This is a genomic window from Dactylosporangium sp. NPDC050688 (genome assembly GCF_040654515.1).
GTDB lineage: Bacteria > Actinomycetota > Actinomycetes > Mycobacteriales > Micromonosporaceae > Dactylosporangium.
The window spans coordinates 54,573-164,970 of record NZ_JBFAIC010000015.1 but is presented as its reverse complement, the minus strand read 5'-3'; the positions used below and the strand labels follow the sequence as shown (position 1 = coordinate 164,970).

The window sequence follows — 110,398 nt, the reverse complement described above, 5'->3', positions numbered from 1 at the left end:
GCTTGCGGCGCCGGGCGCGGGCGGTCGGCGGGTCGTCGGTGAACTGGTCGACGACGGTGCAGGCGTCGGCGAGGGGGTCGTGCTCGTCGACTCGGGTGGCGACCTTGCGCAGCAGGTCGCGGAAGAGGGCGCGCTCGGGCTCGGCGAGGGCGCTCAGCACCCGGGTCTCCACGTGGGCGAGCTTGCCCTGCAGCTCACACATGGTGGCGCGGCCGGCGTCGGTGGCGACGATGCGCCGGGCGCGGCGGTCGGCGGGGTCGGGCCGGCGCTCGATGAGGCCGGCCTGCTCCAGGTCGTCGAGCAGGTAGGTCATGACGGTCCGGTCGACGCCGAGCTTGTTGGCCAGGGCGAGCTGGGTGCCCTCGGCGCCGGCGACGGCGGCGGTGAGGACCTGGTAGCCGCGGGCGCCGCCGGGGACCCCGGCGATGACGTTGCCGGCGCCTTTGGCGTAGGCGCGCAGGACGACGCCGAGCGCCCAGCCGAGGTCCGACTGGAGCTCGTCGTGGGCCTCCTGCTCCTGCGTCATGCCGCAATGATAAGCGGCTCACTCACTCTTGCGGAAAGATGTTCTGCATTGCAGACTTTCTGCGTAACAGCCGAACTCCGTGGGGGTACCGCATCATGCACCTGTTCCGACTCGACGCGAGCGTCCGTACCGCCGGATCCGTGAGCCGCGCACTCGCGGACACCGCCGAGCAGGCCTGGCTCGCCGAGCACCACGACGCCGTCGTCACCCGCCGCGACCTGGGCCTGCAGCCGCTGCCGTCGGACGCGTGGAGCGCCCTGGCGCGCGCCGCCGTCGACCCGGCCGCGCCGCCGGCCGACGAGGCTCGCGAGCTGGTCGACCGGCTCGGCGCCGAGCTGCTGGCCGCCGACGCGTTCCTGTTCGCGGTGCCGCTGTACAACTGGAACCTGCCGGCGCACGTCAAGACCTGGATCGACCTGGTGTTCATGCACCCGCGGCTGGGCCTGAACGGTGACCAGCCGCTCGCCGGCAAGCCCGCGGTCCTCACGCTGAGCCGGGGCGGCGGCTACGGGCCGGGCACCCCGAAGGAGGGCTGGGACCACGTCACGCCGTACCTGCGCCGGGTGCTGGGCGAGGTGCTCGGCCTGGACCTGCACGTCGCCGAGGCCGAGCTGACCCTCGCCGACGTCACGCCCGCGATGGAGCCGCTGCGCGGGCTCGCCGCCGAGTCGCTGCGGACCGGGCACGAGAAGGCCGCCGAGCACGGCCAGCGGGTCGCCGAGCTGATCCGGGTCTGACAAAGGCCGCCGCGGTACGGCCACCGCCGCGCCGGACGGCACCGCTACATCGGCGGCAGGCTTCCGGTGACCTCGATGGCGGTCGTGATCAGCGACTGCAGGCGGGCGGTGAGGGCGAGCAGCAGCTGGTGGGCGGCCGGGCCGGAGTGCGCGGCCGCCTCCCGCAGCGTCTCCAGATCGACCTGCAGCTGCGACAGCTGGCCCGGCAGGTCGCCCTTGCCGGGGCCGAGGGCCACCACCATGTCGGCGAGGCTGATCCCGTTGGCCTCCAGCGCCCTGATGGCGATGATCCGGTCGACGCAGTCGGCGCTGTAGAGGCGGAAGTTGCCGGCGGTGCGCTCGGCGGGCTCGAGCAGGCCGAGCCCGGTGTAGAAGTCGACCGTACGGGTCGACACGCCCGCAAGGTTCGCGAGCTCCCCGATCCGCAGCAGTCTGGACATCAGCCAACCCTACAGCGTTGCGTGTTAGTCTCCGCGGATGGTTTTCAAGAGCCTGCGTCGGGCGTTCGGTGTCGGCGGTCCGACCGTGGACACCGTCCTGGACAGTCCCGACGTGCAGCCGGGCGGTTACGTCTCCGGCCAGGTCCGCTTCGCCGGCGGCGACCATGAGGTCGAGGTCGAGCGGATCGTCGTCGCGCTGCAGACCCGCGTCGAGGTCGAGGGTGCCGACAGCGAATACGACGCGACCGTGGAGTTCCAGCGCCAGCAGCTGACCGGCGGGTTCCGCCTCGGCCCCGGCCAGCAGCACGCGGTGCCGTTCCAGCTGCCCGTGCCGTGGGAGACCCCGATCACGCACATGTACGGGCAGCGCCTGCACGGCATGACCATGGGCGTGCGCACCGAGCTGGAGGTCGCCCGGGCGCTCGACAAGGGCGACCTCGACCCGATCAACGTGCACCCGCTGCCGGTGCAGGGCGCCATCCTCGACGCGTTCGGCCAGATCGGTTTCCGGTTCAAGGCCGCCGACCTGGAGCGCGGCCACATCCACGGCGTGCACCAGACGCTGCCGTTCTACCAGGAGATCGAGTTCTACGCCGCGCAGCAGTACGCCGGCCGCATCAACGAGGTCGAGCTCACCTTCGTCACCGACCCGCACGGCACGCAGGTCATCATCGAGTTCGACAAGCGTGGCGGGTTCATCACCGAGGGGCACGACACGATCAGCCGCTTCCAGGTCGGTCATGCCCAGGCCGCGGGCATCAACTGGCCCGCCCAGGTCGACGACTGGGTGCGCCAGGCGACGCAGCGGCGGGGCTGGCATTTCTGAAAGCCCGGCCCCGCCCGGTACCGTTAGCGGCATCAAAGTTGACCGTCGGACACGGGAGGCCCGGGGATGCGAGAGCTCGTCGTCGTTGGTGTGCGGGCTCAGACCTGGCAGAGCCGTCCGATGGTGCTGCTCAAGGACGAGCAGACCGGCCGCCACCTGCAGTTCGCGGTCGAGGGCGGCCCGCGTGACCTCGTGGAGCCGGTCAGCGCCGAGCTGTTCCAGCGCGCGCTGACCGCACTGGGCGCCCCGCTGCGCGCGATCGAGGTCGTCACCGCGCACGGCCCGTTCCAGCTCGTCCTCGGTGACAGCATCCGGGTGCCCGCCGCGCCGCTGGAGGCGATCGCCCTCGCCCGCCACTGGCGGGTTCCGATCGTCACCAGCGAGGAGCTGCTGGCCCAGGCCTCCGTCGCCGCCCCCGAGGGCGCGACCCAGCCCCTCGACCTGACCGCGCACATGGAGAAGCTCCCCTCCGGCCGCGCCACCCTGCTCATCCGCAAGGGCGCCGAGGCCGGCGCCGAGTTCGCCCTCGACGGCGAGATCTGCCGCTGCGGCCGCGACGCCGCCAACCAGATCGTCCTGGACGACAACACCGTGTCCCGCAAGCACGTCGAGTTCCACCGCAACCCGAGCGGCTTCGGCTATTCCACGCTCGACCTGGGCAGCCTCAACGGCACCTATGTCAACGGCGAGCGCGTCAAGAGCGCCACCCTGAAGGACGGCGACGAGGTCCAGGTCGGCAAGTTCACCTTGTCCTACCAGCTGCGCTGACCGCTCCGGGCGCGGCGGCACCCGATCAGGCAGGACCGCCGCGGGCCGCAGTGCTCACCAGGCGGAGGGGCTGTAGTCCTTCAGGAAGCAGCCGTAGAGGTCCTCGCCCTGCTCGCCGCGGACGATGGGGTCGTAGACCCGCGCCGCGCCGTCGGTGAGGTCCAAGGGGGCGTGGAAGCCCTCCTCGTGCAGGCGCATCTTCGTGGGGTGCGGGCGTTCGTCGGTGATCCAGCCGGTGTCGACGGCCGTCATGAGGATGCCTTCGGTGAGCATCTCCTCGGCGCTGGTGCGGGTCAGCATGTTCAGGGCGGCCTTGGCCATGTTGGTGTGGGGGTGGCCGGGGCCCTTGTACCGGCGGCTGAACTGGCCCTCCATGGCGGAGACGTTGACCACGTACTTGCGGCGGGCCGGGGCGGCGGCCAGGGCCGGGCGCAGGCGGCTGACGAGGATGAACGGGGCGGTCACGTTGCAGAGCTGGACCTCGAGCAGCTCCAGGGGGTCGACCTCGTGCACCCGCTGGGTCCAGCTGTTGATCTCGGCGAGGTCCGGGACGAGCCCGCCCGCGTCGATGGCGGTGAGCGCGGCGATCCGCTCGGGGGTGGCCGACCGGCTGGTCAGGGCGAGCGCGGTCAGCGCGTCCGGCGGGATCAGCGGCGACGAGCCGGCCTCGAGGGTCAGCTCGGCGTGCGGGTCGGCCTTGTGGAACGTCAGCGTCTCCGGCATCGGGCCGTCGAGCTCGACCGGCACCGACTCGGCGGCGACCAGGTGCGAGTAGGAGCCCGGGGCCCGCTTCACCGTCTGCGCCGCATTGTTGATGAGGATGTCGAGCGGGCCCTGCGCGGCGACGTCGTCGGCGAGGGCCACGACCTGGGCCGGGTCGCGCAGGTCGATGCCGATGATGCGCAGCCGGTGCAGCCAGTCGGCGCTGTCGGGCATGGCCGCGAAGCGGCGCACGGCGTCGTTCGGGAAGCGGGTCGTGATCGTCGTGTGGGCGCCGTCACGCAGCAGGCGCAGCGCGATGTACATGCCGATCTTCGCGCGGCCGCCGGTGAGCAGGGCACGCCGGCCGGTCAGGTCGGTGCGGGCGTCGCGGCGCTGCCGGTTGAGCCGGGCGCACGAGGGGCACAGCTGGTGGTAGAACGCGTCGACGTCGACGTAGCGCTCCTTGCACGTGTAGCAGGAGCGCGCCCGCAGCAGGCGGCCCGCGGTCGCGCCGGCGGTCGGTGACACCAGGGCGATGCCCTGCGTCTCGTCGTCGATCCGGCCGGGCGCCCCGGTGGCGGTGGCCGCGGTCACGACGCGGTCGGCCTCGGTGATCGCGGCCCGCCGCTCGCTGCGCCGTTGCCGTTTGACCGTCTTGTACAGGTGGGACGTCGCCCGCCTGACCCGCTGCACGTCGGGGTGGTCGGGCGGCAGGTCCTGCAGCTCCTCGAACACGGCGAGGCAGATGGCGAGGCGCTCCGGATCGACGCCCGGCCCGAAGTCCTCGGGGCCCGCGGCGTCGGCGGCGCGGGCGTCGTCAAAGGCGCCGGTCAGCTCGTCGGAGGGCGGTCCGGGCCTGGGAGCAGGGGCGGAGACGAGGGTGGGGTCGTGCGGGGTCACCCCGGAACTGTACGCGAAACGCCGAACGGGCCCGGGTGGCACCGTTGCCGCCCCGGACCCGCCGCTGCCGCGACGTCCACCGTCCCCCGTTGTTCCTGCCGGTGGCCGCCGCGCTGCTTTCGACACTAACCAGTAAACCCGATTTTTCGGTTATTTCGGACAAATAAGGTGGCCGCCGCTCGAACGTGTCCGAGCGGCGGTACCGGCTCGGACGCGTCCGGGAGCGGCACCAGCTCGGACAGATCAGTCCACGGCGGCTCGGACGTATCTGGCCAGCGGTACCAGCAACGGTGCGGCGAGGGCGATGACCAGTGGCGACAGCAGGAACCCGATCCTCGGGCCGGTGGTCGCATCCAGGATGGCGCCGTCCACGGCCGCCCCGGCCGCGGCACCGACGGAGAACGCGGTGGCCACCCAGGCGAACGCCTCCGCCGCGGTGCCGGCCGGGGCGATCCGGTCGACGGTGACGAACGTCGCGGCCAGGAACGGCGGCAGGAACAGCCCCGACAGCACCGCGAGGAGCAGCAGCAGCCCCGGCGAGGACGGGGTGAGCAGCAGCGGCGCGTACCCGAGGCCGAGGCACGCGGCCAGCAGCGGCAGCCGGCGCCCGTCGACCTTCACCCGGGTGTTGACCAGGCCGCCGATGAGCGCGCCGGTCGCCTGCGCGGCCAGGATCCAGCTCGACCAGCCGCGGCTGCCGACGGACTCGGCGTAGTCGATCACGGCGACGGGCAGGCTGCCGACCCCGGTGCCGACGAGGACGACCGCGACGAGCAGCAGCCGCAGCCGCCCCGAGCGCAGCGCGCCGGCCCAGTGCCGGTCGGCATGCTCGCCCCGCCAGCCACGAACGACGGGGGTGCTCACGTACCACAGCGTCCCCAGCAACTGCAGTCCCGCGGTCACCAGCAGGCCGGCCACGGGACCCCCGGCCGCGACCGAGGCGCCGGCGACGAGCGGACCGAAGATGAAGATGAGCTCCTGCACCGCGATGTCCAGGGTGTACGCGGTGGGCACGTGCTTCTCGTCGAGCAGCGTGCGCCACAGCACGCGCAGCCCGGCCTCGAACGGCGGCGCGCCGAGCCCCGCCAGCAGCGCGGCGAGCAGCGCGGCCCACAGCGGCACCCCGGAGGCGAGCAGCAGGAACCCGGCGGTGGACAGCGCGGCGCCGGCGAGCATCACGGGCGGCTGGCGCAGCCGGTCGGCGACGCGGGCGAGGACCGGCCCGCCGACCGCGATCCCGGCCGTGTACACCCCGACGAGCGCGCCCGCGGCGCCGATCGACAGCGTCTCGCGGGCGAAGAGCAGCAGCGCGACGGGCGCCGCACCCAGCGGCAGCCGGCCGAGCGTGCTGGCGGCGAGGACCCGGGCGACCTGAGCGGTCCGCAGCACGACGGTGAGCATGGCAGCGATCATGCTCGGCGGGCGTGAGCCGCGTCGACACGGGTACCGGCGGCGTGATGCTCATGACGTGAAGCTGGAGGCGAGGATGGCACCGCACATCGTGGTGGTCGGCGGCGGGTTCGCGGGGTTCCACGCGGCCCGGCGGCTGGCCCGCATGTCCCGCGGGCGCGCGCGGATCACGCTGCTCAACCCGACCGATTACTTCCTGTACCTGCCGCTGCTGCCGGAGGTGGCAGCGGGCGTCCTGGAGCCCAGGCGGGTGGCGGTGTCGCTGCCGGCGACGCTGCCCGGGGTCCGGCTGGTGCTCGGCGAGGCGGAGCACGTCGACCCGGAGCGGCACGAGGTGGGCTACCGCGACCCGGACGGCGACCCGCGGCGGCTCGGCTACGACCGGGTCGTGCTCGCCGCGGGCAGCGTCAACAAGCTGCTGCCCATCCCCGGGCTGGCGGAGCACGCGCACGGCTTCCGCGGGATACCGGAGGCGCTGTACCTGCGCGACCACCTGATCCGGCAGGTCGAGCTGGCCGCGGCCACCGACGACCCGGCGGAGCGCGCGGCCCGGCTCACGTTCGTGGTGGTCGGCGCCGGCTACACGGGCACGGAGGTCGCCGCGCACTGCCAGCTGGCCGTCCGCGACCTGCTGCGCCACCAGCCGGCGCTGGCCCACGAGCGGGTCCGCTGGATGCTGCTGGACGTCGCGCCGCGGGTGCTGCCGGAGCTGTCGCCGCGGCTGTCGCGCATCGCGGACCGGGTGCTGCGCGAGCGGGGCATCGAGGTGCTCACCGGCTGTTCGGTGGCCGAGGCGCTCGCCGACGGGGTCCGCCTCACCGACGGCCGGACGGTGCCGGCGCGCACCCTCATCTGGTGCGTCGGGGTGCGCCCGGACCCGCTGATCGAGGACCTCGGGCTGCGCACCGAGCAGGGCCGGCTCGTCGTCGACGAGTACCTGTCGGTGCCCGGGTACCCGGGCGTGTTCGCCTGCGGCGACGCCGCCGCCGTGCCCGACCTGACCCGGGCCGGGCGGCTGACCCCGATGACGGCGCAGCACGCCGTGCGGCAGGGCACCGCCGTGGCGCACAACGTGGCCGCGTCGCTCGGCGTCGGGCGGCGGCGCCGGTACAAGCACCGCGACCTCGGGTTCCTGGTGGACCTCGGCGGACGTGACGCCGCGGCGAACCCGCTCGGCGTGCCGCTGTCCGGGTGGCCGGCCAAGGCCGTCACGCGGGGCTTCCACCTGCTGTCGCTGCCGGGCAACCGCCGGCGGATCATGGCCGACTGGGTGCTGGACGCCGTGGCCGGGCGGCCGGCGGTCGAGCTCGGGCTGGTGCCCGGTGCGGGCGTGCCCCTCGACTCCGCCGCCCCGGAACGGATCTCGGTGCCGACTTAACACCACCATAAATACGCGTTAGGCCGGATTTGCAAAACGCAGAAGGGCTCGTTAAGCGCCGCTCCGATACGTTTTCCGCACCCGCGAACAATGGTGTGGAAGGTGTCTGCGAATGCGTAGGTCCGTGGTCTATCCGCTGGTCGCCCTGGGTGCGGCGGCGGGATCCCTGTGGTTCGGCTCGCCCGCCTCGGCGCACGGATACGTGTCGTCCCCGGCGAGCCGGCAGGCGCTGTGCGCGCAGGGGAAGGTGGCCGACTGCGGTCCCATCCAGTACGAGCCGCAAAGCGTCGAGGGCCCGAAAGGGCTCAGGTCGTGTCACGCGAACCGGCCCGAGTTCGCGGTGCTGAACGACAACGGCCGCAACTGGCCCGCCACGCAGGTCGGCACCTCGGTGACGTTCAACTGGGTGCTGACCGCGCGGCACGCGACCAGCACGTGGGAGTACTTCATCGGCAACACCCGCATCGCGCAGTTCAGCGACGGCGGCAAGCAGCCGAACGCGACCGTGTCGCACCAGGTGAGCCTCGCCGGCTACTCGGGCCGGCAGACGGTCCTCGCGGTGTGGAACATCGCGGACACGGTCAACGCCTTCTACAACTGTGTCGACCTGCAGATCGGCAGCGGCGGCGGCGGGACGGGCACGCCGGCGCCGAAGCCGAGCGCCACCACGACCTCGCCGAAGCCGACGGCCACGGCGACCACCCGGCCGGCCGCGACCGCCACGGCCAGCCCCACGAAGGCGCCGGCCACCACGAAGCCGCCCGTGCCGAGCGGCGCCGCCTGGGCCGCCGGCGTCACGTACCGCACCGGCGACATCGTCACCTACGACGGCCGCCGGTACCAGTGCCGCCAGTCCCACACGACCATCTATACGTGGGAGCCGATCTACACGCTCGCGCTCTGGCTGCCGGTGTGAACGCCGTGACCCGCTTGCGTACCGCGGGCGCCGTGCTGCTCGCCGCGGTCGTGCTGCTCGCCGGCTGCAAGGACGTCAACCGGCCGGCGGCCGCCCCCGCCGCGCAGGGCGTCGCCGCCGTCGCGGAGGGCCCGCACAACGCGTACGACGTGCTGTTCCTGCAGATGATGATCGGCCATCAGCGGCAGGGCCTGGAGATGCTGCGGCTCGGCAGGACCAAGGGCGTCCGCGAGGACGTCGTCAACCTCGCCGGCGCGATCGACGTCACCGAGGCCGAGGAGGTCGAGCGGATGACCGGCTGGCTGACCGGCTGGAACGAGCCGGCCACCGGCACCGACGACCACAGCGGCCACGCCACGCACGGCGGGCGGCCGGCCACCGGCGAGGAGCAGATCAAGGCCCTGCGCGACGCGTCCGGCGCCGACTTCGAGACGAAGTTCCTGAACCTGCTCATCGCCCACCAGCACAACGCGGTCGAGATGGCGCAGCAGCTCAAGACCAACGGCCAGAACGCGACCGTGAAACAGTTCGCCGAGCGCGTCGAGCTGTCCCGCACCCAGCAGATCCGGCAGATGCTGGTGCTGGTCAGCGGCTGAGCACCGGCGCCGGATGTTCGAACGGGCCGGACGAGGGGAACCATACCCTCGTCCGGTCCTTCGTCATGTGTGAGGTGAAACGAGATGGCATCGTCGGAGGCCATGAGCCGCTGCCCGGTGTGCGGTGCGCGGGTCCACGTCAACGCCGGCACCCCGACCCCGGCGCACCAGCCCGACGGCGTCACGGGCGCCGCGACCCCGTGCGACGGCACCGGCCGGCCGTCCCGCTGACGGCCGCCGGGTGATCCGTTGCGAGCAGGGATTTCACCCGTTTTGTACAGCGGGCGGCGGCGGTGGCGGCGGCACGATCGTCGGCATGTTGCACCTCGACCCTGACAGCGTCCTCGTCACGACCGCCGCCGAACTGCAGACCCGCCACCTGGCACGCGACCCCGACGACCCGGCCCGCTGCGGCGCCTGCGGCGCCCTGCTGCCCTGCCCCGTGGAGGCGGCCGCCGCGCTGGTCTGCCGCGCCGGCGGGCTGTGGCTGGAGGGCGACACGATCGTCGACGCCCTGGAGCCGCCGACCCAGCTGCTCGCGATCCTGCCCGCGCCCGTGTAACGGAATCAGGCCCCAGATCGCTCCGTGCCGCGGTGATGTACAGCCGTCCGGCGCTATGGTTAGGCTTCTTTCCAGATCGATGTCCATGCGGTCGAGGGAGCCCCCATGCGCCGGATCCTGACAGCACTCGCCCTGATCGCCGGTCTCCTGACCGTCCCCGCCGCGCCGGCCGCGGCCGCGGTCACCCCGGTGCAGATCTACGGCGCCTGGCACTGCGGCAACGACTTCTGCACCTGGGGCACGACCCGGACGGTCGCCGAGTTCGACGCGCAGAACCACTGGCTCGTCGACCGCGGCGACGGCCGCCCGTCGGTCAACGTCGTCGTGCTCAGCTTCGTCGACCCGGCGAAGCTGCTGCACCTCACCGACGACGCCACCACCGTCGACGGCGTCCCGCGCGGCATCACCCCGGAGATCGTCGGCTACTTCACCAGCCGCGGCATCCGGGTGATGCTGTCGATCGGCGGCATCACGTACACCGACGCCTGGAACGCGGCACTCGCCGAGAACGCCGCCCAGCTCGGCCGCAACGCCGCCGGCGTCGCCCGGCGGCTCGGCGTGGGCATCGAGATCGACTACGAGGAGAACACCTCGCCGAACCTGGCCGGGTTGCAGGCGTTCATCGACGCGTACCGGGCGGTCCTGCCGTACGACGCGACCGGGGCCGACCCGGCGGCGCGGCTCACCATCGACGTGGCCGCCGGCGACCGCTGGCTCATCGCGCTGAACCGCAAGGCGACCGCCGACTGGCTGCGCACCGACCGCCCCGTCCTCGACTACGCCAACGCGATGGTGCCGGCCCGGCAGCCGTCGGCGAGCGCGGCCGTGGCCAACTGGCAGGAGCACATCGACGGCAAGCCGACGTACGCGCCGCCCGTGCCGCCCCTCGCGCCGGCGAAGTTCACCGGCGGGCTGTACATCGCCTACGGCAACCGCGCCCTGCCCGAGTGCACCGACTACGCCACCTCGCTGCAGCGCTCGACCGGCACGTTCGTGCAGTCCGCGGCACCGAAGGGCGCGGGCACCACGGCCGGCCTGCTCGGGTACATGTTCTGGGCGGCCGAGCGGCCCGCGACCCGCGGCATCGGCACCGTCCCGCCGAACACGTGCGAGGGCGGCACGGGTGCCGGCGCCACCGCGTACCAGATCCAGATCCCGATGCCGCCGCTGCGGCAGAGCTGACCGTCCCGGCGCCCGGCAGGAGACGCTGCGCCGGCTGCAATCCCCCAGGACGGCTTCGATCCCCCGGGACAGCTGCAATCTCCCGAGACGGCTTCAATCTCCCAGGACGGAGGGGCGGGCCTCGATCCAGCGCAAGGCGTCGCGGATGCCGTCGCGCAGGGTCAGGGTGGGGCGCCAGCCGAACAGGTCGTGGGCCCGGTCCCAGCGGGCGTAGCCACCCGGGACGTCGCCGTTGCGGCGGGGAGCCCGCTCGACGGGTACCCGGACGCCGCTGACCTCGGCGAAGGCCTCGACCATCTCCAGGACGGTGCAGCCGGCGCCGGAGCCGAGGTTGGCGGCGACGAAGCTGCCCGGGGGGCACACGGCGTCGAAGGCCCGGACCGCGGCGACGTGGGCACGGGCCAGGTCCCAGACGTGGACGTAGTCGCGGATGCCGGTGCCGTCGCGGGTGGGCCAGTCCACGCCGGTGACGGTGAGGGGCGTACCGGTCTCGGCGGCCTCGATGAGGCGGCCGAGCAGGTGCGTCGGGCGCCGGGTCTGCAGGCCGGTGCGCAGCTGCGGGTCGGCGCCGATCGGGTTGAAGTACCGCAGCGCCAGCACGCCCAGGCCGAACGCCTCGGCGCTGTCGCTGAGGATGTCCTCGAGCATCGCCTTGGTGCGCCCGTACGGGCTGCTCGGCGCGGCCGGCAGCGACTCGTCGACGACGAGGGAGGCGGTCTGGCCGTAGACGGCTGCGGTGGAGCTGAAGATGATGCGGCGGCAGCCGTTGCGGACCAGGCCGTCGACGAGTTCGACCGACTTGCCGACGTTTTCCCGGTAGTACCGCAGCGGCTCACGCACCGAGTCCGGCACGACGATGAGCGCCCCACAGTGGATCGTGACCGCGATGTCCGGATGGTCCTGGAACACCTTGTCCAGCAGGACCTGGTTGGCCATGTCCCCGATGTAGGACTCGCGGCCGGCCAGGAACGCCTCGACCCCGGTGCTCAGGTTGTCCAGGATGATCGGGGTGATCCCGTCGTCGAGGCAGGCCGAGGCGATGCTGCTGCCGATGTACCCGGCGCCGCCGACGATGAGGACCTTCACGTGCTGACCCAGTCCGGGTGGGCGGCGACGAAGGCGTCCAGGGTGTCGTTCTTCGCCGCGGCGTACATCTCCAGGCTCGTCTCGGACGTCGCCTCGTAGGACCTGCCGCCGATCATCTCGGTGGTGAACTTGCCGCCGTTGGTCTTGAGCATCGTCAGGTTCGACGGGCGCAGGCCCTTGAGCGTGAAGATCCAGTCGAGCAGGGAGACGTTGTTGCCGTCGAACGTCACCGAGTTGCCCAGCGCCCGCAGCGCGCGGTCGGTGCCCAGCGGGTCGCTCAGCATGCCCGACGCGGTGAGCTTGCCCGCCAGGGCGGACAGCAGCTGCTGCTGGTGGCGCTGCCGGCCGTAGTCGCCGTCCGGGATCAGCTCCCGCTGCCGCACGTAGTCCAGGGCCTGCCAGCCGTTGAAGTGCTGGCAGCCGACGTGGTACACCTGCGCCCGCACCCCGGGTTGCTTCTCCGCGTGCGCGAAGTCGGGGGCCATCAGGATGTACGGCACCTTCCGGTTGCCCTGCGCGTCCCAGCCCACGTGGATGGACGTCACTTCCTCGTCGACGCACATGTCGACCCCGCCGACCGCGTCGACCACGGCGGTGAGGCCCTGGAAGTTGACGATGGCGCCGGCGTTGAAGCTCAGCCCGGTCAGCCGCTGCGTGGCGAGGCTGAGCAGCTCGAACCCGCCGCCGCGCCCGCCGCCGTTGCGCCAGCCGACCGAGAATGCCGCGTTGATCTTGTCCATGCCGCCGGCGTAGCGGCTCTTCGGGTACGCCGGCAGCTGCACCCTGGTGTCGCGCGGGATCGACAGCAGGTACGCCTTCGAGTGGTCAGCGTTGACGTGCAGGACGATGATCGAGTCGGAGCGCGCGCCGGCGCCCGGGTCGTCGTCCTGCTCGTCGATGCCGACCAGCAGGATGTTGAGCGGGCCCTCGATGCGCGCGCGGCCGTCCTCCTGCTTGACCGTCGGCGCCGGCACGGCGGCCGCGCCGAGGAGGGGCTCCTGGTGGACGCTGCTGTCGTACCGGCGCACGAGGAGCGCGGCGGCACCGACCACGGCGCCAGCGAGGACGACGAGCACGACGGCCGTGACGGTGAGGACGCGCAGCCAGCGCCGGCGGCGGCGCGGAGGGGTGGCGGGCTCTTCGGCTTCGCCTTCTTTTTTGCCTTCGTCTTCGGCTTCTTCTTCGGCCTTGTCGTCGGCCTTGTCGTCGGCTTTGTCGTCGGCTTTGTCGTCGGCTTTGTCGTCGGCGTCGGCTTTGTCTTCGGGATCGGGGTCGGGATCGGGGTCCGTGTCTGCCGCTTCTGCCTCGGCTTCTGCGTCTACGTCTGCTTCTGCGGCTGCTTCTGCGGCTGCTTCTGCGGCTGCTTCCGTGGCGGCGGCCGGTTGCTCAGGCTCGGCGGCGGTGTCCGGGGCGGCCTCGGGGTCGGTGGCCGGCGCGGTGGCGGCTGTGATCTCGCCCGCCGGCGCCTTCCGGTCGTCGGTGACGGCCGGCGTCGACCCGCTGTCGTCGGGGCCGCCGCCGGCCGTCGCCGCATCGTTGGCCGTGGTCATGCGGCGGAGTCTATAGCGGGCGGCGCGACCGCACGGCCCGCCGGAAACTCACGGGGTCTGGGACCGGATGTCGTTGGCGGTCTTGAGCACCAGCTCGTGATCCTTGGTCGGCGAGTTGCCCTGGAAGATGACCACCCACTCCAGCGGCGCACCGGCGGATTTGCCGAAGAAGTGGACCATCGTGAACTGCTGCCGCCCGTCGCCGTAGTCCACGTTGCCGAACCTGGTCACGGGGTCCTTCGTGGTGAGCGTCACGTCGGGCTTCCACGGCGTCATCGTCTCGAGCTGCGCCTGCTCGGCCGCATCGCACTGGTTCGCGCAGCGCCGCACGACGATCGCCATCACGGTGTGTGCCGGGTTGACGCCGCGGTTGCAGTTGTGGGCCTTGTAGTTCGGCTCGCCGACCCAGAACTCGCAGGTGGCGTCCGCCGGCGTCCGGAACGCGAACGGCCAGTTGCCGAAGTTCCACGTCTTGGTCTGGTCCGCCGGCTGCCAGGTGCCGCCGAGCACGGTGACCGGCGCGGCCGAGGTGTTGAACACCGGCAGCTCCTCGGTCGGCGACGGCGACGGGCTCGGGCTCGCCGGACCGCTGGAGGCCGCGACGGTCGGCGTGCCCTTGTCGTTGTTGTTCAGCACCAGCCACGTCACGCCGCCGCCGACCAGGAGCAGCAGCACCACGGCCGCCGCGACGTAGGCCACGGTGCGCCCGGCGCCGCGGCGCCCATGCTGCTGCGAAGGCCACTCGCCGGGCTGCGGCAGCGGCGGTACCTCCACCGCGTCGTCAACGGGAGGGCTGGGCTCGTCCCAGGACGGCCACGACGTCGACGGCGGTACCTGGCGCGCCACGGGGTTGCCGGGGACGTACACCGCCTGCACCGTCTCGGGCGTCGACGGCACCACCGGCTCCTGCCCCGCCGCAGCGGCGGTGCCGGCCGGCTGCTGCTGTGCCGACGCGGTCACCTGGGTCCACCCGGACGGCTCCCGCGGCGGCGGTGGCGCCCACGGCGCGCCGGGCCCCGGCTCGACGGCCGGCCAGACATCGGCGGGCGCCGCCTCGGCCGCGGCCGGCGCCGGAGCGGCCGACACGGGCGGCGGCGACACCGACGCCACCGGCGCGGCGGAGACCGGAGGCGCGGACACCGGCGGCGCGGCAGAAACCGGAGGCGCGGACACCGGCGGCGTCTCGACCACCGGCCAGTGCGGCGTGACCGGCGCCTGCGCCGCCGACGCGGTCGGCATCGACACGGGAGGCCCGGACACCGGCGGCGCCGACACCGACGGCATGGAAACCGGCGGACCAGACACCGGCGGACCAGACACCGGCGGCATCGACACGGGCGGCCCAGACGCGGGCGGCGCCGACACCGACGGCATCGACACGGGAGGCCCGGACACCGGCGGCGTGTACACGGGCGGCCCGGACACCGGCGGCGCGGACGCGGGCGGCGCCGACACCGACGGCATCGAGACCGGCGGACCAGACACCGGCGGCATCGAAACGGGTGGCCCGGACACCGGCGGCGAGGACGCGGGCGGCTGCTGCGTCCCGGTCCACTGCGCCGGCACAAAAGGCTGCTGCTGCCAGGGCACAACAGGCTGCGCGGGCACCACGGGCTGTCCCGGTGCCACAGGCTGCTGCTGCCCCGCGAACGGCGGGACCTGAGCAGGCGGCGGAACCTGAGCAGGCGGCGTCATCGGCTGCGTCGGCGGCTCGATCGACACCAGGTACTGCACGAACGCGTTGGCCGACACGACCCGCGCCTCGGGCAGGATGGCGATCCACGGCACGGCGCCGTAGCCGTCGTGGCCGAGGACCTCGATCGTCGCGTACGGCCCGTGCAGAGCCCAGTTGACGGCGGCGGCGAACGCGTCGCGGGCCGGCTTGTACCCCGCGATCGCGGTGGGCAGCCCGACCAGCACCGCAGGCCGCCCGGCCGGCGACACCGCGTGCCAGACCTCATACGCCGTGTTGCGATGGATCAATGACAACGGTCGGAACAACGCGCCGCCCTGCTCCGATGGTTGCATCCCCGTCCTCCAAGACGTCCCGCTCCACATGCATTGTGCGGCATCGAAGCCAGGGCACCACACCGAGATCCTGACCCGGCGTCGACGCAGCCCACGGCACGGTACAGCACCGCGGAGGCGGCGTGCCGCCACGCGCCCGGCCCCCGGCTCTCAGCCTCCTCGGCTAGGGTGCCATACGGACGTCTATAACGATCGGGGCAGCTTGGCGGTGGAGACGGGGGCAGTGCGCAGGCTGGCGATGCATCCGCTCGCCAGGGTCTGGACCTGCGTCACGGTCCTGCTCGCAACGATCGGCGGCGCGTCCGCGCTCTGGTCGTGGTCCGACCGGCCGACGGCCGGCCAGCCGGTCCGGCACTCCCCGACCGCCGTCGCGGGCGTCGGTGGCGGGCTGCAGCAGCTGGCGAAGCCCTGGCATCTCGCCATCGGCACGGCGGTACAGCCGGGGCCGTTCGAACGCGACTGGCGCTACCGCACCACGCTGACCCACGAGTTCGGCAGCGTCACGGCGGAGAGCCAGCTCAAGTGGGATCTGCTGCAGCCGGTCCAGGGGCAGTTCGACTGGTCGGGCGCCGACGCGCTGATCGGGTTCGCCGAGGCCAACGGCATGGCGGTGCGCGGTCACACCCTTGTGTGGCACATGGCGCTGCCGGCCTGGCTGGAGAAGGGCACGTTCAGCCCCGACCAACTGCGTGAGCTGCTGCGAAGCCACATCCAGGCGACCGTTGGGCGATACCGTGGCCGCATCGGGACCTGGGACGTCGTCAACGAACCGTTGGCGGACACCTCAGGGCAGCTGCGCAGGTCCTTGTGGCTCGACGCGCTCGGCCCCGGCTACATCGCCGACGCCCTGCGCTGGGCGCACGAGGCGGACCCGCAGGCAAAGCTGTACATCAACGACTTCGGGGTGGAGAACCTCAACCGCAAGAGCGACGCCCTGTACGCGATGGTCGCCAAACTGCGCGCGGACGGCGTCCCGGTCGACGGGGTGGGCTTCCAGACGCATGTGACCATTGACACGCCGCCGAAGACGCTGCGGGACAACCTGCGCCGCTTCGCCGACCTGGGCGTCGAGGTGGCGATCACCGAGCTCGACGTGCGCAGCGCGGGCGCGGCGACCGATGCGTCCCGTTCCGGGCAGGCCGTCGTGTACGCCGGTGTCCTGCGGGACTGCCTCGCCGTCCCGCGCTGCGTGTCGGTGACCGTGTGGGGGTTCACCGACGCGTACTCGTGGATCCCGCCCGCCTACCCTGGCTGGGGCAACGCGTGCCTGTTCGACGACGCGTTCCGGCCGAAGACCGCGTACGGGCAGATCCGGCAGGTGCTCACCGAGGCACCCGGCCGGTGAGCCCCGATCTGGAGGAGCGACAGTGACCGACCTGCCGGGCGCCGGGCTGCGCGTGCTGCACGTCACCAACATGTGGCCGGAGGGCGACAGCTTCCGCGGCATCTTCGTCAAGGAGCAGGTCGAGGCGCTGCGCGCGCTCGGCGTCCACGCCGACGTCGAGATCGTCGCGCAGGCCCGTGGCCGGCGTGACTACCTGCTCGCCGCGCCCCGCATCCGCCGCCTCGTCCGCGCCGGCCGCTACGACCTGGTGCACGTCCACCACGGCATGACCGGCGTCGCGACCCGGTTCATCGGCGGCGTGCCGCGCATCCTCAACCTGTACGGCCACGACGTCAACTGGCACTGGCAGCGCTGGATCACCAAGCTGGGCTGGGGCGGGGTCGCCGACAAGGTGTACGTCTCCCGCCGCATGGCCGTGGCCGCCAAGGACCCCGACGGCGAGGTCATCCCCAACGGCGTCGACTTCGACCTGCTGCGCCCCGCCGACCGCCAGGCGCCCCGGGCCGCACTCGGCTTCGCGGAGCACGAGAAGGTCGTGCTGTTCGGCGCCGTACCCGGCAACTGGGTGAAGGGCCACGACGTGTTCACCGACGTGCTCGCCGAGCTGACCCGCCGCGGCTGGCCCGTCCGCGAGCTGGTCCTCGCCGAGCCCGGCCAGACCCGCGAGGGCATCGTGCCCAAGTTCCTGGCCGCCGACGTGCTCCTGTTCACCTCGCGCAAGGGGTACGAGGGCTCCCCCACCGTCGTGAAGGAGGCCACCGCGATCAACCTGCCGGTCGTCACCACCGACGTCGGCGACGTGGCCGAGGTCCTCGACGGCGTGCACCCGTCGGCGGTCGTGGAGTTCCCCGAGCCGTGGGGCACCCCGGAGACCCGCGCCCAGCTGGTGGAGGGTCTGGTGGCGCGCTGCGTCGAGGTGTTCGAGGCGGGTACCCGCTCCAACGGCCGCGAGGCGAACGCGTGGCTCGACTGGACCGTCATCGGCCGCCAGATCATCGCCCACTACCGCCGTGTCCTGAACCCCGCGGAGCCTCTCGCACGCCTCTGACGGTGCCGCCCTTTTCGGCGCGGCCGCGCCTTTCGGCGCGGTCGCGCTCTTCGTGTCGGCGCGGCCGCGTCCTTCGGCGCGGTCGCGCTCTTCGTGTCGGCGGGGTCGCGGAGGGTTATCGCGCTGGACACGGGGGTGTGCGGCCTCGAGAATTGAGGGGTAGCGCCTACCGGGGGGAGGCGGCACGTGCCACGACCGTGTTTTGCTTTGGACGCAACAGATTCAGCCGCCGGGCTGAGCGGCTGGGAGGCTCGGTTCGCCGCGCTGTCCGCCGAGCGGGAGCGCCGGCTCGCGGCGAAGGCGCTGATGCGAGCGGAGTTCGCCGCGGCCCGCGCGCACGGACTGGCAGCCCGGCACGCGACGAAACTGACCCGGCTGCGCAACGCCCGCCTGCTGGCGGAGCTGGACGCACCAACCGGGCCGACTGCCGCAACGGGGCCTGATGCTGCGACAGAGCCGACTGCGGCAACCGGGCCGACTGCAGCAACCAGGCTGGGTGTGGCAACAGGGCCCACTGCAGCAACCGGGCCGACTGCAGCAACCGGGACCAGTGCCGCGGGGACCGATGCCGCAGCCGGGACCAGTGCCTCGGCGGGGGCGGGTTCGGCGGCGGCCGAGACGGTTGCCGCGGCGGCGATCGACGCTGCACCGCCCTGCGTCGCTGCTGACGGCGCCCGCCCCGGGCCACGTGACCAAGTGGACGACATCTCCGAACCACGAACTCTGGCAGACGCTCCTCCATCAACCGCGCCGTCCCAGCCAGCAACGACACCGGTCCGGTCGGCACCGAAATCAGCACCGCGCGCTCCCGCGAGGACCCACCCGGCGATTGCGGGGTCAGGTCGACGGAGGCTGCGCCTTGTCCATGCCGCACTGCACCGCCGCGACGTGAGCGATTGGCCTTCGCGGCGGGGGCGGTCTGTCGGGTTCGGTCGGCTTCGATCACGACGCGCCGCTCGATCGCCTCCCCCAGCGCGCTGACCCCTGCCGGGCCACGCCGTGGCCGGGTGGGGAACTGCTGACCGCTCGACGGAACGCACGGAGGGAGGCAACGAGGCGCCGCGCTGAGGGCTGCATTGGCGCGGTCAGGGTTTGCCGATGTGCGGCACGCACCCGGTGGGCTCCTGCCTGTCCTTGAGCAGGTCCGCCCTCCGGCAACGGTCCGTGGCATGCGAGCGCTGGCATCCCGGTGGGGCTCTGCACGCCGCGGTGGCGCTCTGCACGCGGCGCCGTATCCTCGCCGCACCAGTGCCAGCACGACCTGCTGTGCCCAACCGCCGCGCCGCGCGGCCGGCTCGGGGCGCTGCTGGTCAACAGGTGCCTGCGCGTGAACGTGGTGCCCGGAGTGGTCAGAGGCGGCAACGACGGCGAGGGCAACGACGGCGGCGGCGTCACCCACAGGCGCGCCACGCGCAGGCCCAAGGCTCGCGGCGCCACAGGCGGCGAGCGCTGGCACACCGGTAGCGCTGGCACACCGGTAGCGCTGGCACACCGGTAGCGCTGGCACACCGGTAGCGCTGGCACACCGGTGGCGCTTGCACGCCGCGACGCCGACCTCGCCGCATCGTGTCGGCACGACCCGCCATGCCCAACGGCCGCCCTGCAGACCCCTCTCCCGACTGAGCACGGCTCAGCGGCCACCACCGTGGGCGGGCCCGCGTCGGTCTTGGCCGGGGGCGCGGTGCGCCGCGCGGCAGGGCCGATGGGCCGCTGGCCGGCGGCTGTCAGCGCGTGAAGGCGGTGCCGGGAAAGGGTCAGAGGTTTTCGCTTGCGGGGGCGGGGTCGTGGGTTGGGCGGGTGCGTTGTGCCGGGACCAGTGTGGGCTCCGAGGTCGACGGCTCAGACGCAGGCCCAGACGGCGACGCCGGGCGGGGGGACGGGATCTGAGCGCCGGTCGTCGGGGCGTCCGGGGCCGCAGCAGGAGCGTTGCCTGTCATCCGGTCGATCAGGGTCAGGAACACCTGGCGCTGGGAGCTCCAGCACAGGTCGGCCATCACGGCGCTGGCGCGGGTGGCTCGGGTGGCGGCCAGTGCTGGGTCGGTGGCGAGCAGGCGCATCGCGGCGAGGAGGGTCTCGGGGGTGGCGGGGTCGACGTAGGTGACGGCGTCATCGGGGAAGTAGCGGGCGATCACGTGGTTGCGGAAGGTGATGACGGGGATGCCGAGGCTGGCGTACTCGAGGAGCTTCGTCGGCAGGACCTCGTTGGTCCACGGGTCGAGGCGGCTCGGGACGACGCCGCAGGTGACGTGCTCCAGGGCGGGCGGGACGGCGGTGATCGGCACGACGCCGTCGGGGAGCGTGACGGCGTCGTGCAGGCCCAGGTCGGCGACGCGGGCGCGCAGCGGGGTGAGGCCGTCGCCGCTGCCGAGGATCTGCAGGCGGGCGGTCGGCACGTCCTGGCGCAGTGCGGCCAGGGCCTCGACGAGGTTGTCCAGGCCGTGGCGGGGGGCGATGAGGCCGTGGTAGCTGAAGACGACCTGGTCCGGCGGCGGGGTGCGGTACGCGCGCGGCGGGAACAGGCGCTCGTCGGCGCTGTTGAGCACGATCGTGATCCGGCGGCTGGTGAGGCCGCGTACGGTGTCGGCGTAGGGCTCGTGGACGGTGAGGACCTCGTCGGCGAAGGCGAGGGCGGCGCGGGTCGACAGCTTGATGCCGCGCATGATGAGGCCCCGGTCGCGGAACTTCGAGGCGAACAGCTGATACGTGAGGTCGTGCACGTCGAGCAGGACCGGCACGCCGGCGAGCTTCTGCGCGACGGCGGTGAAGACGACGGCCTCCGGCATGGTGTGCGCGTGCACCAGGTCGAAGGCGCGGGGGCGGCGCACCAGCCACCAGGTGGCGGCGATGATGAAGGCGCCATAGAGCTGGACGTAGGCGAGGGTCGAGTCGCCGCGGTACTTGCGCACCCGCAGGTGCACGACCCGCACGCCGTCGATCATCTCGACCCGCGGCGCGCCGGGGCGGTCCAGGGCGAGCACGGTGACGTCGTCGCCGCGGGCGGCGAGGGCCTCGGCCTCCCGGCGGACCCGGGCGTTCGCCTCGTACTCGCTGATGATGACCATGCCGATGCGCAGGGGCTCGCCGGGTGCGCGGGTCCTGCCGCGGCCGGCCTCGGGCACGCCGAGCGCCCAGGCGATGCCGAGGACGGTGAACAGCAGCGCCGGGAAGAGCGGGTCCTCCAGCGCGATGGCCAGGAACGCGATGAGGACGCCGGCGGCGACGGAGCCGGCGGCCCACGCATAGACGGCCGGCGGGGCGCGGCGGGCCTGCCGGGCGGCCGCGGGGTCGCGGCGGCGGCGGGCCTGGCGCAGCAGTGGGCGGCACAGCAGGTACAGCCACGCCAGGTACGCCAGCGCGCCGAGCGCCCCGGTCTCCACGCCGAGGTGGATCCAGAACGAGTCGACCGTCTCGGTGTAGAAGCCGTGCAGATTGAACCCGCCAGGCCCGAAGCGGGGGTCCTCGTTCCAGTGGGGGTTGTTCTGGTACGCCACGTAGCCGCCGAACTGTCCGGTGCCGTAGCCGAGCAGCGGGCGGTGCACCCACAGTTTGGCCGCCTGCCGCGCGTACAGGATGCGGATCTCGCGCTCGGCGGGCGGCGGGACGGGCTCCGCCTCGCACCCTTCGGGCTTGTCGCAGGAGGGCGCGGGGGCGGGCTGCTCGCCCTCGCGGTAGCCGCTCGGGGCCTCGACCGCGTTGACGACGCCGGCGAAGCGGCGGTTCCACTCGGCGCGGTTGCTGGGGGTGACCAGCAGCGGCAGCGCGGCCGTGGCGACCACGACGAAGGCGACCCCGGCGACCGGCGCGATGCGGACCCGGTTGACGAGCCCGACGACGACGAGGCCGGCCATCACGGCGAGCATCGACTCGCGGGACTGGCTGGCGGCCAGGGCGAGCCCGAGGACGAGGACCGCGCCCCACAGCAGCAGCCGGCGGCGGGGCCGCACGGCGAGGTAGGCGGCCAGGCCGAGCAGCGCGAGCGCGATGAGGTGGCCGACGTCGTTGGGGTGGCGGAAGACGCCCTGTGCCCGGTTGATGCTGAACCAGGTGGTGTCGGTCCAGCCGAGCATCGAGTACGCGGGCCAACCGAACGCGAACTGGGCGATGGCGGCCAGCACGTGCACGGCGACGACGGGGGTGAGCGCCAGCAGGAGCCGGCGCACGGCGGCGGGGCTGGGGCGCAGCGCCCGCCAGGCGTAGAAGACGATGGCGCCGCGCAGGTAGACGAACATGCCCTTGGCGATGAGCGGCAGCGGCGAGTCGGAGGCGAGCCCGGCCAGCACCAGCACGACGGCGAGCACGACGAGCGCGGCGTCGGCGCCGGTGAGCAGGCTGCGCCAGCGGCGGGAGAGCGTGAACTTGAGCGCGGTGGTCGCGAGCAGCGCCAGGTACAGGGCGTTCTTCAGCACCCGCGGCCAGGTCGTCGGCGGCACCGTGCCGTAGGTCGCCGACGGGGTCTCCAGCAGCACCCCGTTGAGCCACGCCTCGGACAGCACGAGCAGCAGCAGCGCGGCCAGCAGCACCCACAGTGCGAGGTCGACGGGCCGGACCCACCGGTCGCGCGGGCTCACCGTGCGTGTCGTGTCGTTCATGCGTTGCCTTCGTCCATCCTGGTGAGCAGCAACCTACCGTCCTGGGCGAACACGATCACGGCGAGCCCTCCGGCCACGAGGGCCGCGGCCAGCTGGGTCACGAGCCGGGCCGGGCCCGCGACGTCGACGGTGTCCCCGGCGACGGCGAGCGCCGCGGCGGCCGCCACGACGAGCGTGCCGCGCACCAGGGTGCCGGTCCACGGCATGTGCCAGCGCCGCCACGCGGAGGCGACGGGCCCGCCGGTGGTGACGAGCATCGCCGCCAGGTAGGCGACGGCGACCCCGGCGCCGCCGTACGCCCGGCCCAGCGGCGCGGCGAGCAGCAGGCCGGCGACGCAGCCGGCCACCGCGTAGCCGACGGGTCGCAGGGAGTCGCGCAGCGATCCGCTGGACAGCGCGTTGACCGGGCCCGTCGCGAGGACCGACACGTACGTCGCGACGAGCATGAACCGCAGCTCGGGCGCGCCGGCGACGAACGCGTCGCCACCGTACAGGCGCAGCAGCGGCTGGGCGAGCGGCAGCGCGGCGGCGAGCGGCGCCGCGAGGACGACGACGGTGCCCCGCATCGACAGGTCGGTGCTGCGGCGCACCGCGGTCGCGTCGCCCTCGCCCTGCGCGTGCGACATCGCCGGGAAGAGCGCGAGGCCGAGGACCCGCGGCAGCAGGTACAGCGGCGACACCAGCGTCACGGAGGTCACGAGGTACCCGACGTCCGGCCCCGCGGCGAACGCGCTGGCCAGCAGGGGCAGGCCCTGCAGGAGACCGGCGGCGGACCCTGCGCCGAGCGCGGCGAGCCCGGCGAAGGCGAGGACCTCGCGGCGGTGGGCGGCGGGTACGGGCGGCAGCGGGGCGCCGCCGCGCGGGGTGTCCGGCAGGCGGGTGAGCCGGGCACCGGCGACGACGACGGCGTAGCCGAGGGCGAGCGGCAGCAGGTACACGGTCCAGCCGGCGACGATCACCACGACCGTGGCGAGGATCGCCAGACCGGATCCGGCGACCTCCAGGCGGCTGTACCGGGCGACCCGGTCGAACCCGTAGAACGCGGCCTTGTCGACGCTGTAGGCGCAGAACGCCGCGGCGAGCAGGCCGACGGCGACGGCGTCGGCGAGCGAGACGGGGAACAGCAGCCGGGCGGCGACCGCGGACAGCACGCCGAGCACGACCGCGCTCGCGTCGCAGATGCGGCGCAGCAGCAGGTGCACCGCCTCGGCCGCGGCGGGGTCGGCGCGGCCGCGGTTGTGGGCGACGAACTTCGCCATCGCGCTGGCCAGCCCGGCGGGGACGAACAGGCCCGCGACGTAGGTGATGCCGATCAGGGAGCCGATCACGCCGTATGCCTGCGGGCCGGTGGCGTGGCTGACCAGCGAGCCGTGGACGAGGCGGCTGAGGCCGAGCACGACGAGAGCGCCGAAGGACAGCGCGCCGGTGCGCAGGACCGCCCGCGCGGCCAGCGGACGGCGTGCCGGGGCGACCGGCGGCGCGACCGCGCGCAGGCGACCGCGTCGGATCGCTCCGATGATCACAACATCCCCGCTCGACATGCTTGGCTCGCTGAGTAACCGACGAATCGTACAGCGTGAATCACTCCCCGCGCGGGCCCCGCTACCCGTCCGGGGAGCCCGCCGCCGCCGGACATTTGGGGTAGATGGCCACGCGTGCCACCAGGGATCATGCGGTACCGGCGGTCCGGTGATCTTTGCCTCACCCACCCGGTGACGCCTTGCCTGGCGCAACGCCCGGCCGGTCCGGCGCCGCCCCACCCTCGGGGCTTGCGGTCCCACCCTCGGGGGTGAGGCCGAAGGCACCGAGGGTGAGGTCGAGCATCTTCACCTGTACCGGCGGCGGATAGGCCTCCGGGTCGGCGGCGGCGAACGCGGCCGCGCCCTCGACCATGGCGATGAGCGCGTCGGCGACGGTCCCCGGGTCCTGCCGCGGCCCGGCGACGGCGACGAGCCGGCCGACCCTGGCCCGCCAGGCCCGGTTGCCGGCGCGGTGCATGGCGATGAGGTCCTCGTCGGCGACGGCGGCGGCCAGGAACCCGACCCACACGGTGCTTTCCGCGGTGGTCTGCGGGTCGAGGGCGAGGCCCTGGTGCAGCACGGCGCGCAGCGCCGCCCGGGGCGAGCCGGCCGCGGCCTCCAGGGCCTCGACGCGGGCCCGGGTCGTCTCGTGCAGCAGCTGCCGGGCGTGGCGCAGCAGCGCCCGCCGGTTCGGGAAGCGGTGCATGACGAGCCCGGTGGTGCAGCCGGCAGCGGCCGCGACGGCCCTGATGGTGAGCCGTTCGAGGCCCTGCTGCGCGAGCACGTCCCAGACGGCCCTGGACAGCAGCTCCCCCTGCTCCTGGCGTGGCACTCGTCTCACCCCTCCGGCTCGTAACAACTGTTACGGTAACGCCTGTTCCGACAGGAGGGTACGACGATGACGGACTGGACCATCGAGGCGCGTGCCTGGGACGACCCGGCGGGCGCCGCCCTGCGCGCCGCCCAGCGGGCCGAGCTCGACGCCCGGTACGGCAGCGACGACCACGAGCCCGGCGCCGCCCCGAGCGCCGGGGACATCGACGTGTTCCTGGTCGCGGTCAGCGACGCCGACGGCGCCACGGTCGGCTGCGGGGCCCTGCGCCGCTTGGAGGCGTCCGCGGCGGAGATCAAGCGGATGTACGTGGTGCCCCCGGCCCGCGGCACCGGCGCCGCGACCGCGATCCTGCGCGCGCTGGAGGACGCCGCGCTGGCCCGGGGCTGGACCACGCTGCGCCTGGAGACCGGCACCGAACAGCCGGACGCGCAACGCTTCTACGAGCGCGAGGGGTACCACCGGATCCCGCTGTTCGGCGGGTACGCCGGCTCGACGCTGTCGGTCTGCTACGAGCGGACCCTGCGCCGGTAGCGGTGCCGGCGGGCCGCCCCCGAGGTGGGTCCGGGAGCGGCCACACGGTGCTGTCAGGCGGTGGCGATGGTGCTATCAGGCGGTGACGATGGTGCCGTCGGTCTGGCGGGTGCAGGTGACGTTGCGGGCCGCGGTGGCCGCCGCGCCGGCCAGGCACTTGCCGAGCACGGCGTGCCCCGCGGCGTTCGGGTGCCACGACTCCTGGCAGGTCTGGAAGTACGACACGCAGGTGTTCGCGATCCGCTGGATGGCGATCTTGTCCTTGCCGGCGAGGCTGGTCACGAACACGCCGGAGGGGCCGTCCTGCAGGCGGATCGGGGTGGCGAGGGCGTTGGCCGGGCTGCCGGCGCGCTCGCACAGCCGGGCGCCGTCGAACGCGCGCTGGACGTTGAGGTACACCAGGTCGGCACCGGGGAACTCGGCGGCGAGCGTGTCGCGGGTGGAGCGCACGATCGTGCCGAGGCTCTGCGAGAAGCCGTGGCCGGGGGCGAGGCTGGCGCGGTGGATCGGGCAGCCCGCGGCGTACCGCTCGGCGCCGAGGTCACGGAACTTGTCCCGGTCGTCCTGCCGGCCGTCCTCCTCCCAGTAGCTCTGTTCGAGGTCGAACGGCAGCGGGTTGGTGTAGTCCTGGAACACGACCCGGTGCCGGCCGTCGGCGTCGATCTGGTCGAGGGTCGTCAGCAGCTGCCGCACGGCGGCGGTCGTCTCGGCGGTCGCGGCCGCGACCTGCGCCGCGGTGGCGAGGTCGGCGGCGGTGCAGGGCTCCTGCTCCACCGGGCCGTTGAGGTACGCCCAGAACTCCCACCAGCCGGTCCACGCGTCGGCGATGAACCGGTTCGCGCACTTCTCGGCGACGTCGCCGAAGGTGAACGAGCTGTTGTTGGAGCCGAGGCCGACCAGGACCAGGTCGATGTCGTGGGTCTGCGCGACGGCGCGGAGCTGGGCGAGCTGCGCGGCGACGGTGCGGCCCTTGTCGCGGGCGCCGGACGGGTTCGCGATGTCGTGCGGGCGGCCGCCGGAGCACGCCAGGTTGAAGCGCGCCTGGATGCCGGGCAGCGACGCCTGGTGCAGCGAGGCGTTGGCGGAGCGGTGGCAGAAGAAGGCGTTGCTGTTCGGGGCGGACCAGCCGGGGAACGACTGGGCGACGCCGTTGGCGTCGACGACCGGCTGGTAGCTGCCGGCGCCTTCACCGCTGATGAAGCTGTCGCCGATGGCGACGGCGGCGGTCGGCAGCGCGGCCGCGGCGGGCAGCGCGGGCACGACCGCCGCGCTGGTGGCGGCCAGCACGCCGGCCACCGCGAGGGCGGTACGACGGAACACGGACACGGCGGTTTCCTCGATCCCATCGAATGTGAGAAATCCTCTGGGTCGGGATCAGATCACGACGCCTGCACGCGCGTCAATGTTTCGATACGATTTCCCGATAAAACCTGTCGGGTTGGTCATGAAGTCGGGTCCGGGGCAGTCGGCAGGCCCGGCTCAGCAAGGCCCGGCTCAGCAAGGCCCGGCTCAGCGGGTCGCGGCTCAGCGGGTCGCGGTGAACATGAAGCAGCCGTACGCGATGTTGCGGGAGTCGACGCGCACGACGGCGGGCTCCCGCAGTACCGACTCCAACGCCCCCTCGGGATCGGAGCCGTCGTGCACCCGCGTCGCCGGGTGGATCCAGCCCCGCGCGTCGTAGGCCCGCAGCACCTGGGGCCGCCTCCGCCAGTCCTGCGGGTAGCCGGTCCCCGCCGGCCCGGCACACCGCTCGGCGTGCGCGAAGACCGCGCCGATCTCCCGGTACGGGCTGGGCGGCAGCACCGGTTCGTACCCGAACAGGATCAGCGCCTCCCCCTCGACCGCGTCCCGCAGGCAGCACCGCAGCGGCTCGCCGCCCGTGGCGACGGACCGCTCGACCGGGTGGCCGGAGACGTCGGTTCCCTTGCCCCGCACCGATTCCAGGATGCCGGGGTCGATCGCGTGCACTGTGAACATGCCCCGATCCTGGCCCACCGCACCCCGCCGTGGCTGGCGGAAATCGGCCGTAGCTCTCCCCTGACGCCCGCCGCGTTCTCCCCCGCCGCTCGCCGTGCTCTCCCCCGCCGCTCGCCGTGCGGACCGGCATCACCGCACTTACCGTTGAGCAGGTGGAGCGTGTACCCCTGGACGAGAACGCCGCCGCGCGGCACCGCCTGACCACCCTCATCGAATCCCTCGGCGACGACGACCTCGACCGGCCGGTCACTCCCAGCTGGAGCGTGGCCACGGTGCTTGCCCAGCTGGCGTTCTGGGACCGCTGGGCGCAGACCCTGGTGCACCGCTGGCGCTCCGGCGAGCTGCCCCCGCCCACCGTGCCCCCGTGGTACGACGACGCCATCAACCACACGCTCCTGCCGACCTGGCAGGCACTGCCGGGCCGGCAGGCGGCACTGATCGCGGTCGCCGCCGCGGAGGCCGCGGACCGCGAGATCGAGAAGGCGGAGACGCCGGTGCTCGCGGGCATCCTGGCCGCGCAACAGTCGAACCTGCTGGACCGGGCGACACCGCGGAACGACGCGCTGGACCGCATCGAACACGCCTTGCGCTGATGTCCACCACCACCGACCGGCGGCCTTTGCGCGCAGGGCCGGCGTGCCCGCACGGGCGAGTCGCGACTTTGCGCGCAGGGCCGGCGTGCCCGCACGGGCGAGTCGCGGCATGTCGTGGTGCTGCGACAACCGCCGCCTCCGGCAACCCCAGGACCCGATCACCAGTCCCAGCACGGCTCCGTCGTAGCGGGCGGACCGTCCATCCCTACGCTACTCTAGCCATAGAAATTGATCTTCGATGCCATCACCGTCAGTAGCCTAGCCTGCCGGCAGTGGCCGGAGAAAAGGCCTTACTGGTACGGGGCGGACTCGAGCAGCCGGGCCAGGTGGGCGGCGTTGGCGGCCAGGGTGAGCGTCGCGGCGGCCGTCGTGTCGGGCTTCGGGCCGGCGTCCTTGTAGTCGACCTTGCCCATGGCCTCGCCGACCCAGTACGTGGACGCCGCGGCCGGGACGGTGAAGCCGACGTCGTTGAGGGCCTGCAGGACCTCGGCGGTGACATGGTGCGCGCCGTCCTCGTTGCCGACGACGGCGACCGCGGCGACCTTGCCGCGCATGGTGCCGGTGGTCAGTTCGGCGTCGAGGCGTTCAAGGACCATCTTGCAGACCGAGGACGGCTGGCCCATCCAGATCGGGGTGGCCACGACGAGGATGTGGGCGTCCAGCAGCTGGGCACGGATGCCGGGCCAGGCGTCGCCGGGGCCCTCGTCGGCGGAGACGCCGAAGCGCACGTCGTGGTCCGCGACGCGGATGACGGTGCCGTCGACGTCGTGGTCGGACAGGGCGGTGAGGACCTCCCGGCCGAGCAGTTCAGAGCTGGACGGGGACGGGGACCTACGCAGTGAGCAGCTCAGCACGAGGGCGCGCAGCATCACGGGAAAACCTCCTGAAAACACGGGAACGCCGCCCCCTACGCGAAGGGGCGGCGTTCCACGAGAAGACCTACAGACCCGGGCGCTGGATGTCGCCGCGCCACTGGCCGGACTCGGTGCCGCGCTCCTCGATGAACTCCTTGAAGCGCTTCGTGTCCGCCTTCACCTGCAGCTCGTCGACGCCGGCGGCGGCGCCGGCCTTCTCGACGAGGCCTGAGGGCTGCCAGTCGAGCTGGACGGTGACCCGGGTGTCCTGGTCGCCGAGGCGGTGGAAGGTGACGACGCCGGCGTGCCTGGTGTCGCCGCCGACGCTCTTCCACGCGATCCGCTCGTCCGGGTGCTGCTCGGTGATCTCGGCGTCGAACTCGCGCCGGACGCCGCCGACCTTCGTCACCCAGTGCGTGCGCCGGTCATCGACCTGGCGGATCGATTCGACGCCGCTCATGAACCGCGGGAACGACTCGAACTGCGTCCACTGGTCGTATGCGGTGCGCACGGGCACGTGGACATCGATGGTTTCGGTCACGCCACTCATGCGTTCCTCCGAACCCTTGACTTGCGCGTTCCTCCATCTCGTGCCCGTCAGGCAGGGCCGCAAACCGATTCAGGCCTGTTGTTGCGTAGGTCGCACCGCGAGTTCGTGCCACCCCCAGCACCTCACGCGCCCACGCGTGGTGCTCCGCGACGTGCCGCGGGCGGGTGACGACGTCCGTGATGGTGCCGAGGTCCAGAGGGACCGAAGTGCCGCGACGGTCAAGACTCCAGGTCGCGGCGGATCTCCTCGAGGACCTTCTGCGTCTCCGTCGGCGGGCGGGCCTCGACGCACAGGCGTTCCATGGCTTCGGCGTACAGGTCGACGTCGTCGCGCTTGTCGAGATACAGCGCGCTGGTGAGCTGCTCGATGTAGACGACGTCGGGCAGGTCCTGGTCGGGGAAGCGCAGGATGGTGAACGCGCCGCCGGCCGCGGCGTGGCCGCCCGCGTTGAACGGAATGACCTGCAGCCGCACGTTGGGCAGGGTGTTGGCCTCCAGGAGGGCGTCGACCTGGCCGCGCATGATGTCGATGCCGCCGATCGGCCGGCGCAGCGCCGCCTCGTCGACGACGACCCACAGCTTCGGCGCGTCGGGGCGGGTCAGCACCTGCTGGCGGGCCATGCGCAGCTCGACGCGGCGGTCGATCTCGTCGGACTTGGCGCGGCCGTGGCCGAGCAGGACGACGGCGCGGGCGTACTCCTTGGTCTGCAGCAGGCCGGGCACGAACTGCACCTCGTAGGTGCGGATGAGGGCCGCGGCGGCCTCGAGGCCGAGGTAGGACTGGAACCAGTTGGGCAGCACGTCGCCGAAGCGGTGCCACCAGCCGGGGTTGTTCGCGTCGCGGGCCAGGGCGAGCAGCCGTGTGCGTTCCTCTTCGTCGTCCAGGCCGTAGAGGGTGAGCAGGTCGGCGACGTCGCGCTCCTTGAAACCGACGCGGCCGAGCTCCATGCGGCTGATCTTCGATTCGGACGAGCGGATCTCCCAACCCGCGTCCTCACGGGTCACGCCCTGCGCCTCGCGGAGCCGGCGCAGGTGGGCGCCCAGCAGCATCCGGAGGACCGTGGGGCCTCCGGACGCGCCGCCTTCAGGGGTTCCGGTCGTCACCTACTGCCTCCGAGTTCCTGGACATGCCTCCGTCGCTCCAGCGCGAGCCGGAGTAAGCATGCCATGAGCCGACAGTAAGCGGGAGTGGGCTCGCGTCGATCCGGCGGTATCGCGACAAACGAGCCCACGCCCTCAGCGGTCGCGATGCAGCAGGTTGTCGAAGTCGCCGTCCCGGGCCCCGGCGATGAAGGCCGCGATCTCGTCGTAGGTGTAGATGAGCGCGGGCCCCTCGGGGTCGCGCGAGTTGCGCATCGCGAATCCGGCCCCGCCGGGTAGAGGGGCCAGCTCGACGCAGTTGCCGCTGGGGTTGCTGCGGCTGCTCTTCTGCCAGTGCACATCCGGCAGGTCGCCGGCCGGCATCCCGTTGTACGTCTGCTCCATGGACATCTCTCTGCAACATGTGGTTGAAAGTTTGCCGAGAATCGGCGTCTGCACGTGCATCGGCTCTTGCGTATGCAGCCGATAACGCGCATGCTAGCGCATGTGCGAATGTGCGGGGACGCTCACAATTGGTGACCGAAACCGGACGTTCGCTCCCAAATGATCGGGTGGCTTCCCCAGCTGCGATCTTGGAGGACGCGCGCATGGACCCTCTCGCCTTCCTGGCCGGTGCGGCCGCGGCGGCTGGAGCGTGCGCGGCCTGGATCCAGCAGCGGCGGGTGGCCCAGCTGCAGCGGCAGCTCACCGCGGAGCGCCACGCCGCCAGCCATGACGCGCTGACGGGGCTGCCCAACCGGCGCGCCTTCTACCAGCGCGGCGCCGAGCTCGTCGCCGATCCGCACGCTTACCCCCTGGTCGCCGTCGTGCTCGACGTCGACGGCTTCAAACAGATCAACGACGCCTACGGCCACTCCGCCGGCGACGAGGTCCTGGTGACCATCGCGCGCCGCTTCTCCGCGTGCGCGGGGCGGGGCGTGGTGGCCAGGCTCGGCGGCGACGAGTTCGCCGGTCTCATCGCCGGGCGCGACGGGGAGCCCGACGAGCAGGCCGCCAGCCTCGCCGACCAGCTGGCCGCGCCGATGCGGCTGTGCGGCCAGGTGGTGTCGGTCAGCACGTCGGTCGGGCTCGTCCCGGTCGAGCCCGGCGCGCACCTCGCCGATGCGGTGCACCGGGCCGACGCCGCCATGTACCGCGCCAAGCACCACACCCAGCGCCGCCGCCCCCACCTGGTGACGCACCAGCACGTCCTGCACGCATCGCTCCGCCTCGGCAAGCCCGCCCACCCCACATCGGCGACCTGACAAGGATCCCCCCGCGATGGACCTCAAAGAGCTCGTCCGCCAGCGCCGCCGCCACCAGCCCCGACCCAAGAGCTGGCTGGCCGCGAAACTCCACCGTGCCGAGCAGTGCCGCGACTGCCACCAGCCGTGGCCCTGCGACCAGTACGTCTCCGCCCGCAACTCGGTGCTCGTGTACGCCCTGCGACGCCTCGAGCTCGCCCGGCCCGGGAGTCTGGGGTGACGATCGCGCACATCCCGGCCCGGCCCACGTGGCTGTGCACGGGATGTCGCGAGCCCTGGCCGTGCGCCGCGAAACGCGACCAGCTTCTCGCGGAGCACGGCGACAGCCCCGCCGAGCTGCGCACCATGATGGCGCTGCGGGTCGCCGACGCCGCCGAGGACCTGCGTCAGCTCGGCGCCGACCAGCTCTGGGCCCGGTTCCTGGGCTGGCTGCCGGCGCCGGGGCAGGGTCCCATGATCCGTTGGGTGGCCAACCCGCCGCTCGGCGGGCACCGCAGGCCGCCGTTCAGGGAGCAGATCGACCCGCGGGGTCCGGCACTGCGAGTGTCGCCACCACCGGAAAGTGGTCAGACGCGGACGCAGTCGCGGCGCCGTCCAGGACGCGGCACGCCGTGAAGTCCCCGGCCACCGCCGGCGACGCCAGGACGTAGTCCAGCCGCGAGCGGACGAACTCCGCGCCGCCGAGCGCGGTCGGCACCGTCCAGCCCTCTCCCGTGCCGACCCGGCGGAACACGTCGACCAGGCCGCGGCGGGCCAGCAACGCCATCGCCCGCGTGTCCGGGCCGCCCCGGCCGAACCAGCGCCGGTGCCGCCGCTGCACCTCGGCGTAGGGCGTCCACGGGTCGAGGGAGTTGAAGTCCCCCATCAGCACGACCCGCTCGCGCCGCGCCGCGAACGCCGCCAGCCGCCGGGCCTCGTACAGGCGGACCAGCCCCCAGTACGGGAACAGGTGCACGCTGACCAGCGTCAGCGGTCCCGCCGCGGTCGCCACCTCCACCCACGCCGCGCCGTGATGGAACGGCCCCGGCACCGCGCCCTGCCGCAGGACCCGCAGGTGCGGCGCGACCAGCAGGCCGACGGGCTGCCCGGTGCGCGGCGGCGCCACGTGCAGCCGCATGCCGGTGCACCGCGCCAGCGGAGGGTCGCCGCGCAGCTCCTGCACCGCCGCGACGTCGGGCGCGGCGGCATCGACGACCGCGCACACCGCGTCCAGCCTGCCCTGGTCCGCGCCGGTCAGGATGTTGTACGTCAGCAGCGTCAACGACATACATTGCCCGGATGGACGTCCACAACGCTCTCCTCAGCTCCCGCGACGAAACCGTCAGCACCCTCGTCGACCTGATCCGCGTACCCAGTGTGGGGGGCACCCAAGCGGAGGCCGACATCGTGCGGCACGTCGCCGGGCTGCTCTCCGGCGAGGGCGTCGAGACCGACCTGTGGCCGATCCCCCTCGCCGACCTCACCGCCCGCCCCGACTTCCCCGGCATGGAGGTCGAGCGCACCGAGGCCTGGGGGCTCGTCGCGCGGCTGCCCGGCACCGGCGGCGGCCGCACCCTCATGCTCAACGGCCACCTGGACGTGGTGCCGCCCGGCGACCTGTCGACCTGGTCCGACGACCCGTTCTCGGGCAAGATCGAGGACGGCCACGTGTACGGGCGGGGCGCCTGCGACATGAAGGGTGGCTTCGTCGCGGCCCTCGCCGCCCTGCTCGCGCTGCACCGCAGCGGCACCCGGCTGCCCGGCGACGTGCTGCTCGCCGCCGTCGTCGGCGAGGAGGACGGTGGCCTCGGCACGTACGCGACCCTGGAGCGCGGCTGGCGCGCCGACGCCTGCGTGATCACCGAGCCGACCGCGCTGGACGTCCTGGCCGCCAACGGCGGCGCGCTCACGTTCCGGCTGCGCGTGCCGGGGCTGGCCGCGCACGCCTGCGCACGAACCAGCGGCGTCAGCGCCGTGGAGAAGTTCCAGCTCATCTTCCCCGTGCTGCGGGCCCTGGAGGCGTCGCGCAACCGCACCGTGGATCCCATGATGGGTCGCTGGGACATCGCGTACCCCTTGGAGATCGGCACCGTGCGGGCCGGCGACTGGGCCTCGACGGTCCCCGACCTGCTGGTCGCCGAGGGGCGGTTCGGGGTGGCCCTCGACGAGCCGGTCGAGCAGGCCCGCGCCGCGTTCGAGCAGACGGTCGCGGAGGCGTGCGCCGGCGACCCGTGGCTCAAGGAGCACCCGGTGACGGTCGAGTGGTGGGGCGGGCAGTTCGCCTCCGGCCGCTGCCCCGACGGCACCGACCTGGTCCGCCGGGTCCTCGACGCGCACACCGGCATGCACGGCGGCCCGGCGCCGGCGGTGGTCGGCGCGCCGTACGGATCCGACCTGCGGCTGCTGACCAACATCGGCGGGATCCCGACCGTGCAGTACGGCCCCGGCGTCGGCTACGGCCACTGCCCCGACGAGCGGGTGTCGATCGACCAGGTCCACGCGTGCGCGGCCACGCTGGTGAACCTGGCGCTCACCTTCTGAGCCCGCGACGGAGCGACTCCGTTGCGTGTTGGTAGCGCTCCACGGCGTGAGAGGCATTGACCAAGAGTTGTAAAGACTGTTAACTAATCAGCCAACGGACGCCGCGACGCGAAAGAGGCTGGTCGATGCGGATCTCGCGCACGTTACTGCTGGCCGGGACCGCCGGCGCGGCGATCCTGCTGGTCGCGCCCCTCACCGCGGCCGCGGCGGCGGCGTCGCTGACCGCCGCGTTCGCGCAGACCTCCGTGTGGAGCAGCGGGTACGGCGCCGAGTTCACGATCACCAACCGGGGCGACGCGGCGACCGGCGGCTGGGTCGTGGAGTTCGACCTGCCGGCCGGCTCGACCGTGAGCAGCTCGTGGGAGTCGGCGCGGACCAGCACCGGGCAGCACCACCGCTTCGCCAACGCCTCGTGGAACGGCGCCGTCGCGGCGGGCGCGTCGGTCCGCTTCGGCTTCAACGTCAGCGGCACCGGCACGCCGGTCAACTGCACCGTCAACGGCGCGCCGTGCGCGGGCGGTCCCGCGCCGTCACCGACCTCGGCCCGGCCGTCGTCGCCCGCGCCGTCCTCGCCGGCGCCGTCCTCACCCGCACCCTCCCCGTCCGCGCCGTCGTCACCGGTACCGTCGACGCCGCCACCGAACGGGTCCACTGTGGACGTGTCGACCGCCGCGCAGCTGCAGGCCGCCCTGGCGGCGGCGCGGCCCGGCCAGACCATCCGGCTGGCACCCGGCGTCTACGACGGCTCGTTCATCGGCACGACCCCGGGCACCGCCGCCGCGCCGATCACCGTCACCGGCCCGCGGACCGCGATCCTGACCAACCCCACCGGCGCCGGCAGCGGCCCGTCGTGCCCGGTGCCGACGCCCGGCTGGGACCCCGGCTACGGGTTCTGGCTCGCCGGCGCGGCGTACTGGAACCTCACCGGGTTCACCGTCGCCGACTCCAAGAAGGGTGTCGTCCTGGACGACTCGCCGCACGTGACCATCGACGGCCTGTACGTGCACCACACCGGCGACGAGGGTGTCCACTTCAGACGGTCCTCTTCGGACGGTGTGATCCGCAACTCGACGATCGAGTACACCGGCACCGCCCAGCCCGCGTACGGCGAGGGCGTCTATCTCGGCTCCGCCAACTCGAACTGGGCCTGCCACGGCAACAGCGGCGGCGTCGACCGCTCCGACCGGGTGCAGGTGCTGGACAACCGCATCGGCCCGTACGTGGCGGCCGAGCACATCGACGTCAAGGAGGGCACCGTCGACGGCGTCATCCGCGGCAACACGTTCGACGGGCGCGGCATCGCCGGGCAGAACTCCGCCGACTCGTGGGTCGACGTGAAGGGCACCGGGTACCTCATCCAGGGCAACACCGGCACGTTCGCGGCGCCGGGGACGTTCGCCAACGGGTACGAGACACACAACCCGGTCGCGGGCTCGGGCTGCGGCAACGTGTGGCGGGACAACGTCTCCGACCTCGGCGGCGCCGGCCGGTACGCGGTCAACGTGACCTCGACGTCCAAGTGCGCCGGCAACCTCAACATCGTCTACACCTCCAACACCGTGCGCAACGCGACCGGCGGCCTGACGAACATCACCCCGACCATCGGCTGACCGATCGGTCGATGGTATATACCGATGAGTTGAATATAGTGATGGACATGACTGGCGTACCGTTACGTGAACCGACGTTCCTCGTGCTGACCGCGCTCGCGGCCGAGCCCCAGCACGGCTACAGCGTGCTGGAGGACGTGCGGCGCATCTCCGACGACCGCGTCCGCCTGCAGGCCGGCACGCTGTACGGCATCCTCGACCGGCTCCGCGTCGACGGGCTCATCGAGGTCGACCGGGAGGAGATCGTCGCATCCCGGCTGCGCCGCTACTACCGGCTCACCGTCCCGGGCCGCGACCTGCTCAGCACGGAGACCGACCGGCTGCACCGCAACGCGGCCGCCGCCGACCGGCGCCTGCGCCAGCTCCGGCTCGCCACCGACGCCGCCTGATCCGACGCCGCCCGATCCAGCGCCGCCCGATCCAGCGCCGCCGATTCCGGCGAGGACGCCCTTCGACCACGTCCGGCCCCGACGACGCGGCCCGGGCTCAGGTCGTGCTGATGCGCAACAGCGAGTCGCGGAGGCGGGCCAGCTCGTCCGCGCCGAGCAGCGCGGCGAAGTCGTCGTCCACCTCCGACATCGCGGCCGGGGCGTCGGCGAGGAACGCCGTGCCGCGCGCGGTGAGGGCGACCACCACGGCCCGCTGGTCGTTCGGGTCCTGACGGCTGGACACGTAGCCGAGCACCTCGAGCTCCTTGACCAGGCGGCCCGTCATCTGCCGGGTGATGCCCGCCTTCGCCGCCAGGTCGGTGATGCGGGTGCCCGACGGGTCCAGGTTGGTGATGACCGGCAGGTGGCCGAGGCGGATCTCGCTGTGGCCGCGGGACTGCAGCTTCGCCAGGGACGCCGCCTGGGCCCGCCGGTGCGCGTGCAGCAGCAGCCGGCCGAGCGGCAGCGCACGCAGCTCGCCGGGTGTGAGATCAGACATGCGAAACCCCGTTTACAAAGTACGAAACCTGGTTTAGCTTTTGAGGCACCGCAACCAACCCATCATGGAGGACAGCATGAGTATCGTCCGGGCCGCCGACGCGCCGCGATTCGAGCTCGACGGATCCACGTTCACGGTGTTCGCGGGGCCCAGCAACGGCTCCCAGCAGGTCTGCGCGTGGCGGCTCACCGTCGCCGCGGGCCACGAGTCGATGCCGCACAGCATCGACCGCGACGAGGTGTTCATGGTGCTGTCGGGGCAGCTGCGGGTCACCCCCGGCGGCGCCGTGCTCGGTGCCGGCGACGCGGTGGTCGTGCCGGCCGGCGAGCCGATCGCCGCGCACAACCCGGGCAGCGAGCCCGCCGAGGTGTACGTCACCGTCCCCGCCGGCTTCACCGCCTACCGCGCCGACGGCAGCGTGTTCGGCACCCCGCCCTGGGCGGCGTAACGCGCAGGGGTGACCCCGACGTGCCGGACGAAGTGCCGGTGCAGGTGTGACTGGTCGTGGAAGCCGACCTCGGCGGCCACGGCCGCGGGGGGCCGGCCGTCCAGCAGAAGCCGGCGGGCCAGTTCGACGCGGCGGCCCACCAGGTACCGGTGCGGCGGCAGCCCGAACGTCGAGGTGAACGACCGCACCAGGTGACCCGGGTGGCAGCCCAGCAGCGCGCCCGCCTCGGTGAGCGTGATCCCCTCGCGGGTCCGCGCGTCGAGCAGGTCCCGCAGCCCGCCCGCAACCCCGGCCGCGGGCGGCCCCCAGGCGGGCGGCACCGGACCGAGGTGGCCGCGCAGCCGCTGCCGGATCAGCGCGAGGCGGCTCTCCGCCTCCAGCTCGTCGCCGGGCGCGTCCAGGGCCAGGTGCAGCTGGTGGATCCGGCGGCGCAGCAGCGGGTCGTCGACGCCGGGACGGTCCACGGCCGCGCCGGCCAGGCCCTCGTCCAGGACGGTCGTGTCCAGGTAGAGCACCCGCTTGCGGAAGCCGTCCCCGGTCGCCGCCCGCCCGTCGTGCGCGACGTTCGGCGGCAGCAGCGTCACCGACGCGCCGGCCGCCCCGCGGTGGTGGCGGTCCAGGTCGAACCGGATCGCGCCCTCGTCGACGATGAGCAGCGTCCAGGCGTCGTGCACGTGCGGCGGATAGGCGTGCTCGACGAAGTGCGCGTGGAACACCTCGGCGATGCCGGGCACCCTGGGCCGCCATGCGGTGACGAGCTCCATGTGCACAACGTACAAGACCGCCCAGGTCAGGGCGGGCACGCTGGGCGCATGACGTTCCCCACGAAGATCGCCGTGCTGCTGCGGGACGACCTGGCCGTCTGGCAGCGCCTCAACGTGACCGCGTTCGTCGTCAGCGGCATCGCCGGCACCGCGCCGGACCTGCTCGGCGAGGACTACCTCGACGCCGACGGCAACCGGTACCTGCCGATGTTCGGCCAGCCCGTGATGGTCTTCGAGGGCGACGCGGCCACCCTCGCCGCGGCGCACCGGCGGGCCGTGGAACGGTCGGTCGCGTGTGCAACGTTCACGGAGGAGCTGTTCAAGACCGGCAACGACGAGGACAACCGGGCCGCCGTGCGCGCCGTGCACCAGGCAGATCTCCGGCTCGTCGGGATGGCCGTGCACGCACCCAGGAACGCCGTCGACAGGATCCTCAAAGGGGCCAGCCTGCATCGTTAGGCTGCCACGCCATGGACCTCCCCGCAGCTGAGCAGATCACCGTCGCGTTCGAGGGGCCGGGCGCCGGCCGCGGGCCGCTGTCGTGGGGCCAGATCGAGAGGGCGCTGCTGGAGCACCTGGAGCGGGTCGCGGTGCAGGCCGCCGTTCGGGCCCCCCGCTGACGCTGCGGCTGGGCGCTCACGCTTCCTGCTGGCGCTGCGGCTGGGTGCTCAGGCTTCCTGCTGGCGCAGCAGTTCGGCGAACTCGGCGTAGGACGAGTCCGACTTCGGCAGGAGGCCGGCCGCGACCATCGCGGGACCGAGCTCCCGCGACACCTCCGCGTCGCCGCACTCCAGCCCGAACTGGATGACCTCCGCGACGACCTCGGTGGTGCCGGCGCGGAAGAAGGTTCCGCTGTCCACCTGGTACAGCCACGCGTCGTAGCGGGGCTCGTCGCCGTCCACGACCCGCCACAGGGTGCAGAACCCGCGGAAGCTCGTCTCGTCCTGGTCGTCGTCCGCGAGCCGGGCCTCGGCGTCGAGGTCCTCGCCGTCGTACAGGCGGCCCGCGGCCCGCAGCTGCGCACGCTCGACCGGGCTCAGCCCGCCGGCGTCGGTGATCTCCCGCTCGTCCACGAATCGACTCGGCACGGCGCACAGCCAAGCGCACCGGCGTGCGGCGCGTCAATCGCCCGTGCGGTTGGCGTCGGGCGTCAGATCGTGCCGAGGGTGTACGCGACCTCGTCCAGCAGCTCACGGGCCAGGAACCCGGTCCTGCCGTGGCGCGGGGCGAGCCGCTGGCCGCTGGTCGCGTGCGCCCACGTACCCCAGCAGGCCGCCTGGGCCGGATCCGCGCCGCGGGCCAGCAGCCCCGCGATCACCCCGGCGAGCACGTCGCCGCTGCCGGACGTGCCGAGCCCCGCGTCGCCGCTCTCCTCGAGCCAGACCCGGCCGTCGGGGGCGGCGACGGTGCCGTACACCGTGGCGACCGCATGACAACGAGCGGCGACGGCGGTCGCGACGGCGGTGAGATCGTCGCCGCTGCCGACGGAGCCGGGGTCGCCGAGCAGGTAGCCGGCCTCGGTGACGTTCGGGGTCAGCACGACCCGCTGCGGGCGGCCGTCGAGCAGGTCCGGGTGGCGGCTCAGCGCGCCCAGGGCGTACGCGTCGAGGACCAACCCGGCGCCGGCCGGCAGCGCGTCAAGGACCGCACGCAGCAGGGACTCGGTCTCGTCGATGTCGTCGAGGCCCGGACCGATCGCGACGGCGTCCGCCTGCGCGGCGAGGTCGAGCAGCCGCTTCGGGACGTCGCCGGCGACGCTGCCGGAGCCCGTCTCGGGCAGGCCGATGACGGCAGCCTCGGGCACCGCGATGCTGAGCGCGGTGGCGGTGCTGTCGGTGACCGCCAGTTGCAGACGGCCCGCGCCGGCGCGCAGGGCGGCGATCCCCGCAAGGAGGACGGCGCCGGGGGTGGCGCGGGAACCGCCCACCACGAGCACCGTGCCGCGGTCCTTCTTGTCGGTGGTGCCCGTGCGCAGCGGCCAGTCCCGCAGCAGGCCCGGGGTGATCGTGCTGTGCTCAGACGTCGGCACTGACGTCCTCCTGCCTGGTCGCCGGGGCACCCTCGCGGTGCAGGTGATCGACGGCGTTGAACCGTTCGGGGCGCAGCCGTTGCCCGTCGGACGCCCAGCTGCTGATCGAACAGTTGCCCAGCGCCGTGGCCCGGGCGAGCGCCATCAGGCTCGGCTCGTCGAGGCCTTCCACGAGGTACCGCACGAGCATGACGACCGCTTCGTGGCCGAACAGCACGACCCGGCCGCCCGGGTACGCGGCGCGCACGTCACCGAGCAGCGAGCGCAGCCGCAGCAGCACGTCGGCCCACGACTCGCCACCGGGCGGGCGGTAGTAGAACTTGCCGAGCCGCCGGCGCCGGGCCGCCTCCAGCGGCAGCCGCGCCTCGACGCCCCGGGCGGTGAGCAGGTCGATGACGCCGAGCTCGCGGTCGCGGAGGCGCTCGTCGTGCACGACCGGGATGCCGGTGCCGGCGAGGGCCAGCTCGGCGGTCTGCCGGGTCCGCAGGTACGGCGACACCACCGCCACCTGCGGGCGCCGCTCGGCGGTCAGCCCGGCGATCCACCGGCCCACGGCCTGCGCCTGCTCGCGGCCGAGCTCGGACAGCGGGACGTCGGCGTCACGTTCCGGGATGGCGATCTCCTCGAGTCCCCCCGCCTCGGCGTGTTGTGCGAGCACGTTTCCGGTCGACTGGCCGTGCCGGATGACACCGAGCCACTGCAGTTCCGCCATGCCTCTCCTTTGCCCCGGCCCGATTCCCTTCACACAACGACGCCGGCCCGCCGGCGCCGGTCTGTTTCTGTCATACCCTTCCGGCAGGATGCGGGTCATGCATCTCGTCACACACGGCGGGGACTCCGGCACCCCGGTGCTCGCCCTGCACGGCTGGCCCGTCGACCACCGTCTGATGTCCGGCTGCCTGGAGCCGATCTTCACCCGCCGCACCGGCTACCGGCGCCTCTATCCTGACCTGCCCGGGATGGGCCGCACCCCGGCCGGCGACGCGGCGAGCTCCGACGACCTCCTCGCCGCCGTCCTCGCCCTCGTCGGCAAGGAGCTCGGCACCACCCCGTTCCTGCTCGTCGGCGAGTCCTACGGCGGCTACCTGTCCCGCGCCGTCGTGCGTGCCCTGCCCGACCAGGTCCTCGGCCTGGCCCTCATCTGCCCCGTCGGCCAGACCCTCGACCGCGCCGCCCGCGTCCGCCCGCCGCACGTCGTGCTGCGCGCCACGCCCGGCCTCCTGGACGACACCGATCTGGACGCGGCGGCCGCGGCGGAGTATGCGGAGTTCGTCGTCGTGCAGACCCCGCAGACGCTGCGCCGCTTCCGCGCCGAGGTCGTCCCCGCCCTGCAGGCCGCCGACATGGCCGCGATCGAGCGCATCGAGCGCCGCTGGCACCTGAGCGAAGGCCCCGAGGACACGGTGCCGTTCGAGCGCCCGACGCTGTTCCTGTGCGGCCGCCAGGACTCGGCCGTCGGTTATGTCGACCAGTTCGCGCTGCTGCCCCACTATCCGCGGGCCACGTTCGCGGTGCTCGACGTCGCCGGCCACAACCTGCAGTTCGAGCAGCCCGCCCTGTTCGAGACGCTGATGGAGGACTGGCTGGACCGCTGCGCCGCCGAGCCACCCCGCTGACCACTCCACACCGCCGGGCCTTCTTGCAGCCGCGAGGCCCGCGGGACGGAGCCCGGCCGGTCTCCGCCCACGGTGCGGCACGGCCGGGCGGGCCTGGTTCCAGCCGAGCCTGACTTTCCGCCAGGCCCGGCACTACGTCCAGCGCCGGCAGGTCGTGGCCTGGTTTTGTCGGTGGGTACCGGGCCCAGGTATGCCTGACTCCGGAGCCCAGGGAGGTCACCTTCCTTGATCGTTGTTGGCGAGTTTGGGACCCACTTCGGTCGGCGTCGGATGTGATCAGAAGCTTGACGAGCAGGTAGGCGTCGAAGCCGGACGCGCGAAGGCTCTCAAACTCACGAACATCAGCAACCACCCGAACGAGGTGGTCCCCGAACTCGCCGACGAACCGCAGGTCACCCCGGCGACAACGGCGCGCCTGTCGTCGAGCTCCAATCCCCCGGCGCCTCGACGAGCTTGCAGCGGAGTGCGTCGCGGATCAACGAAGCGTCCTCACCGAACGGGCTGCTGAGATCCCAGTACTCGTGGCTGAGCGCGTCATCCTGTTCGAGGCGGCCGATCAGGTCGGCGACCTCGTCCAGCTCGAAATAGGTGGCGGCCGCGATGAACGCGGCGATCTCCTCGGCGGTGCAGTCATCCAGCGGCCAGGCGGCGCCGTTGGCCATCGCTCCGCTGTGGAACCACATCAGACAGGACAGATGCACCAGGCCGATCGGGCCCTCCGGCCCAGCCCACGGTTTCATGTCGAGGGCACGATCGACGATCGCATCGACCCGGTCGCGGTCGAGGTACTCGCCGGCGCCCCACCGCCAATCCAGCGAGTGCACCCAGCGGTAGTCAGCACCTGGCATGCGCAGAATCTCCAGGCCACGGGCACGGGGCAGGACGTTCGTGCCGGACTCGACCAGGTGAAGATCCCGGCCACGGACGCGCCGCTCGACCCTGCAGTGTTCGGGGTCGCTGACCCACACCATCACGCCGTCATGCTCGAAGACCGGCTTGGTCCCAGGATCGACCGCCGCGTAGGCCGCCTCGAGATCGGCGGGATCGATGACGCGCTGCCGTTCGCGAGCCTTGTACAACCGCAGTCTGATCACGTCTCCAGTGTGCAGGCACGGTCCGGCACGGCGGCGGGTCCGGAACTCACGAACACAAGAACCGGCCGGCGTGAGGTGGGCTCGGGAATCTGCGACCGATAGGACCCGAGGTCGTCACCGACAAAAGCAGTGGCCCGGCGCGACGTGCAGGACCGCCACGTCTCCGGCGTGTCCTTCGGCCGGATGTTCCGCGCCCGGCCAGGCATCCGGGCGGCGGTGAGCCGCGCTGCCGGGCTCACCCTTCACCTATCCAGGGCCGTCGAAGCGGCCCGCAGCTCGGCGGGCCGTCGAGCTGGCGGATCCTGCCTGATCAGCGGCCTGCGGTGCCCTATGCGCGGGCGCCCGGACGGCCGGCGCACGTCGCTGGGTTGAAGAGCCCGGCTCACCCGCGATCGATCCCTGCGCGGCGGCGGCACGGGCCTCCTCCATCGGCGTTGATCGGGCTGCTGAGGGCCGGTTCGACGCGCCGGGAGGTGGGGTGACATCGTGTGTGAGATCGATGGTGAACGGTCGATGATCTCCCTGGGGCGCTTAGTTTCCGAACTATGCCCGGAGTTCATTCCGGGTGCTGCCAACCGTTCCGTTCCGTCCAGGTTCCTGGAAAGCCCTTGCTTGAGGGCGAAGGCCGGTCGAGTGCTGGCCGCAGGATGCACGGCTGAGTCCTGGACCTACCGTGGGAGCACGTTCTGTCCTCAGTTCTCCGCGTTGTCGCGGTCGCCATAGTCCTGTCCACCATCGTTCTTCCCGCACCATCAGCGGCGGCATCCCGCGAGCCGGTTGCCGCCGGCATCCCGCAACAGGTTGCCGCACGCACGCAGGTGCCGCGGGCCGAGCGGTTCTTCGAGCGGCGTACGCCGCCGGTCCGGCCGGTCACGGAGGCCGTGCCGGTCGCGGCGGCCGTACCGGTCGCGCGGCGCGTGGTCAAGGCCACGGCACAGCAACCGAAGCCGAAGGTCAAGCCCAAACCGAAGCCGAAGCCGAAGAACCCCGTCGTGACGCAGACACCCGTCGTCGCCGGGTCGGTCGGGGTGGTGCTGTCGTACGCGAAAGCACAGCTCGGCAAGCCCTACGTGTGGGCGGCCGCCGGGCCGAACGGGTTCGACTGCTCGGGGCTGGTCATGGCCAGCTACGCCCGGGCCGGCATCAAACTTCCGCACCAGACCGGTGGCCTGATCGGCCGTGGCCGGTCGGTGTCCCGCGCGCAGTTGCAGCCGGGAGACCTGGTGTTTCCGAGTTCCGGCCACGTCGGGATCTACCTGGGTAACGGCATGATGATCCATGCACCGCACCCGGGGGACCACGTCCGGATCGCCAAGGTGTACGCGTTCTACGCCGGTCGCCGCATCATCGGCTGACCCGCCGTCGCGCCACCACGCGGATCACGCCGATCACGCCGGACGCGCCATCGCGCCGGTCACGCTGATCCGCCTACCCGCCGACACGCCGGTCACGCCCGTCATGCCGACCCGACGGACAGGCCGACCTGCCGGCACGCCAGTCGCGCCAGTCGCGCCAGTCACGCCATCAGGCCGGGCGCCGCGACAACAGTGAAACCCATGCCCACCGCCGCCTGCGCTGTTGCCGGGTTGCCGGACGTCAGGCTCTGCCCGGCCGCAGCGGCAGGCGGCGGTGCGCTGCAAGCGACATGCATCGACATGTGCGTTGCGATCGGCACGTGACGCGGATACTCTTGTGACATGACTATTCAACTCCGCGCACCGAGCTACTTCGTGCTCGCGTCGTTGATGGACGGGGCGCTGCACGGGTACGTCATCATCAAACGGGTCGAGGCGCTCTCCGGCGGGGCGGTCCGGCTCGCCGCCGGGTCGTTGTACGCGGTGCTGGACCGGCTCGCCGACGCGGGGCTGGTCGAGGTGGTCAGCGAGGAGATCGTCAACGGCCGGGCCCGGCGCTACTACTCGCTCACGAGCGAGGGCGGCAGCGCGTTGCAGGAGGAGGCGGCCCGGCTGGCGGCCGCGGCGAAGGTCGTCACGAACGCGTCGGCCAGGCGCCGCGCCGTCACCACGGCGGTGAACCCGGCATGAGCGGACCACCACGGGCAGACATCGAGCAACACCACAGGAGCGACCAGCCGACCAGGAGCACCAGCCACCAGCCGAACGGGAGCGTGAGCATGAGCACGAGCGCCGAAACCGAAGTCCTCGCCAGGCGATACCGGGCGTTGCTGCGGGCGTACCCGAAAGCGTGGCGGGAACAGCGCGGCGACGAGCTGCTCGGCACGCTGCTCGACGCGGCCGAGCCGGGGCGGCGGCGGCCGAACGTGCGGGAGTCGGCGAGCATCGTGGTGCAGGGGCTGCGGGAGCGGCTCGGGCTGCGGCGGCGCTCCCCCGGTGCGGTGTGGTCCGAGGGGCTGCGCATCGGGGCGCTGCTCGTGCTCGGCGAGGCGTTCGCCGAGGCGCTCGTCGTGCTGTACGAGAACATGGACCAGCCGGCGCACGCGGCCGCCTGGTACGGCGCCGCGGTGCCGGTCGGGGGCGCGGCGATCGCGGCGCTGGTCATGGGGCGGACCGTGGTCGCGGCCGTCCTCACCGGGGTGTGGGCCGTCGTGCCCGCCGGGCACGGCGAGCTGCCGTGGACGGTCATGACCGCGTTGCTGGTCCTGACCGCGTTGAGCCTCGCGGACCGCGGCCGGCAGCGCATCTCCGCGGTGTGGCTGGGGGTGGTGCCGGTGACGGTGCTGCTGTGGTTCGGCTACCACCTGCTGACCGGCGAGTTCTTCCGGCCCGCGGGCGTGCTGCTGTACCCGTTCGCGCTGCTGCTGGCGGTGACGGCGGGCGTGCTCGCTGACCCGCGGCTGCCGGTCGCGGTGGCCTGCCTGAGCGTCGTCGTGATGCTCGACAGCACCCTGCACGTGGCGGGGCCGCTGTACGGGTCGGCCGCGCAGGGGGTGCCGCCGGTAGACCTGCGGCCGCAGACGACCGTGTTCGCGGCGATCACCGTGGTGCTGCTCACGATCGGGCATCTGCGGGCCCGGCGGCTGGCCCGGATCTGATTCACCGGGCCCTATGCTTGCCGGATGAGCGCGGAGCACCACCTGGCGAGGGCCCAGGAGCTGTACGAGCGGAGCGTGTTCGGCGACGACCACGACACGCTGCCCGCGGCCGACCTCGCGCTCGACGCGGTCGAGGCGGACCTGGCCCTGGCCCGGGGCCGGGTCGTGCACGCGAGGTTCCTGCGGGACCGGGTCGAGGACCCGGCCGAGCTGCCGCTGTTCTCCCGCGCCGCGCAGCTCTACCAGCAGCTCGGCGACGCCCGGGGCGAGGGCGAGGCGCTGTTCTGGATCGGCTGCTTCCATCAGGTGGTCCGCCAGGACGACGACGCGGCGGTGCCGGCGCTGCAGCGGGCCAGGACCCTCGCGTCGGCGGCCGGCGACCGGCACACCCTGGCGGAGGTGCTGCGCCACCTGGGCATCGCCGCGCACCGGGCGGGCCACCACGACGAGGCGCGGGAGCGCCTGGAGGCGTCGGTGCGGCTGCGGGAGGAGCTCGGCCACCACGCCGGCGTCGCGGCGAACCTGGTCGGGCTGGCGTACGTGGCCGCCGGCGACGGCCGCCCGGACGAGGTGCCGGGGCTGTTGGAGCGCGCGGAGCGGCTGGCGGCCGAGCACGGCGCGGCCGCCGTCGCACGCCAGGTGGGTGAGGCCCGGCAGGCGCTCGGCTACGATCGCGCCTCATGAGCATGATCACGCAGTATGCGCGGTTGCGCGACGGCGACCTGGCCGAGCTGCGCGACCTGCTGCGGACGGACCACTTCGCGGCCAACGACCAGATCACCGACCGGCCGCACATCGACATCGACAAGGCGTGGGGCGGTCTGGAGTTCCTGCTCGCCCAGGTGGACGCGCCCGTCGACGTGATCAGCGGCGGGATGCCGATCACCGACGAGCAGTGGGGGTACGACTCGCCGCGGGTGCTCACTCCCGACGAGGTCGCCACCGCGGCGGCGTTCCTGACCGCGACGCCGTTCGGGTCGCTCGCCGCACACTACGAGCCGGCCGCGCTGATCGCCGACGACGTGTACCCGAAGATCTGGCACGAGCCGGAGGCGCTGGACTACCTGCGGGCGTCCTACGAGACCCTGGCCACGTTCTTCGACACCGCCGCGGCCGAGGGCGACAGCGTCGTCATCTGGATGAGCTGACCGCCCGGCGGCGACCGGCGCCGACGAGGTTCAGCCGCAGCGCCCGCAGCAGCAGACCGGGGCTGGCCAGGGCGTTGGGGTGGTCGAGCATGGTGGTGACCCGGTTGAGCCGCTGGCTGGTCAGGTCGTCGGTCATGGACGCCTTGAGGATGACCTCGCTGGCCCACTTGATGACCTTGTACCCGCGGGGCTGGCCGCTGGTGATGTGCGGCAGGCCCAGGTCGGCGAACGTGGAGACCTGCCAGGCGGCGTCGACGACGATACGGACCCGCTCGAAGTAGCCGCGGGCCGGTTCCGTGGTGACGTCCGGCCCGGTGCGCAGCCACTCCGACAGGCACGAGGCGTGCAGGGTCGCGGAGGTCATGCCCTGGCCGTACACGGGATTGAACGAGGCGACCGCGTCACCGGCCGCGATGATCCCGGCCGGCAGCCGGTCGAGCTGGTCGAAGTCGCGGCGGCGGCTGTCGGCCTGGTGGTAGGTGATGACGCCGCCGATCATGGAGCCGCGCTCGGCGATGTCGCCGAACATCTGCGGGAAGTACTCGCGGCAGCGCCTGGCGAAGTCCCCGGCGTCGCGGCTGGGCCGGTCGTCGTCGTAGCCGGCGACCAGCATGATCCAGCGGTCGCCCTCCACGGAGTTGACGCCGCCGATGCGGGCCACCCGGTCCTTCGCCGGGGTGGTCTGCGAGATCGCGATCCAGGTGTCGCTGACCGCGGGGTCGCGCTGGAACAGCGCCGAGGCGTAGTTGAGCTTGATCGGCATGCGCTGCATGGGGGCACGGGGCCAGCCCTGCTGCTCGAGCCAGTCGTTGAGCGAGCTCGCCCGGCCCATCGCGTCGACCACCAGCTCGGCCCGCAGCTCCACCGGGTCGCCGCCGCCGGCCGGCACGTACCGGGCGCCGACGACCGCGCCGCCGGGGCCGTCGGCGAACAGCAGGCCCTCGGCCCGGCCGAACACCATGCGGACCTTCGGGCTCTCCAGGACCCGGGCGCGGACCTGGGCCTCCAGGAACGGCCGGGTGGTGATGAGGATCGGCTTCTCCGGCGGCGGCTCGGCGGCGACCCGCAGCTCGTCGTTGATGAAGATCTTCGCGTCGTTTCGGCCCTCGTCGGGGGCGCCGGCGGCGATCGCACGCTCGGTGAAGTCGGGCCACCAGCGGTCCAGCTGCACCTGGCCTGCGGGCAGCAGCGCGTGGACCTGGCTGCCCTGCGGCACACCGGGGCGCGGGCCGGCGGTCACGTCGGTGTCGTCGCGCTCGACGATGACGACCTCGTCGGCGTGGTCGCTGAGGACCCGCGCGGCCATCAGACCGGCAATGCTGCCGCCGAGGACCACGGCGCGGCGCATCAGGACCTTCGTGTCCGTCGGCGGGTGCGGCGTGTTGATCTCGGCGAAACGCTGCGCTGCTGTGGCTGCCACCGGCTCTCCCATGTTCGTGACCCATCGAGGATCTTACCCAACAGGTGAAGAACCTTCTCGATACGTCCACCACCTGGGCATTCACGGAGGTGAAACGGTGGCCGCCGGATCCGTCCAAATATTGCGGCGTCTATATCGAACTCTTGCGTGGCACTGCGGGTTGCTGGCAGGATTCCAGCGCAGTAGCCGACATGAGATGCCAGCACCGCCAACCGCGCCGTGACACGCGTGGGCTGCTCCGTGCCGGTCCGCGGGCCCGCCTGCCCGCTGCCCCGCCACGCAACGCCCCCGCCCGCCCCGTCGCACGTGCCCGCTCGTCCCGCCGCACCGCCCGCCGCCCCGGGCCGCCACCGGGCCGGCTGTGCCGGTGCGCGCGACGGGCACCGTGACGGGCACATCCGAGGAGTCCACATGGGAGTTTCCCGCCGCTCCGTCATCACCACCGCGATCGCCGGCACGGCCGCCACCGCGCTGCCGATCGCGGCCGCCACCGCGCCCGCCGAGGCCGCCAGCCCGCCCGGCGACGTCGTCGGCAAGGTCACCGTCGGCTACCAGGGCTGGTTCGCCGCGCCCGGCGACGGCGCTCCGATCAACGGCTGGTGGCACTACAGCCCCAACTGGTCCCTGCCGCCGGCGCCCGGCGCGTGCTCCATCACCTGCTGGCCCGACATGCGCGACTTCACCAGGGGGTACCGCAGCAACTTCGCCAACCTGGGCAACGGTCAGCCGGCGAACCTGTTCTCCTCCTACGACCAGCAGACCGTCGACACCCATTTCCGGTGGATGCAGCAGAACGGCTGCGACACCGCGGCGCTGCAGCGGTTCAACCCGTTCGGCGGCGAAGGGCCGACCCGCGACGCGATGGCGGCGAAGGTCCGCAGCGCCGCCGAGGCGACCGGCCGCAAGTTCTACATCATGTACGACGTCACCTGGTGGCTGAACATGCAGTCGGAGGTCAAGACCGACTGGACGACGAAGATGTCGGCGTACACGGCCTCGCCCGCCTACGCCCGGCAGAACGGCAGGCCCGTCGTGTGCATCTGGGGCTTCGGCTTCAACGACGAAGGCCGGCCGTTCACCCCGTCGCAGTGCCTGGAAGTGATCAACTGGTTCAAGGCGCAGGGCTGCTACGTCATCGGCGGCGTGCCGACGCACTGGCGGCTGGGCACCGACGACTCCCGCCCCGGGTTCATCGACGTGTACCACGCCTTCAACATGATCTCGCCGTGGATGGTCGGGCGGATCAGCGACAACAACGGCGCCGACTGGTTCTCCACCAACCGGGTCCTGCCGGACCTCGCCGACCTCAACGCCCGGGGCATCGACTACCAGCCGTGCGTCATCCCCGGCGACCTCGCCGCCGGTCACCGCCGCCACGGCGAGCTGATGTGGCGGCAGTTCTACAACCACACCCGCGCCGGGGTGACCAGCGTCTACATCTCGATGTTCGACGAGTTCAACGAGGGCAACCAGATCGCCAAGACCGCGGAGAGCGCGGCGTGGCAGCCGGCGAACTCCGGGATGCGCGCCCTGGACGAGGACGGCACCCCCTGCTCGTCGGACTACTACCTGCGCCTCACCAACGACGGCGGCCGGATGCTCAAGGGGCAGGTCGCGCTGACCGCGACCCGGTTCACGGTGCCGTTCCCGACCGGCCCGGACCAGACTGCGCCCAGCGTCCCGGGCAACCTGCGGACCACCGGCAACACCGACACCACCGTGGCACTGGCCTGGAACGCCGCCACCGACAACGTCGGCGTCGCCGGCTACCGGGTCTCCCGCACCAGCGGCTCTGGCACGGTCGCCGTCGGCACCACCGGCACCCTCGCCTTCACGGTCACCGGGCTGACGGCGGGCACGGCGTACACGTTCACGGTCGCCGCCTACGACGCCGCCGGCAACACGTCGGGCGCCTCCAACGCCGTCACCGTCACCACGTCGGCGCCGCCGGACAACACCACCAACCTGGCGCAGGGCAGGCCGACCTCGCAGAGCAGCCAGACCCAGGTGTACGGCAGCGGCAACGCCGTCGACGGCAACACCGGCACGTACTGGGAGAGCGCCAACAACGTGTGGCCGCAATGGCTCCAGGTCGACCTCGGCGCCGCCACCGCGGCCCGCCGCGTCGTGCTGACCCTGCCATCGCACTGGGGCACCCGCACCCAGACCCTGTCGGTCACCGACGGCTCCTCGGGCGCGACGCTCGTGGCGTCCCGCGCCTACACGTTCGACCCGAACGCCGCCAACACGGTGACGATCACCCTGCCCGGCACGACGTCGGTGCGCTACCTGCGGCTGAACTTCACCGCCAACACCGGCTGGCCCGCCGGCCAGGTCTCGGAGTTCCGCGTCTACACGGGCTGACCAGCGGCTCCCTGACCGACGCCGACGGTCAGGGCCGGGCGGGTGGCGGCCGGGCGCCGGCCGTCACCCGCCCGACTTCAGGCAGCCTTGAGGTAGCGGCCCATGTGGTATAGCAGCGGCAGACCCTCCTGGTGCTCGCCGACGACCGGCTCGGCCAGCACGATCGCGTGGTCGCCGGCGGGCACGCGCTCGACGACCCGGCAGACCAGGACCGCGAGGGCACCGTCGAGGACCGGCACGTCGTGCGGGCCGAGGCGCCAGCTGGTCGGCGTGGCGAACCGGTCGATGCCGCTGGTCGCGAACTGCCGGGCGACGTGCTCCTGTGCGTCGGCGAGGACGTGGACCCCGACGTGCCCGGCGGTCTCGACGGTCGGCCAGCTCGACGAGCGCCGGTCCAGGCAGAACGACACCAACGGCGGGTGCAGCGACACGGACGTGAACGACGTGGCGGTGAACCCGGCCGGGCCGTCCGGTCCGGGCGCGGTGATCACCACGACGCCGGCGGCGTGCCGGCGCAGCAGCTGGCGGAACAGGTCGGGTTCGATGGCGGTCACGGTCATCGGGGTCCTCCCTCAGCGGATCTCAGTGCCTGTGGACGGTGAGGATCGGTGTCGCGCCGGCGTCGGCGCGCAGCCGCTCCAGCCACTGCACGACGTGCGCGGCGACGGTGCGGTGGGTGGCGTCGTTGAGCACGTCGTGCCGGCCGTCGCGGACGGTGCCGAGCTCCGCCCGCGGCAGCCGGGCCGCGAGCCGCTCGGCCCCGGCGACGGGGCTGACGGTGTCGGCCTCGCCGTGCAGGACGAGGACCGGCACGGCGACGGGCGCCGGGGCCAGCAGGTCCGCCGCGACCGGCAGGGCGAGCGCGCCGCGCCGGAAGCCGGTGTCGCCGGTGAGGCGCGCCTGGTGGGTGGGGCATGCGGTGCGGGCCGCCAGCTCCTCCTCCCAGTCGACGGTGACGCCCCCTTCCGCGGCGACGCCGGCCGCGATGACCCCGGCGAACAGCTCCGGGTGCGCCGCGGCGACGGCCAGGGCGTGCAGGGCGCCGGTGTCGGAGCCGGCCAGCACCACCGGGCCGGTCGCGTCGGCCGCGAGGGACGGTGCCGTCTGCGGGGTTGCGGAGCGCACCGCGTAGCCGTCGGCGGCGATGCGGCGGCCGAAGCGGTCGTAGACGCCGGCGTGCTCGCCGCGGCCCGGCAGGACGAGCACCGTGCCGCGGACCGCGATGGCGGCCGGCGGGTCCCAGCGGGCGCCCGCCACGACGGGCGCCCCGATCGTCGCGGTCACCGGGCACCCGCCGCGACCGGCTCGGCCTTGGCCGCGCCGGCCCCGGCGCCGGCGGTGCTCCGGGTGGCCGCGCGGTGCGCGAGCTCCTGGCGGACCAGCGGCAGCAGGTGCCGGCCGTAGTCGATGGCGTCGTCGAGCGGGTCGTAGCCGCGGATCAGGATCGTGGTGACGCCGATGTCGACGTAGTCCAGCAGCGCCTGCGCCACCGTCTCGGGCGTGCCGACCAGCGCGGTCGAGTTGCCGCCGGCGCCGGTTGCCTTGGCCGGGGCGGTCCACAGCGCGCGGTCGTGCAGGTCACCCTTGGCGGCCGCGGCGAGCAGCCGCTGCGAGCCCACGTTCTCCGGTGCGCCGTTGATACGCCACGCCCGCTGGGGCCATTTCGCCGTGCCGCTGGTGATGGTGTCGAGGATCGCGTGCGCCCGCTCCCAGGCGAGGTCCTCCGTGGGGGCGAGGATCGGGCGGAACGACACGCTGATGCCGGGCACGTCGGTGCGCCCGGCGGCGGCCGCGGCGGCCCGCACGGAGGCGATCTGCTCGGCGGTCTCCTTCAGCGGCTCGCCCCACAGCGCGAACGTGTCCGCGTGCTTGCCGCCGACGCGGTACGCCGCCTCCGACGACCCGCCGAAGAACAGCGGGATGCGGTGCGCCGGCTGGACGTGCGCGGCGAAGTCGGCGAAGCGGTAGTAGCGGCCGTCGTAGTCGAACGGCTCCGGCGACGACCAGGCCCGGCGCAGGATCTCCAGGTACTCGTCGGTGCGCGCGTAGCGCTCGTCCTTGTCCAGGTAGTCGCCGTCGCGCTGCTGCTCGGCGTTGTTGCCGCCGGTGATCGTGTGCACGGCGACCCGGCCGCCGCTGAACTGGTCCAGGGTCGCGAACTGCCGCGCGGCGAGGGTCGGCGCGACGAAGCCGGGGCGGTGCGCGATGAGCAGGCCGAGCCGCTCGGTGTGGGCGGCGACGTGCGCGGCGACCTGGCCGCCCTCGGGCCAGCCGGAGCCGTAGCCGATGAGGATCCGGTCGAAGCCGGCGTCCTCGTGGGCGCGGGCGAACCGGCGCGTGTACGCGGGGTCGATCACCGGCCCTGCCGGGGCGTGGATCTCCGAGGCGTGCTGGGTGCCGATCATGCCGACGAACTCGACCGTCATGGCGTCTGCTCCTTCGTATGCTGGGAAAGCGGGTACTTGGACAGGGCGGCCTGGCCGGCCGCGGCGAGGACGGTGTCGTCCTGCGGGGTGTGGATGCGGGCGCAGAGCACGTCGCGCAGGTGGCGCTCCAAGGGGTTGCGGCGGGTGAGGGCGTTGTTGCCGATCAGGGCGACGGCCTGCTCGACCGCGCCGATCGCGGCGCGGGTGCCGACGAGCTTGCCGATGCCCGCGTCGACGGCCAGCCCGGTGTCGTAGTCGGCGGCCTGCGCGCGTACCAGCGCCGACGCCGACACCAGCAGTGCCTCGATCTCGCCGACGGCGGCCTGGAAGCGGGGCAGCGTCGCGAGGGGCTTGCCGAGCGCCGCCGGGGTCCGCTCGTGCAGGAACCCGATCAGCCAGTCCCGGGCCGCGGTGGCGACACCGAGGTACAGGGCGGTGAGGCCCAGGGCGTTCCACGCGGTCAGATCGGCGCCGCGGCCGGCGGGGCTGTGCACGAACGCGTCCAGCGGCACCCGCACGCCGTCGAGGTGGACGTCGTCGCTGCGACTGGCGCGCAGCCCCAGGTGGTCCCAGGTCGGTTCGATCCGCACGCCGGGGCTGCCGCCGCGGACCAGGAACGAGCCGGCCCGAGCCGGCTCGTCGTCGGTGCGGCCCCACACGGCCATCCAGGACAGTGCGACCGCACCGGTGGAGAAGATCTTGTGGCCGGTGACCCGCCACGCCTCGCCGTCGCGGCGCCCGACGGTCGCCGGGAGCCCGCCGCGGGCGGGGGTGCCGAGCTCGGGCTCGACCCGCAGCGCGTTGACGAGCGCCGGGCCGGCCTGCGACTCGGCGAGCAGGTCCGCGTAGACGTGCTCGGGCCAGGACGGCTCACGGGCCTGCGCGGCGTGGGTGAACAGGGTCATCGCCGTGACCAGCGCGACGGCCGGGTCCCCGGCGCCCAACGCGGTCAGGATTTCGACGGTACGGGCCAGCCCCGCGCCCTCGCCGCCGTAGCGAGCCGCGACGGTGGCGGTCAGCAGCCCGTGCTTGTGCACGACCGCGATCCCGTCGTGCGGGAACGTCGCATCCCGGTCGTGCTCCGCCGCCCGTGCGGCAAGCTCGGCGGTCACCACATCCAAGTTCATGCTGCCCTCCTCTCCAGCAGTGGTGGGTCGTGGACGGTCACCGGTGGTGGCGGTCCGGTCAGCGCGGCGACCTCAACGAGGGCGTGCTGGCCGGTGCAGCCCTGCGACAGCCGGGAGCTGGGTACGTCCGCGGTGAGCACGTTGGGGTTGCCGTGCACGCACAGCAGCCGCCCGCCGGGCTCCTCGACGGGGTCGAACCAGGCGCCGGTCGGCAGCCGCACCACGCCGCGGCGCAGCCCGTCGTCGAGGACCGCTCCGGCGAGGCAGGCGCCCCGGTCGTTGAAGACCCGCACGACGTCGCCGTCGGCGATGCCCCGGTCGGCGGCGTCGAGGGGATGCAGGTGCAGGGCCTCCCGGCCGGCGCGCTTACCGGCCAGGCTGGTCGCGCCGACGTCGAGCTGGCTGTGCAGCCGGGTGGCGGGCTGGTTGGCGATGAGCAGCAGCGGGAACCGGGCGGCGGCGGGCCCGCCGAGCCACTCGTCGGGCTCCAGCCACGACGGGTGGCCGGGGCAGTCGGGGTAGCCGAAACCGGCGACGGTCGCGGAGTACAGCTCGATCCGGCCGCTCGGGGTCCGCAGCGCCGTCCGGCCGGCCCGGAAGTCCTCCAGGAGCGTGAAGTGGGTCGGGCCGGGCGGCAGCTCGTACTCGCCGGCGGCCCAGAACGCGTCGAAGTCCGGCGCGTCGTGGCCGTCCGCGTGCAGGTCGGCGCGCCAGCCGTCGTACAGGTGCCGCAGCCACTGCCGTGGGGTGCGGCCCTCGGTGAAGGTGTCGCCGAAGCCGAGCCGGTGCGCGAGGGCGGCGAGGATCGCGTGGTCGTCGCGGGCCTCGCCGACCGGGTCGACGGCGCGGTGCATCGCGATGAGGTGGGTGTCGCGGCGCCCGCCGCCGAGGTCGTCGCGTTCGAGGCCGGTGGTGCTGGGCAGCACGATGTCGGCGTGCCGGGCGGTCGACGTCCAGTGCGGCTCGTGCACCACGACGGTGTCGGGGCGGCCGAACGCGGCCCGCAGGCGGGTCAGGTCCTGATGGTGGTGGAAGGGGTTGCCGCCGGCCCAGTACACGAGCCGGACGTGGGGATAGGTGCGGCGTTCGCCGTTGTAGTCGTACGGGTCGCCGGGCCGCAGCAACATGTCGGCGATGCGGGCCACGGGGATGAACCCGCGGACCGGGTTGACGCCCTGCGGCAGCCACGGCAGGCGCCGGTTGGGGCCGTGGTCGCCGACGTCGCCCATCGAGCCGTAGCCGTGCCCGAAGCCGCCGCCGGGCAGCCCGATCTGGCCGAGCAGCGCGGCGAGCGCGATCCCCGCCCAGACGGGCTGCTCGCCGTGCTGGGCGCGCTGCAGCGACCAGGTGACGGTGACCAGCGTCCGCGCGGCCGCCATCCGCCGGGCGAGGTCGCGGATGCCGGCGGCGTCGACGCCGCAGATCCCGGCGGCCCACGCGGCGTCCTTCACCACCCCGTCGGGGTGCCCGAGCAGGTAGCCGCGGAAGGTGTCGAAGCCGGTCGTGTACCGGTCGAGGAACGCCCGGTCGTGCAGGTCCTCCGCGACGAGGGTGTGCGCGAGGCCGAGCATGAGCGCGGTGTCGGTGCCGGGCACCACCGGCAGCCACTGCGCCTGCACGTCCGCCGGCAGGTCGGCGCGCAGCGGGCTGACGAGCACCACCGGCACCCGCCGCTCGGCGAGCCGGCGCAGGTGGCCGGGGGTCGTGTGGCGGGTGACGCCGCCGGGCGTGACGTACACGTTCTTCGCCGGCACGCCGCCGAACGCGACGAGCAGCTCGGTGTGCTCGGTGAGCGTCGGCCAGGACGACGCGTTGCGCAGCACCTCCTCGGCGTCGCCGACGACATGCGGCAGCAGCACCAGGGACGTGCCGAGGCTGTAGGAGTTGCGGGAGCCGGTGTACCCGCCGAACCCGTTGAGGAAGCGGTGCAGCTGGCTCTGCGCGTGGTGGAACCGGCCGGCGCTGGCCCAGCCGTAGGAGCCGCCGAAGACCGCCTCGTTGCCGTGCTCGCGGCGGACCCGGTCGAGCTCGGCGGCGAGCAGGTCGAGGGCGGCGTCCCAGCCGACCTCGACATAGCCGTCGCGGCCGCGCCGGTCGGTGGGGCCGGGGCCGTGCTCCAGCCAGCCGCGCCGGATCGCGGGCCGGGCCACGCGGGTGCGGTGCCGCAGCCCGCCGGCGACGTTGCCGAGCAGCGGCGACGGCGACGGGTCGGCGGGGTGCGGCTCGACGGTGAGCGCGCCGCCGGCGCCGGCCCGGACCCGGAACGCGCCCCAGTGGGAGGTGGTCGGGGTGCTCATCGGGCGCCGGCCGCCAGCTGGGCCCGCCACTCGCCGGCGTGGTGGCACGCGACCTGCCACTCGTCGCCGGTGGCGGGTGGCGCGGTGACGCAGGCCCGGGTCGCGAACGGGCACCGCGTCGCGTACGAGCACGCGTCGGGCCCGAACGCGGCGGCCGGCGCGTGCTCCGGTGCCGGACGCAGCGCCCGCGCGAGGATCGGGTGCTCCCTGCGCACGCTGGGTGCGGACGCGGTGAGCAGCGCCGTGTACGGGTGCCGCGGCTCGCTCAGCACCCGCTCGATCGGGCCCTGCTCGACCAGCCGCCCGCCGTAGAGGACGGCGACCCGGTCGGCGATCCCGGCGAGGGAGCTCAGGTCGTGGGAGATGACGACGACCGTGACCCCGGACCGGTCCCGCAGGTCGGCGAGGAGCCGCAGCACGTGGTTGCGGTTGGACGCGTCGAGGGCGCTGACGGGCTCGTCGCACAGCAGCAGCCGCGGTTGCAGGGCGACGGCGCGGGCGAGCAGCACCCGCTGCCGCTGGCCGCCGGAGATCTGGCCGGGCAGCCGGTCGGCGAGGGCCGGGTCGAGGCCGACCTGGGTGAGGGCGGCGATGACCCTGGCGTCGATCGCGGCCCGGTCCAGGACGCCGGCGACGGTGAGCCCCTCGGCGACGATCCTGGCCACGGTGTGCTGCGGGTCCAGGGCGCGCAGCGGGTCCTGGAACACGTACTGGACCTGGCCGGTGCGCCGCCACGCGCGCAGCGCCGCGCCGCGCAGCGCGGTGAGGTCGGTGCCGTCGAACGTGATCCTGCCGGAGCGCACCGGCGAGAGGCCGACGACCGCCCGGGCGAGGGTGGTCTTGCCGGAGCCGGTCTCGCCGATGATGCCGAGGATCTCCCCCGCCCGGACCCGCAGCGACAGGTCCGCCAGCACCCGGTGCCGGTCGAACGTGACGTCCAACCGGTCAACCTGCAACAACGTGTTCATGCCCCCACCAGTTCCAGGGTCTCGGCCCGGTGGCACCGGACCTGGCGGTCGTCCAGTGTGGACAGCTGGACGGGGGTGGCGCAGGTGTCCGTGGCGTGCGCGCAGCGGGCCGCGAACCGGCACCCGGCCGGCATCGCGCCGGGCTCCGGCGGGCGGCCGGGGATGACCTCCAGGTCGCGGCGGCGCCAGTCGCCGAGGGACGCGACCCGCAACAGCGCCTCCGTGTACGGGTGCCGCGGGTTGGCGATCACCTCGGCGGTCGGGCCCTGCTCGACGATCTCGCCGGCGTAGAAGACCGCGACCCGGTCGCAGACCTCGGCGACGACGGCGAGGTCGTGGCTGACGAGCAGCAGCGCCAGGCCGCGCGTCTCGCGCAGGTGCCGCAGCAGCTCCAGGACCTCGGCCTGCACGGCGGCGTCGAGGGCGGTGGTGGCCTCGTCGGCGACGAGCAGCTCGGGTTCGCCGGCGACGGCGATGGCGATCAGGGCCCGCTGCAGCATGCCGCCGGACAGCTCGTGCGGGTACTGGTCGTACACCGCCGCGGGCCGGCGCAGCCCCATCGCGGCGAGCAGCTCGACCGCGGCGGCGCGGGTCTCGGCCCGGCGCAGGCCGCGCTTGAGGCGCAGCTGCTCGGCGAGCTGCCGGCCGACGGTCAGCGAGGGGTTGAGGTAGGAGGCGGGGTCCTGGAAGACGGCGGCGAGCCGGTTGCCCCGCACCGCGTCCCAGCCCCGCCGGTCGAGCCCGGTGAGGTCAGTGGGGTCCGGGTCGCCGCCGAGGTGGATGGCGCCGCCGGTGACCGCGACGCCGGGCGGCAGGACGCCGAGGACGGCGCGGCAGGTGAGGGTCTTGCCGGAGCCGGACTCACCGACCAGGCCGACGGACTCACCCCGTTCGATGGCGAACGACACGGCCCGGACGGCCTCGTGGCCGGCGCCGACGGACACGTACAGGTCCTCGACCCGCAGGACGGGGCTCATGCCGCCACCTCCGCTTCGCTCCGGCGCCGGCCTGAGCCACAACTGCCACACGATGAGCGGCCCAAGACGCTCCGCTGGCCGCTCATGCCGCCACCTCCGCTTCGCTCCGGCGCCGGCCTGAGCTCCACCCTGAGCCTATGATTCGCAGCCCTCCGCTTCGCTCCGGACCGCTCATGCCGCCACCTCCGCTTCGCTCCGGCGCCGGCCTGAGCTCCACCCTGAGCCCATGATTCGCAGCCCTCCGCTTCGCTCCGGACCGCTCATGCCGCACCGCCGGGGCGGATCGCGTCGGCGAGGGCGTTGAGCGCGGCGACCGCCAGCATGATCAGGGCGGCGGGGATGACCGGCGCCCACGGCTGCTGGGCGAGGAACCCGAGCTCGCTGGCGAGCACGCCGCCCCACGTGGGTGCCGGCGGCTGGACGCCGATGCCGAGGAACGTCAGCGACGACACGGCCAGCAGCGCCCCGCCGGTGGCCTGCGCGGCGGTGACGGCGACGGTCGGCACGACCTTGCCCCACACGTGGGTGCGCAGGATCCGCCACCGGGAGGCGCCGAACAGCTCGGCGGCCTCGACGTACTGGGCGCGGGTGAGGCTGAGCCCGGCGGCGCGGGTGACCCGGAAGAACAGCGGCGCGAACAGCACGCCGATGGCGACCATCGCCTGGGTGAGGCCGTTGCCGAGGACGCCGGTGACGGCGATGGCGAAGACGATGAACGGCAGCGTCATGACCGCGTCGACGGCGCGCAGCAGCATCCACTCGACGCCCCGGCCGAGCCACAGCGACGCGAGACCGGGCAGCACGCCGAGGGCCAGGCCGACCCCGACGCTCTGCAAGGCGGCGGCGACGGTGGTCCCGGTGCCGGCGAGGAGCCGGCTGAACACGTCGCGGCCCAGGTAGTCGGTGCCGAACGGGTGGGCCGGGCTGGGCCCGCGCAGCGCCAGGTCCGGGTCCTGCAGCAGCGGGTCGTGCGGCGCGACCGCGCCGCCGAACACGGCGAGGAACGCGACGACGGCCAGCACCGCGACCGCGAAGCGGACCGACGGCAGCCACCGGAACCGGCGCAGGGACGGCCGGGCGGCCGTGAGGGTGCTCATCGCCTGCCCTGCGGGGTGAGGCGCAGCACCGCGACGTTGACCAGCGTGTTGCAGATCAGCACGACGGTGACGGTGACCAGCAGGGTGCCCTGGATGAGCGGGATGTCGTGCTGGCTGGACGCCTGCAGCGTGAGCTGGGCCAGGCCCGGCAGGTTGAAGATCTTCTCGGTGACGACCGCGCCGCCGAGGACCATCGGCACGCCCATGCCCAGGACGGTGAGCGCCGGGCCGATCGCGTTGCGCAGCGCGTGGCGGAACAGGACCCGCCTGGCGCCGAGGCCGCGCACGACGGCGCCGGTCACGTAGTTCTCGCCGAGCTGCCCGACCAGCGACGTGCGCAGCTGCCGGGCGATGGAGGCGGCGATGTCGAGGCTGAGCGCCAGGGCGGGCAGGATCGCGAAGCGCAGCCACGCCCCGGCCCCCTGCTCCAGGGGGACGTAGCCGCCCGCCGGCAGCGCCTTGAGCAGCACGGCGAAGATGACGATGAGGCCGATGCCGAGCACGAACGGCGGCAGCGTGCCGAGCCCGGAGGCGACGGCGGTGACGGCCCGGTCGAGCCGGCTGCCCTGCCGCAGCGCGGCGGCGATGCCGGCGGCGCCGCCGATGAGCACGGCGAGCAGCACGGCGAGCCCGGCGAGGGCGAGGTCGACCGGCAGCGCCGCGAAGATGCTGTCGGCGACCGGGATGGTGGTGAAGTACGACCGGCCGAGGTCGCCCTGCAGCGCGGAGAACAGCCAGTCGAGGTACTGCACCGGCAGCGGCCGGTCCAGGCCGAACTCGTGGTTCATCCGGGCGATGTCGGCCGGGGTGGCGGTCTCGCCGAGGACCGCGGCGGCCGGGTTGCTCGGCGACAGCGCGCCGAGCCCGAACGTCAGCAGCGACGAGAACACGAACACGACGACGGGGGTGGCGAGGGTACCGATCCAGCGCCGGGACCGCCGTGGCCGCGGCGCGTCCGGTGCCGCGGCCGGGACCGGCTGGACGAGGTCGGGCGGCCTGGAGAGCAGCGTGGTCATGACACGGTCACCCCTTCGAAGCGCTGGACGGCGGTGAACCCGGGGATCGCCGACACGCCGGCGCGGCGGGCGAGGATCCGGGGCACGCTGTAGAGGAAGACGTTGGGCATCGACTTGACCGCGATCGCGGTGGCCGCCTGCAGGACGCTCGGGTAGGACGGGTCGTCCAGCGGCGTCCTGCTGACCTTGGCGAGGGCGTCGACGAGCTCCTGCGGGGTCTGCCGCCCGGGGTTCATGAGCCCCTCCTTGCCGAACAGCACCTGGAACGCCTGCACGGCGGAGTCCCGGCCGGCGAACTGGTCCACGAACAGGGCCTTGCTGTGCTGCACGTACACCAGCTGGGTGGCCTGGGCCTGCGGGATGACCTCGATGGTGGCCTTGAACCCGGCGGCGTTGAGCTGCGACTGCAGCTGCTCGGGCACGCCCTCGGCCTTGGCGGTGGTGATGACGACCTCGACCGGCGAGGTGCCGTAGCTGGACTGCGCCAGCAGTTGCTTCGCCTTCCCGGGGTCGTACTGGTAGATCCCCTCGAGGCTGTTGCTGTAGCCGGCGTAGCCCTTCGGGAACGGCTGGTAGGCGACCTCACCGTGGTCGAACTGGGCGGTCTTGAGCAGCGCGGCCCGGTCCACGGCGTAGCGCAGCGCCTCGGTGACCTTCGGGTCGTCGAACGGCTTCTTGGTGATGTTGACGTCGAGGACCGCGACGACCAGCGACGGGATCACCTGCACCTGCAGGCCGGCGGCCTTGGCGGCCTCGACCTGGCTGCCGGGGATCTGGGCGACGTCGTACTGCCCGGACTGCAGGGCGGCCACGACGGTGGCGGGCTCCGGCAGCGGGTACGCCTCGAACCCGCCGAGCTTGATGTTGGCCGCGTCCCAGTAGTCGGGGTTGCGGGTGAGGACGGCCTTGGCGTTCTGCACGTACGAGGTGAGCGTGAACGGCCCGGCGCCGACGGGCTTGGTCGCCAGGGCGGCGGCGTCGGCGTCGATCGCGGCCGGGCTGACGATCATGCCGGTCTTGCCGGCGAGGAGGTTCGGGATCTGGTAGTCGGGCTCGGCGAGGCCGAGGACCACGGTGGTGGCGTCCGGCGCGGTCACCGCTTTGACGTTGGCCAGCTGCGCGGCGACGAGCGACTTGGGCAGGTCGCGGCCGCGTTCGAGGCTCTTCTTCACCGCGGCGGCGTCCAGGGCGGTGCCGTCGCTGAACTTGAGGCCGGGCCGCAGCGTGAACGTCAGGGTGGTGCCGGCGCTGTCGTACTTCCAGCCGGTGGCGAGCGCGGGGACGGCGTTGCCCTGCTCGTCGAGCTTGGTCAGGCCGGCGTAGACCAGCGACAGCAGGTGCACGTCCCAGCCGGCGGACGAGGTGACCGGGTCCCAGCTGGTGACGCTGGACCAGCCCCACTTGAGGGTGCCGCCGGCGGCGCCGGGGGCCGCGACCGTCCCGTCACCGCAGGCGGCGAGCAGGGTCGCGGTGCCGGCGGCGGCACCGAGTCCGAGGAACGACCTGCGGGTCAGCGATGAGCTCATGGGAACGGAAGCCTTTCGGAGGGTGCCGGAGGGTGTGCTGAAGGTGCGCGGGGCCGTCCGCCGCGCCTGCCCGGTCTGCTCCGGGCGCGCGGCGGCTGGATGGGTTGCGTCGGTGGATGCGCGGGCCCGCGGCACGGCAGCGTGCCCGGCGGGTCAGTGGATCGACGGTGACTTATCGACAGAGGGCGCTTGCCGTGCGCCTGAGGTCGACGTAGCGACGAACTACGCCGGGGTGGGTCGATGTCATGTGCCCATCATGGGGACGCCGCCGAACTCACGTCAATAGCCATCTGGAAGTGTCTTATTGTTCGAGACAAATCCGATGGTTTTTATAGGAGTTATCAGGCCGGGGCGGCCCGGTCCGCCGCCGCGACGTACTGCTCCAGGGGCCGCCACCCCGGCACGATCGCCCTGCCCAGCGGGCCTTCGAAGAGTAGGGTCGGCAGCGCGTAGCGCAGACCGCCGTCGATCTCCTTGGCCGCGCCGCAGTGTGGACCAGGTGCCGTGAGACCGATCACCTCGGGCGCCGGGCGGCGGGTCTCCAGCCAGTCCGCCCGTACCGCGGCCGAGACCTCCGGCGAGCCGAGGTCGCGCTCCAGGCGGGCCGGATCCAGCCCCGGGACCCCGGCCGCGGCGGCCAGGACCCGCTCGGGGGTGTCGGCGGGCTCGCCCCGCAGGAACATGGCCTCGCGGAGCCTGCGCAGTACCGCATCCTCCAGCCCCTGCCGGGCGGCGGCCTTCGCCCCCAGGGACGCCGGCCAGGAGCTCAGCGCGACCCGCTCCAGGCGGGCGGGGCAGTGCGCGCCGGTGTGCCCCGAGACCTCCCGCACGAACCGGTGGTACCAGGCGGCCTCGGCAGCGGGGTCCGGAGGCGGGTCGTCGTCGAGGTCGAACAGGATGCCGTACACCCGCCGCCAGCGGAACCTGCCGGCGGTCAGCTCCCGCAGCCTCCGGAAGGTCGGCTCCGAACCCCAGGCCCAGGGGCACATCGGGTCGGTGTACTCGACGACGGTGGGCGTCACCTGCGGACGTCCCCCTCGTCCACGGGCGCCCACAGGCTGGGCAGGTTGACCACGATCCCCTCCTGGCTGCTGCGGGCGATGACGACGACCGCCTCCTCCGCGCCGGGGTTCTCCTCGCGGTGCGGCACGAACGGCGGCACGAAGATGTAGTCGCCGGGCTCGGTCTCGACCCGGACCTCGGTGTCGCCCTCGGCGAACACGAACACCGGGTGGCCGGACACGACGTAGATGGCGGTCTCGGCCTCGCCGTGGTGGTGGTCGCCGGAGTTGGTGGCCGGGGCGACGTGGGTCTGGCCCATCCAGACCTTCTCGGAGCCGACGGTCTTGCCCGAGACGGCCTCCAGGCGGGTCATCCCGCTGGTCTGCCGGGTGTCGCCGCTGAGCTCCTTGCCCTTGATGTGGCGCAGCGTGGCGTGCCAGTGGTCGGTCGGGTGCTCGGTCATGCGGTCCTCCTAGGCGGTTCTGCCGCCGACGAGGCCCAGCAGCGACGCCGCTGGCTCCGCCGGTGACTCGGTGAGCAGGTCGGCGATGGTGACGCCGTTGAGGATCTCCTCGGTGCGGGCCTGGATCGCCCGCCACACCGCGGTGACGCCGGGCGCGCGGGTCGCGTCGGCCGGGTCGGCGGGCCCGTCGGGGCTCTCGCCGTGCACGGTCATGAGCCCGCCGTCGACCGCGCCGACGACGTCGGCCAGGGTGATCGTGGCCGCGTCGCGGCCGAGCCAGTAGCCGCCCTCGCAGCCGCGCTGGCTGCGGACCAGGCCCGTGCGGCGCAGGTCGCGCATCACGGACTTGAGGAACCGGTACGGGATGTGCTGGGCGGCCGCGATGCCCTCGCAGACCAGTGGACGCCCGGCGTCGGCCGCCAGCTCCACCAGTGCGCGGATCGCGTAGTCCGCCTTCGCCGATATACGCATGGCTTCCTCGCCGACGGGGGTTGATCGCAGCACCGTAAACCCTACCAAACGACTTCGGTATGTATCCATTGCGCCGGGCGTACCGAGGCGGCTTTTGGAGTCTTTTAGTCCGTTTTGTCGTTAAGGTCAGCAGTGGCGGGGCACGACGCCCCGCCGGACGGGAGCGACTGAAGCATGAACCGCAGGAGTCTGCTGCTGGGCGCGGGCGCGGTGGGCCTCACCGCCGCCGTCGGCGGCGCCGCGATCGCGGTGGCCGCGCCGGAGGACGTCGAGGCGGGCCGGCGGTCACAGCCGCTGCTCACCTGGGAGCTGACCGGCGGGTTCGTGCCCGCCGGCTGGAATGCGCTGCGCGCCCCGCGCCTGGTCGCGTACGACGACGGCACCCTCGTCGCCGACGCCGCCCGCCGCGTGAAGGTCGGCCAGGGCACCCTGCGCTCGCTGCGCAACCACGCCACCGCCGTGCTGCGCGACCCCGCCAACACCCGCCGCCGCCCCGGCGCACCCATGATCGCCGACGTGCCGTCGACCGTGTTCACCGTGCGGGGCAACGGCCGCCGCTTCCGGGCCCAGTTCGAGGGCCTCGAGGAGACCCGGCCCGACCGCGCGTACCCCACCGCGGCGTACTCGCTGCTGGACCACGTGACCCAGCTGCGCAACCGGACGCTGCAGACCGGATCGGCCTTCCACCCCGACGCGGTCCGGCTCGTCGCGGTCCTGCTCGACCCGGCGCAGCGGCCCACCGCCGTGGCGCCGTGGCCGGCCGGGGTGCCGGTGCCGCGGCTGGACAAGGACGAGTTCGTCGCCCAGCTCGACCTGCGCGGCCGGCCGGCCCGGGCCCTGCTGCGCGCGGTGCCGCGCCCGGACCCGGCGCAGTGGCCGGTGTTCGCGACCGCCGACGGCCGGCGCTTCCAGGTCAACCACCGGTTCCTGCTCCCCCACGAGTGACCCGCGCCCAGCCGGCTGATCGGCCGGCTGAGCGGCCGGCTGAGCGGCCGGCTGATCGGGTGCGCTCAGCGCGGTGCCGACACCATGGATGTCACGCCGCGCACGACGGTGGCCACCAGCCGGTCGAGGGTCGCCTCGACGTCCTGGGGCAGGCCGAAGCCGCCGGAGGTGTGCAGGACCGCGAAGCCGTGCATCGCCGCCCGCGTGATCCGGGTGGCGTGCACGATCTCGTCGCCGTCCAGGCCGTACCCGCGCAGCACGGCGAAGCACAGCCCGACGAAGCGGTCCGCGGCGGCCGCGACCGCCGGGTCCGGGTCCGGGGCCTGCGGCAGCAGCGCGTAGCGGTGCGGGTGGGTGACGGCATAGCGGTGGTAGGCGCGCATGAGCGCCTCGAGCGCGGCGTCGCCGCTGAGGCCCAGCACGGCCGCGGTCGCCTCGGCGGTGAACTGCTCGAACAGCCGCACGGCGAGCAGGTTGCGCAGCTCGGTGAGGCTGCCGACGTGCTTGTACAGCGACGGCGTGGCCACGCCGGTGCGGGCCGCGACCGCGGCGAGGGTCAGCGCCGCCGGGCCGTCGGCGTCCACGAGGGCGAGCGCGGCGTCGACGACGGCGTCGCGGCTCAGGCCTGCCCTAGGCAACGGCGTGGTGGCCGAGGAAGGCGGACACCGCGGCGGCGGTCTCGGCGGGGAACTCCGAGTGCGGGTAGTGCCCCGCGCCGTCAATCATCGTGACGGTGCCGCCGACGCGCCCGGCGACAAGGCGGGCCTCGGCGGCCGGGTCGGGGAAGTCGGGATCCTTGGTGCCCATGAGGACCAGGGCCGGGGTGCGGACCTCACCCAGGCGGGCCACGCAGACGGAGACGTCGGCGGCGAACATCGCCCGCAGCGCCGCCATCCGGCCGGGCTCGGCGAGGTTCGCCGACAGCGCGCGCCGTTCCTGGCGGAACGTGGCGGGCTTGCGCGTCTTGTACAGGCTCGCCCAGTACACCATCCACAGTGGACGGAACCGGCCGACCGCCCAGATCGCGGCGCGCATCAGCGCGTTCGGCTTCGGCATGACGCGAGCGAACGGGGCGCTGAGCACGACGGCGCGCAGCAGCTCGGGCGCCTCGGCGGCGGCCCAGACGGCGCTGGCGCCGGTGTAGGAGTTGGTGAACAGCACGGCGGGGCCGGCGTCGAGGTGCCGCAGCAGCGCGACGATGTCGCGGCCGATCGCCTCGGGGCTGTAGTCAGCCCAGACGGCGTCGCTGCCGCCGTGGCCGCGCAGGTCCATCGTGACGACCCGGTATCCGGCGGCGGCGAACAACGCGCCCGTCGGCTCGTAGGTCGCGCGCGTCATACCGATGCCGGGCACGCACAGCAGCAGGGGTCCGGCGGTGCCGCTGTCGTCGTAGGCGATGCGGCCACCCTCGTGGCTAAGTTCCATAGCTAAAAAGCTAATGGCATTAGCCAGCGCTGTCAAGGCTCACGCTCACCCGATGCCGGCCGCTTTGCAGGCGTCGGCGTAGGCGCCGGCACACAGCGCGCCCGGCGTGACGAAGCCGTCCTTCACCACCGTCGAGGCGATCGTGTCCCTGGTGACCGTCACCGGGTCGAGCAGGATCGACGGGACCCGCCCGGCGCCGTTGTCGACCGTCGCCGGCACCGCCGGCCGCTTGCCGCGCACCAGGTCGTTGGCGAGCGCCGCCGCGGTCTCCGCCTCGGTGCGGAGCGCCTTGTACACCGTCATGTACTGGTCGCCGACGAGGATCCGCTGCAGGGTGGTGGTCTCGGCATCCTGGCCGGTGACGGGCACCTGCGGCAGGCCCGCCGCCTGCATCGCGGCGATCGCGGCGCCCGCGGTGCCGTCGTTGGCGGCGTACACCCCGACGATCGTGCGGCCGCGCAGCGTCGGCAGGATTCGGGCGGTCCACGCCCTGGCGTTGTCGGGGTCCCACCCGGCGGTGTCGGACTCGGCCGCGACCCGGACCTTGCCGTCGAGGCCGGCGTGCGCGCCCTGCTTGAACAGCGTCGCGTTGTTGTCGGTCGGCGAGCCGTTGATCCACAGGATCTCCCCTGCGGACGCCTTCGCACCGAGGGCCTGCAGCAGCGCCGCGGCCTGCAGGGAGCCGACCTTCGCGTTGTCGAAGGAGACGTAGTAGTCCACGGCGGCCTTGAGCACGAGGCGGTCGTACGAGATGACCGGCACGCCCTTGGCCTTGGCCGCGGCGACGATCTCCCCCGCGGCGACGCTGTCGACCGGGCTGATCACGAGCACCTTCGCGCCCTGGGCGAGCGTCTCCTGCGCCTGTTGCAGCTGGGTGCCGGTGCTCTGCTCGGCGTTGCGGTAGTCGACCTCGCAGCCGGGGCACAGCTCGGAGAGCTTCTGCGCGAAGTACGGCTGGTCGCCCGCCTCGTACCGGCTGGTATTGCGGTCCGGCAGCAGCAGCGCCACCTTCGCCGACGGCCCGGCGTCGTCGCCGGTCTCCAGGGACTGGCTGCACCCCGCCGCGGTGGACAGGGCCAGCGCGGACAGGGCCAGCAGCACGGCAACGCGTCTCATGTGACACACCCTCAGTACGTGAAGCGGGACACCAGGACACGCATGTCGGACGCCATCCGGGCGAGCTGGTCGACGGCCTCGCCGGTGCTGGTCACACCCTCGTTGGTCGATTTGGTCGCGTCGGCGACGCCGGCGATGTTGGTGGCGATGTCGACCGAGCCGCCGGCCGCCTCGTCGACGCTGTGGCCCATGGCGCGGGCCGTGACCGCCTGCTCCTCGACGGCGGCGGCGATCGAGTGCTGGTACTCGCTCATCTGCGCGATGACCTCACCGATCTGCCCGATCGCGGCGACGGCGTCCTCGGTGTCGAGCTGGATCGCCTGGACGCGCTTGCCGATGTCGTCGGTGGCCCGGGCGGTCTCCCGGGCGAGGTCCTTGACCTCCTGGGCGACGACGGCGAAGCCCTTGCCGAAGTCGCCGGCCCGGGCCGCCTCGATGGTCGCGTTGAGCGCGAGGAGGTTCGTCTGCCCGGCGATCGACGTGATGACCTTGATGACCTCGCCGATCTCGCCGGAGGAGGCGCCGAGCTTGCCGATGGTCTCGTTGGTAGCCGCCGCGATCGACACCGCGGTGGCAGTGACGGTGGCGGCGTGCGCGGTGCTGCGGGAGATCTCCTCGACCGCGCCGCCCATCTCCGTGGCGCCGTGGGCGACGGCGGCGACGTGCTCGCTGACCTCGTTGGCGGCCCGGGCGACGAGCTCGGCGCGGGTGTTGGCGTCGGTGGCGCTGGTGTCGATCTGCCGGCTGATCGCGGCGAGCTCCTCGGCCGCCGCGGACAGCGTCGCGGAGTTGTCGCCGAGGCTGCGCACCGCCTCCCGGGTGCTGGCCGTGGCCGCGTTCAGCGCGCGGGCCGTGTCGCCGACCTCGTCGCGCTGGCGGATGTCGGCCTCGGCGGTGAGGTCACCGGCGGCGACCGCGGTCAGCACGCCGTGCACGCGGCGGATCGGGCGCACGATGAGCCCGGTCAGGTACCGGCTGAGCAGCAGCGCCGCCGCGAGCCCGACGGCCAGCGCGGCGAGCATCGCGACCCGGGCCCGGCGGTAGGCGTCGGACGCTTCCTCGGCGCTGGCGCGGCCGCTGGACTGCTCGTAGGCAAGCAGGTCGGCGAGGGCGCTCATCGCGTTGCCGGTGACGGTGGCGCCGTCGCCGAGGTAGACGGCCTGAAACCCGGGGACGTCACCGGCGGCGACGAGCGGCAGGAGCCGGTGGTCGCGGATGTTGCGGAAGGCGCCCCACCAGATCGTGAAGCGGTCCAGCAGCTGCCGCTGCTTCGTGGTGGCGACGGTCCGGCGGTAGGCGGCGAGCTCGCGGTCCACGGCGGCGTCGGCGGCGACGATGCCGTCCTGGAACGCCTTGCTGGCCACGGGGCCGTTGGACAGGGCAAGGTTGGCGACGTCGTTGCGGACCCGCATCGCCGACTCGTTCATCGCGGCGAGGTGCGCGGACGGCACCAGATTGTCGTGGTACAGATCGGCGGCCTTCGCGTTGACCCGGCCGAGGTTGGTGACACCGACGCCGAGCACGACGGCGCCGACGGCACAGCACACCAGGACCAGCAGCACGAGCTTGCGGGCCACCGGCTGGTCGGCCAGCCAGTGCCGTCTCTGTCGCTGCGACTCCGCACCCTTCACGAACCCGCCGATCGGCGGCTGAACCTCCGACCTGAGCCATTCCTGTCACGACGACCCGGCCACCCGGCAGCACGATGCCGGGCGCGGTCACCGTGCCCCGACGGCCGGCGCCGGGGATGGTCACAGCGCCCGGCGCAGCCACTCCTCGACGCCCGCGACGTGGATCGTGGCCCATGACCGGGCGACCTCCGGCTGCCGGGCGGCGATCGCGTCGACGATCGCCTGGTGCTGCTCGCGGGTGCTCTCGGCCGCGCCCTCCTGGGTGAGGCCGCGCCAGATCCGGGCCCTGGTCGTCGGCCCGGACAGCCCGTCGATGAGCGAGCACAGCACCGCGTTGCCGGAGCCGGCCGCGATCTGCCGGTGGAACTCCAGGTCGTTGGCGACGAGCGCCTCGATCGTCGGGTTGTCGCCGAGCTGGTCGAGCACCGCCTGCAGCTTCGTGATGTCCTCGGCCGGCATGCGCTCCGTGGCCAGGGCCGTCGCCGCCGGCTCCAGGATCCGGCGGACCTCGAGGAACTGCAGGACGGTGTCGTCGCGGTGGAAGTCCACCACGAAGCTCAGCGCGTCGAGCAGCAGGTCCGGCGCGAGGCTGGTGACGTAGGTGCCGTCGCCCTGCCGCACGTCCAGGACCCGGATCATCGACAGGGCCTTGACCGCCTCGCGCAGCGAGTTGCGGGACAGGCCGAGCCGCTCGGCGAGGTCCGCCTCCTTCGGCAGCCGGTCGCCCGGGCCGAGCTCACCGGAGGTGATCATGCCCTTGATCTTGTCGATTGCCTCGTCGGTCAGTGCCATGCGTGCCTCCGCAGCGACTGTACGCCCGTCGTTGCCGGGTCAGGGCCGGTGCCGAGCCGGTAGCACGCCACGGCGGTGCCGCCGAAGATGGCCCGCCAGCCGGCGTCGTCCGTGTCCGCCAGCAGGTCGCGCAGCAGGTCACGCATGGTGTCCAGGACACGGCGGTACGAGGATGCGAGCAGGCACACCGACCAGTCCGAGCCGAACATGAGCCGGTCGGCGCCGAACAGCTCGACGGCCGCGCGCACGTAGGGCCGCAGGTCCTCGGCGGTCCAGGCGCCGAGGTCGGCCTCGGTGACCAGGCCGGACAGCTTGGCGGTCACGTTCGGGCAGTCCGCGAGCCGGGTCAGGTCGTCGCGCCACGGCCGCAGCGACCCCGACCGGATGGGGGGCTTGCCGAGGTGGTCGAGCACGAACCGGACCGACGGCAGGCCGGCGGCGAGCCGGGCGCACTCCCCCAGCTGCGCGTCGACCAGGGTCACAGCAGCCCCGCCTCCCGCAGCGCCGGCCACAGCGAGGCGGGCGGCGGCGCGGTCGCGAGGGCCGCGTTGCGGCGCACCTGCTCCGGCGAGTCCGCGCCGACGACGACCGCGGTGACCGCCGGGTCGCCCGCGGCGAACGCGAGCGCGGCCGCCGGCAGGGTCGTGCCGTGCCGCTCGCACACCGCCGCGATGGCGCGGGCCTTCGCGACCAGGTCGGCGGGGGCGGCGCCGTACTCGTAGGGCAGGTCCGCGCTCGGCTCGGCGACGGCGAGCAGCCCGCTGTTGAACACCCCGGCGTTGAGCACCTCGACGCCCGCCGCGGCGCACGCCGGCAGCAGCGCCTCTTGGGCCGGCTGCTCCAGCACCGTGAACCGGCCGGCGACCAGCACCACGTCGGGGCGGCACTCCTGGACCACGCGGGTCAGGACCGCGGCGTCCTTCGACCCGGCACCGATCGCGCCGACGAGGCCCTCCTCGCGCAGCTGCGCCAGGGCCGGGAAGCCGGTGCGCAGCGCGACCTCCTGATGCTCCTCGGGGTCGTGCAGCAGCGCCACGTCGACCCGGTCCAGGCCCAGCCGGGCCAGGCTCGCCTCCAGGCAGCGGCGGATGCCGTCGCGGCTGAAGTCCCAGACCCGCCGGTGGGTCGCCGGGACCGCGAAGCCCTCGGTGTCCATACCGCCGGACCAGGACGGGTCGCCGACCAGCAGCCTGCCGACCTTGGTGCTGACCGTGTACTGCTCGCGCGGCCGCTCCCGCAGCGCCTCGCCGAGCCGCCGCTCCGACAGCCCGAGCCCGTAGTGCGGTGCGGTGTCGAAGATGCGCACCCCGGCGTCCCACGCGGCGTCGACGGTCGCGTGGGCCCGCTCGTCGTCGATCTCGTGGTAGAGGTTGCCCAGCTGCGCGCAGCCCAGGCCCAGCCGGACGGCCGGGTCCGCGACGGCGCTCATCGCGGGGGCCGCAGCCGCAGGCCGTGCATGCCGCCGTCGACGGCCAGGACGGTGCCGGTCGTCGCGCCGGCGAGGGGGCTGGCGAGGTAGCCGATCGCCGCCGCCACCTCCTCGGCGCTGACCAGCCGGCCGGTCGGCTGCCGGGCCTGCAACGCGGCGAGCTCAGCCTCGGGGTCGCTGGCCTGGGCGAGCAGCCGGCGCACCCAGGGCGTGTCGACGGTGCCGGGGTTGACGCAGCAGACCCGGATGTTCTCGCGGACGTGGTCGGCGGCCATCGCGGCGGTCAGCGCCTGGACCGCGCCCTTGCTGGCGCTGTAGAGGGCGCGGTCGGGCAGCCCGGCGTGCGCGACGATCGAGCAGGTGTTGACGATCGCGGCGTGCGCGGAGCGGCGCAGGTGCGGCAGCGCGGCCCGGGTGACCCGCACCAGGCCGACGACGTTGACGTCCAGGACGCGGTGCCACTCCTCGTCGTCGTTGCTCTCCACGGTGCCGACGGCACCGATGCCGGCGTTGTTGACCAGGATGTCGAGGCCGCCCAAGGCCTCCACGGCCGCCGCGACCCCGGCCCGCACGGTGGCGTCATCGGTGACGTCGGCGGTGATGCCGATCAGCGGCTCGGGCAGCCCGTCGGGGCGCAGGTCGAGGCACGCCACGCGGGCGCCCCGCCCGGCCAGGTGCAGGGCCGTGGCCAGGCCGATCCCGGACGCGCCGCCGGTGACGACGGCGGCGAGACCGTCAAATTCTCCTCGCACAACTCCCCCAATACATCGGAGGTCTGTTGTGTACCAGTCCCGCACCACGAAACACAAGCGTTCCGGTTTCGAGATTCATCCGATGATGTCGGGCTGCGGGGTGGCGGCCCGGGCGAGGAACAGGTCGCGTTCGCGCCCGTTGCCGGTCAGCGCGGCGGCCCGGGCGAACTCGGCCCGGGCTTCCTCCAGCCGGCCGAGGCGCTCGAGCAGGTCACCGCGGGCGGCCGGCAGGTACGGGTAGCCGGTGAGCGCCCCGTCGAGCTCGTCGAGCAGCGCCAGGCCCGCCGCCGGCCCCGATGCCATGCCGACGGCGACCGCCAGGTTCAGCCGCACGACCGCCGACGGCGCGACGTGCGCCAGCAGCCGGTACAGCGCGACGATCCGCGGCCAGTCGGTGTCGGCGGGGCGCAGCGCCCTGGCGTGACAGGCGGCGATCGCGGCCTGCAGCCCGTAGGGCCCGAGCGTGCCGAGCGCCTCCGCCGACGCCAGCGCCGCCAGGCCGCGGCGGATCAGCAGCCGGTCCCACAGCCGCCGGTCCTGGTCCATGAGCAGCACCGGGGTGCCGTCCGGCGCGGTGCGGGCGCGGAGCCGCGCGGCCTGCAGCTCCATGAGCGCGCACAGCCCGTACACCTCGGGCTCCGACGGCAGCAGTCCGGCCATGACGCGGCCGAGGCGGATCGCCTCCTCGCACAGCTGCGGCCGGGCCCAGTCGTCGCCGACGGACGCGGAGTAGCCCTCGTTGAAGATCAGGTAGACGACGCCGAGCGCGGCCGTCAGGCGCGCCGGCAGCTCGGCCGGGGCCGGCAGCTCGAACTGCACGCGCCGCGCGGCGAGGGTCCGCTTGGCGCGCAGGATGCGCTGCGACACCGTCGCCTCGGTGGTCAGGAACGCGCGGGCGATCGCGGTGGTGCTGAGGCCGCCGAGGGTCCGCAGGATCAGCGCCACCTGCGACTCGGTGCTCAGCGCCGGATGGCAGGCGGTGAAGATCAGCCGCAGCAGGTCGTCCTGGATGTGGTCGTCCATGTGGTCGTCAAGGTCCGGCGGCTCGTCCAGCACCCCCTCGGGGGCGCCGAGCACGGCGAGCTTGCGCTCGTAGTTGGCGCGGCGGCGCAGCACGTCCACGGCGCGGTGCTTCGCGGTGGCCATCAGCCACGGGCCCGGGTCGTCCGGCACCCCGCGCACCGGCCACTGCTCCAGCGCGATGACGAGCGCGTCCTGGGCCAGCTCCTCGGCCAGACCGACGTCGCGCACGATCCGGGCCAGCCCGGCGACGAGCCGCGCCGACTCGATCCGGAAGACCGCCTCGACCGTGTCACGTACGTCCACAACCGGTGATTATGCGGGCACCGGCGAGGCCAGCTCCAGCTCCGAGGTCAGGGCGACGGCACCCGGATCCGGGTGAACGGGACGAATCTCACCCGGTCGCCGGTCCACGGCACCGTCCCGGCGGCGGATACCGGTCATTGAGCCACCTGCCGGACGCGATTGTGGGACGCTGCGCACCGTGAGACGGATGCTTCCGGATTGGCTGCTGTTGCCCGGCGTGCTCGCGTTCGCCGTGTCGCTCGGCAGCTGGTTGCAGGTCGCGAGGCTGGAAGGGCCGCAGCTGGACGACCCCGACATCGAGGTCTACGTGCAGGCGGGCGCCGCCTTCCGGCACCACGAGCACGTCTACGACCTGGCCTTCACCGCCGGGCACTGGCCGTTCACGTACCCGCCGGTCACGCTGCTGGCGTTCGAGGAGCTGTCCCGGCTCGGCAGCACCGGCGCCCTCGTCGCGCTCAACGCGCTCACCGTCGTGTCGCTGGTCGTGGTGTGCCTGCTCAGCCTCCGCATGGCGGGCCTGCGCGGCCGGGCCGGGCTCACCGGCGCCGCCCTGGCCCTCGCCGCCGGCGGCCTGTGGCTGGAGCCCGTCCAGGCGAACCTGAACGACGGCCAGATCAACATGATGCTGGTGCTACTGGTCCTGGCCGACTTCGCGCTGCCCGGCGGGCACCGGCTGCGGGGTGCCGCGATCGGCGTGGCGACCGCCGCCAAGCTGGTCCCCGGCATCTTCATCGGGTACCTGCTGATCACCCGCCGGTACCGCGACGCCGCGACGGCCACCGGGGTGTTCGCCGCGCTGACCGTGCTGGGCTTCGCCGCCGACTGGCGCGACTCGGCGCAGTACTGGTTCACCGGCATGTTCGCCAGCTCCGGCCGGGTCACTCAGGACGCGGCGCTCGGCGGGTCCTTGGACCAGTCGCTGCACACCCTCGCCGCCCGCTGGACCGGCTCGGACGGCGTCTACTACGCCCTGGCCATCGTCGTGGCCGTGGCCGGGTTCGCCGTCGCCCGGGCCGCGTGGGCGCGCGGCGACGAGCTGCTCGGGGTGGCCTGCACCGCGCTCACCGGCCTGCTCGTCTCGCCGGTGTCCTGGACGTACCACTACGCCTGGATCGTGCCGGTCCTCGTCGCGTCGGCCGCGGTCGCCGCGCAGGTCCCGGCCCGGCTGCGGTGGCTCGCCGCCGGCCTGCCCGGCGTGCTCGTCATGGCGTTCCTCGCCTGGCCGATGCAGGGCCGCGGGGACCACGTCGCCGCCCCGCGCGGCGTGCTGTGGCACCTACCCGACATCGAGGACCCCACCACCTGGCACGGCGTGCAGCGGGTCGTCGGTGACACGTACACCCTGGTCAGCCTGGTGCTGCTGGCCCTGGCGGCGCTGTGGCTGCGGCCGCGGAAAACCGCTGTCGAGCCGGTGCCGGAGATGGCAGGTTCGACCGTGTGAGTGAATATCTGCGTCTCAACCGGGCCCAGTGGGACGAGCGCGCCCCCGCGCACGCCGCCTCGCCCGGGTACTCCCGCCAGCGGTTCATCGACGACCCGGCGTTCCTCAGCGACGTCGTCCGGTTCGACCTGCCGCGGCTCGGCCCGGTCGACGGGCTGCGCACCGCGCACCTGCAGTGCCACATCGGCACCGACACGCTGTCGCTGCACCGCCTCGGCGCGAAGGTCACCGGGCTGGACTTCTCCGGCGCGTCGCTGGCCGAGGCCCGCGCGCTCGCCGCCGCGACCGGCGCGCCGATCGACTACGTCGAGGCCGACGTGTACGACGCGCCGCAGGTGCTCGACCCGGGCGCCTTCGACCTGGTGTACACCGGCATCGGCGCCATCTGCTGGCTGCCGGACATCCGCCGCTGGGCCGGCGTCGTCGCCGCGCTGCTCAGGCCGGGCGGCCGGCTGTTCATCCGCGAGGGTCACCCGATGCTGTGGGCGGTCGACGAGACCCGGCCCGACGGTGTCCTCGCCGTCGACCAGGCGTACTTCGAGCGCGAGGAGCCGCTGGTCTGGGAGGAGTCCGGCACGTACGTGGAGACCGACGTCACGTTCCAGCACACCGTCACCCACCAGTGGAACCACGGGCTCGGCGAGATCGTCACCGCGGTCATGGACGCCGGGCTGGAGCTCACCATGCTGCAGGAGCACGACAGCGCCCCGTGGGACGCGCTGCCCGGCCGGACCGTCGCCGACGAGCACGGCGAGTTCCGCCTCGCCGAGCGGCCGTGGCGGCTGCCGCAGACGTACACCCTCCAGGCGCGCAAACGGTGACGCACTAGAATCGGGCTTCTGCCTTCTCTCGTCCACAGGAGTGCCGCCGTGTCCGCTGACTCATCCCGGGACGCCGTCTCGGCGGCCGCCCACGCGGCCCGGGCCGCCGCGCCGTCGCTCGCCGCCGCCCCGGCCAAGACGATCGACGACGCGCTGCGCGGCATGGCCCGCCGCCTGACCGGCGCCCGCGACACGATCCTCGCCGCGAACCGCGAGGACCAGGCCGCGGCCGCCGCCGGCGGGATGAGCGGCGGCCTGCTCGACCGGCTCAAGCTCGACGAGGCCCGGCTGGACGCGATGGCCGCCCAGCTGGACATCCTCGCCGATGTCGAGGCCGAGCCGGCCCAGCGCACGATCCGCACGCTCGACGGCGGGCTCGTGCTGCAGGAGTGGCGCCGCCCGGTCGGCGTCATCGGCGCCAACTACGAGGCCCGCCCCAACGTCACCGTCGACGTCGCCTCGCAGCTGGTCAAGTCGCAGAACGCGGGCGTGCTGCGCACCGGCTCGGCCGCGCTCGCCTCCGCGGTCGCGCTCATGGACGCCGTCGTCGCGCCCGCCCTCGCCGAGGCGGGCCTCGACCCGGCCGCGGTGCAGCTGGTGCGCAGCAGGGGCCGCGACTCCGCGGAGGCCCTCGTCTCGCAGCCCGGCCTCATCCCACTGGTCATCCTGCGCGGCAGCGGCGACAGCACCCGCAGCCTCGCCGAGCGCGCCGCCCTGCACGGCGTGCGCACCCTCGCCCACGCCGACGGCGGCGGCGTGCTCTACATCGACGCGGCCGCCGACCCGGCGAAGGCCGCCGCGCTCATCGACGCCGGCCTGGACCGGCTCGGCGTGTGCAACCGGCTCAACCTGCTGCTCGTGCACGAGACGCGGTGGGACTCGACGGTCCCGGAGATCGTCGCGGCGCTGGCCGCCCGCACCCCGGCGATCGCCGCGTCGCTGCCGCCGCACGCGCACGCCCTCGGCTACGAGTGGGCCCTGGACTCCGCCGGGGAGGCGACGGTGACGATCGCCCCGGTCTCCGGCCCGCTCGCCGCGGCGCGCCTGGCCAACGACGAGACGTCGGGGCTGGCGGCCGGCATCGTCACCGAGTCCGCCGAGGCCGCCCGGGAGTTCCTGGCGGCGTACACGGGCACCGGCGCGTTCTGGAACGCGACCACGCGGCTGCTGGACGGGTTCAAGCTGCTCGCCCTGCCGGAGACCGGCATCAACATCGACCGGGTGCCGGGGCCGCGCGGGCCGGTGACGTTCCGCGACCTGTCGCTGCGGCAGTACGTGGTGGTCCCCGCCGACCGTACCGCTGACCTGGCCGGCTGACCTCGCCGCTGCCGGTGTGCAGCGGCGGTCCGGCGGGCGGTCACACCGCCAGGGTGGGTGCGTCCAGGGCGGCCCGGACCGGCTCCGGGCGGTGCGCCAGGACCGGCGGCACGTGCACCGGCACGTCCGCCGCGGCGGACAGGATCAGCGCCAGGGCGACCGCCGTCGGCCGGCACTCCGGGACCTTCGACAGGCAGGCGGCGCACAGCTCGGCGACCTCCGGCGGCAGGCCCGCGATCGGCGGCAGCTGCGCCGGCGGCGTGAACCGGTGCGCGTGCAGCACCTGCTGGTCGGTGTCCACGGGCCACGGGATGCGGCCGGTCAGGCACTGGTAGAGCAGCACGCCGGCGGCGTACACGTCGGCGGCGGGGCCGGTCGGTTCGCCGTCGAGCCGCTCCGGGGCCAGGTACGTGGGGGTACCGAAGAGGACCGGCTCGGAAGGGTGCCCGACCCGGGCCGCGACGCCGAAGTCGAGGATCTTCGCGCCGGCCGCGGTGAGCACGATGTTCGCGGGTTTCACGTCGCGGTGCACGATGCCGTGGCCGTGCGCGGCGGCCAGCCCGGCGCCGACCTCGGCGCAGATCCGCACGGCGACCTGCCAGTCCAACGGCCCGTCGCGCAGCGCGTGGACCAGCAACGGCCCCTCGACCAGCTCCATCACCAGGTACGCGGTGCCCCGGCCGCCGCGGCGGGACGTGCCGAAGTCGTAGACGGCCACGACGTTGGGGTGGGCGAAGCGGGCGCCGCAGCGGGCCTCGTTGCGGGCCCGGTCGAAGGCGTCGGGGTCGGCGGCGTGTTCCGAGGTCAGCAGCTTGACCGCGACGTCGCGGTCCAGGACGTCGTCGTGCGCCCGCCAGACACTCGCCATGCCGCCCTGGCCGAGCTTGCGACCGAGGCGGTACCTCCCACTCAGACACCGCATGGATACCTCCTTCCCGGATCGTCGGCGAACCACACGGCAACCGGACGGACAACCGGCGGGCAACCGCTCCCAGGTGCACTCGACAAAGGTCACTGACGGGAGGCACGGGTGCACACAACGAGACGGGTGCTGGTGGCCTTCGCCGTGGCCGGGATCATCGCGTCGTCGGTGACGACCGGCCGGCCCGGGCACCTCATGTGGCTGCTGACCGCGGTCGTGTGCGCGGCGCCGCTGCTCGTGCGGGCGTGGCGGGAGCGCGCCGCGATCGCCGGGCCGTGGCGGCTGATCGCGCTCGGCTTCGGGGCACGGGCCGCCTCCGACGCCGTCTGGACCCTGGAGGGCCTGCCGCACGACGGGGCGGTGCCGTTCCCGGCCTGGAACGACCTCGGCTACCTGCTGTCCTACGGGCTGCTGCTGGCGGGCCTGGTCCGCGCGACCGGCGGGCGGGCCCGCACGGCGCTGCTCGACGCGTCGGTCATCGCGGCCGGGCTGGCGCTGGTGGACTGGGTGTTCCTGATCCACCCGTACCTGCACCACGCCGAGCCGGGCGGCCCCGGCGCGACGATGCTGGCGCTGCTGTACCCGGTCTGTGACCTGGTGCTGTTCGCGACGGCGGTGCGGGTGCTGTTCACCGACGCGTGGCGCCGCCCGGCGAACCGGTTCGTGCTGGCCGGCCTGGGACTGCTGCTGGCGGCCAACTTCATCTTCTTCGCGCACGCCGCGACGGGCACGACCCGCACCGTCGACACCGTCGACAACGCGTTGTGGCTGCTGTCGTACCTGGCGCTCGGCCTGGCCGGGCTGCAGCGCACCGCGCCCGGGTCGGCGCCCGCCGGGCGCGGCGACGGCCACGTGGTGTCGCGCGGCCGGATCCTGACCTTCGGGGCGGCAGCGATGATCGGCCCGCTCGCCTTCCTCGTCCCGGGCGGCTGGGCCGGCAGCAGGGCCGGCGCCGACCACCAGCTGGTGCCGGCGCTCGTGTCGGCGGCGCTGTCGTTGCTGCTGGTGCTGCGCCTCGGCGGCCTGGCCAGGGTCGCGCAGCGCCGCTCGGCGGAGCTCGACCGGCACGCCGGCGAGCTGCGGCGCCGCGGCGAGGAGCTGGCCGAGGCCCTGGTCGAGCGGGAGTCCCTGGAGCACCAGCTGCGGCACGGCGCCCTGCACGACCCGACGACCGGCCTGGCCAACCGGGCGCTGCTGACCCAGCGCATGGAGTGGGCCCTGACCAGGGCCGACGACCAGCGCCGGCACGCGCTGATCCTGCTGGACCTGGACCGCTTCACCGACGTCAACGACGCGTACGGGCGCGCCTTCGGCGACGAGGTGCTGGTCGCGGTCACGGCCCGGCTGCTGGCCGCCGCCGCGCCCACCGACACCGTGGCCCGGCTCGGTGGCGACGAGTTCGCGCTGTTCGTCGAGGACGTCGACCCGCTGCGGGCCGGGCATCTCGCCGAGCACCTGCGGGCCGAGCTGAAGGCGCCGCTCGCGGCCGGTGCGCGGACCGTACACCTGACGGCCAGCATAGCGCTGGTGCACCTGACGCCGAAGGCCGCGCCCCGCGACGCCGGCAGCTGCCGGCGATCGCGGAGGGCATCGAGACGCAGGACCAGGCGCGGCTGCTGCATGACCTCGGCTGCCGGCTGGCGCAGGGTTACCACTTCGCGCGGCCCGGACCGGTCGCCGAGGTCGACGCCGCGTTCCTGCGCCTCAACCCGGCGCTGGCCGCGTGAAGGGACGGCTGCTGCGCGACCCCGCGCTCATCGGCCTGGTCGCCGGATCGGCGCTCGTCGTCGGGTGCCTGCTCACCGGCGCCGGCGGGGTCCGGCTGTTCTGGTCCGTGCTGCCGGCGTCCGACCTGCTCGCCTGGGTCTTCGCGCGGCGGGTCGCGGCCATGCCGGAGGTGCCGGCCGCCGCCCGCCGGTTCTGGCGGCAGGCCTCGCACGCCGCCGTGTTCTTCGTCGCCGGCGACCTCAGCCAGACCGCCGTCGCGTGGCTGCACCCGGGGTCGGCGGCGGCGGTGCCGAACCCGTTCCAGGCCGGCGCGATCCTGGCCGGGGCGTGCTGGCTGATCTGGGCCATGCTCACCCACCCGGCGCCGCTGGCGACCGTGCGGTTCTGGCTGGACGCGGGGTCGGTGCTGGTCGGCGCCGGGGTGCTGATCTGGCTGCTGCTGCGGCCCGAGGCCGGCGGCTCGCCGATCGCGCTGCTGCTCGGCGCGGTGATCACCGCGTTCGCCGCGTTCGCCGCGTTCGCCGCGTTCGCCGCGTTCGCCGCGTTCGCCGCGTTCGCCGCGGTGAAGCTGGTGCTCAGCGGCGACGCGCCGCTGAGCGTGCTCGCCGCCGCGCCGATGGTGGCGGCCGCCGCCATCCAGGGCGTGGTGGGCTCGCTCGTCACCTCCGACGGCCGACACCTGCGCCTGCTGCTCGCCGCGCAGGTGCTGCCGGCGCTGCTGATCGCGGTCGGGCCGCGGCTGCAGGAGCACTCGGTGCGGCTCGACCCGCGCCGCTCGGCGCAGCGCACCCGGCGGCCCTACAGCCTGCTGCCGTACACGACCCTCATCGGGCTCTTCGCGGCCGTGCCGGTCGTGGTGCGCGACGGGCTGGGCCCCGACGTGTGGGTGCTGCTCGGCGGCCTCGCCGCGACCACCGCGCTCGTCGTCGCCCGCCAGCTGCTCGCATTCCGGGAGAACACGGCGCTGCTGGCGGAGCTCGGCGCCCAGCGGGAACACTTCCGGTCGCTGCTCGCCCACTCCACCGACATCACCTCGATCGTCGACGTGACCGGCGCGCTGACCTACGTGAGCCCGGCGACGGAGCGGCTGCTGGGCAAGTCACCGGCCGCGGTGCTCGGCACGGCCGTCGTGTCCCACATCCACCCGGACGACCTGCCGGCGTTCGCCGCGGCGATGGGCACGCTGCGGGCCACCCCGAACGCGTCGGTGAGCTACCAGCTGCGCTACGCCCACGCCGACGGCTCCTGGCGCTGGCTGGACGCCGAGGCGCTGCTGCAGCGCGCCGACGCCCGCATGTACGCGGTGAAACGCGAAACTCAGATGTCCTCGTCGAGCTGAGTCGCGCGGCGCGGGTCGCGCACCAGCGCGCCGGTCGAGTCGACGGCACCGTCGTCGATGCGCCCGCCGCGCGCCTCGTGCACGGCACGGCTCTGCGCCTGCTCGTACTCGCGCCGCGCGGCCGCCCTGGCCTGGCCTTCCGGGCTGGCGGGGTCCACCCCGGTCGGGTCCTCTGCATTCATCGGATCACTCCCAACGGTTCGCGTGAGGGGGTCACGATACCCACTCCGCTCTTGCCGAATCCATAAGCAATTCACCACTGATCCCACCTGCCGGGCGCGGAATACTCCTGCCCCGTGGATAGGTTTGGCTGGTTGCCTGCCTTTCTATCTTCCTTAGGAGAACCCGCCGCATGTCAGAGCAGACCAGCACCGCCGGGGCGGCCGGCACCATCGACCTCGGCGGTGACCTGACCGTCAACCGGCTCGGCTTCGGCGCCATGCGCATCACCGGCGACGGCATCTGGGGCGGACCGCCGAGCCGGTCCGACGCCGTGGCGGTGCTGCGCCGGGCCGTGGAGCTCGGCGTGAACTTCATCGACACCGCCGACTCCTACGGTCCCGACGTCAGCGAGGAGCTGATCGCGGAGGCCCTGTACCCGTACCCCGAGGACCTGGTCATCGCCACGAAGGGCGGCCTGGAGCGGCCCGGCCCCAACCAGTGGACCGCGAACGGCGACCCGGCCCACCTGCGCAAGGCCCTCGACGGCAGCCTGCGCAAGCTGCGGCTGGAGCAGATCCCGCTGTACCAGTTCCACCGCCCGGACCCGGCGGTGCCGCTGGAGGACTCGATCGGCGCGCTCGTCGAGGCCAAGGACGCGGGCAAGATCCGCCACATCGGCGTCTCGAACTTCACCGAGGAGCAGCTACGGGTGGCACAGCGGCTCACCCCGATCGTGTCGCTGCAGAACCGGTACAACGTCGACGACCGCGGCTCGGAGTCCCTGGTCGACCTGTGCGAGCAGGAGCAGATCGTGTTCCTGCCGTGGGCGCCGATCCAGAACCTCGACGGGGTGAGCGCCGTGGAGGAGATCGCCCGGCGCTACGACATCACCACCCGCCAGCTGGTCCTCGCCTGGCTGATCGGCCGCTCCCCGGCGATCCTGCCGATTCCCGGCACGGGCTCGGTGTCGCACCTGGAGTCCAACGTGGCCGCCGCGTCGGTCGCCCTGACCCCGGCGGAGATCGCCACCATCACCGCCGCGACGAGCTGACCCTTTCGGTTCTTTCTCCGCCGGCGGCCCCTTCGTCGTGGGGTCGCCGGCGGCGCCTTTGTCATGGGGTCGCCAACGGCGCCTTTGTCATGGGGTCGCCAGCGGCCCCTTTGTCGCGTGGAGTCGCTGGCGGCGCCTTTGTCGTGGCGGCGCCTTTGTCGTGGGGTCGCCGGCGTCAGCCTTTCAGCACTCTCAGGATTCTGGCCAGGGTCTCGCGGTCGTCGGCGTCGAGGCCGGCGAAGAACCGCTCGGCCTCGGCGTGCCGGGCGGCGCGGATCGCCCCCGCGGTGGCCTGCCCGGCGTCGGTGAGCGCGACGAGCGTGGCCCGCCGGTCCGCCGGGTCCGGCCGGCGCTCCACCAGGCCGCGCTCCTGCAGCCCGTCGACGACCTCGGTGGTCGAGCGCGGCGCGATGCGCAGGTGCTCGGACAGCTCGCTGAGGCGCATGACCCCGTGCCGCATGAGCACCGCCACGGCGCGCGACTGCCCGGGCGTGATCCCGATCGGCTCCAGGGTCTCGTGCGTCAGGTGCCGCAGCCGGCGCGCGACGCTCCAGAACACCTCGGCGAGACTCTCGTCGCCGGATCGGTCGGCATCCTTCACGGGAATACGGTAGCAGGGGTTGGTGTTGGAGCCTCATAGTGAGGTAACCTCACCATAACGTCACCCGACAGAAGGCGAGTTCTCTTGGAACCCCAGTACCGGACCCGACCCCCACGCGAGCTCAGCGCCGCGGACAAGTCCCGCGCCAAGACCGTCTCCCTGGCCCGCATCGGCCGCCTCTTCACCCCGCACCGCGGCCCCCTGGCCACGGTCGTCGCCATCATCGTCGTGTCCTCCGCGCTCGGCGGGGCGTCGCCGTTCCTGCTGCGAGAGGTCATCGACGTCGCGCTGCCCGAGCGCGACACCACGCTGCTGATCTGGCTGGTCGCCGGCATGGTCACGGTCGCCGCGGTCACCTCGGCGCTCGGCGTCGTGCAGACCTGGATCTCCACCAAGGTCGGCCAGCAGGTCATGCACCGCCTGCGCACCGACGTCTTCAGCCACCTGCAGCGGCAGTCCGTCGGCTTCTTCACCCGGACCCGCACCGGCGAGGTGCAGTCCCGCATCACCAACGACATCGGCGGCATGCAGAGCGTCGTCACCTCGACCGCCACCTCGATCGCCGCCAACCTCACCACCACGGTCGCCACCGCGGTCGCCATGGCCGCGCTGTCCTGGCGGCTGTCGCTGGTCTCCCTCGTCGTGCTGCCGCCCGCGATCTACGTGACCCGCAAGGTCGCCGGGATGCGCCGCGAGATCACCGCGCAGCGCCAGCGCGAGTTGGCCGACCTCAACGTCACGATCGAGGAGGGCCTCTCGGTCAGCGGCGTGCGCCTGAGCAAGACCATGGGCGCCGGCGCCGCCCTCGTCGACCGGTTCACCGCCTCCTCCAACCGCCTGATCGACCTGGAGCTGCGCTCCGAGCTCGCCGGGCGCTGGCGGATGGCGTCGATGAACATCATCTTCGCCGCGATCCCGGCCGTCATCTACCTCAGCGCCGGCCTGCCGCCGACCGCCGGCTCGCTGAGCATCGGCACGCTGGTCGCGTTCACCGCACTGCAGTCCGCGCTGTTCCGGCCGCTCATGGGCCTGCTCGGCGTCGGGGTCTCGCTCACCAGCTCGCTCGCCCTCTTCGCGCGCATCTTCGAATACCTGGACCTACCCGTCGAGGTCGACGACCCGACCGACCCCGTGCCGCTGCCGCGCGCCACGACCCGCGGCCACCTGCGCTTCGAGGACGTCACCTTCAGCTACCCGGGCAGCGACGCCGCCGCGGTCGCGGGCGTCAGCCTGGACGTGCCAGCCGGCACCTCCCTCGCCCTCGTGGGTGAGACCGGCTCCGGCAAGAGCACCATCGCCTCGCTCGTCGCCCGCCTGCACGACCCCACCGGCGGCCGGATCACCATCGACGGCGTCGACCTGCGCGACGTACGCCTCACCGACCTCGCCGGGGTGGTCGGAGTGGTCAGCCAGGAGACGTACCTGCTGCACACCACCATCCGGGAGAACCTGCGCTACGCGAAGCCCGAGGCTACCGACGAGGAGCTCGTCGAGGCCGCGAAGGCGGCGCGGATCCACGACTTGATCTCCCGCCTGCCCGACGGCTACGACACGATGGTCGGCTCCCGTGGCTACCGCTTCTCCGGCGGCGAGCAGCAGCGCATCGCCATCGCCCGGACGCTGCTGCGCGACCCCCGCATCCTCGTGCTCGACGAGGCGACCAGCGCGCTGGACACCGAGACCGAGCGGGCCGTCCAGCGGGCCTTCGACGCCCTGGCCGAGGGCCGGACCACGATCACCATCGCGCACCGCCTCTCCACCGTCCGCGACGCCGACCAGATCCTGGTCATCGACCACGGCCGGGTCGTGGAGCGGGGCACGCACGCCGCGCTGCTGGCGGCCGACGGCCAGTACGCGGCCCTGGCGGCCTGACTCAGTGACTTCCCCGATGCGCCGGCCGTCGCGGCGGGCGCATGCTGGACGCATGGGCCGACTCCTCGCAGGGACCGTGGCCGTCGTCGTCGGGCTGTTCGTCGCCGGCGCGATCGCCGTCTGGCTGTTCAAGGCACTCCTGGGTGCCGCCTTCTACCTCATCGTCGGCGCGGTCGTGGTGGGTGGGGCCGTCTGGCTCTACGGCCGGACCCGCCGGAGCCTGTCGAGCGGCAGCCGCAACCAGCGCCGCCTCGAGGCGACGCTCGCCACCTGGCGCCAGCGCCGCCACTGACTACGCGCTGCCAGGCGGTGGCCGGTCACGCAGCGACCGCCCACTATGATCCCGCCCGGTTGATCGAAGTCGCGCCGTGGTCATCCAGACGACCGGCACGCGACTTGGATCACCCGCGGTGGCCCGGCCGGCGCGACGGCGGCCACGCGGTGGTCCGGCCGGCAGGACGGGACCACCGGCGTCGCCTTGAGGCGACGCTCGCCACCTGGCGCCAGCGCCGCCACTGATGCGCTGCCAGGCCGCGGGCGGTGGCCGATGCCGTCGCGGGTCGCGGGCGACTCACTGCTGATCTTGCTGCTTGATCGAAGTCGCGCCATGGTCGTCCCGACGGCCGGGACGCGACTTCGATCACCGCGGTGCCGGCCGCCGCGCGCGTGAGGCCGCCGCGCGTGTGAGGCCGCCGCGCGCAGAGCGGGCCCCGCCCGCGTGGCCCCGCTCAGGCCTCGAGGCGGGCGGCCGCGGCCGTGGCGAGGAGGTGGAAGGCCTGGGCCTCGGCGGAGGTGCCGGGCCGGTCGAACGTCGGGGCGCCGCACACCTGGGTGACCAGGCCGTCGGCGGTGACCAGCGGCGCGACTGCGGCGAGCAGAGAGCGGCCCACCTCGGCGTAGGACGGCGGGAGCCAGCCGTCGGCGACGCCGGTGCAGGTGGTGTACGCGAGCATCTGCGCGACGTTCGCCTCGGGGAAGGACGCCGGGTCGTCCAGGACGTTGCCGAACAGGCCGTCGGGGCGGCGCAGCGCCAGGCACGCGTCGACGATCTCCCGCGCGTGGGCGGCGAGGTCGGGCCGCAGCGACGGGTCGTGGCGCAGCGCGCGGGCGATGCCGGCGGCAACCCAGCCGCTGCCGGTGCCCCAGCGCTCGGGCGCGGTGAGGGCGGCGGTGTCCTCGTCCCAGCGGGCCGCGTAGAGACCGCCGGTGCACAGCCGCTCGCGGTGCCCGCTGACCTGCCGGACGGCCTCGCGCGGGTGGCCGGTCGCGGCGAGCAGCGGCACCACCATGTACACGGTGTCGGCCCACACCTCGCGACCGCCGACGACGTGGAAGAGCGTGCCGTCGGCGGCGCGAGGCGCGCGGGTCAGCAGCCAGTCGAGCTGGGCGCCGAGCGCCGGGTGGCCGATCAGGGCCTCGCCGCAGGCGGCGCCGTTGACCGAACCGGACTCCTCCCCCACCGTGCCGAGCCGGCCGTCGGCGCTCTGGTGCACGGCGGCGTCCAGGGCGAGCAGCCGGGCGAGATCGGTGTGGCCGAGGTCAAGCAGGGCGTGCGAGGCGACGCCCTGCTCCCACGAGTGGCGCTGCATGGCGAGCAGCGCGAGCAGGACCGGGTCGAGCACCCCGTCAGCTCATCGGCGTGAGCACGAAGACGGGGATCTCCCGGTCGGTCTTGGTCTGGTAGCCCTCGTAGTCGGGCCAGGTCTCGTTGGCGCGCTTCCACCAGGCGGCGCGCTCCTCGCCGGTGGCGAGGTGGGCGGTGTAGTCCTTGCGGACCGGGCCGTCCTGCAGCTCGACGTGCGGGTGGGCGATGAGGTTGTGGTACCAGACGGGGTGCTTCGAGGCGCCGCCGTTGGAGGCGACGACCGCGTACTCACCGTCGTGCTCGACGCGCATCAGCGGATTCTTGCGCAGCTTGCCGGTCTTCGCGCCGAGGGTGGTGAGCAGGATGATCGGACGGCCACGCAGGGTGTTGCCCTCGGCGCCGTTCGTCCGCTCGAACAGCGCGGCCTGGTCGTTGGCCCAGTCGGCGGCGCCTGGTTCGTACTGTCCGGTCAGCGGCATGACAGCTCCTCACGTGAGACGGTACGCGTGATCAACTCTACCCGTGCGCGCTGGTGCTGCCGGACGTCTCGGGATCCGGTAGGTCCTCGCCGGGCGGGGTGGCCGCGGCCGGTTCGGAGGCGGGTTCGGACGCGATGGGGCCGCCGTCGGACTCGTCGGCGGGTTGGGTGCCTGGTGGCTCCTTGTCCGATGTCGGCTCGCCGTCGGGGTGGGCGGCGAGGTACCGGACCGCGGTGTTGCCGACGGCCAGCAGCGGCACGGCGACGAGGCCGCCGACGATGCCGGCGGCGACCACGCCCGTGGTGATCGCGAGGATGACCGCCAGGGGGTGCAGCGACACGGCGCGGCCCATGATGAGCGGCTGCAGGACGTGGCCCTCCAGTTGCTGCACGGCGATGACGATGGCGAGGACCAGCAGCGCGTGCAGCGGATCCTTGGTGACGAGCGCGACGAGCACGGCGACGGCGCCGGACAGGGTGGCGCCGACGACCGGGATAAACGCGCCGAGGAAGACCAGCGCGGCGAGCGGCAGCGCCAGCGGGATGCGCAGGATGGCCAGGCCGATGCCGATGCCGACGGCGTCGACGAACGCGACGAGGACGGTGGCCCGCACGTACGACACCAGCGTGAACCACGAGTAGTGCCCGGCGCGGGCAGCGGGCAGCCGGGCAGGGCGGGGCAGCAGGCGGCAGAGGAACTCCCAGATCTGCCCGCCGTCGCGCAGGAAGAAGAACAGCGTGAACAGCACCACGAAGAAGCCGGTGAGGACCTCGCCGAGGGTGGTGGCAGTGGTCAGGGCGCCGGAGGTGAGCGCGCCGCGGTTCGCCGTCACCTGGGCGCCGATGCCGTTGATGGCGGCGTCGACCTGCTCCTTCGACACGTGCAGCGGGCCGCGGGACAGCCAGTCGCGGATCTCGTTGACGCCGCCGGCGACCTGTTCGGAGAGGCTGTCGAACTGGGCGATGAACGTCTGCACGATGATGCCGAGGCCGCCGAAGACGACGACGAGCCCGCCGACGAGGACGATCCCGGCGGCGAGGGAGCGCTGCACGCCGCGCCGGCGCAGGCCCGCGGCGGCCGGTTCGAGCAGCGCCGCGAGCAGCAGCGCGACGACGACCGGGATCACCATCAGGCGCAGCGCGCCGATGAGACGCAGCAACAGGTACCCGGCGAGGATGAACAGCACGATCCGCCACGCCCACGCCCCGGCCACCCGCACACCGCGCGGGATGCCGTCGTCCACTGTGGAGCGCTGGTCCACCACCAGGACGTCCCGGTCGGGCACCTCCCGGCGGAACTCGGGCACGACGCCGGTCCTGCGGGCCGTGGTCAGCCGGGCCTTCGCCCGGTCGGACACTTGCGCGATCCAGGTCATGCCGACGCCTCCGCTTCGCTCCGGCGCCGGCCTGACAAGCACTGCGCCCTCGATGACCGGTCCTCCGCTCCGCTGCGGCCCGGCCATTCCCGGCCTGTACCCCCCGACGGACGATGCCAATCGAGGGGTTTCGCGGGGCGGCTACTTGACCCGGTCGAAGCGGCTGAACGCGTCGGGGTCGTCGGTGTTGGAGGTGCGCCACACGTCGCCGACGCACGTGTAGTTGTTCGGGTCGAGGTTGGGCTCGAGGTTGATCGTGCCGGCCTTGCGCCCGTCGACGGAGATCACCACGGAGGCGTTGCTCTCCTTGCCGGCATACTCGATCGTCCGCCCGGTGGTCTTGATCGCCCAGTCGGTCGTGCCGGAGAACGTGGCGTTGATGCTGCGGCCCTTGTCGTCCTTGCCGGCGTAGACGGTCTTGGTGTCGTCCTCGACGGCGGTGCCGTCGGCGTTGATCGTCCAGCGCTTACCGCCACCGGTCATCTTGACCTTGCCGATGCCCTCGCGCTTGTCGACGTCGGTGCCGGTCAGATCGACGAGCTTCTGGTAGCTGGTCTGGTTCCATGTGCCGATGAGGCAGGGGTCGACCGGTCCGGCGTAGGACGTCGGCGCCGTGCCCGGGCCGGCCGCCGGCTCCTTCTTGCTCTTGTTCAGCGCGACGACCACGACGGCGACGGCCATCACGGTGAGCAGCACGGCGGCGGTGACGAGCATCGGCAGCAGCCGGCTGCCGCGCGACCGGGACACTGGGGCCCCGCCGGACGTCGGCATCGCGTAGGGGGTGGCCGGCGGTCCGCTGTAGGGCACCGACGAGTTGGGCGCGATGGCGTACGGCTGGGCCGAGTAGGGCTGGTTCGGGTACGACGGCTGCTGCGGCTGCTGGTACTGCGCCGGGTACTGCTGCGGCGGCGGGCCCGGCACCGGGTACTGCTGGGGCGGCTGCCCCTGGACCGGGTACTGCGGGTACTGCGGCGCCGGCTGGCCCTGCTGCGGATACTGCGGACCCGGCTGCGCTTGTTGCGGGTGCGGCCACTGCTGCGACGGATCCACGATGTTCCTCCCCGATGCCATACCTGTTCCGCCGTAGAGGATGGCACACGGGACCCTGGCTCGCAGAATGCGAGAAGCGACATATGGTGCATTTACCTGGTCAGTTCACAACCTGGCAGGCTGGGAGTTTGCCAGTGGCGCCGATCGACCGACCCCAAACCCGCCGAAGTGTGTGACCATCGAGCGGAGCGGGTACACGTCGCGCACCGGGCAGGCCCGTCGGAGGAGGTTGAGCATCATGCTCAGCGAGAGCGAGCAGCAGCGGCTCGCGGACATCGAAGCCGCACTGCGTAATGACACGCGGTTCGTCAACGGGTTCAACCGGGCGATGACCCGCCGAGTCACACCCCGTCGCATCACCGCGGTCGCCATCGCCATCGCCGGCGTCCTCGGCGTCGTCGTCGGCCTGGCCGCCGGCAGCGTCGCGGGCACGGTCCTGGCCATCTGCGCCGTCGGCGTCGCCGGGGGCGTGTGGACCTGGCGACCGCCGCGCCAGCCGGAGCCCCCCATCACCCCATAAGGTCTGCGCACGCCCAACCCCCGAAGGCCCCGCCGGCCGTCGGGGGTTCGTGCACTGCGCCCTGCCGCCGGGCGACGTAGGATTTGCCCCGTGTTGTCCCCCATCGCCCGGATCAAGGTCGCGCTGAACGGCGGTCGCCACCCCGGCGCGCACCCGGCGCTGCCCTGCACCCCGGCCGAACTGGCCGGCGCCGCCCGCGAGGCCGTCGCCGCCGGCGCCGAGGCCGTCCACCTGCACCCGCGCGACACGGGCGGCCGCGAGTCGCTCCACGCGGCCGACGTGGGCGCCGCGGTGGCCGCGGTGCGCGAGGCCTGCCCGGCCACGCCGGTCGGGGTCACCACCGGGCTGTGGATCACCGACGGCGACGCCGCGGCCCGGCAGCGCGCGGTAGCCGGCTGGGCCCAGCTGCCCCCGGCGCGGCGGCCGGACTTCGCCTCCGCCAACGTCGCCGAGCCCGGCCTCACCGACCTGGTCACGAGCCTGCGCGAGCTCGGCGTCGCGGTCGAGGCCGGCGTCTGGTCGCTCCAGGACGCCTCGGCGCTGTCCATCGTGGACGACCTGCCCCGCGTCCTGATCGAGGTCATGTCGCCGCGGACCGATCCCGTGGCGGTCCTGGCCCGCCTGGACGAGCTCGGCGTGCCCGGCGAGCGGCTCCTGCACGGCGAGGGCGAGCTGTGCTGGCCGATGGTCGCGCTGGCCGGCCGGCTCGGCCTGCCGACCCGCATCGGCCTGGAGGACACGCTGACCGCCCCAGACGGCTCCCCCGTGACCGGCAACGCGGAGCTCGTGCGCCACGCCCTGTCGGTGTGGGCGGCGGCCGGCTGAGAACGTGTCGCGGCGGCCGGCTGAGAACGTGTCACGGCGGCCCCACTGAGAACGTGTCAAGACGGCCCGACTGAGAACGTGCCGCGGCGGGCGGACGACCTCAGGCGGCCGGCTGAGGTAAGTTTCGCGGCGGCGGGGGTCCGAAGGCCGCTGCGCCGGGGGCACCGAGGCCGCTGCCCGGCGGCGGGCACAGCCTCAGGCGACCGACTCGGCCAGCCGCGTGAGTGTCGCGCCGAGCGGCGCGTCCACCAGGACACCGGCCAGCTCGTCGCTCTTCGTGGGGCCCTGGTTGACGATGGCGATCGGCACGCCCAGCTTCGCGGCCCGGATGACGAACCGCCGCCCCGACAGGACCGTGAGCGAGGAGCCCAGCACCAGCAGCGCCGCGGCCCGCTCGACCAGGTCGAAGCTCGCCCGCACGCGCCCCACCGGCACCTGCTCGCCGAAGAACACCACGTCGGGCTTGAGCATCCCGCCGCACGCCGCGCAGTCGACGGTGACGAACCCGGCGGCCTGCTCGTCGGTCAGGTCGACGTCGCCGTCGGGGTTGATCCGGCCGGCCAGCTCGGCGAAGTCCGGGTTGGCCGCCCGCAGCCACCCGTCCAGGTCCGCCCGGGCGGTCAGATCGCCGCAGGCCAGGCAGACCACCCGGTCCAGGCCGCCGTGCAGCTCGATGACCGGGTCGGCGCCGCCGGCCTGGTGCAGGCCGTCGACGTTCTGCGTGATCACACCCATGACCAGGCCGCAGCGCTGCAGCCGGGCGACCGCGCGGTGGCCGTCGTTGGGAGCCGCCGCCGCGATCGTGCGCCAGCCCAGGTAGCTGCGCGCCCAGTAACGCCGGCGGGCGACCGGGTCGCCGGTGAACGTCTGGTAGGTCATCGGCGTCCCGCTGCGCCGCAGTCCGCTCGGGCCGCGATAGTCCGGAATGCCCGACTCTGTGGACAGCCCGGCACCGCTGAGGACCACCACCCCGCCCTGCCGGACGAGCCCGCTCAACCGCTCCACCGGACCATTGTCGCTCGGGGTACCGGCAGCGCCCGGCCGCCAGCCTGCCGGCCGGACGTGATGGGGCGCACACGCCCGCCGGGCGGGGACGTATCGTGGGGGCCATGGGTTTGGTGAGCAAATTCAACGCGTGGCGTCGCAAGCTGCAGGAGCAGCCCGGCACCACGATCGACCTCGAGCCGATGCAGGCGCTCCTGCCACTGATCGAGGAGCGCGAGGCCGAGCTGTCCGAGCTCACCGACGACGAGCTGCGGGCCGCCGCGACCGCGCTGCACCAGCGGGAGGACCCGCAGGACTTCGTCGAGGCGTGCGCCCTCGGCCGGGAGGCCGCCAAGCGGGCCCTCGACGAGCGCCCCTATGACGTGCAGCTGCTCGGCGCCCAGGTGCTCCTCGCCGGTCACGTCGTGGAGATGGCCACCGGTGAGGGCAAGACCCTGACCGCCGCGATCGCCGCCGCCGGATACGCCGCGATGGGCCCCGTCCACGTCATCACGGTCAACGACTACCTCGCCCGCCGTGACGCCGAGTGGATGCGCCCGGTCTACGAGCTGCTCGACCTCACCGTCGGCTGGGTCAACGAGTCCTCGACCCCCGAGGAGCGCCGCGCGGCGTATGCGTGCGACATCACGTACGTCTCGGTCAGCGAGGCCGGCTTCGACCTGCTCCGCGACAGCATCGTGACCGACACCGCCGACCGCGTGCACCGCGAGTTCGGCACCGTCATCATCGACGAGGCCGACTCGATCCTCATCGACGAGGCCAAGGTACCGCTGGTCCTGGCCGGTTCGACCATCGACGAGAAGGACTCGCCGGTCGCGATCGCCGAGATCGTCAGCGGGCTGCGGCGCGACCACGACTACGAGGTCGTCGACGAGGGCCGCACCGTGCATCTCACGTCGGAGGGCCTGGCCAAGGTCGAGAAGCTGCTGGAGCTCGACCTGTACGCGGCCGAGCACATGGACTCGCTCACCGCCGTCAACCTGGCGCTGCACGCCGAGGCGCTGCTGGTCCGCGACGTCGACTACATCGTGCGCGACGAGAAGGTCGAGCTCATCGACGAGTTCCGCGGCCGGGTCGCCCAGCGCCGCCGCTGGCCCGACGGGCTGCAGGCCGCGGTGGAGGCCAAGGAGAAGATCCGCAGCAGCGGCGGCGGCACCGTCCTGCAGACGATCACGGTCCAGGCGTTCCTCACGCAGTACAAGAAGATCTGCGGCATGACCGGCACCGCCCTGCCGGTCGGCGACCAGCTCCGCGAGTTCTACAAGCTGGAGGTCGCGGTCATCCCGCCGCACCTGCCCAACATCCGCAAGGACTGGCCCGACCGCGTCTACGCCTCCGCCGAGGAGCGCGACATCGCCGTGGTCAACGAGATCGTCGCGATGCACGCCACCGGCCGCCCCGTCCTCGTCGGCACGCTCAGCGTCGCGGAGTCCGAGCAGCTCGCCGCCACCCTCGCCGAGGAAGGCGTCGAGTGCGTCGTGCTCAACGCCAAGAACGACGAGAAGGAGGCCGCGATCGTCGCGGAGGCCGGCTCGTTCAACGCGGTGACCGTCTCCACCCAGATGACCGGCCGCGGCGTCGACATCCGCCTCGGCGGCAGCGACGAGAAGGACCGCGAGCGGGTCGAGGGCCTCGGCGGCCTGTTCGTCATCGGCACCGCCCGCAACGACAGCCGCCGCATCGACGACCAGCTCCGCGGCCGCGCCGGCCGGCAGGGCGACCCTGGCGAGTCGATGTTCTTCGTCAGCCTCGAGGACGAGCTCATCCAGCGCTACGGCCCCGAGCCCATGCCGATGGGCAGGGCCGACGCCGACGGCGCCATCGACGACGAGGACGTCCGCTGGGCGATCGGCTCGGCGCAGCGCGTCGCGGAGACCGTCAACCTGGAGATCCACCGCAACACGTGGCGCTACAACTACCTGCTCGACCAGCACCGCCAGCTGCACGCCAAGCGCCGCGAGGAGCTGCTCACCACCGACGCCGCCGGTGAGCTGCTCGCCGAGCGGGCCCCCGACCGGTACAACGAACTGGCGGAGGAGCTCGGCGAGGAGGCGGTGCTGCGCATCGCCCGCACGATCGCGCTGTTCCACGCCGACGCCGCGTGGTCGGAGCACCTCGCCGACATGAGCGAGCTGCGCGAGGGCATCCACCTGCGGGTCCTCGGCGCCCAGGACCCGCTCGACGAGTTCCACCGCGAGGCGATCCCGGCCTTCCGCGGCCTGCTCGCCGAGATCGACAACCGCACGGTCAAGGAGTTCGAGGAGCTCGAGATCGACGGCCCCGACTGGCAGCCGGCCGACGCCGGCCTGGTCCGCCCGAGCGCCACCTGGACCTATGTGGTGAGCGACAACCCGTTCGGCTCGGAGATGGAGCGGTTCTTCGCCGGCATGGTGAAGCTGTTCCGCAGCGGCAAGGGCGTCAAGAAGAGCTGACGCACCGCTTCCGTGACGGCCGCCGCGGGGTTCCGCGGCGGCCGCCGGGGGTGACCTCCACGGGGGGCGAGCCCCCGGTGGCACCCGATTCGGCAGCGGGTGGGGTCAACCTTGAAGGCATGACCGACACCGAGAACCTGACCGAACGCCTGCTGGGTCAGCTGCTGGCCGGCGCCGAGCTGTTCGGCGTGCACCTGGGCATCCAGCTGGGGTTGTACCGGGTGCTGCACGAGCATCCCGGCGCCAACGACGCGGTCCTCGCCAAGGAGGCCGGGATCGCCGAGCGGCCTGGGCTCTGCTGATCGCGGGCGGCAGCGGGATCGGCCCGATCCGGGCGCTGCTGGAGGAGCTGCCGCCGCGCACCGTCGTGCTGTACCGCGCCCGCACCGCCGACGAGCTGGTGTTCCGCTCGGAGCTGGAGCTGCTCGCCGAGGCCCGCGACGCGCAGGTCTGGTACGTCACCGGCGGCCGCGACGACCCCGGCCCGCGGCGCGCGTTCAGCCGGCGGAGGCTCATGGAGCTGGTGCCGGACCTGACCCGCCGGGACGTGTACCTGTGCGGCTCCGCGGGGCTCGTCGACGCGGCCGTGGTGGCGTTGCGGCGGGCCGGCGTGCCGCCGCGGCAGATCCACCTCGACCCGTTCGAGTTCTGATGCGGCGCGTCGGGCTCGCCGTGCTGGGTGCGGGGGTGCTGACCGCGGTGCTGGTGGCGCTGAAGTCGCAGCTGCCGTTGCAGCCCGGAGGTGCGGCCGCGCCGGGCGGGCCGTCGCCGGATGCCACGAGGCCGCCGGGGAAGCCGGGAACGCCGGGGACACCCGGCGTGGGCATCGTCGACCTGCACCGGATGATGGACGGCGCGCACCTGGGCGCGGTGGTCACCAACCCGTTCGGGCCCGTCCAGGTGCGCATCGAGGTGCGCGGCGGCCGGCTCGTCGACGTGGTCCCGGTGCGGTTGCCGACGGCCGCGGCGCGGGGCATCGAGATCGGCATGCGGGCCGCGCCGGTACTGCGGGAGCAGGCCCTGCAGCGCCAGAGCGCCGACCTGGACACGGTGTCGGGTGCCACGTACACCAGCGACGGTTACCGGCGGTCGCTGCAGTCGGCCCTGGACGCGGCCCGCACCGGCCGGCCCGCCGCGTGAGGCGGCCGCCGTCGACGCGCGTCACCGCGGCGGCGGCGATGCCGACGAGCAGCCTCGTCGCCTCAGAGGGCGATGCGCATCGACGGGCTGTCCGCCTCCGTGAACCCGAGCCGGCGGTACAGCTCGTAGCCGTCCTCCGACGCGTGCAGCTGGACCCGCAGGACCCCGTGGTCGCGGAACCAGCCGAGCAGCGCCGTCATGCACGCCTGCGAGTAGCCGCGGCGCCGGTACCCGTGGTCGGTGGTCACGTTGTACACATAACCGCTCAACCCGGCCGGGTTCGCCGGCGAGCCGAGCCGCTCGTCGATGGCGCCCACGGCGCACGCGGCGAGGGCCCCCGGCTCGCCGGGCCGGTCCACCACGAACGCCGCCGTGCGCGCGTGCGGCCCGGGCAGGCGCTGCCGCAGCGCGCGTACCGCAATCTCTGTCCACTCCCCGGGCTCCAGTGGCATCCCGTCGATCGACTCGAACATCACCATCCGCAGCCGGACCAGCTCGGCGGCGTCGTCCGCGGTGGCTCTGCGGGCCTGCACCTCGATCACGAAGCGAAGGTATCAAGCGGCCGTGTACCCCGCCGCCTGCAATTGGAACAGCTCGGCGTACATGCCGCCGGCGGCGAGCAGCTCCAGGTGGCCGCCGTGCTCGACGATGCGGCCCCCGTGCAGGACGTAGATGTGGTCGGCGTGGCGGACGTTGGCGAGGCGGTGCGTGATGAGCACCGTGATCCGCTCGGGCGCGCCCGCCCGCAGCGCCGCGAACAGCGCGTGCTCGGCCCGCGCGTCCAGGGCGGCGGACGGCTCGTCGCAGATGAGCACCGGGGCATCGCGGTAGAACGCCCTCGCCGCCGCGAGGCGCTGCCACTGGCCGCCGGAGAGGTCCTGGCCACCGGTGAAGTTGCGCGACAGCAGCGTGCCGTAGCCGGCGGGCAGCCCGGTGATCATGTCGTGGGCACCCGCCTTGCGCGCGGCGGCCTCGATGCGCCCGTCGCGGGGCTCGTCGTGCGTGCCGAGCAGGATGTTGCGTTCCGCGGTGAACGGCCAGTGCCAGTACTCCTGGCTGACCATCGCCACGTGCTGCCACACGTCCTGCGGGTCCACGGTGGACAGTGACGTGTCGTCCCACGAGACGGTGCCGCTGTCCGGGTGGTACAGGCCCGCGATGAGCCGGGCGAGGCTGGTCTTGCCCGACCCGTTCTCCCCGACGAGGGCGATCGTCTCTCCACGGTGGACGGTCAGGCTCGCACCGAGGACGGCCGGCGCGTCGGTCTCGGCGTAGTGCAGGGTGGCGTCGCGCACGGTGATGGTCGCCGGTGGGCGTACCGTCGCCTCCTTCGTCACGGGCGGCATGCGTTCGCCCGCGCGGGCCAGGAAGTCGGTGTAGTCGTTGAAGTAGAGCCCTTCCTCGTAGACCCGGTTGACGTTGGTGACGGCGAGGGCGAGCGCGGTCCTGGCCGCCTGCAGCGCGAGCACCGCGGTGCCGGCCGCGGCCAGGGGCAGCCGCTGGTCGACGAGCAGGACCCCGAGCGCGACGTACACGCCGAACGTCGCCAGGCCGGAGAACACGCCGCCGACGAGGCGGGTCAGCGTTTGGCGCCGTACGACCTCCAGCTCGGTGGCCGTCTCGGCGCCGGCCATGATGTCGTACTCGCGCAGCAGGAACGGTCGCATCGTGAACGCCCGCAGCTCCGCCGCGGTGGCACGGTTCGCCATCAGGTCGGCGAGCATCCACAGCCGCCGGCGCCGGCTGGTGCGGGCGTGGTTGCTGAGGTACGCCAGGCGCGCCGCCCGCACCGCCGCCCACGCCGCCGGGACACTGGCCAGCAGCAACGCACCGAGCAGCACCGGATGCAGCAGGGCCAGGGTGACCGCGGTCGCGGCCAGGCCGGCGAGCCCGGCGGTGAGGTCGATCGCGCCCCTCGTCAGGAACTGCACCGCCAGTGAACCGCGGTTGCGGGCCCGCTCCATCTCGTCGGAGAACCCGGCGTCGTCGAACGCGGCCAGCTTGACCTGCGTCGTCAGCTCGAACAGCCGCCGCTCCGCGGTCGTGATCACCTGCGGCTCGAGGCGGGCCTGCGCCCATCCGGCGACGATCGACAGTCCGCTGCGCACGGCGGTGGCGACGGCGACGACGATCAGCGACGGCACCGCCGCCCGGACCCGGTCCAGGGTCGCCCCGGAGGCGAACAGCGCGTGCAGCACCCCGCGCGTGGCGAGCAGCCCGAACGCCGTCGCGACCCCGGCGAGCAGGTTGAACAGCAGCGCGGCGAGCGTGTCGCGAGGGCTGGCCCGCCACGCGATCGCGATCGCCTGGCGCAGGACGACCGGCAGCCGCTTCGCCATCGCGCCGAACCGCACGCTTGCCAGCGCCACGCTGTGCGACTCCCACCACGACGCTGTGAGCTCCGGCAGCGCGGCGACGGTCGCCTTCGCCATCGACCCTCCTCGAAGTCGTGGATCCGAGGATAGCGGCGCCGCGGCGGCGCCGGTGCGGCGTCACACGCTTGGGCGGCCCGCAACCGGGTACTGGACCTGGGAAAGCGACACAGAAGGAGGACTTCAGCGATGAATGTCGCATTTCTGGTTGCCAAGGAAGGCATCGAGCAGGTCGAGCTCACCGAGCCGTGGAAGGCCGTCGAACACGCCGGTCACACGCCGAAGCTGATCTCCCCCGAGCCGGGCCGGGTCCAGGCGTACAACCACCTGGACAAGGCCGACGCGTTCGACGTCGACGTGACCGCGTCCGAGGCCCGCGCCGAGGACTACGCCGCGCTCGTCCTACCCGGCGGCGTCGGCAACGGTGACCTGTTGCGGTGGCAGCGCCCGGCCGTCGACCTGGTCCGGTCGTTCGTCGAGTCCGGCAAGCCGATCGCGGTCATCTGCCACGGTGGCTGGGTACTGATCGAGGCCGGCGGCGTCAGCGGCCGCCGCATCACGTCCTGGCCGTCGATGCAGACCGACTTCCGCAACGCCGGCGCCACCTGGATCGACGAGCAACTGGTCGTGGACGGCCCGCTGATCAGCAGCCGCAAGCCCGACGACCTCCCGGCGTTCTGCAAGGAGCTTGTCGAGACCCTCAGCGACGCCAGCTGACGTCATGGATACTGGACCGGGCCCGCCCCGCGGGCCCGGTCCACTGCCGGCCCGGCGACTCGATCAGCCCGGCCGCTGATGGAGCCACTCCCCACGCCGAGGCGGTTGCCCGGCCTCGCCGCCCGGCGGTCGCGGCAAGTGTCCGATCCCGTGCCGGTCACGACCGGCTCACTTGCGATCTTGCCCAGTTGATCGAAGTCGCGCCGTGGCCATCCAGACGACCAGCACGCGACTTCGATCACCACGGCGGCCCGGCCGATGGTCCGGCCAGCGATCCAGCCCAGTTGATCGAAGTCGCGTCGTGGCCGCCCAGACGGCCGGGGCGCGACTTGGATCATCACGGTGGTCCGGCCGGCGGGACGGCGGCCTCACGGTGGTCCGGCCGGCGGGACGGCGACCGCCGGGCACCGCGCGCACGCGCGGAGGCTGCCGCGCGCAGCGCCCTTGGCGATCTTCGCGCCGACGAACCGGAACCGGGCCGCGGTGACCGTGACACCCCCGCGGCCGCAGCGCGGCGGACAGCCCGAACAGGCCCGAGGTCAGCTGGCCTTCGCGGCGGCGTACCCGGGTGCTTCGGCGCAGATGAGGGCGTCGGCGAGGCTCGACAGGCCCATGAGGTGCCCGCCGCCGGCATGCCCGGCGCGGCGAACCTCGACGGGGGCGGCCGCCCCGGCAGGTGACGAGAACAGGCGGCCCGGAAGCAGCGTCAGCGGCCCAGGGCTGTGTACGTCCCGTCGTGGTAGACCAGCGGCGTCGTTGTGCTGTCGGCGTGCTGCGCGGCATGCACCGGTGAGGCAACCACGATCACGTGATCGCCCGCCGCCACATGGTTCACGACCTCGCAGATGAGCACCGCCAGCACGCCGTCCAGGATGGGGACGCCGACCGGGCCGGGGGTCCAGGTGCCGCCCTCGGCGGCGAAGCCGGCGAACCGGTCGGTGCCGCTGGCGGCGAAGGTCCTCGCGACCGGCTCCTGCCCCGCGGTGAGGACGTGCACGGCCACCAGCCCCGCGCCGCGGATCGCCGGCCAGGCGGAGGCGGCGCTGGCCACGCAGAAGGAGACCAGCGGCGGGTCCAGGGAGACCGAGGTGAACGAGGTGGCGGTGAAGCCCGTCGGCGGATCGCCCGGTGCCGTGACGACCACCACAGCGGCGGCGTGCCGCCGCAGGACACGCCGGAACAGCCCGGAGTCGATCGCGGTCGCTGTCACCCGGTCCTCCTGTCCGCGGCCGGTCAGCTCGGTCAGCTCGGTCAGGTGAACCTTACCCGCGGGTACACGATGCAACCACCGGCGTCAGACGGTCTCGCCGAACAGGCGGAGGCGGGCCATGCCGCCGTCGGGGTACACGTCCAGGCGGACGTGGCTGGCGGGGGTGGTGCTGTCGAGGCGGAAGCGGTGCCTGGTGTCGGGCTGCAGGTCGACCCGGGGCAGCAGATCGAACCAGGCCGACTCCGAGGTGGGGTCGAGGGTGCCGCGCAGGCGGGCCGCGCCGGGGGCGTTGCCCTTGAAGTGGGTGGTGTCGAGCTCGGCGAGGCGGATCGTGCCGGTCGCGGCGAGGCGGACCAGGACCCAGTCGTTGCCGTCGTCGCGGCGGCGGGCGGTCTCCCAGCCCTCGCCCATGACGCGGGCCTGGCCGGGCAGGATGAGGTTGTTGGCGGAGCCGTAGAAGCGGTTGCTGCAGTCCACGACGAGCCCGCCGAGCTCCAGGGCGGCCAGGTCCACGGTCATGCCGTGCAGCAGCGCCGGGTCCGGCTCGACGACGCCGTGCACGCGCAGGCGGGCGACGCCGCCGTCGGGGAAGATGTTGAGCCGCACGTGGGTGACCCGGCGGCGGTCGGTGACCTCGAAGAGGTTGCGGGTGTCGCCCTTCACCGCGGACCTGTCCACCAGGGGGAACCAGCCGGTCAGCGCGGAGGGGGCGGGGTGGCCGGGCACCTCGCAGCCCTCGACGGAGACGTACGGCGGGTAGTTGCCGGTGAAGTGGGCGGTGTCGACCACGACGCCGTGAACGGCGCCAGGGGCGCCGAGCCGCACGACGGCCCAGTCGTGGCCGGGGGTGCGCCGGCGGCGGGTCTCCCAGCCGTCGTACACCTTGCCTTTGGGGCCGAACGTCCACGTCTCGAACGTGGAGGGCTCCGGGTTGACGAGGTTGTCGCGGGCGGCGAAGAACTCGTCGTTGGCGTCGACGACGCCGCCGCCGAGGACCCTTGACGCCAGGTCCGGCAGTTCCGTGAAGCTCATCGATCGTCCTCCCGCCGCAGGAACGTCCCCTGTGGAGTCTCCCCGACCGGCACCCCGCGCAGCCAGGTGGTGTGCACCACCCCGCGCAGCTCGGTGCCGGCGTAGGGGGTCACGGGGTGCCGGTGGTGCAGCGCGGTCGCGTCGACGACGAAGGACTCGTCCGGGGCGAACGCGACGAGGTCGGCGTCGGCGCCCGGCGCGATGCGGCCCTTGCGGCGCAGGCCGACGAGGTCGGCGGGGCCCTGCGCCATCCACCGCACCACGTCGGCGAGGGTGAAGCCGCGGTCCTGGGCGGCGCTCCACACGGCGCTGAGCCCGAGCTGCAGGGAGGCGATCCCGCCCCACGCGGCGGCGAAGTCCCCCGTGTCGCGCCGTTTCAGTTGGGGGGTACTGGGTGAGTGGTCGGACACGACGATCGAGATCGTGCCGTCGGCGAGGCCGGCCCACAGGCCGTCCTGGTTGGCCGCGTCGCGGATCGGCGGGCAGCACTTGAACTCGGTGGCGCCGTCGGGCACGGCGAGCCCGTCGAGGGTGAGGTAGTGCGGGCAGGTCTCGGCGGTGACCCGCACGCCGCCGGCGGCGGCGCGGCGCAGCAGCGGCAGCGCGTCGGCGGCGGACAGGTGCAGCACGTGGACGCGGCCGCCCGCCGCCGCGGCGACAGCCAGGGCGGTGCCGACCGCGCTGACCTCGGCCACCGGCGGGCGGGAGGCGAGGAAGTCGGCGTAGGCGCGCGACGACGCGGCGTCGCGCAGCTGCGCGGGGTCCTCGGCGTGCACGACGAACAGCGCGTCGACGGCGGCGAACGCCGCGGTGAGCCCGTCGCGGTCCAGCGGCGGGAACTCCGGGACGCCGGAGTCGACGAGGAAGCTCTTGAAGCCGAAGACCCCGGCGTCGTGCAGGGCGGGCAGGTCGCCGGCGTTGCCGGGCACGGCGCCGCCCCAGAAGCCGACGTCGACGTAGCACTGGCCGGTGGCGGCGGCCTGCTTCTCCCGCAGCGCGGCGACGGTCGTCGTCGGTGGCAGGGAGTTGAGCGGCATGTCGACGATGGTGGTGATGCCGCCGGCGGCCGCGGCCCGGGTGGCGGTCGCGAACCCCTCCCACTCGGTGCGGCCGGGCTCGTTGACGTGGACGTGGGTGTCGACGAGCCCGGGCAGCAGCACAAGGTCGCCGAGGTCACGATCGAACGGGGCGTCGAAGTCGCCGACGGCGGCGATGCGGCCGTCGTGGACGGTGACGGTCGCCGGGCGCGGGCCACCGGGGAGGTACGCCTGCCGCGAGCGCAGCGTGAACGTCACAGCGTCTCCAGTTCCTCGAGAGGCCGCCCCACGGACGGCACCGGCAGCGCGCCGCAGTGGACACCACGGAGCAGGAAACGGGCGATGGCGCGGGCGGTGGCGGGCTCGTCGAGGATGCCGCTGTCGCGGCGGGACAGGTAGGCGTCGAGGCGGCGGCGGGCCTCGGGCAGCCCGTCGCGGTAGAAGGTGAAGGTGGCCGCGTACCGGGTCGGCAGCTGCCCGGGATGCAGATCCCAGCCCTGGTGGATGCCGCGTTCCAGGCTGCGGCGCACGAGACGGGCGTGCAGCCGCCAGGCGGCGTGCACGGCGGCGGTGTCACCGACGGGCAGCACGTTGCTGGACCCGTCGGCGACGTGCACGCCGGTGCCGGCGACCGCCACCTGCATGACGGACTTGGCGTGGTCGGCGACCGGGTGGTCGAGGGCCTGGTGGGCGGGGGCGACGCCGAGTGCGGTGCTGTAGTCGTACGTGCCGTAGTGCAGGCCGCTGAGCCGGCCCTGGGCGGCCACGATCATCTGCGGCAGCGGTGAGCGGCCGTCGGCGCCGAGGACCGCCTGCGGGGTCTCGACCTGCAGCTCGAAGCGCAGCGTGCCCTCGGCGAGGCCGTGCGCGTGCTCCAGCTGCCGGCACAGCAGCACGGCGGTGTCGACGTGCGCGACCGACGTGGGTTTGGGCACGGTGACGACGAACCCGGGCGGCGGCGGGCCCAGGGCGGTCAGGACCAGGTCGAGGGTGCGGGCGGCGCGCAGCACCGTGGCCGGTTCGAGGCCCTTGATCCGCAGCCCGCTGAAGGGGGCCGGGCAGGTGCGCAGGGCGGCGCCGGCGGCCAGGGCGTGCCCGTCCTCGACGTCGTCGGGGCGCTGGCCGTACCCGTCCTCGAAGTCGACGCGCAGGTCCTCGACCGGCTCGCCGGCGAGCTTCGCCCGTACCATGTCCACTGTGGACTCATCGAAGTCCGGCAGGCCGTGCTCGTCCAGCGTGGCAAGTGCGGCGGCGCCCCAGTCGCGCACCGTCGTGGCGCCGAACCGGTCGGCGGGCACGTAGCAGGTGTGCACCGGGCGCCGGGTGACCGCCTCGGCGACCTGGCCGGGCAGGGCCAGCCGGTCCAGGTGCTCGGCGCTGGCCAGCAGCTCTTCGAGGTCGAGCTCGGTAAGGCCCATCGTCACGTGCCCGTCAGGTGTTCCGGCCGCACCGGCACCCGGTTGAGCGCGAGCCCCGTCGCGGCGCGGATCGCGGCGACGATCGCCGGCGTGGACGAGATGGTCGGCGGCTCACCGACGCCGCGCAGGCCGTAGGGCGCCTCAGGGTCGCCGAGCTCCAGCACGTCGATGCGCATCGGCGGTACGTCCAAAATGGTCGGGATGAGGTAGTCGGTGAACGACGGGTTGCGGATGAGCCCGTCGACGACCTGGATCTCCTCCATGACGGCGAGCCCGAGTCCCTGCGCGGTGCCGCCGGCGATCTGGCCGCGGACCGACTGCGGGTGCAGCGCCCGGCCGACGTCCTGGGCGGTGGCGATCTCCACGACGCGCACCAGGCCCAGCTCGACGTCGACGTCGACGGTGGCGCGGTGCGCGGCGAACGCGTACTGCACGTGCGCGTCGCCCTGCCCGGTGCGCGGGTCGAGGGGGTGCGTCGGTCTGTGCCGCCACTCGACGGTCTCCTCGATCGGCTCGTCGCCGAGCACGTCGGCAAGCACCGCGACGACCGTGCCGTCCCCGGCGACGAGCCGCCCGTCGCGCAGCCGCACGTCGACGACCGTGCCGTCCGCGGCGACGAGCCGGCCGTCGCGCAGCCGCACGTCGTCGCGGCCGGCGCGGCGCAGCACGGCCGCGCGCACCGCCTCGCAGGCGGCCTTGACCGCGCCGCCGGTCACGTACGTCTGCCGCGACGCGGAGCTGGAGCCGGCGCTGCCGACGGACGTGTCGGCGGTGGCGACGGTGACCTGCTCGACGCCGAGCTCGGTGCGGGCGATCTGCGCCTGGACGGTGACAAGGCCCTGGCCGACCTCGGCGGCGGCGGTGTGCACGACCGCGACCGCCTCGCCGCCGACGACCTCCAGGCGGACCCGGGCGGTGGAGTAGTCGTCGAACCCCTCGGAGAAGCCGACGTTCTTGATGCCGATGCCGTACCCGACACCGCGGCGCACCCCTTCGCCGTGCGTGGTGTTGGCCACGCCGCCGGGCAGCTGCCGCAGGTCCTCGCCGCGGTGCGGGGGCGCCGGCGCGGCACGGACCCGGTCGAGCAGGTCCGCGACGGGGGCCGGGCCGCGCACGGCCTGCCCGGTCGGCATCGTGTCGCCGGGGGCGAGGGCGTTGCGGATCCGCAGCTCGACGGGGTCGATGCCGAGCGCGGCGGCGAGCCGGTCCATCTGGGACTCGTAGGCGAAGCACGCCTGGACCGCGCCGAAGCCGCGCATGGCGCCGCACGGCGGGTTGTTCGTGTAGACCGCGTAGCCGTCCATCTCGACGCTGGGCACCCGGTACGGGCCGATGCCGAGCGTGGTCGCGTTCGCCACGACCGCCATCGACGTGGACGCGTACGCGCCGCCGTCGAGCACGATGCGGGCCTTCACGTACACGAGCCGGCCGTCGGCGTCGGCGCCGTGCTCGTACCACATGCGCGCGGGATGCCGGTGGACGTGGCCGTGGAAGGACTCCTCGCGGGAGTAGACCATCTTCACGGGCCGGCCGGTGTGCAGGGCCAGCATGCACGCGTGGACCTGCATGCTGACGTCCTCCCGCCCGCCGAACGCGCCGCCGACCCCGGCGAGGCTGAGCCGGACCTTCGACGGCGGCAGGCCGAGGCAGTCGGCGACCTGGCCGAGGTCGCCGTGCAGCCACTGGGTCGCGATGTACAGCTCGACGCCGCCGTCCTCGGCGGGGATCGCGAGCCCCGACTCGGGGCCGAGGAACGCCTGGTCCTGCATGCCGACCTCGTACTCGCCGGAGACGACGACGGCCGCGGCGGCGGCTGGGTCGCCCTTGCGGATCGGCACGTGCCGCAGCAGGTTCCCGCGCTCGTGCACGGTGTCCGACCCGGGGTCCATCGCGGCGACCGGGTCGACGACCGGCGGGAGCACCTCGTACCGCACGACGATCGCCTCGGCGGCCCGGCGGGCGGTCTCGGGGTGGTCGGCGGCGACGATCGCGACCGGCTCGCCCGCGTAGCGGACCTGGCCCATGGCGAGGACCGGCTGGTCGCGGTGCTCCAGGCCGTACAGCTTCGCGCCGGGGACGTCCTCGGCGGTCAGCACGGCGTGCACGCCGGTGGTGGCGACGGCGGCGGTGATGTCGATGCCGGCGATCCGCGCGCGCGGGTGCGGGCTGCGCAGCGTGGCGCCCCACAGCATCCGGTCGGCCCACAGGTCGGAGGAGAACGCGAACTCGCCGGTGACCTTCAGCGTCCCGTCGGGGCGCAGCGGAGAGGTGCCGATGACGGCGCCGGCGCCGACCGTGGTGATGCTCATCGGCCCTCCCGCAGGGTCCGGGCGGCCTTCGCGAGCGACGCGGCGACGGCTGGCTCGTCCATCGTGGACAGTGCGCCGTCCTGGACGACGGCGCGGCCGCCGACGAGCAGCAGCCGCAAGGGCGCGGGCGGGCCGAACACCAGCGCCGCGACCGGGTCGTCGATGCCGGCGTGGCCGAGGCCGTCGAGGCGCCACAGCGCGAGGTCGGCGAGCTTGCCGGGTTCCAGGGAGCCGAGCTCGTCGTCGCGGCCGAGGCAGCGGGCGCCGCCGATGGTGCCCAGGGCCAGGGACTCCCGGGCGGTGAGCGCGGCCGGGCCGCCGCGCAGGCGGGCCAGGTACAGGGCCTGGCGCAGCTCCGCGCCGAGCTGCCCGGCCTCCTGCGACGCGGCGCCGTCGACGCCGAGACCGACCGGGACGCGGGCGTCGAGCAGGTCCCGGACGGGGGCGATGCCGGCGCCGAGGCGGCCGTTGGAGCTCGGGCAGTGCGCGACGCCGGTGCCGGTCGCGCCGAGCTTGCCGATAGCCCCGGAATCCAGGTGTACGGCGTGCGCCAGCCACACGTCGGGGCCGAGCCAGCCGAGGGATTCCGCGTACTCGACGGGCGTGCAGCGGTGGATCTCCCGGCAGTACTTCTCCTCCTCGACGGTCTCGGCCAGGTGGGTGTGCAGCCGCACGCCCTCGGCCCGGGCCAGGTCCGCGGCCTCGCGCATCAGGCGCGGGGTGACGGAGAACGGGCTGCAGGGCGCGACCGCGATGCGCACCATGGCGCCCGGCGACGGGTCGTGGAAGCGGTCGATGGCCTCCTTCGTCGCGGCGAGGGCGGCGTCGGTGTCCTCCACGACGCTGTCGGGCGGCAGGCCGCCGTCCTTGACCGACAGGTCCATCGACCCGCGGCACGGGTGGAAGCGCAGCCCGACCGACGCGGCCGCGTCGATCTCCGCGGCGAGGATGTCGCCGCCGTCGCGGGGGAACACGTACTGGTGGTCGGTGCTGGTGGTGCAGCCGGACAGGGCGAGCTGGGCGAGGCCGGCGGTCGCGGCGGCGTGCACGATCCCGGCGTCGATGCGGGCCCAGACCGGGTACAGCTCGGTGAGCCAGCCGAACAGGATCTCCTGCTGGGCGTAGCCGCGGGTGGCCCACTGGTACAGGTGGTGGTGGGTGTTGACCAGGCCGGGGGTGGCGAGGCAGCCGGTGCCGTCGACCCTGACCGCGCCGTCCGCCCGGCCCTCGTACCGGCCGGGCCCGACCGCGACGATCCGGTCGCCCTCCATGACGACGTGCCCGTCGGCGTACTCGGTGCCGGCACCGTCCACCGTGGACACCGCACAGTGCTCGACGACGATCATGCGCCGGCCGCCAGCTTGACCGCGGCGACGATGTTCTCGTAGCCGGTGCAGCGGCACAGGTTGCCGGCGAGGGCCTCGCGGATGTCGGGGTCGCTGGGGCTGGGGTTGCGGGCCAGCAGGTCGTGCACCGCCACGACGAGCCCGGGGGTGCAGAATCCACATTGGACGGCGCCGGCGGTGAGGAACGCCTGCTGCACCGGGTCGAGGCCGCCGGCACCCGGCAAGCCCTCGACGGTGCGCACGTCGCGGTGCTCGGCCTGGCCGGCGGCGACGAGGCACGCACAGACCGGCGTGCCGTCCAGGTACACCGTACAGGAGCCGCATTCGCCCTGCTCGCAGGCGTTCTTCGCGCCGGGCAGACCGAGGCGCTCGCGCAGCACGTACAGCAGGCTCTCCCCCGGCCACACGTCGTCGGCCTGCCGTGCCTCGCCGTTGACGGTCAGGTTCACGCGCATCGGTGCTCCTCCCAGGCCCAGCGCAGGGTGCGGCCGCCGAGGACGGCCAGGGCGTGCCGGCGGTACGCGGCGCTGCCGCGCACGTCGTCGATCGGGCGGGCGGCGGCGCCGACCAGCTCGCCGAACCGCCGCACCAGCGGGTCCGGCAGCGGGGCCCGGTCGTCCCAGGGCAGTTCGGCCGCGAACGACTCGGCGTCGGCGGCGCGCAGCGGCGTGGGCCCGGCCGAGCCGATGCCGGTGCCGACGCTGCGCCGGGCCGGGTCCAGCGCCAGCGCGAACGAGCAGACCGCGATGACCATCGCGTTGCGGGTGCCGACCTTCGCGAACTGCTGCGGTCCGGCCGCGGCCGGCACCAGGAACGCGGCGATCAGCTCGTCGGGGGCCAGGACGCTGCGTTTGGGGCCCTGGAAGAAGTCGGCGACGGCAACGGTCCGCGCACCGCGCACCGACGCGACCTCGACCTGTGCGCCGGTGGCCAGCAGCGGCGGGTGCGCGTCACCGGCGGGCGAGGCGGAGCCGAGGTTGCCGCCGACGGTGCCGCGGTTGCGGATCTGGGGCGAGCCGACGGTCCTGGCCGCCATCGCCAGGCCCGGCAGGCGCCCGCCGAGCTCGTCGATGATCCGCCGGTACGTGACGCCGGCGCCGATGCGCAGCCGGTCGCCGTCGGTGGCCCAGTCCGCCAGCGGCGCGACACGGGTCAGGTCGAGCAGCGCGGGCGGGCGGCGGCGGGCGAAGTTGAGCTCGACCATGATGTCGGTGCCGCCGGCGATCGGGACGGCGTCGGGGTGCTCGGCCTTCGCGGCCAGCGCCTCGTCCCAGGTGGACGGTCTCAGAAACTCCACACGACCTCCTCTGCGACGTCGTCGTCGCGCCGGACGGTTCCTTCGATCAGCCCGTAGGGCCGGTCGGCGGCGTAGTACACCTCATTGGGGTTGTCGAGCCCGAACGGGGCCAGGTCCACCAGGAAGTGGTGCCGGTTGGGCAGCGACAGCTTCACCTCGACGACCCCGGGGCAGGCGGCGAGGACCGCGGCGCCCATGGCGTACAGCGTCTGTTGCAGGGCCAGGCTGTACGTGCCGGCGAACGCGTCCATCAGCGCGGCCCGGGCGGTGCCGTACGGGTCCTGCGCCGCGCCGGCGTGCCGCCAGGTCGCGTTCACGCTGGTGGCGAGGATCCGGTCGCGGGTCTCCGGCAGGGTCGTGTACGCGTCCTTGACGAAGCCGTGGAACTCCGAGTCGGTCGTCTTGAGCAGCACCAGGCCGGAGACGCCGGAGACGACCTGGGTGCGCTCCGCGTCGTGGTGCACCGTCGCGGTGCGGACCTCGCCGCCGTCGCGGCGGAAGGTGTGCGCGCCGTCGACCGGCTGCCACGGGTACTGCTCGACGGTGACCCGCGCGCCGTGGACGCTCGGCTGCGACGCCACGAAGTGCCGGGCGAGCCGGGTCGCGAACGACTCGACGTCGTCGATGCCGTGCTCGCGGGCGAACGCGTAGACCGTGTTCTTCTGCGTGTCCGTCGGCAGGACCGCCGAGTTGTCGCCCGTCAGGTGGCTGGCGGCCAGGTCGCCGCGCAGCGAGACGCTGACGTTGAGGTCGGTGAGCTGATCGCCGCCGGGCCCGCGGGCGACGCGCACGATGCGGGTCTCGGCCTTGCCGTACTGGTTGGGCCCGAGCGCGAAGGTGGGCACGGATCAGCTCCCCCGGTAGGTCGAGTACCCGAACGGGCTCAGCAGCAGCGGCACGTGGTGGTGCCGGTCGTCGGCGACGACGAAGACGACGCCGACCTCCGGGAAGAAGTCGGAGGCGAACGCCGTCTGCAGCACGAGCCGGTGGCGGCCGGCCCGCAACGGTGCATCCAGCCGCCACCGGCCGTCGTCGTCGGTGACCCCCTCGTGCGTCCCCGCCGGGGTTTCCAGGCGGACCGGTACCCCGGCGACCGCCAGCCCCTTCGAGGTGTCCAAGACGTGCGTCGAGAAACTCATGTCACGAGCCGCTCGAGGCGCAGCTCCACGATCTTGCGCAGCTCGCCGCGAACGACCCGGCGCTCGGTCTCCTCGTCGTTGCCGAGCCGGCCGCGGGCCTCAGCGAGGATCTCGTCGGCCGACTTGCCACTGGCGAAGATGAGGAACAGGTGGCCGAAGCGCTCCTCGTAGGCCTGGTTGACCTCGGCGAGCTCGGCCTCGGCGCCCTGGACGCCGGACTGCTCACGCCGCGACCAGGCGGCCTCGGCGGTGTCGCCCGCCGGCCGCTCGCCGATGCGCGGGTGCGCGGCGAGGACCGTGGTCAGGTCGGGCCAGGTCAGGTCGTCGAACGCGGCGACGCCGGCGACCACGACGTCGGCGGATGTGGGATATGGGCGGTGGTCGGCCACCCTGGCGGCCCAGCCGGGCGACGCACAGCAGGCCAGCAGGACCTCCTGCGCCGCGGCGGGCGGCAGACCGTTGAACCGGTCGAGCATGGCCCCCCTCTCACTATCCCCGGCACCCTACTCCGGGGATGTTTCATGTCTAGATCTTGTCGCTTATCTTGCTTTTTATCCACGTTTTCTCTGTTGACCATGGCGGGCCTGCGCGCGGGCTGCGGGGGGCGGTTCCGCAGTGGCCGCTCAGCGTGCTTGACCGCTGCCGCACGGGCGGCTGCGTGGCAGACTCGAAGAATGCAGCTACGGCCGGAGATCGAGCTCATCGAGGTGTCGGGCCGCTCGCTGCGCATCGTCGACGCGCACCTGATCACCGCCGACGGCCCGGCCCGCCCGATCGGTCACGACCTGCCCGACCGGAGCGTCGAGCTGACGGCCGGGCCTTCCGGGTACACGGCCCGCTGGTCACGCGGCTCGGTCAGCCTGACGGGCATCGCTCGCGCCTTCGTCGGCGGCGCGGCGGGCGGGGCGCTGTTCCGGCTGCTGGGCCTGCCCGGCGCCGTCCTGGGCGCGGTGATCGCGGTCGGCCTGGCCCGCACCGCCCGGGAACGCCCGGCGGCCGCCGTGCCCGACCCGACCGTCTCCGTCGAGGAGGATGGTGCCGATCTGGTGCTGCGCTGCGCCGACCTGCCCGCGCTCGTGTTCGCCGTGATGGAGCTGACCGGCGCCACCGGACCGGTCACCGTGAGCCCGGCCGCCGCCGTGCCCGAGCTGCCGGACGGCGGCTCGGAGACCGTCCGGCTCGACGACGTGGGCGGCCTGGAGGAGGTCGTCGCGCAGTTCCGCGACGTGGCGGTGTCGTTCCGCCACCCGGAGGTCATGGCCCGCTGGGGCGCCACCCGGCCGCAGGGCATCCTGCTCTACGGCCCGCCCGGCACCGGCAAGAC

Annotated in this window: 112 protein-coding genes and 3 pseudogenes (2 of these 115 only partly in view); 47 read left to right on the top strand and 68 right to left on the bottom strand. The window is 73.5% G+C overall.

Going from position 1 to position 110,398, the window contains the following annotated elements; translation table 11 throughout:
• Positions 1-526 carry the 5' portion of a MarR family transcriptional regulator gene (locus AB0H83_RS17625; RefSeq protein WP_360094273.1) on the bottom strand. The gene continues 5 nt to the left of window position 1, outside the view, so only the first 526 of its 531 coding nucleotides appear in the window; its start codon is at positions 524-526; its stop codon lies beyond the left edge, outside the window.
• Between the two features lie 38 nt (positions 527-564).
• Between AB0H83_RS17625 and AB0H83_RS17620 the strand changes: the two genes are divergently transcribed.
• Entirely contained in the window at positions 565-1,263 is a 699-nt protein-coding gene (locus AB0H83_RS17620; RefSeq protein ID WP_360094270.1) for an NAD(P)H-dependent oxidoreductase, read from the top strand.
• Positions 1,264-1,307: 44 nt separating this feature from the next.
• On the opposite strand, the gene AB0H83_RS17615 is transcribed toward AB0H83_RS17620, so the two are convergent.
• Complete coding sequence (locus AB0H83_RS17615; protein WP_360094267.1) at positions 1,308-1,703, bottom strand: MerR family transcriptional regulator; 396 nt, start codon at positions 1,701-1,703, stop codon at positions 1,308-1,310.
• Between the two features lie 37 nt (positions 1,704-1,740).
• Between AB0H83_RS17615 and AB0H83_RS17610 the strand changes: the two are divergent.
• Both AB0H83_RS17610 and AB0H83_RS17605 read left to right on the top strand, forming a co-directional pair.
• Positions 1,741-2,517: pseudogene (locus AB0H83_RS17610) on the top strand (sporulation protein); the annotation flags it as partial.
• A 78-nt stretch (positions 2,518-2,595) separates the two neighbouring features.
• Positions 2,596-3,297, top strand: a complete 702-nt coding sequence (locus AB0H83_RS17605; protein WP_360094264.1) for a bifunctional nuclease domain-containing protein — start codon at positions 2,596-2,598, stop codon at positions 3,295-3,297.
• Between the two features lie 54 nt (positions 3,298-3,351).
• On the opposite strand, the gene AB0H83_RS17600 is transcribed toward AB0H83_RS17605, so the two are convergent.
• Together AB0H83_RS17600 and AB0H83_RS17595 are read right to left on the bottom strand one after the other, a co-directional pair.
• The gene (locus tag AB0H83_RS17600; RefSeq protein ID WP_360094320.1) at positions 3,352-4,734 is read right to left on the bottom strand and encodes an SDR family NAD(P)-dependent oxidoreductase; all 1,383 of its coding nucleotides are present in this window, start codon (positions 4,732-4,734) and stop codon (positions 3,352-3,354) included.
• 408 nt (positions 4,735-5,142) lie between these two features.
• Positions 5,143-6,300 carry an MFS transporter gene (locus AB0H83_RS17595; protein ID WP_360094261.1) on the bottom strand — a complete coding sequence of 386 codons (1,158 nt, stop codon included), beginning with the start codon at positions 6,298-6,300 and terminating at the stop codon, positions 5,143-5,145.
• A gap of 85 nt (positions 6,301-6,385) precedes the next feature.
• Here AB0H83_RS17595 and AB0H83_RS17590 point away from each other — a divergent pair, with 85 nt between their 5' ends.
• From AB0H83_RS17590 to AB0H83_RS17565, 6 genes are all read left to right on the top strand, one after another.
• Positions 6,386-7,687, top strand: coding sequence for an NAD(P)/FAD-dependent oxidoreductase (locus AB0H83_RS17590; RefSeq protein ID WP_360094317.1), 1,302 nt, complete (start codon positions 6,386-6,388; stop codon positions 7,685-7,687).
• A gap of 112 nt (positions 7,688-7,799) precedes the next feature.
• Positions 7,800-8,603 carry a lytic polysaccharide monooxygenase gene (locus AB0H83_RS17585; protein WP_360094258.1) on the top strand — a complete coding sequence of 268 codons (804 nt, stop codon included), beginning with the start codon at positions 7,800-7,802 and terminating at the stop codon, positions 8,601-8,603.
• Between the two features lie 5 nt (positions 8,604-8,608).
• The gene (locus AB0H83_RS17580) at positions 8,609-9,199 is read left to right on the top strand and encodes a DUF305 domain-containing protein (RefSeq protein WP_360094255.1); all 591 of its coding nucleotides are present in this window, start codon (positions 8,609-8,611) and stop codon (positions 9,197-9,199) included.
• An 84-nt stretch (positions 9,200-9,283) separates the two neighbouring features.
• Complete coding sequence (locus AB0H83_RS17575; RefSeq protein ID WP_360094252.1) at positions 9,284-9,430, top strand: hypothetical protein; 147 nt, start codon at positions 9,284-9,286, stop codon at positions 9,428-9,430.
• A gap of 85 nt (positions 9,431-9,515) precedes the next feature.
• Complete coding sequence (locus tag AB0H83_RS17570; RefSeq protein WP_360094249.1) at positions 9,516-9,761, top strand: hypothetical protein; 246 nt, start codon at positions 9,516-9,518, stop codon at positions 9,759-9,761.
• 105 nt (positions 9,762-9,866) lie between these two features.
• Entirely contained in the window at positions 9,867-10,943 is a 1,077-nt protein-coding gene (locus AB0H83_RS17565) for a hypothetical protein (RefSeq protein WP_360094246.1), read from the top strand.
• Positions 10,944-11,036: 93 nt separating this feature from the next.
• Here the strand turns inward: AB0H83_RS17565 and galE are convergent, their stop codons facing one another.
• Genes galE through AB0H83_RS17550 form a run of 3 tightly spaced genes read right to left on the bottom strand, consistent with a single transcriptional unit; the run spans position 11,037 to position 15,568 of the window.
• The gene (galE, locus tag AB0H83_RS17560) at positions 11,037-12,029 is read right to left on the bottom strand and encodes a UDP-glucose 4-epimerase GalE (protein ID WP_360094243.1); all 993 of its coding nucleotides are present in this window, start codon (positions 12,027-12,029) and stop codon (positions 11,037-11,039) included.
• Positions 12,026-13,579, bottom strand: a complete 1,554-nt coding sequence (locus AB0H83_RS17555; RefSeq protein WP_360094241.1) for an LCP family protein — start codon at positions 13,577-13,579, stop codon at positions 12,026-12,028. Before AB0H83_RS17555 ends, galE begins: the two co-directional genes overlap by 4 nt.
• Positions 13,580-13,627: 48 nt before the next feature.
• Positions 13,628-15,568: a hypothetical protein gene (locus AB0H83_RS17550; RefSeq protein WP_360094238.1), complete on the bottom strand. Its 1,941-nt coding sequence runs from the start codon at positions 15,566-15,568 to the stop codon at positions 13,628-13,630.
• A 247-nt stretch (positions 15,569-15,815) separates the two neighbouring features.
• On the opposite strand from AB0H83_RS17550, the gene AB0H83_RS17545 reads away from it, so the two are divergent.
• Positions 15,816-16,952, top strand: a complete 1,137-nt coding sequence (locus AB0H83_RS17545) for an endo-1,4-beta-xylanase (protein ID WP_360094235.1) — start codon at positions 15,816-15,818, stop codon at positions 16,950-16,952.
• A gap of 22 nt (positions 16,953-16,974) precedes the next feature.
• The gene (locus tag AB0H83_RS17540) at positions 16,975-18,000 is read left to right on the top strand and encodes a glycosyltransferase (protein WP_360094232.1); all 1,026 of its coding nucleotides are present in this window, start codon (positions 16,975-16,977) and stop codon (positions 17,998-18,000) included.
• A 1,754-nt stretch (positions 18,001-19,754) separates the two neighbouring features.
• Here AB0H83_RS17540 and AB0H83_RS17535 read toward each other — a convergent pair.
• The 3 genes from AB0H83_RS17535 to AB0H83_RS17525 form a co-directional block, all read right to left on the bottom strand.
• Positions 19,755-22,589 carry a glycosyltransferase family 4 protein gene (locus AB0H83_RS17535; RefSeq protein WP_360094229.1) on the bottom strand — a complete coding sequence of 945 codons (2,835 nt, stop codon included), beginning with the start codon at positions 22,587-22,589 and terminating at the stop codon, positions 19,755-19,757.
• Positions 22,586-24,130 carry a hypothetical protein gene (locus AB0H83_RS17530; RefSeq protein ID WP_360094226.1) on the bottom strand — a complete coding sequence of 515 codons (1,545 nt, stop codon included), beginning with the start codon at positions 24,128-24,130 and terminating at the stop codon, positions 22,586-22,588. Before AB0H83_RS17530 ends, AB0H83_RS17535 begins: the two co-directional genes overlap by 4 nt.
• Positions 24,131-24,290: 160 nt before the next feature.
• Positions 24,291-24,941, bottom strand: coding sequence for a TetR/AcrR family transcriptional regulator (locus AB0H83_RS17525; protein WP_360094223.1), 651 nt, complete (start codon positions 24,939-24,941; stop codon positions 24,291-24,293).
• A 66-nt stretch (positions 24,942-25,007) separates the two neighbouring features.
• On the opposite strand from AB0H83_RS17525, the gene AB0H83_RS17520 reads away from it, so the two are divergent.
• Positions 25,008-25,475 (top strand): GNAT family N-acetyltransferase, encoded by a 468-nt coding sequence (locus tag AB0H83_RS17520; protein ID WP_360094220.1) that lies wholly within the window; start codon positions 25,008-25,010, stop codon positions 25,473-25,475.
• Between the two features lie 75 nt (positions 25,476-25,550).
• Here the strand turns inward: AB0H83_RS17520 and AB0H83_RS17515 are convergent, their stop codons facing one another.
• Positions 25,551-26,801: a hypothetical protein gene (locus AB0H83_RS17515; protein ID WP_360094217.1), complete on the bottom strand. Its 1,251-nt coding sequence runs from the start codon at positions 26,799-26,801 to the stop codon at positions 25,551-25,553.
• Between the two features lie 170 nt (positions 26,802-26,971).
• Here AB0H83_RS17515 and AB0H83_RS17510 point away from each other — a divergent pair.
• Positions 26,972-27,016, top strand: a pseudogene (locus tag AB0H83_RS17510) (hypothetical protein); the annotation flags it as partial.
• Here the strand turns inward: AB0H83_RS17510 and AB0H83_RS17505 are convergent.
• Entirely contained in the window at positions 27,000-27,452 is a 453-nt protein-coding gene (locus AB0H83_RS17505) for a DUF1203 domain-containing protein (RefSeq protein WP_360094214.1), read from the bottom strand. The pseudogene AB0H83_RS17510 and the gene AB0H83_RS17505 overlap by 17 nt on opposite strands.
• A 152-nt stretch (positions 27,453-27,604) precedes the next feature.
• Between AB0H83_RS17505 and AB0H83_RS17500 the strand changes: the two genes are divergently transcribed.
• On the top strand, positions 27,605-28,045 hold the full coding sequence (locus AB0H83_RS17500) for a hypothetical protein (RefSeq protein WP_360094211.1): 441 nt from the start codon (positions 27,605-27,607) through the stop codon (positions 28,043-28,045).
• A 290-nt stretch (positions 28,046-28,335) separates the two neighbouring features.
• Here the strand turns inward: AB0H83_RS17500 and AB0H83_RS17495 are convergent, their stop codons facing one another.
• From AB0H83_RS17495 to AB0H83_RS17480, 4 genes are all read right to left on the bottom strand, one after another.
• Positions 28,336-28,914 carry an NAD(P)H-dependent oxidoreductase gene (locus AB0H83_RS17495; protein ID WP_360094314.1) on the bottom strand — a complete coding sequence of 193 codons (579 nt, stop codon included), beginning with the start codon at positions 28,912-28,914 and terminating at the stop codon, positions 28,336-28,338.
• 70 nt (positions 28,915-28,984) lie between these two features.
• Positions 28,985-29,449, bottom strand: coding sequence for an SRPBCC family protein (locus AB0H83_RS17490; protein WP_360094208.1), 465 nt, complete (start codon positions 29,447-29,449; stop codon positions 28,985-28,987).
• 218 nt (positions 29,450-29,667) lie between these two features.
• Positions 29,668-30,498: a helix-turn-helix transcriptional regulator gene (locus tag AB0H83_RS17485; protein ID WP_360094205.1), complete on the bottom strand. Its 831-nt coding sequence runs from the start codon at positions 30,496-30,498 to the stop codon at positions 29,668-29,670.
• 186 nt (positions 30,499-30,684) lie between these two features.
• Positions 30,685-30,933, bottom strand: a complete 249-nt coding sequence (locus AB0H83_RS17480) for a DUF397 domain-containing protein (RefSeq protein WP_360094202.1) — start codon at positions 30,931-30,933, stop codon at positions 30,685-30,687.
• A 203-nt stretch (positions 30,934-31,136) separates the two neighbouring features.
• On the opposite strand from AB0H83_RS17480, the gene AB0H83_RS17475 reads away from it, so the two are divergent.
• Positions 31,137-31,793, top strand: coding sequence for a GGDEF domain-containing protein (locus tag AB0H83_RS17475; protein ID WP_360094199.1), 657 nt, complete (start codon positions 31,137-31,139; stop codon positions 31,791-31,793).
• Positions 31,794-31,809: 16 nt separating this feature from the next.
• Positions 31,810-32,013, top strand: a complete 204-nt coding sequence (locus tag AB0H83_RS17470; RefSeq protein ID WP_033361121.1) for a hypothetical protein — start codon at positions 31,810-31,812, stop codon at positions 32,011-32,013.
• 285 nt (positions 32,014-32,298) lie between these two features.
• Here AB0H83_RS17470 and AB0H83_RS17465 read toward each other — a convergent pair whose 3' ends face one another.
• The gene (locus AB0H83_RS17465; protein WP_360094196.1) at positions 32,299-33,054 is read right to left on the bottom strand and encodes an endonuclease/exonuclease/phosphatase family protein; all 756 of its coding nucleotides are present in this window, start codon (positions 33,052-33,054) and stop codon (positions 32,299-32,301) included.
• Positions 33,055-33,071: 17 nt separating this feature from the next.
• Between AB0H83_RS17465 and AB0H83_RS17460 the strand changes: the two genes are divergently transcribed.
• From AB0H83_RS17460 to AB0H83_RS17450, 3 genes are all read left to right on the top strand, one after another.
• Positions 33,072-34,313, top strand: a complete 1,242-nt coding sequence (locus tag AB0H83_RS17460; protein WP_360094193.1) for an ArgE/DapE family deacylase — start codon at positions 33,072-33,074, stop codon at positions 34,311-34,313.
• Positions 34,314-34,438: 125 nt separating this feature from the next.
• Positions 34,439-35,923: a cellulose binding domain-containing protein gene (locus AB0H83_RS17455; RefSeq protein WP_360094190.1), complete on the top strand. Its 1,485-nt coding sequence runs from the start codon at positions 34,439-34,441 to the stop codon at positions 35,921-35,923.
• 47 nt (positions 35,924-35,970) lie between these two features.
• Positions 35,971-36,312, top strand: coding sequence for a PadR family transcriptional regulator (locus AB0H83_RS17450; protein ID WP_360094187.1), 342 nt, complete (start codon positions 35,971-35,973; stop codon positions 36,310-36,312).
• A 97-nt stretch (positions 36,313-36,409) separates the two neighbouring features.
• On the opposite strand, the gene AB0H83_RS17445 is transcribed toward AB0H83_RS17450, so the two are convergent.
• Positions 36,410-36,850 (bottom strand): MarR family transcriptional regulator, encoded by a 441-nt coding sequence (locus AB0H83_RS17445; RefSeq protein ID WP_360094184.1) that lies wholly within the window; start codon positions 36,848-36,850, stop codon positions 36,410-36,412.
• A 76-nt stretch (positions 36,851-36,926) separates the two neighbouring features.
• Here AB0H83_RS17445 and AB0H83_RS17440 point away from each other — a divergent pair, with 76 nt between their 5' ends.
• A complete protein-coding gene (locus AB0H83_RS17440) occupies positions 36,927-37,298 on the top strand; it encodes a cupin domain-containing protein (protein WP_360094181.1) in 372 nt (123 codons plus the stop codon).
• On the opposite strand, the gene AB0H83_RS17435 is transcribed toward AB0H83_RS17440, so the two are convergent.
• The gene (locus AB0H83_RS17435) at positions 37,250-38,062 is read right to left on the bottom strand and encodes an AraC family transcriptional regulator (RefSeq protein ID WP_360094178.1); all 813 of its coding nucleotides are present in this window, start codon (positions 38,060-38,062) and stop codon (positions 37,250-37,252) included. The two genes, AB0H83_RS17440 and AB0H83_RS17435, sit on opposite strands and share 49 nt — an antisense overlap.
• 48 nt (positions 38,063-38,110) lie before the next feature.
• Between AB0H83_RS17435 and AB0H83_RS17430 the strand changes: the two genes are divergently transcribed.
• Positions 38,111-38,521: a DUF2000 domain-containing protein gene (locus AB0H83_RS17430; protein WP_360094175.1), complete on the top strand. Its 411-nt coding sequence runs from the start codon at positions 38,111-38,113 to the stop codon at positions 38,519-38,521.
• A gap of 11 nt (positions 38,522-38,532) precedes the next feature.
• The gene (locus AB0H83_RS17425) at positions 38,533-38,682 is read left to right on the top strand and encodes a hypothetical protein (protein WP_360094172.1); all 150 of its coding nucleotides are present in this window, start codon (positions 38,533-38,535) and stop codon (positions 38,680-38,682) included.
• Between the two features lie 48 nt (positions 38,683-38,730).
• Here the strand turns inward: AB0H83_RS17425 and AB0H83_RS17420 are convergent, their stop codons facing one another.
• The 3 genes from AB0H83_RS17420 to AB0H83_RS17410 form a co-directional block, all read right to left on the bottom strand.
• On the bottom strand, positions 38,731-39,150 hold the full coding sequence (locus tag AB0H83_RS17420) for a hypothetical protein (RefSeq protein WP_360094169.1): 420 nt from the start codon (positions 39,148-39,150) through the stop codon (positions 38,731-38,733).
• Positions 39,151-39,212: 62 nt separating this feature from the next.
• A complete protein-coding gene (locus AB0H83_RS17415) occupies positions 39,213-40,091 on the bottom strand; it encodes an NAD(P)H-hydrate dehydratase (RefSeq protein ID WP_360094166.1) in 879 nt (292 codons plus the stop codon).
• On the bottom strand, positions 40,078-40,803 hold the full coding sequence (locus tag AB0H83_RS17410) for a histidine phosphatase family protein (RefSeq protein WP_360094163.1): 726 nt from the start codon (positions 40,801-40,803) through the stop codon (positions 40,078-40,080). Before AB0H83_RS17410 ends, AB0H83_RS17415 begins: the two co-directional genes overlap by 14 nt.
• Before the next feature lie 97 nt (positions 40,804-40,900).
• On the opposite strand from AB0H83_RS17410, the gene AB0H83_RS17405 reads away from it, so the two are divergent.
• The gene (locus AB0H83_RS17405) at positions 40,901-41,707 is read left to right on the top strand and encodes an alpha/beta hydrolase (RefSeq protein ID WP_360094161.1); all 807 of its coding nucleotides are present in this window, start codon (positions 40,901-40,903) and stop codon (positions 41,705-41,707) included.
• 392 nt (positions 41,708-42,099) lie between these two features.
• On the opposite strand, the gene AB0H83_RS17400 is transcribed toward AB0H83_RS17405, so the two are convergent.
• Entirely contained in the window at positions 42,100-42,801 is a 702-nt protein-coding gene (locus AB0H83_RS17400) for a hypothetical protein (protein ID WP_360094159.1), read from the bottom strand.
• Positions 42,802-43,619: 818 nt separating this feature from the next.
• On the opposite strand from AB0H83_RS17400, the gene AB0H83_RS17395 reads away from it, so the two are divergent.
• The 5 genes from AB0H83_RS17395 to AB0H83_RS17375 all read left to right on the top strand — a co-directional run bounded on the left by AB0H83_RS17395 (position 43,620) and on the right by AB0H83_RS17375 (position 46,962).
• Positions 43,620-44,156: a C40 family peptidase gene (locus tag AB0H83_RS17395; RefSeq protein ID WP_360094156.1), complete on the top strand. Its 537-nt coding sequence runs from the start codon at positions 43,620-43,622 to the stop codon at positions 44,154-44,156.
• A 342-nt stretch (positions 44,157-44,498) separates the two neighbouring features.
• On the top strand, positions 44,499-44,846 hold the full coding sequence (locus AB0H83_RS17390; RefSeq protein ID WP_360094153.1) for a PadR family transcriptional regulator: 348 nt from the start codon (positions 44,499-44,501) through the stop codon (positions 44,844-44,846).
• Positions 44,847-44,935: 89 nt separating this feature from the next.
• On the top strand, positions 44,936-45,814 hold the full coding sequence (locus tag AB0H83_RS17385) for a hypothetical protein (RefSeq protein WP_360094150.1): 879 nt from the start codon (positions 44,936-44,938) through the stop codon (positions 45,812-45,814).
• A 24-nt stretch (positions 45,815-45,838) separates the two neighbouring features.
• A complete protein-coding gene (locus AB0H83_RS17380) occupies positions 45,839-46,498 on the top strand; it encodes a tetratricopeptide repeat protein (RefSeq protein WP_360094147.1) in 660 nt (219 codons plus the stop codon).
• A complete protein-coding gene (locus AB0H83_RS17375) occupies positions 46,495-46,962 on the top strand; it encodes a DUF1877 family protein (RefSeq protein ID WP_360094144.1) in 468 nt (155 codons plus the stop codon). The genes AB0H83_RS17380 and AB0H83_RS17375 overlap by 4 nt, the downstream gene beginning before the upstream one ends.
• Here the strand turns inward: AB0H83_RS17375 and AB0H83_RS17370 are convergent.
• Positions 46,946-48,382, bottom strand: coding sequence for an FAD-dependent oxidoreductase (locus AB0H83_RS17370; RefSeq protein WP_360094140.1), 1,437 nt, complete (start codon positions 48,380-48,382; stop codon positions 46,946-46,948). The two genes, AB0H83_RS17375 and AB0H83_RS17370, sit on opposite strands and share 17 nt — an antisense overlap.
• A 411-nt stretch (positions 48,383-48,793) precedes the next feature.
• Here AB0H83_RS17370 and AB0H83_RS17365 point away from each other — a divergent pair, with 411 nt between their 5' ends.
• Positions 48,794-50,746 (top strand): discoidin domain-containing protein, encoded by a 1,953-nt coding sequence (locus AB0H83_RS17365; RefSeq protein WP_360094137.1) that lies wholly within the window; start codon positions 48,794-48,796, stop codon positions 50,744-50,746.
• Between the two features lie 77 nt (positions 50,747-50,823).
• Here the strand turns inward: AB0H83_RS17365 and AB0H83_RS17360 are convergent, their stop codons facing one another.
• The 14 genes from AB0H83_RS17360 to AB0H83_RS17295 form a co-directional block, all read right to left on the bottom strand.
• Entirely contained in the window at positions 50,824-51,306 is a 483-nt protein-coding gene (locus AB0H83_RS17360; RefSeq protein ID WP_360094134.1) for a flavin reductase family protein, read from the bottom strand.
• A gap of 22 nt (positions 51,307-51,328) precedes the next feature.
• A complete protein-coding gene (locus tag AB0H83_RS17355) occupies positions 51,329-52,030 on the bottom strand; it encodes an alpha/beta hydrolase (protein ID WP_360094131.1) in 702 nt (233 codons plus the stop codon).
• Entirely contained in the window at positions 52,027-53,172 is a 1,146-nt protein-coding gene (locus tag AB0H83_RS17350) for an LLM class flavin-dependent oxidoreductase (RefSeq protein ID WP_360094128.1), read from the bottom strand. The genes AB0H83_RS17355 and AB0H83_RS17350 overlap by 4 nt, the downstream gene beginning before the upstream one ends.
• A complete protein-coding gene (locus tag AB0H83_RS17345; RefSeq protein ID WP_360094125.1) occupies positions 53,169-54,299 on the bottom strand; it encodes an acyl-CoA dehydrogenase family protein in 1,131 nt (376 codons plus the stop codon). The genes AB0H83_RS17350 and AB0H83_RS17345 overlap by 4 nt, the downstream gene beginning before the upstream one ends.
• On the bottom strand, positions 54,296-56,596 hold the full coding sequence (locus AB0H83_RS17340) for a molybdopterin-dependent oxidoreductase (protein ID WP_360094121.1): 2,301 nt from the start codon (positions 56,594-56,596) through the stop codon (positions 54,296-54,298). Before AB0H83_RS17340 ends, AB0H83_RS17345 begins: the two co-directional genes overlap by 4 nt.
• Entirely contained in the window at positions 56,593-57,564 is a 972-nt protein-coding gene (locus tag AB0H83_RS17335) for an ABC transporter ATP-binding protein (RefSeq protein ID WP_360094118.1), read from the bottom strand. The genes AB0H83_RS17340 and AB0H83_RS17335 overlap by 4 nt, the downstream gene beginning before the upstream one ends.
• On the bottom strand, positions 57,561-58,541 hold the full coding sequence (locus AB0H83_RS17330; RefSeq protein ID WP_360094115.1) for an ABC transporter ATP-binding protein: 981 nt from the start codon (positions 58,539-58,541) through the stop codon (positions 57,561-57,563). The genes AB0H83_RS17335 and AB0H83_RS17330 overlap by 4 nt, the downstream gene beginning before the upstream one ends.
• A 260-nt stretch (positions 58,542-58,801) precedes the next feature.
• The gene (locus tag AB0H83_RS17325; RefSeq protein ID WP_360094112.1) at positions 58,802-59,638 is read right to left on the bottom strand and encodes an ABC transporter permease; all 837 of its coding nucleotides are present in this window, start codon (positions 59,636-59,638) and stop codon (positions 58,802-58,804) included.
• Positions 59,635-60,654, bottom strand: a complete 1,020-nt coding sequence (locus AB0H83_RS17320) for an ABC transporter permease (protein ID WP_360094109.1) — start codon at positions 60,652-60,654, stop codon at positions 59,635-59,637. Before AB0H83_RS17320 ends, AB0H83_RS17325 begins: the two co-directional genes overlap by 4 nt.
• Positions 60,651-62,180 carry an ABC transporter substrate-binding protein gene (locus AB0H83_RS17315; protein ID WP_360094106.1) on the bottom strand — a complete coding sequence of 510 codons (1,530 nt, stop codon included), beginning with the start codon at positions 62,178-62,180 and terminating at the stop codon, positions 60,651-60,653. Before AB0H83_RS17315 ends, AB0H83_RS17320 begins: the two co-directional genes overlap by 4 nt.
• Before the next feature lie 172 nt (positions 62,181-62,352).
• A complete protein-coding gene (locus AB0H83_RS17310) occupies positions 62,353-62,427 on the bottom strand; it encodes a putative leader peptide (protein ID WP_360094311.1) in 75 nt (24 codons plus the stop codon).
• Positions 62,428-62,521: 94 nt separating this feature from the next.
• Positions 62,522-63,202, bottom strand: a complete 681-nt coding sequence (locus AB0H83_RS17305; protein WP_360094103.1) for a DsbA family protein — start codon at positions 63,200-63,202, stop codon at positions 62,522-62,524.
• Complete coding sequence (locus AB0H83_RS17300) at positions 63,199-63,645, bottom strand: cupin domain-containing protein (protein ID WP_360094100.1); 447 nt, start codon at positions 63,643-63,645, stop codon at positions 63,199-63,201. The genes AB0H83_RS17305 and AB0H83_RS17300 overlap by 4 nt, the downstream gene beginning before the upstream one ends.
• 9 nt (positions 63,646-63,654) lie before the next feature.
• Entirely contained in the window at positions 63,655-64,116 is a 462-nt protein-coding gene (locus AB0H83_RS17295) for an Rrf2 family transcriptional regulator (RefSeq protein WP_360094097.1), read from the bottom strand.
• A gap of 174 nt (positions 64,117-64,290) precedes the next feature.
• On the opposite strand from AB0H83_RS17295, the gene AB0H83_RS17290 reads away from it, so the two are divergent.
• The gene (locus AB0H83_RS17290) at positions 64,291-65,061 is read left to right on the top strand and encodes a hypothetical protein (RefSeq protein WP_360094094.1); all 771 of its coding nucleotides are present in this window, start codon (positions 64,291-64,293) and stop codon (positions 65,059-65,061) included.
• A gap of 65 nt (positions 65,062-65,126) precedes the next feature.
• On the opposite strand, the gene AB0H83_RS17285 is transcribed toward AB0H83_RS17290, so the two are convergent.
• The 9 genes from AB0H83_RS17285 to AB0H83_RS17245 all read right to left on the bottom strand — a co-directional run bounded on the left by AB0H83_RS17285 (position 65,127) and on the right by AB0H83_RS17245 (position 73,532).
• Complete coding sequence (locus AB0H83_RS17285; protein ID WP_360094091.1) at positions 65,127-65,699, bottom strand: TetR-like C-terminal domain-containing protein; 573 nt, start codon at positions 65,697-65,699, stop codon at positions 65,127-65,129.
• Entirely contained in the window at positions 65,692-66,486 is a 795-nt protein-coding gene (locus AB0H83_RS17280) for an alpha/beta hydrolase (protein WP_360094088.1), read from the bottom strand. Before AB0H83_RS17280 ends, AB0H83_RS17285 begins: the two co-directional genes overlap by 8 nt.
• Before the next feature lie 45 nt (positions 66,487-66,531).
• The gene (locus AB0H83_RS17275; RefSeq protein WP_360094085.1) at positions 66,532-67,602 is read right to left on the bottom strand and encodes a substrate-binding domain-containing protein; all 1,071 of its coding nucleotides are present in this window, start codon (positions 67,600-67,602) and stop codon (positions 66,532-66,534) included.
• Between the two features lie 11 nt (positions 67,603-67,613).
• Positions 67,614-69,179, bottom strand: a complete 1,566-nt coding sequence (locus tag AB0H83_RS17270; RefSeq protein ID WP_360094082.1) for a methyl-accepting chemotaxis protein — start codon at positions 69,177-69,179, stop codon at positions 67,614-67,616.
• Positions 69,180-69,353: 174 nt separating this feature from the next.
• Positions 69,354-70,025: a FadR/GntR family transcriptional regulator gene (locus AB0H83_RS17265; protein ID WP_360094079.1), complete on the bottom strand. Its 672-nt coding sequence runs from the start codon at positions 70,023-70,025 to the stop codon at positions 69,354-69,356.
• Positions 70,016-70,507, bottom strand: a complete 492-nt coding sequence (locus AB0H83_RS17260) for an amidohydrolase family protein (protein ID WP_360094076.1) — start codon at positions 70,505-70,507, stop codon at positions 70,016-70,018. Before AB0H83_RS17260 ends, AB0H83_RS17265 begins: the two co-directional genes overlap by 10 nt.
• Complete coding sequence (locus tag AB0H83_RS17255) at positions 70,504-71,454, bottom strand: aldo/keto reductase (RefSeq protein ID WP_360094073.1); 951 nt, start codon at positions 71,452-71,454, stop codon at positions 70,504-70,506. Before AB0H83_RS17255 ends, AB0H83_RS17260 begins: the two co-directional genes overlap by 4 nt.
• Positions 71,451-72,206 carry an SDR family oxidoreductase gene (locus AB0H83_RS17250; protein WP_360094070.1) on the bottom strand — a complete coding sequence of 252 codons (756 nt, stop codon included), beginning with the start codon at positions 72,204-72,206 and terminating at the stop codon, positions 71,451-71,453. Before AB0H83_RS17250 ends, AB0H83_RS17255 begins: the two co-directional genes overlap by 4 nt.
• Positions 72,207-72,281: 75 nt before the next feature.
• Positions 72,282-73,532, bottom strand: coding sequence for an RNA polymerase sigma factor (locus AB0H83_RS17245; RefSeq protein ID WP_360094067.1), 1,251 nt, complete (start codon positions 73,530-73,532; stop codon positions 72,282-72,284).
• Between the two features lie 187 nt (positions 73,533-73,719).
• On the opposite strand from AB0H83_RS17245, the gene AB0H83_RS17240 reads away from it, so the two are divergent.
• The 3 genes from AB0H83_RS17240 to AB0H83_RS17230 are packed head-to-tail and all read left to right on the top strand — an operon-like array spanning position 73,720 to position 77,111.
• Entirely contained in the window at positions 73,720-74,973 is a 1,254-nt protein-coding gene (locus tag AB0H83_RS17240; RefSeq protein ID WP_360094064.1) for a glycosyltransferase family 87 protein, read from the top strand.
• The gene (locus AB0H83_RS17235) at positions 74,970-75,794 is read left to right on the top strand and encodes a class I SAM-dependent methyltransferase (RefSeq protein ID WP_360094061.1); all 825 of its coding nucleotides are present in this window, start codon (positions 74,970-74,972) and stop codon (positions 75,792-75,794) included. The genes AB0H83_RS17240 and AB0H83_RS17235 overlap by 4 nt, the downstream gene beginning before the upstream one ends.
• Before the next feature lie 48 nt (positions 75,795-75,842).
• Positions 75,843-77,111: an aldehyde dehydrogenase family protein gene (locus AB0H83_RS17230; protein WP_360094058.1), complete on the top strand. Its 1,269-nt coding sequence runs from the start codon at positions 75,843-75,845 to the stop codon at positions 77,109-77,111.
• 40 nt (positions 77,112-77,151) lie between these two features.
• Here AB0H83_RS17230 and AB0H83_RS17225 read toward each other — a convergent pair whose 3' ends face one another.
• The gene (locus AB0H83_RS17225) at positions 77,152-78,033 is read right to left on the bottom strand and encodes a serine/threonine-protein kinase (RefSeq protein WP_360094055.1); all 882 of its coding nucleotides are present in this window, start codon (positions 78,031-78,033) and stop codon (positions 77,152-77,154) included.
• Positions 78,034-78,228: 195 nt separating this feature from the next.
• Between AB0H83_RS17225 and AB0H83_RS17220 the strand changes: the two are divergent.
• The 3 genes and pseudogenes from AB0H83_RS17220 to AB0H83_RS17210 all read left to right on the top strand — a co-directional run.
• A pseudogene (locus AB0H83_RS17220) lies at positions 78,229-79,515 on the top strand (GGDEF domain-containing protein); the annotation flags it as partial.
• An 86-nt stretch (positions 79,516-79,601) separates the two neighbouring features.
• A complete protein-coding gene (locus AB0H83_RS17215) occupies positions 79,602-79,760 on the top strand; it encodes an EAL domain-containing protein (protein WP_360094308.1) in 159 nt (52 codons plus the stop codon).
• Complete coding sequence (locus tag AB0H83_RS17210) at positions 79,757-81,100, top strand: PAS domain S-box protein (RefSeq protein WP_360094052.1); 1,344 nt, start codon at positions 79,757-79,759, stop codon at positions 81,098-81,100. Before AB0H83_RS17215 ends, AB0H83_RS17210 begins: the two co-directional genes overlap by 4 nt.
• Here AB0H83_RS17210 and AB0H83_RS17205 read toward each other — a convergent pair.
• A complete protein-coding gene (locus AB0H83_RS17205) occupies positions 81,079-81,282 on the bottom strand; it encodes a hypothetical protein (RefSeq protein ID WP_360094049.1) in 204 nt (67 codons plus the stop codon). The genes AB0H83_RS17210 and AB0H83_RS17205 overlap by 22 nt on opposite strands.
• A gap of 170 nt (positions 81,283-81,452) precedes the next feature.
• Here AB0H83_RS17205 and AB0H83_RS17200 point away from each other — a divergent pair, with 170 nt between their 5' ends.
• Positions 81,453-82,313: an aldo/keto reductase gene (locus AB0H83_RS17200; protein WP_360094046.1), complete on the top strand. Its 861-nt coding sequence runs from the start codon at positions 81,453-81,455 to the stop codon at positions 82,311-82,313.
• A gap of 175 nt (positions 82,314-82,488) precedes the next feature.
• On the opposite strand, the gene AB0H83_RS17195 is transcribed toward AB0H83_RS17200, so the two are convergent.
• Positions 82,489-82,914, bottom strand: coding sequence for a MarR family transcriptional regulator (locus tag AB0H83_RS17195; protein ID WP_360094043.1), 426 nt, complete (start codon positions 82,912-82,914; stop codon positions 82,489-82,491).
• A gap of 84 nt (positions 82,915-82,998) precedes the next feature.
• Here AB0H83_RS17195 and AB0H83_RS17190 point away from each other — a divergent pair, with 84 nt between their 5' ends.
• Positions 82,999-84,786 carry an ABC transporter ATP-binding protein gene (locus AB0H83_RS17190; protein WP_360094040.1) on the top strand — a complete coding sequence of 596 codons (1,788 nt, stop codon included), beginning with the start codon at positions 82,999-83,001 and terminating at the stop codon, positions 84,784-84,786.
• Positions 84,787-84,838: 52 nt separating this feature from the next.
• Positions 84,839-85,078 (top strand): hypothetical protein, encoded by a 240-nt coding sequence (locus tag AB0H83_RS17185; protein WP_360094037.1) that lies wholly within the window; start codon positions 84,839-84,841, stop codon positions 85,076-85,078.
• 436 nt (positions 85,079-85,514) lie between these two features.
• On the opposite strand, the gene AB0H83_RS17180 is transcribed toward AB0H83_RS17185, so the two are convergent.
• The 4 genes from AB0H83_RS17180 to AB0H83_RS17165 all read right to left on the bottom strand — a co-directional run bounded on the left by AB0H83_RS17180 (position 85,515) and on the right by AB0H83_RS17165 (position 89,275).
• Positions 85,515-86,408 (bottom strand): glycoside hydrolase family 88 protein, encoded by an 894-nt coding sequence (locus tag AB0H83_RS17180; protein WP_360094034.1) that lies wholly within the window; start codon positions 86,406-86,408, stop codon positions 85,515-85,517.
• Between the two features lie 4 nt (positions 86,409-86,412).
• Positions 86,413-86,850: a nitroreductase family deazaflavin-dependent oxidoreductase gene (locus tag AB0H83_RS17175; protein ID WP_360094032.1), complete on the bottom strand. Its 438-nt coding sequence runs from the start codon at positions 86,848-86,850 to the stop codon at positions 86,413-86,415.
• 37 nt (positions 86,851-86,887) lie between these two features.
• On the bottom strand, positions 86,888-88,225 hold the full coding sequence (locus AB0H83_RS17170) for an AI-2E family transporter (RefSeq protein WP_360094029.1): 1,338 nt from the start codon (positions 88,223-88,225) through the stop codon (positions 86,888-86,890).
• Between the two features lie 141 nt (positions 88,226-88,366).
• Positions 88,367-89,275, bottom strand: coding sequence for a lipocalin family protein (locus tag AB0H83_RS17165; RefSeq protein WP_360094026.1), 909 nt, complete (start codon positions 89,273-89,275; stop codon positions 88,367-88,369).
• A gap of 238 nt (positions 89,276-89,513) precedes the next feature.
• On the opposite strand from AB0H83_RS17165, the gene AB0H83_RS17160 reads away from it, so the two are divergent.
• Both AB0H83_RS17160 and AB0H83_RS17155 read left to right on the top strand, forming a co-directional pair.
• The gene (locus AB0H83_RS17160) at positions 89,514-89,795 is read left to right on the top strand and encodes a DUF3040 domain-containing protein (RefSeq protein WP_360094023.1); all 282 of its coding nucleotides are present in this window, start codon (positions 89,514-89,516) and stop codon (positions 89,793-89,795) included.
• A gap of 90 nt (positions 89,796-89,885) precedes the next feature.
• Positions 89,886-90,620: a 3-keto-5-aminohexanoate cleavage protein gene (locus AB0H83_RS17155; RefSeq protein ID WP_360094020.1), complete on the top strand. Its 735-nt coding sequence runs from the start codon at positions 89,886-89,888 to the stop codon at positions 90,618-90,620.
• Positions 90,621-90,815: 195 nt separating this feature from the next.
• On the opposite strand, the gene AB0H83_RS17150 is transcribed toward AB0H83_RS17155, so the two are convergent.
• On the bottom strand, positions 90,816-91,625 hold the full coding sequence (locus tag AB0H83_RS17150) for an NAD-dependent protein deacetylase (protein WP_360094017.1): 810 nt from the start codon (positions 91,623-91,625) through the stop codon (positions 90,816-90,818).
• A gap of 104 nt (positions 91,626-91,729) precedes the next feature.
• Between AB0H83_RS17150 and secA2 the strand changes: the two genes are divergently transcribed.
• From secA2 to AB0H83_RS17130, 4 genes are all read left to right on the top strand, one after another.
• A complete protein-coding gene (gene secA2 / locus AB0H83_RS17145; protein WP_360094014.1) occupies positions 91,730-94,057 on the top strand; it encodes an accessory Sec system translocase SecA2 in 2,328 nt (775 codons plus the stop codon).
• Positions 94,058-94,176: 119 nt separating this feature from the next.
• Positions 94,177-94,359 carry a hypothetical protein gene (locus AB0H83_RS17140; protein ID WP_360094011.1) on the top strand — a complete coding sequence of 61 codons (183 nt, stop codon included), beginning with the start codon at positions 94,177-94,179 and terminating at the stop codon, positions 94,357-94,359.
• Positions 94,353-94,709 carry a hypothetical protein gene (locus tag AB0H83_RS17135; RefSeq protein ID WP_360094305.1) on the top strand — a complete coding sequence of 119 codons (357 nt, stop codon included), beginning with the start codon at positions 94,353-94,355 and terminating at the stop codon, positions 94,707-94,709. The genes AB0H83_RS17140 and AB0H83_RS17135 overlap by 7 nt, the downstream gene beginning before the upstream one ends.
• Entirely contained in the window at positions 94,709-95,197 is a 489-nt protein-coding gene (locus AB0H83_RS17130) for an FMN-binding protein (RefSeq protein ID WP_360094008.1), read from the top strand. The genes AB0H83_RS17135 and AB0H83_RS17130 overlap by 1 nt, the downstream gene beginning before the upstream one ends.
• A gap of 62 nt (positions 95,198-95,259) precedes the next feature.
• On the opposite strand, the gene AB0H83_RS17125 is transcribed toward AB0H83_RS17130, so the two are convergent.
• Together AB0H83_RS17125 and AB0H83_RS17120 are read right to left on the bottom strand one after the other, a co-directional pair.
• Complete coding sequence (locus AB0H83_RS17125) at positions 95,260-95,739, bottom strand: GNAT family N-acetyltransferase (RefSeq protein WP_360094005.1); 480 nt, start codon at positions 95,737-95,739, stop codon at positions 95,260-95,262.
• A 12-nt stretch (positions 95,740-95,751) separates the two neighbouring features.
• Positions 95,752-97,629, bottom strand: a complete 1,878-nt coding sequence (locus tag AB0H83_RS17120) for an ABC transporter ATP-binding protein (RefSeq protein WP_360094002.1) — start codon at positions 97,627-97,629, stop codon at positions 95,752-95,754.
• A 129-nt stretch (positions 97,630-97,758) separates the two neighbouring features.
• On the opposite strand from AB0H83_RS17120, the gene AB0H83_RS17115 reads away from it, so the two are divergent.
• Complete coding sequence (locus AB0H83_RS17115) at positions 97,759-98,286, top strand: type 1 glutamine amidotransferase domain-containing protein (protein ID WP_360093999.1); 528 nt, start codon at positions 97,759-97,761, stop codon at positions 98,284-98,286.
• A 706-nt stretch (positions 98,287-98,992) separates the two neighbouring features.
• Here the strand turns inward: AB0H83_RS17115 and AB0H83_RS17110 are convergent.
• The 11 genes from AB0H83_RS17110 to uraD form a co-directional block, all read right to left on the bottom strand.
• Positions 98,993-99,496 carry a flavin reductase family protein gene (locus AB0H83_RS17110; RefSeq protein WP_360093996.1) on the bottom strand — a complete coding sequence of 168 codons (504 nt, stop codon included), beginning with the start codon at positions 99,494-99,496 and terminating at the stop codon, positions 98,993-98,995.
• Positions 99,497-99,580: 84 nt separating this feature from the next.
• Positions 99,581-100,528 carry an allantoicase gene (alc, locus tag AB0H83_RS17105; RefSeq protein WP_360093993.1) on the bottom strand — a complete coding sequence of 316 codons (948 nt, stop codon included), beginning with the start codon at positions 100,526-100,528 and terminating at the stop codon, positions 99,581-99,583.
• Positions 100,525-101,823, bottom strand: a complete 1,299-nt coding sequence (allB, locus tag AB0H83_RS17100; protein ID WP_360093990.1) for an allantoinase AllB — start codon at positions 101,821-101,823, stop codon at positions 100,525-100,527. The genes alc and allB overlap by 4 nt, the downstream gene beginning before the upstream one ends.
• Positions 101,820-102,983, bottom strand: coding sequence for a hypothetical protein (locus tag AB0H83_RS17095; RefSeq protein WP_360093987.1), 1,164 nt, complete (start codon positions 102,981-102,983; stop codon positions 101,820-101,822). The genes allB and AB0H83_RS17095 overlap by 4 nt, the downstream gene beginning before the upstream one ends.
• Before the next feature lie 2 nt (positions 102,984-102,985).
• Complete coding sequence (gene pucD, locus AB0H83_RS17090; RefSeq protein WP_360093984.1) at positions 102,986-105,292, bottom strand: xanthine dehydrogenase subunit D; 2,307 nt, start codon at positions 105,290-105,292, stop codon at positions 102,986-102,988.
• The gene (locus tag AB0H83_RS17085; protein ID WP_360093981.1) at positions 105,289-106,638 is read right to left on the bottom strand and encodes an 8-oxoguanine deaminase; all 1,350 of its coding nucleotides are present in this window, start codon (positions 106,636-106,638) and stop codon (positions 105,289-105,291) included. Before AB0H83_RS17085 ends, pucD begins: the two co-directional genes overlap by 4 nt.
• Positions 106,635-107,093 (bottom strand): (2Fe-2S)-binding protein, encoded by a 459-nt coding sequence (locus tag AB0H83_RS17080; RefSeq protein WP_360093978.1) that lies wholly within the window; start codon positions 107,091-107,093, stop codon positions 106,635-106,637. The genes AB0H83_RS17085 and AB0H83_RS17080 overlap by 4 nt, the downstream gene beginning before the upstream one ends.
• Positions 107,084-107,935 carry an FAD binding domain-containing protein gene (locus AB0H83_RS17075; protein ID WP_360093975.1) on the bottom strand — a complete coding sequence of 284 codons (852 nt, stop codon included), beginning with the start codon at positions 107,933-107,935 and terminating at the stop codon, positions 107,084-107,086. The genes AB0H83_RS17080 and AB0H83_RS17075 overlap by 10 nt, the downstream gene beginning before the upstream one ends.
• Positions 107,923-108,780, bottom strand: a complete 858-nt coding sequence (gene pucL / locus AB0H83_RS17070) for a factor-independent urate hydroxylase (RefSeq protein WP_360093972.1) — start codon at positions 108,778-108,780, stop codon at positions 107,923-107,925. Before pucL ends, AB0H83_RS17075 begins: the two co-directional genes overlap by 13 nt.
• A gap of 3 nt (positions 108,781-108,783) precedes the next feature.
• Entirely contained in the window at positions 108,784-109,074 is a 291-nt protein-coding gene (locus AB0H83_RS17065) for a hydroxyisourate hydrolase (protein ID WP_360093969.1), read from the bottom strand.
• Positions 109,071-109,550 carry a 2-oxo-4-hydroxy-4-carboxy-5-ureidoimidazoline decarboxylase gene (gene uraD, locus AB0H83_RS17060; protein WP_360093966.1) on the bottom strand — a complete coding sequence of 160 codons (480 nt, stop codon included), beginning with the start codon at positions 109,548-109,550 and terminating at the stop codon, positions 109,071-109,073. Before uraD ends, AB0H83_RS17065 begins: the two co-directional genes overlap by 4 nt.
• Before the next feature lie 198 nt (positions 109,551-109,748).
• Between uraD and AB0H83_RS17055 the strand changes: the two genes are divergently transcribed.
• Positions 109,749-110,398, top strand: partial view of an AAA family ATPase gene (locus AB0H83_RS17055; RefSeq protein ID WP_360093963.1) — the 5' portion only. 643 nt of this gene lie beyond the right edge of the window; only the first 650 of its 1,293 coding nucleotides appear in the window; it begins with the start codon at positions 109,749-109,751; the stop codon falls past the right edge of the window.

What these genes read in the sequence shown, in the direction of transcription:
- AB0H83_RS17350 (WP_360094128.1), bottom strand. Translation starts at nt 53,172, where the DNA reads ATGACGGTCGAGTTCGTCGGCATGATCGGCACCCAGCACGCCTCGGAG.
- AB0H83_RS17365 (WP_360094137.1), top strand. Translation starts at nt 48,794, where the DNA reads ATGGGAGTTTCCCGCCGCTCCGTCATCACCACCGCGATCGCCGGCACG.
- AB0H83_RS17385 (WP_360094150.1), top strand. Translation starts at nt 44,936, where the DNA reads ATGAGCACGAGCGCCGAAACCGAAGTCCTCGCCAGGCGATACCGGGCG.
- AB0H83_RS17065 (WP_360093969.1), bottom strand. Translation starts at nt 109,074, where the DNA reads ATGAGTTTCTCGACGCACGTCTTGGACACCTCGAAGGGGCTGGCGGTC.
- AB0H83_RS17470 (WP_033361121.1), top strand. Translation starts at nt 31,810, where the DNA reads ATGGACCTCAAAGAGCTCGTCCGCCAGCGCCGCCGCCACCAGCCCCGA.
- uraD (WP_360093966.1), bottom strand. Translation starts at nt 109,550, where the DNA reads ATGCTCGACCGGTTCAACGGTCTGCCGCCCGCCGCGGCGCAGGAGGTC.
- AB0H83_RS17315 (WP_360094106.1), bottom strand. Translation starts at nt 62,180, where the DNA reads ATGAGCTCATCGCTGACCCGCAGGTCGTTCCTCGGACTCGGTGCCGCC.
- AB0H83_RS17405 (WP_360094161.1), top strand. Translation starts at nt 40,901, where the DNA reads ATGCATCTCGTCACACACGGCGGGGACTCCGGCACCCCGGTGCTCGCC.
- AB0H83_RS17530 (WP_360094226.1), bottom strand. Translation starts at nt 24,130, where the DNA reads ATGTCGAGCGGGGATGTTGTGATCATCGGAGCGATCCGACGCGGTCGC.
- AB0H83_RS17085 (WP_360093981.1), bottom strand. Translation starts at nt 106,638, where the DNA reads ATGATCGTCGTCGAGCACTGTGCGGTGTCCACGGTGGACGGTGCCGGC.
- AB0H83_RS17410 (WP_360094163.1), bottom strand. Translation starts at nt 40,803, where the DNA reads ATGGCGGAACTGCAGTGGCTCGGTGTCATCCGGCACGGCCAGTCGACC.
- AB0H83_RS17450 (WP_360094187.1), top strand. Translation starts at nt 35,971, where the DNA reads ATGACTGGCGTACCGTTACGTGAACCGACGTTCCTCGTGCTGACCGCG.
- AB0H83_RS17485 (WP_360094205.1), bottom strand. Translation starts at nt 30,498, where the DNA reads ATGCTGCTGGGCGCCCACCTGCGCCGGCTCCGCGAGGCGCAGGGCGTG.
- AB0H83_RS17425 (WP_360094172.1), top strand. Translation starts at nt 38,533, where the DNA reads ATGGACCTCCCCGCAGCTGAGCAGATCACCGTCGCGTTCGAGGGGCCG.
- AB0H83_RS17490 (WP_360094208.1), bottom strand. Translation starts at nt 29,449, where the DNA reads ATGAGTGGCGTGACCGAAACCATCGATGTCCACGTGCCCGTGCGCACC.
- AB0H83_RS17455 (WP_360094190.1), top strand. Translation starts at nt 34,439, where the DNA reads ATGCGGATCTCGCGCACGTTACTGCTGGCCGGGACCGCCGGCGCGGCG.
- AB0H83_RS17570 (WP_360094249.1), top strand. Translation starts at nt 9,516, where the DNA reads ATGTTGCACCTCGACCCTGACAGCGTCCTCGTCACGACCGCCGCCGAA.
- AB0H83_RS17175 (WP_360094032.1), bottom strand. Translation starts at nt 86,850, where the DNA reads ATGCCGCTGACCGGACAGTACGAACCAGGCGCCGCCGACTGGGCCAAC.
- AB0H83_RS17480 (WP_360094202.1), bottom strand. Translation starts at nt 30,933, where the DNA reads ATGGAGCAGACGTACAACGGGATGCCGGCCGGCGACCTGCCGGATGTG.
- AB0H83_RS17275 (WP_360094085.1), bottom strand. Translation starts at nt 67,602, where the DNA reads ATGAGACGCGTTGCCGTGCTGCTGGCCCTGTCCGCGCTGGCCCTGTCC.
- AB0H83_RS17200 (WP_360094046.1), top strand. Translation starts at nt 81,453, where the DNA reads ATGTCAGAGCAGACCAGCACCGCCGGGGCGGCCGGCACCATCGACCTC.
- AB0H83_RS17520 (WP_360094220.1), top strand. Translation starts at nt 25,008, where the DNA reads ATGACGGACTGGACCATCGAGGCGCGTGCCTGGGACGACCCGGCGGGC.
- AB0H83_RS17565 (WP_360094246.1), top strand. Translation starts at nt 9,867, where the DNA reads ATGCGCCGGATCCTGACAGCACTCGCCCTGATCGCCGGTCTCCTGACC.
- AB0H83_RS17115 (WP_360093999.1), top strand. Translation starts at nt 97,759, where the DNA reads ATGAATGTCGCATTTCTGGTTGCCAAGGAAGGCATCGAGCAGGTCGAG.
- AB0H83_RS17590 (WP_360094317.1), top strand. Translation starts at nt 6,386, where the DNA reads ATGGCACCGCACATCGTGGTGGTCGGCGGCGGGTTCGCGGGGTTCCAC.
- AB0H83_RS17140 (WP_360094011.1), top strand. Translation starts at nt 94,177, where the DNA reads ATGACCGACACCGAGAACCTGACCGAACGCCTGCTGGGTCAGCTGCTG.
- AB0H83_RS17435 (WP_360094178.1), bottom strand. Translation starts at nt 38,062, where the DNA reads ATGGAGCTCGTCACCGCATGGCGGCCCAGGGTGCCCGGCATCGCCGAG.
- AB0H83_RS17185 (WP_360094037.1), top strand. Translation starts at nt 84,839, where the DNA reads ATGGGCCGACTCCTCGCAGGGACCGTGGCCGTCGTCGTCGGGCTGTTC.
- AB0H83_RS17535 (WP_360094229.1), bottom strand. Translation starts at nt 22,589, where the DNA reads ATGAACGACACGACACGCACGGTGAGCCCGCGCGACCGGTGGGTCCGG.
- AB0H83_RS17620 (WP_360094270.1), top strand. Translation starts at nt 565, where the DNA reads ATGTTCTGCATTGCAGACTTTCTGCGTAACAGCCGAACTCCGTGGGGG.
- AB0H83_RS17255 (WP_360094073.1), bottom strand. Translation starts at nt 71,454, where the DNA reads ATGAGCGCCGTCGCGGACCCGGCCGTCCGGCTGGGCCTGGGCTGCGCG.
- AB0H83_RS17280 (WP_360094088.1), bottom strand. Translation starts at nt 66,486, where the DNA reads ATGGAACTTAGCCACGAGGGTGGCCGCATCGCCTACGACGACAGCGGC.
- AB0H83_RS17555 (WP_360094241.1), bottom strand. Translation starts at nt 13,579, where the DNA reads ATGACCACGGCCAACGATGCGGCGACGGCCGGCGGCGGCCCCGACGAC.
- AB0H83_RS17495 (WP_360094314.1), bottom strand. Translation starts at nt 28,914, where the DNA reads ATGCTGCGCGCCCTCGTGCTGAGCTGCTCACTGCGTAGGTCCCCGTCC.
- AB0H83_RS17460 (WP_360094193.1), top strand. Translation starts at nt 33,072, where the DNA reads ATGGACGTCCACAACGCTCTCCTCAGCTCCCGCGACGAAACCGTCAGC.
- AB0H83_RS17240 (WP_360094064.1), top strand. Translation starts at nt 73,720, where the DNA reads ATGCTTCCGGATTGGCTGCTGTTGCCCGGCGTGCTCGCGTTCGCCGTG.
- AB0H83_RS17335 (WP_360094118.1), bottom strand. Translation starts at nt 57,564, where the DNA reads ATGAACACGTTGTTGCAGGTTGACCGGTTGGACGTCACGTTCGACCGG.
- AB0H83_RS17300 (WP_360094100.1), bottom strand. Translation starts at nt 63,645, where the DNA reads ATGACCGAGCACCCGACCGACCACTGGCACGCCACGCTGCGCCACATC.
- AB0H83_RS17505 (WP_360094214.1), bottom strand. Translation starts at nt 27,452, where the DNA reads ATGTTCACAGTGCACGCGATCGACCCCGGCATCCTGGAATCGGTGCGG.
- AB0H83_RS17475 (WP_360094199.1), top strand. Translation starts at nt 31,137, where the DNA reads ATGGACCCTCTCGCCTTCCTGGCCGGTGCGGCCGCGGCGGCTGGAGCG.
- AB0H83_RS17225 (WP_360094055.1), bottom strand. Translation starts at nt 78,033, where the DNA reads ATGCGGTGTCTGAGTGGGAGGTACCGCCTCGGTCGCAAGCTCGGCCAG.
- AB0H83_RS17430 (WP_360094175.1), top strand. Translation starts at nt 38,111, where the DNA reads ATGACGTTCCCCACGAAGATCGCCGTGCTGCTGCGGGACGACCTGGCC.
- AB0H83_RS17575 (WP_360094252.1), top strand. Translation starts at nt 9,284, where the DNA reads ATGGCATCGTCGGAGGCCATGAGCCGCTGCCCGGTGTGCGGTGCGCGG.
- AB0H83_RS17615 (WP_360094267.1), bottom strand. Translation starts at nt 1,703, where the DNA reads ATGTCCAGACTGCTGCGGATCGGGGAGCTCGCGAACCTTGCGGGCGTG.
- AB0H83_RS17375 (WP_360094144.1), top strand. Translation starts at nt 46,495, where the DNA reads ATGAGCATGATCACGCAGTATGCGCGGTTGCGCGACGGCGACCTGGCC.
- AB0H83_RS17265 (WP_360094079.1), bottom strand. Translation starts at nt 70,025, where the DNA reads ATGGCACTGACCGACGAGGCAATCGACAAGATCAAGGGCATGATCACC.
- AB0H83_RS17360 (WP_360094134.1), bottom strand. Translation starts at nt 51,306, where the DNA reads ATGACCGTGACCGCCATCGAACCCGACCTGTTCCGCCAGCTGCTGCGC.
- AB0H83_RS17290 (WP_360094094.1), top strand. Translation starts at nt 64,291, where the DNA reads ATGAACCGCAGGAGTCTGCTGCTGGGCGCGGGCGCGGTGGGCCTCACC.
- AB0H83_RS17595 (WP_360094261.1), bottom strand. Translation starts at nt 6,300, where the DNA reads ATGCTCACCGTCGTGCTGCGGACCGCTCAGGTCGCCCGGGTCCTCGCC.
- AB0H83_RS17605 (WP_360094264.1), top strand. Translation starts at nt 2,596, where the DNA reads ATGCGAGAGCTCGTCGTCGTTGGTGTGCGGGCTCAGACCTGGCAGAGC.
- AB0H83_RS17320 (WP_360094109.1), bottom strand. Translation starts at nt 60,654, where the DNA reads ATGACCACGCTGCTCTCCAGGCCGCCCGACCTCGTCCAGCCGGTCCCG.
- AB0H83_RS17340 (WP_360094121.1), bottom strand. Translation starts at nt 56,596, where the DNA reads ATGAGCACCCCGACCACCTCCCACTGGGGCGCGTTCCGGGTCCGGGCC.
- AB0H83_RS17205 (WP_360094049.1), bottom strand. Translation starts at nt 81,282, where the DNA reads ATGAATGCAGAGGACCCGACCGGGGTGGACCCCGCCAGCCCGGAAGGC.
- AB0H83_RS17095 (WP_360093987.1), bottom strand. Translation starts at nt 102,983, where the DNA reads ATGGGCCTTACCGAGCTCGACCTCGAAGAGCTGCTGGCCAGCGCCGAG.
- AB0H83_RS17160 (WP_360094023.1), top strand. Translation starts at nt 89,514, where the DNA reads ATGCTCAGCGAGAGCGAGCAGCAGCGGCTCGCGGACATCGAAGCCGCA.
- AB0H83_RS17445 (WP_360094184.1), bottom strand. Translation starts at nt 36,850, where the DNA reads ATGTCTGATCTCACACCCGGCGAGCTGCGTGCGCTGCCGCTCGGCCGG.
- AB0H83_RS17295 (WP_360094097.1), bottom strand. Translation starts at nt 64,116, where the DNA reads ATGCGTATATCGGCGAAGGCGGACTACGCGATCCGCGCACTGGTGGAG.
- AB0H83_RS17440 (WP_360094181.1), top strand. Translation starts at nt 36,927, where the DNA reads ATGAGTATCGTCCGGGCCGCCGACGCGCCGCGATTCGAGCTCGACGGA.
- pucD (WP_360093984.1), bottom strand. Translation starts at nt 105,292, where the DNA reads ATGAGCATCACCACGGTCGGCGCCGGCGCCGTCATCGGCACCTCTCCG.
- AB0H83_RS17170 (WP_360094029.1), bottom strand. Translation starts at nt 88,225, where the DNA reads ATGACCTGGATCGCGCAAGTGTCCGACCGGGCGAAGGCCCGGCTGACC.
- AB0H83_RS17380 (WP_360094147.1), top strand. Translation starts at nt 45,839, where the DNA reads ATGAGCGCGGAGCACCACCTGGCGAGGGCCCAGGAGCTGTACGAGCGG.
- AB0H83_RS17325 (WP_360094112.1), bottom strand. Translation starts at nt 59,638, where the DNA reads ATGAGCACCCTCACGGCCGCCCGGCCGTCCCTGCGCCGGTTCCGGTGG.
- AB0H83_RS17390 (WP_360094153.1), top strand. Translation starts at nt 44,499, where the DNA reads ATGACTATTCAACTCCGCGCACCGAGCTACTTCGTGCTCGCGTCGTTG.
- AB0H83_RS17330 (WP_360094115.1), bottom strand. Translation starts at nt 58,541, where the DNA reads ATGAGCCCCGTCCTGCGGGTCGAGGACCTGTACGTGTCCGTCGGCGCC.
- AB0H83_RS17120 (WP_360094002.1), bottom strand. Translation starts at nt 97,629, where the DNA reads ATGGCGAAGGCGACCGTCGCCGCGCTGCCGGAGCTCACAGCGTCGTGG.
- secA2 (WP_360094014.1), top strand. Translation starts at nt 91,730, where the DNA reads ATGGGTTTGGTGAGCAAATTCAACGCGTGGCGTCGCAAGCTGCAGGAG.
- AB0H83_RS17130 (WP_360094008.1), top strand. Translation starts at nt 94,709, where the DNA reads ATGCGGCGCGTCGGGCTCGCCGTGCTGGGTGCGGGGGTGCTGACCGCG.
- AB0H83_RS17345 (WP_360094125.1), bottom strand. Translation starts at nt 54,299, where the DNA reads ATGAACTTGGATGTGGTGACCGCCGAGCTTGCCGCACGGGCGGCGGAG.
- alc (WP_360093993.1), bottom strand. Translation starts at nt 100,528, where the DNA reads ATGAGCTTCACGGAACTGCCGGACCTGGCGTCAAGGGTCCTCGGCGGC.
- AB0H83_RS17585 (WP_360094258.1), top strand. Translation starts at nt 7,800, where the DNA reads ATGCGTAGGTCCGTGGTCTATCCGCTGGTCGCCCTGGGTGCGGCGGCG.
- AB0H83_RS17080 (WP_360093978.1), bottom strand. Translation starts at nt 107,093, where the DNA reads ATGCGCGTGAACCTGACCGTCAACGGCGAGGCACGGCAGGCCGACGAC.